Genomic DNA, 114883 nt, shown 5'->3' with positions numbered 1-114883 from the left:
GGCGGCGCGTCGTAGCTGTCGCCACCACCGCCATAGCTGTCGCCACCGCTATAACCGCCGGCGTCGCCACCCATACCCTGGCGGCCGCCCAGCATCTGCATGTTCTCGGCGATGATGTCGGTGGCGTAACGCTCGATGCCGTCCTTATCGGTGTACTTGCGGGTCTGCAGGCGGCCTTCGACGTAGACCGACGAGCCCTTCTTCAGGTACTGGCCGACGATTTCGGCCAGGCGGCCGAAGAAGGAAATGCGGTGCCACTCGGTCAGCTCTTTCTGCTCGCCGCTGTTGCGGTCCTTGGATTTGTACGAGGTTGCCACCGCGATGTTGGCGATTGCGTCGCCGCTGGGCATGTAGCGAATTTCCGGATCGCGGCCGAGGTTGCCGACGATGATGACCTTGTTAACTGATGCCATGGTAAAACTCCTTGGTATATCCCTGACTCTGCGTAATGTCTAAGCGCCAGGGAACTGGTTGAAATCGTCCGCTATTATGCTGTCGGACTGCATCTTTTTCCACAACTTTCGAAGGGCAGCGGACACCGTGCTACAGCACCCTCTCAGACAGCGAAGATGGGGGCGAAGTGCCTGATTTGGAAGAGATTTTCATCAATATTTGTCGAGCTAACATGGCGTAGCAAATCCGCATCGCGCCAAAAAATTTTCGCTTTCTGGTGAGTCTGCCATTGAATTCCCCCGGCCCTCGACCACATACGGAACTTGGCGTCGTAACGGCCTGCATGTCAGCCAGATAACGCAGCCACAGTTAATTCACGGCTTGTATACCACTGTGAATAAAAACAGGTAAACTAGTGAGTTCTCCTCGTTCGGCCCACAAACTTCGAAAGCCAGCAAAAACCTGATGGAAGAAATCCGAATCCGCGGCGCCCGCACGCACAATCTCAAGAACATCAATCTCGACCTGCCGCGCAACAAGCTGATCGTGATCACCGGCCTGTCGGGCTCCGGTAAGTCCTCGCTCGCCTTCGATACCCTGTATGCCGAAGGCCAGCGCCGCTATGTCGAATCGCTGTCGGCCTACGCGCGCCAGTTCCTGCAGCTGATGGAAAAGCCGGACGTCGACCTGATCGAAGGCCTGTCTCCGGCCATCTCGATCGAGCAGAAAGCGACTTCGCACAATCCGCGTTCGACCGTCGGCACCGTCACCGAGATCCACGACTACCTGCGCCTGCTGTACGCGCGCGTCGGCACGCCCTACTGCCCGGACCACTCGCACGAGCCGCTGACTGCGCAGACCGTCTCGCAGATGGTCGACGCCGTGCTGGCCATGAAGGAAGGCACCAAGCTGATGATCCTGGCGCCCGTGGTGGCGAACCGCAAGGGCGAGCACAGCGACCTGTTCGCCTCGATGCAGGCGCAGGGCTTCGTGCGCTTCCGCGTCCAAAGCGGCACCGGCGATGCGAAGATCCATGACGTCGACGACCTGCCGAAGCTGAAGAAGACGGAAAAGCACACGATCGACGTGGTGATCGACCGTATCAAGGTCACGCCCGAGATCAAGCAGCGCCTGGCCGAGAGCTTCGAAACCGCGCTGCGCCTGGCCGACGGCCGCGCCGTGGCCTACGAGATGGACACCGCCAAGGAACACATCTACTCGAACAAGTTCGCCTGCAATGTCTGCGGCTATTCGCTGCAGGAGCTGGAGCCGCGCCTGTTCTCCTTCAATAACCCGATGGGCGCCTGCCAGGAATGCGATGGCCTGGGCCACATCGAGTTCTTCGATCCGAAGCGCATCGTCGCCTTCCCCAACCTGTCGCTGGCCTCCGGCGCCGTGAAGGGCTGGGACCGCCGCAACCAGTTCTACTTCCAGATGCTGAGCAGCCTGGCGCAGCACTTCGAATTCGACCTCGACAAGCCCTTCGAGCAGCTGCCGAAAGCCGCCCAGGACGTCGTCCTGTTCGGCTCCGGCAAGAACACCGTGCCCTTCGCCTACGTAAACGAGCGTGGCCGCACCGTGATCCGCGAGCACACCTTCGAAGGCGTGGTGAACAACCTGCAGCGCCGCTACCGCGAGACCGATTCGATGGCGGTGAAGGAGGAGCTGGCCAAGTTCATCAACGAGAAGGAATGCCCGACCTGCGGCGGCGCGCGCCTGCGCACCGAAGCTCGCTACGTCAAGATCGGTAACGGCGAACAGCAGCGCGCCATCTACGAGGTCGCCAGGACCCCGCTGCGCGACTGCCTGACTTACTTCGACAGCCTGCAGCTGACCGGCGCCAAGAAGGACATCGCCGAGCGCGTGATCAAGGAGATCGTGGCGCGCCTGAAATTCCTGAATGACGTCGGCCTCGATTACCTGTCGCTGGACCGCAGCGCCGATACCCTGTCGGGCGGCGAAGCGCAGCGCATCCGCCTGGCCTCGCAGATCGGCTCCGGCCTGACCGGCGTGATGTACGTGCTGGACGAGCCCTCGATCGGCCTGCACCAGCGCGACAACGACCGCCTGATCGCGACCCTGAAGCACCTGCGCGACATCGGCAACAGCGTGCTGGTGGTCGAGCACGACGAAGACGCGATCCGTACCGCCGACTACATCGTCGACATGGGTCCGGGCGCCGGCGTGCATGGCGGCGCCGTGATCGCCGAAGGCTCGATCAAGGACATCATGAAGAACAAGGAGTCCCTGACCGCGGCTTACCTGAGCGGCCGCAAGAAGATCGAGGTGCCGAAGAAGCGCACCAAGGCCGATCCAGAGCGCATGCTGCACATCAGCGGCGCCACCGGCAACAACCTGAAGGACGTGACCCTGGAACTGCCGGTGGGCCTGATGACCTGCGTGACCGGCGTGTCCGGCTCCGGTAAATCGACGCTGATCAACGACACCCTGTTCCCGGCCCTGTCGCGCCACCTGTACGGCTCGCAGACCGAGCCGGCGCCGCACACCGCGATCCACGGCCTCGAGCACTTCGACAAGGTGATCTCGGTCGACCAGGCGCCGATCGGCCGCACCCCGCGTTCGAACCCGGCGACCTACACCGGCGTGTTCACTCCGATCCGCGACCTGTTCGCGACGGTGCCGACCGCGAAGGAACGCGGTTACTCGGCCGGCCGCTTCTCGTTCAACGTCAAGGGCGGCCGCTGCGAAGCCTGCCAGGGCGACGGCGTGATCAAGGTCGAGATGCACTTCCTGCCGGACGTCTACGTGCCTTGCGACGTCTGCCACGGCAAGCGCTACAACCGCGAGACGCTGGAAGTCGAGTACAAGGGCAAGAACATCACCGAAGTGCTGGACATGACGGTCGAAGATGCGCACGACTTCTTCAAGGCGGTGCCGGTCATCGCCCGCAAGCTGCACACCCTGCTGGACGTGGGCCTCGGCTACATCAAGCTGGGCCAGAGCGCGACCACGCTGTCGGGCGGCGAGGCGCAGCGCGTGAAACTGTCGCTGGAACTGTCCAAGCGCGACACCGGACGCACGCTGTACATCCTTGACGAGCCGACCACCGGCCTGCATTTCGCCGACATCGACCTGCTGCTGAAGGTGATCCACCGCCTGCGCGACCAGGGCAACACGCTCGCCATCATCGAGCACAACCTGGACGTCATCAAGACCGCGGACTGGATCGTCGACCTCGGTCCGGAAGGCGGCGCGGGCGGCGGCATGATTGTCGCCTCGGGCACGCCGGAAGACGTGGCCAAGGACAAGGCCAGCGTGACCGGCAAGTACCTGAAGCCGCTGCTGAAGCAGTAAACTTCCCCGTCGTCCCCGCGCAGGCGGGGACCCAAGTTGCAAGCGATATCGCAATGCATGCAGAACTTGGGTCCCCGCCTGCGCGGGGACGACGAGTTATCTCGCGAGCTGGTAGCCCTCATCCAGCCAGCCCGTCACCCCGCCGATCATCAGTTTCACCGGCCGCCTCAGCCTGGCCAGGCGCAATGCGCCACGGTGCGCGCCATTGCAGTGCGGCCCGGCGCAGTAGACCACGAACAGCGTCTCCGGCGGATATTCCTTCAGCTTCGCCTCGACGATCTTCCCCTGCGGCAGATTCAGGGCGCCGGGCACATGGCCTTGCGCGTACAAGCCTGGGCCGCGCACGTCGAGCAGCACGAAGTCCTGCTGGCCGCTGCGCATCGCCGCGTGCACGTCGGCGCAATCGGTCTCGTATTCGAAGGCGCTGCCGAAGTGGAGCGCTGCCTTGTCGCTGCACGCCGCGGGTACGTTTGCTACTACCGAAGCCATTGCCATCTCCTTGATGAAAAGAGCTTGCAGTGTGCCCGCCGGCCGTCAAACCCGGCAGTGGCCGCGGCGACAGAAGCTGGTAACATTTGGACATGCCCCACCATGTCGCCATCCTCGCCTACGACCGCCTGTGCACCTTCGAATTCGGCTGCGCGGTCGAGCTGTTCGCGCTGGAGCGCCCGGAGCTGCAGGTAGCCTGGTACAGCCATGCGGTGTGCGCCGTCGAAGCCGGTCCGCTGCGCGCCGCCGGCGGCCTGGCGCTGCAGGCGCCGCACGGGCTCGATGCGATGGATACCGCCGACACCATCGTCATCCCCGGCTGGCGCGATGCAGACGAAGCGCCGCCGTCCGCCCTGCTGGATGCACTCAGGCGCGCCCACGCCCGCGGCGCGCGCCTGTGCTCGATCTGCTCCGGCGCCTTCGTGCTGGCGCATGCCGGCCTGCTCGACGGCCGCAGGGCCACCACGCACTGGCGCTACTTCGACAAGCTGGCCTCGCACTTCCCCGCCATCGCGATCGAGCAGGACGTGCTGTATGTCGAGGATGGGAACATCATTACTTCGGCCGGCTCGGCGGCAGGCCTGGACATGCTGCTGCACCTGGTGCGCAGCGACTTCGGCGCCGACATCGCGAACAAGGTCGCGCAGCGCCTGGTCCTGCCTGCTCATCGCGACGGCGACCAGGCGCAATTGGTGGCGCGTCCGCTGCCGCAGTCGCAGCTCGATCCGATCGCCCGCACCATGGACTGGGCGCGTGAAAACCTGCGCGCCGGGCATACGCTGGCCTCGATGGCGGATCAGGCGAAGATGGGCGTGCGCACCTTCCAGCGCCGCTTCAAGGACCGCACCGGCGCCAGCCCGCTGGACTGGCTGGTGCGCGAGCGCGTGATGCTGGCCGCGCAGCTGCTGGAGACGCGGCCCGGGCTGGCCATCGAGGCGGTCGCCGACCTGGCGGGCCTCGGCTCACCCGAATCCCTGCGCCGCCACTTCCGCAGCCACGGCCTGCCCTCGCCGGCGCGCTACCGCAAGCATCGTCAACTCACGCAAGCATCCATGCCATGATCGACTTCCTGTTAGCTTCGGTCCACCACCTGATCGTGTTCGGCATCGCCTCGGTGCTGGCGGCGGAAATCGCGCTGATGCGTCCCGCGGCCATGTCGCCGCACACGGTACGGCTGTTGGGACGCTTCGATGCGGTGTATGGCGGCCTGGCGATGGCGATCCTGGTGGTCGGTTTCGCGCGCGTCTGGTTCGGCGCCAAAGGACCGGATTTCTACCTGCACAATCCGGTATTCTGGGCGAAGATAGGCGCCTTCCTGGTGGTCGGGCTGGTGTCGATCCGCCCTACCCTGCGCATGCTGGCGTGGCAAAAGCGCCTGAAGCTCGATGCCGCCTTCATGCCGCCGGCGCAGGAGATCGCCGCGCTGCGCCGCCAGCTGCTGCTCGAGATCCACGTGTTTGCGCTGATCCCGGTGCTGGCAGCCGCGATGGCGCGCGGTATAGGGTACTAAGCGGCTTTTAGAACGCTTAGTCCGCCGAATACAGCGGCAGGTGCATCTTCACCGGCCGCACATCCATCCTGATCCGGTAGATCGAATAGGCATCCTCGCGGTTGGTGGCGTATTCCCTGGTATCGGGCACGCGGGTAAAAGTGAATTCGAAGCCGCGTTCCGGCGTACGGCTAGCAGGGCCTTCGAAGGCGATACCGACTGCGCGCTGCTGGTCGCTGTCGGTCAGCTTCTCGAGCAGGTTGACCACCGAGGTATTCCCCAGGATGTCGGTGGTGAAGATCGATTCGCGGTGTTCGCGGTCGATGTTTTTCAGAGCTTCCTTGTCCGGCCCCGGCGAATACGCGCGGTTGACCAGGTTGAAGCGGTCGCCGCTGTCCAGGTAGCTGATGCGCGCATTCGACACATTGAAATTCGGCTGCGCCTTGTCGACCGTGGCGCCGGCCAGGTCGAGCACCAGCGCGCCGCGGTAGCCGATGATGCTCACGTCGCGCGAGGGTCCCACCACGGCGGCGGTGTTCTCGTCGATGCCCAGTCCCAGCGTATAACCCTTGGCCAGCATCACCGGCAGCATGCGGGCGAAACGGCCGCGGATCAGGAAGTGCTGGTCGATGAAGACGTCCTCGCCGACGAAGCCCAGTCCAGGCGCGACGTCCTTGCCATCCGTGATACCGTGCTTCAGCAAGGGCAGCACTTCCAGCGGCGGATCGTAGAACATGGTGCTGCTCATGATGGCGGCGCCGGCGCTGGTGCCGGCGATCACGCCGCCGCGCCGGTACATCGCCCACAGCGCATCCAGCACCGCCGTGTTGCTGCCGTCCGCGCGGCGCAAGGAGCCGGTGATACGGGCCTGGTCGCCGCCGGTGAAGAAGGCGCCGCCGGCTTCGCGCACTGCCTTGGCCGTCGCCGGATCGTCGGCGGCTTTCAGGGCATCGGTGCCGGCCAGGCGCGGCGCGATCGGCACCACGAAGGCTTGCGCACCGTAGCGCTTCAAGACGTCCGCGGTAAGCTGGGCTTCCCGTGCCGGCGTGCCGGCGGCGGTCGGGAACACGGCAATGCGCGCTCCCTTGCCGCCGGCCAGCTCGACGATCTTCTGCCACACCTCGACGTTGTTGGCGCGCAGGCCACCGCCGATGATGACCAGCGAACCTTTCGGCCGGTCCGGCGCTCCGGTCTCAGCCGGCGCCGCGAAAGCGCTTGCGCCGCCAAGCACCAGCGCCAGCGCCAAGCCCCATCTCTTCAGCATACGCACCCCATCACTTGAACGAGTAGTTCGCGCTCACGAAAGCGCTGCGGCCGCGCGGGTCGGTGTAGCTCGGATCGTAGCCGGCCAGGAAGAACCAGGCCTGGTTCGAGAACGGCGGGTCCTTGTCGAGCAGGTTCAGGACGCCGGCGCGCAGCTTGAGGTTCTTGCCGATCGCCCAGCTGCCGGTCAGGTCCCACAGCGAGTAATGCTTCACGTGGTTCGGCGCCAGCAGGGCGTCGGTGAACGGGTCATAGGTCGTGTTCTGGTCGGTGTAGCTTGTCGAGTACTGGTTCGCCAGCGTCAGCGTGACCGGGCCGTTGTCCCATTCGAAGTTGATGCGGTGGCGCCACTTCTGGATCACCTGGTCGTTCAGGAACACACCCAGGTTGCTGCGATAGGGCTCGTTCGGGCCGAACTGGCGGTCGTACTTCAGGATCCAGGTGCCGGACAGGTTGATGCCGAAGCGTCCCCAGGCGCCGCGCTCGGTGCGCCAGTCGGCGCCGATGTCGATGCCCGAGGTCTTCAGGCGGCCCTGGTTTTCCTTCATCAGGAGGATGTTCTCGATGAAGCCGTCCTCGTCGCGCGTGATGTACTTGCCGTTGTAGGCGGCCGGGTTCTCGATGATGACCTGTTCGCCCAGGGTGCTGATCACGTCCTTCTTCTCGATGTTCCAGTAATCGAGCGAGAGGCTGGTGCGCTTGACCGGCTCGAGCACCACGCCCAGCGTGAACTGGCGCGACTTCTCCGGCTTCAGGTTCGGGTTCGAGCGGCGCTCCACGCCCCACTGGTCGGTGCAAGTGTCGATACTGCCTTCCTGCTGCACGCACTGCGGATCGGTCAGGATGCCGGCGGTGGTGCCGAAGATGGTCGGGCGCTTCAGGTCCGACAGCGAAGGCGCGCGGAAGCCGGTGCCGATCGAGCTGCGCAGCAGCAGCGCCGGGGACGGCTGCCAGCGCAGGCCGATCTTCGGATTGGTGGTGTTGCCCACTTCGCTGTAGTGGTCGAAGCGCACCGCGAACTGCATCTCCAGCTCTTTGGTGAAGGGCGCCACCACTTCGGCGAACACCGACGCCACCTTGCGGGTGTCGTCGGCGGTTTCGACCTCGAGCAGCTCGCCAGCTGGAATGGTGCTGTCACGGTCGCCGGCGATGTTGTTCGAATTGAGCAGGTCCGAGGGATTGAACACCTGGTGCTCGTGGCGCAGTTCGCCGCCGATGGCAAGGGCCAGATCGCCGCCGGCCAGTGCGCTCAGGGCGCGCGACATCTTGCCGTCCAGGGAGGTCGATACACCCTTGGCCTTGCGCGCCTCGTCGTTGATCTTGATGCTGTTGATCAGGTCGATGCCGGCCTTGGACGAGGGCGCGAAGGGATTGATGGTCCCGTTGCGCACGGCGGCGTCGAACTGGTCGTACAGCACATAGCCGTTTACGTACTTGTCGACGGCGCGGTTCTCGGCGCGCGACAGGGCCGCGTCGTAGTCCCAGCCGTTCAGCGTGCCGGTGGCGCCCAGCACCAGGCGCTGGCCGGTGCTCTTCACCTCGTTGCTGCGGTTGCCGGCTTCGCTCATGCGGTAGCGGATGCCGCTGAAGGTGTCCGGCAGGCCGGCGCCCGTCAGCGCATTGCGGTAGGCGGTCGGCAGGATGCTGACCGGCAGGTTGCGGATGCGGACCGGGTTCGGCGACAGCACATATTTGGTGTTGGTCTCGGTCTGCACCAGTTCCGCGAACAGCTGGTTTTCCGGATTCAGCTGGAAGGTCGCGCGGCCGATGAAGCCGACCTTGCGCGAGTCCGGATAGATCTCGGTGTCTTCCATGTAGTCGTAGCTGCAGCCTGCCACGCCGCCCGGACCCTTGGCCGCGTACACGGTGGCGGGCGGATTGCAGCCCGGCGCGCTCGGGTTGACCCGGCTGACGGTGCTGCCGGCCGGCAGCAGGCCGGCGGCGATCAGGGCGGCGCGCTGAGCGCCCGAGATGTCGACGTTGGCCGGGAAGGTGTTGCTGGACATCTGGGCCGGCAGCGTGGTTGCCAGCTCGCGCTCCTTGATGAAGCTGCGCTGGCCCGAGCGCAGGCGGTCGAGCTGCTGCACGTCGAGCACGCCGAACACGTTGAAGCGGTCGGTATCCAGGTTGCCGTAGCCGGCGCTGATGCTGGCGGTCTTCTTGCCGGCGCCGCCGTGCTGGGTACCGGCCAGCGAGCCGGAGAGGTCGATGCCGGTGTAGTCCTTGCGGGTGATGAAGTTGATCACGCCGCCGATCGCGTCGGTGCCGTAGATGGCCGAGGCGCCGTCCTTCAGCACCTCGACGCGCTGGATCGCGCCGGCCGGGATGTTGTTCAGGTCGACGCTGGCGTTGTCGCCGGGAGACGCGAAGTTGGCCAGGCGGCGGCCGTTCAGCAGCACCAGCGTGGACGAAGCCCCGATGCCGCGCATGTTGGCCGCGTTGAGGCCGCGCTGGCCCGAGGTGCCGTCCGTGATGCTGGGGCCGTCCGTGATGGGCGCGGTGTTGGCGCTGATGTTCTTGACCAGTTCCGCGGCGGTGGTGGCGCCCATCTTCTCGATGTCCTCGCGGGTGATCATCTGCACCGGCAGGGCCGTCTCGCTGTCGATGCGCTTGATCGAGGAGCCGGTGATCTCCACGCGGTGCAGCTTCTGCCCGTCTTCCTGCGCCTGCGCCCAGGCCTGCTGCGCGATCAGGGCCAGTGCGGCGGCGACGCTCGACGCCAAAATACGTTGTTTCATGCTTTTCTCCCTTTGGGTTTTTTCTGCATGCTGCCGGTACGAATCTGGTGTTCGCCAACCAGGTAGGCGGCAATCGCCTCGGTATGGCGGGCCGCCTTGGCCACATTGGCTTTGTTGGACGTCATCAGCGACACGGCCAGCGCTTCGATCACGGCCAGGGTGCTGCTGCCGCTGCTGGGCAGCACCGGGTGCGCGCTGTGCGCATACAGGACGTGATGCCCCAGCTCGGCGAGTGGCGAGGCGGGCGAATCGGTGATGGAGACGACGGTGGCACCGTGGTCGCGCGCGAAGCGGGTCAGCGGCACGACCGCCAGCGTGTAGCGCGGCAGCGAAATCGCGACCAGCACGTCCTTGCTGGTGATGTTGGCCAGGTGGCTGGCCGCCACTTCGGTGCCGCCGCTGGCGGCCACTTCGACCACGTGCTGGCAGAAGGGCTGCAAATGCATGGCGAGTGTGCCGGCCAAAAACGAGGACAGGCCGAATCCCATCACGTACACGGTGCGGGCCTTGGTGAAGACCGCGCCGATGCGGTCGAGCTGGGCGCCGTCCAGCGCGCGGCTGGCGGCGGTGATGCCCGCCTCTGCATAACTCAGGCTTTCGAGTGCCGGCGACGCTGCCGCGGCCTTGCGGGCGATGGTGCTGCGCAGCTTTTCGACCGGCTGCAGCACTGACTGCAGGGTCTCCGCCACCGCGCCGCGCATCGCCGCATAGTTCTTGAAACCGAGATCGCGGGCAAAGCGGCTGATGGTGGCCGTCGAGACTTCGCAGGCTTCGGCCAGCTCCTCGATCCCCAGCGCCGTCACCCGCACCTGTTTGCGCAACAGGTAGTCGGCGATCGCGCGGTTCGAGGCCGACCCTTCCGCCAGTACCCGCAGCAGGCTCCGGCCGAGCGAAGACTCGGCAAAACCAATGTCAGGCGAAGCGCTGGACGGAACGTTTGGCGTCATCGAAGTTGGATGTCAATGAATAAACATTTCAAAATGTAAACCACATGTATTCACGAACTCAACATGTTTTTGAAAAAAATCCATCATCGATTTACCTTGTGTAAAAATTCATACATAATCGGCCGGGCACGCCGAACCGGCCAGGAGACCCGCATATGCATGCATACGAACACGCGCTCGCGACCGAGCCAGGCGTCGCTTCCTACCAGCTCACTTCCTGGCACTACGGCAGCGCCGGCAGCGGCAAGAAGGCTTATATCCAGGCCGCCTTGCATGCGGACGAGGTGCCGGCGATGCTGGTGGCGCACTTCCTGCGGCGTGAACTGGAGCGGCTGGATGCGGAGGGCCGCGTGCACGGCGAGATCGTGCTGGTGCCGGCCGCGAACCCCATCGGCCTGTCCCAGGTCATGCAGGGCATGCCCTTCGGCCGCTTCGACTTCGGCAGCGGCCTGAATTTCAACCGTGCCTTCCGCCACGTGGCCGAGGAATTGAAGGCCAGCCTGGCCGGGCGGCTGGGGGCGGATGCGGCGGCCAACGTCGCCATGATCCGCAGCGAGGCGCGCGCCGCCGTCAAACGCTGGGAACCGCTCGACCCGACCGCCGTCCTCAAGAAAACCCTGCTGGGCATGGCGATCGACGCCGACATCGTGCTCGACCTGCACTGCGATAACGAAGCCCTGCTTCACGTGTACACCGGCACCGCGCTGGCCGGCCAGGTAAAGCCGCTGGCGGCGCTGCTCGGCGCGCGCGCCCTGCTGCTGTCGAACGCGTCCGGCGGCGAACCCTTCGACGAAGCCTGCAGCCGCCTGTGGTGGGACCTCGCCGCCCACTTCGGCCCGCAGACGCCGATTCCGCCGGCCTGCGCCGCCATCACGGTGGAGCTGCGCGGCGAGATGGACGTGCGCTACGACGTCGCCGAACAGGATGCGCAGGCGCTGCTGCACTACCTGGCGCGCGAAGGCCTGCTCGATATTCCCTTGCTGTCCCTGCCCGCACCCTTGTGCGAAGCGACGCCTTTGGAGGGCGTCGAACCGCTGCATGCACCGCAGTCGGGCGTGCTGGTGTTCCTGAAGCAGCTCGGCGAGCAGGTCGCGGCGGGCGAGGCCGTCGCCGACATCGTCAACCCTGTCACCGGCGTTACCGCCAGCGTGCGCGCCAGCCGCGGCGGCCTGCTGTTCGCCTCTACCTCTCATCGCCATCTGCTGCGCGGCATGCACATCTGTAAAATCGCGGGCGATACGCCCTTCCGTTCCGGTTCCCTGTTGAGTCAATAAGAAAGCAAAGAGCATGCGCCTGCGAATGCCCAATACCTTCGTGCTGCTGTTTACTATCCTCGCGCTGATCGCGCTGGCGACCTGGTTCGTCCCCGGCGGGAAGTACGAGACCCACCTCGTCAACGGCAAGCAGCTGGTCGACCCGAACACCTTCCATTACGTGGCGAGTAGCCCGCAGGGACTGGTGGCGCTGATGAAGGCGCCCATCAAAGGCTTCGTCGAGGCGGCGCAGATCATCGGCTTCGTGCTGATCGTCGGCGGCGCCTTCGCGGTGGTGCAGAAGACCGAGGCAATCGACACCGCGATTCGCTCGATCGCCCGCGCGCATGAACACTCGGCGCTGGTGCGCGCGACCATCATCCCCGTGTTCGTGACCCTGTTCTCATTGGGCGGCGCCACCTTCGGCATGAACGAGGAGGTGATTCCCTTCATCCTGATCTTCGTGCCGCTGGCGCTGGCGCTGGGCTACGACACCATCACCGGCGTATCGATTCCCTTCCTCGGCTCGCAGGTCGGCTTCGGCGCCGCCTTCCTGAACCCTTTCAATGTCGGCATCGCCCAGGGCATCGCCGGCGTGCCGGTGTTCTCGGGGATGGGTTATCGCCTGATCGTGTGGGCCGCGGCGACCCTGGTCACAATCGCCTTCCTGATGTGGTACGCCGCGCGTGTCAAACGCAATCCGGCGCTGAGCCCGACCTTCGTGCTGGACCAGGCCAGGCGCCAGGAACATCCGGCCGTCATGACGTCCACGGAACACATGACGGGCCGCCACGTCGCGGTGCTGGCGATCTTCGCGCTTTCGCTCGGCACGATGGTGATCGGCGTGGTGAAGTACGACTGGTTCATCGACGAGATCGCGGCCCTGTTCCTGACGATGGCGATCGTGGTCGGCATGGTCGGCCGCCTCGGTCCCGACAGCTGGGTGGCGTCCTTCATGCAGGGCGCGAAAGACCTGGCGCCGACGGCGCTGGTGATCGCGATCGCACGCGCGACCATGATCCTCGCGCGCGACGCCCACATCATCGACACCATCCTGCACGGCCTGATGCCGCTGGTGCAGTCCAGCCACCCGGTGTTCGCGGCGCAGAAGATGTACCTGATCCAGTCGGTGATCAACTTCTTCATCCACTCGGGCACCGGCCAGGCCGCGCTGACCATGCCGATCATGGCGCCGCTGGCCGACCTGGTGGGCGTGACGCGCCAGACCGCGATCCTGGCGTTCCAGCTCGGCGAGCTGTCCACGCCGATGATTCCGACCTCGGGCATCACGGTGGGCGTGCTGGCGCTGGCGCGCGTGCCCTGGCTGACCTGGGCCAAGTGGATGGTGCCGCTGCAGCTGATTTATCTGGTACTGGCTTTGCTGCTCCTGGTGCCGCCCTGCTTGATGCAGTGGAGTTGAACTAGTTACGCCAGGCCCAGAACGCGCCCATCATCATGTTCGCCGGGTATTCCTTGCCGTTGTAGCGCATGCGGTAGCGGAAAGCGTCGCGTTTGGTTTTCTTGCCGTCTTCGTAGCGGGGGATGGCCGTTACCAGCAAGTCCGCGTAGCCATTCGTGGACGTCTTGCCGACGCTGAGGGTCAGGGCGTAATACACGACGGGTGCGGGATCCGGGCTGCAGCTGGTCGATTCCTGGTCGTCGAAGTTCCATGCCTTGGTCGTCATGCCCTTCATGACCGGGCTGATCCTGCTGCCTTCCATGACATACAGGCTGCGCTCCGGTCCCCCGCCGCCCTGCGCACAGTGCGGGCTGTAGTCGCTACCGATATCGACGCCGAAAGCGCGTACGTCCGGTGCCAGGTCGTAGGCGGCCGTGTCGATGCCCAGATTGCCCTCTTCCAGCCGGGTGGTGGCGTCCACTTCGATGAGGGAACGGTAGGCGCTGACGACCTTGCCCTTCCTTTCGTCAATCGCCACGATGACCAGGTTTTTCTGTTCATCGCTCTTGCCGTCATAGGCGAAGGCGCCGAGCATCAAGCCCTGCTTGCCGGGCCAGCGCTTGCAGGCGGCGGCGACGACTTCGCCGCCGTCGTTGGCGAAGCTGAAGTCCTCGATCTTCAAATAGGCGCCAACCTGCTCGAGCGCTTTCGCGCTGCAGGTTTGTGCTTGCGCGGCCCGGACTTCGCCGCCTGCCGACACCAGCAACCCGATCGCGGCTGCGCCTATCCACCGTTCAATTTGCATGCACGCTCCCTTGGATGCGCCGTCGCATAATTCTTCAATGAAACATTCTAATGAAAAAAGGGACAGGCGCAATGCCTGTCCCCTTTTCCGTTTTTGCGCGGCCGGTTTGCGTGAACCTGGCCGTCGTCTCCCCGCTAAAACTCTCGGACTTTATGCGCCCAAACGCTGCTCCAGCTGCTGCTTGGTCGCCACCAGTTCCTGCGGCAGGCGGTAGGCCAGCTTGTCGAACAGTTCGCTGTGCAGCTTCAGTTCTTCGCGCCAGGCGTCCTTGTCGATCGAGGTGATCTGCTGGAACTGCTGCTCGGTGAAGTCGATGCCGGTCCAGTTCAGGTCGCCGTATGCGGGCGAGGTGCCGAACATGTGCTCGACGCCGCCCTGGCTACCCTCGGTGCGCTCCAGGATCCACTTCAGCACGCGCATATTGTCGCCGTAGCCCGGCCACACGAATTTGCCCTGCTCGTCGGTACGGAACCAGTTGACGCAGAAGATCTTCGGCTGCGCGGATACTTTCCTGCCCAGGTCCAGCCAGTGCTGGAAGTAGTCGCTCATGTTGTAGCCGATGAAGGGCAGCATCGCGTAGGGGTCGCGACGCACGATGCCCATCTGGCCGGCGGCGGCGGCGGTGGTTTCCGAGCCCATGGTGGCGGCCATGTAGACGCCTTCGGTCCAGTTGCGGGCTTCGGTCACCAGCGGCACGGTGGTCGAGCGGCGGCCGCCGAAGATGAAGGCCGAGATCGGCACGCCGGCCGGATCGTCCCAGGCCGGGTCGATGACCGGGTTCTGGGTCGCGGCCACGGTGAAGCGCGCGTTCGGGTGCGCCGCCTTGGTGCCCGAGGCCGGGGTCCAGTCCTTGCCCTGCCAGTCGATCAGGTGCGCCGGCGCCTCTTTCGTCATGCCTTCCCACCAGACGTCGCCGTCATCGGTCAGCGCGACGTTGGTGAAGATGACGTTCTCGCGCAGCGAGGCCATGCAGTTGGGGTTGGTCTTGTCGTTGGTGCCCGGGGCCACGCCGAAGTAGCCGGCTTCCGGGTTGATCGCGACCAGCTTGCCGTCCGCGCCCGGCTTGATCCAGGCGATGTCGTCGCCGATGGTGGTGACCTTCCAGCCTTCGAAGCCGGCGGGCGGGATCAGCATCGCGAAGTTGGTCTTGCCGCAGGCCGAGGGGAAGGCGGCGGCCACGTATTTTTTCTCACCCTTGGGCGATTCGACGCCCAGGATCAGCATGTGCTCGGCCAGCCAGCCGGTGCCGCCCTGCTGGGCTTCCTGGTAGCCCATGTTGGAGGCGATGCGCAGCGCGAAGCACTTCTTGCCCAGCAGCGCGTTGCCGCCGTAGCCCGAGCCGAAGGACCAGATCTCGCGGGTTTCCGGATAGTGGACGATATACTTGGTGGCGTTGCACGGCCAGCGCACGTCCTGCTGGCCGGCCTGCAGCGGCATGCCGACGCTGTGCACGCAAGGCACGAACTCGCCCTGCTCGCCCAGCACGTCGTACACGGCCTTGCCCATGCGGGTCATGATGCGCATGTTGACGGCCACGTAGGGCGAGTCGGACAGTTCGACGCCGATGTGGGCGATCGGCGAACCCAGCGGGCCCATCGAGAACGGCACCACATACATGGTGCGGCCGGCCATGCAGCCGTCGAACAGGCCGTTCAGGGTCTGGCGCATCTCTTGCGGGTCGGTCCAGTTGTTGGTCGGGCCGGCCTGCTCTTTCGTTGCCGAGCAGATGAAGGTGCGGTCTTCCACGCGGGCCACGTCGCTCGGGTCCGAGCAGGCCAGGTAGGAATTCGGGCGCTTCTCGGGGTTCAGGCGCTTCATCGTGCCGGCTTCGACCATCAGGGCGCACAGGCGGTCGTACTCTTCCTGCGAGCCGTCGCACCAGTAGATGGCGTCGGGCTTGGTCAGGGCTGCGATATCGGCCACCCAATGGATGAGTTTGTCGTGCTTGATGTAAGCTGGGACCTTCAGTGCGGCGACGCCGCCCATGACGGGCTGGTTCATGAGTACCTCCAATGCCAATTAAGAATTCTTTGGCCTCGAAAAGCCGGCTTCGCGTCGCAGAGCCGCGGCTGGCAACGGTTGTTCGAGGTTCCGTCCTGGTGTCACATGTCCCGGTACCGGGCCCGCGCTCAAGAATCCATTTGGCAATGGTTCGGCGCCGGAGTAACGTATTGCTGCGGTGTCAAAAGATGTCAATCAGACATCGTCTGCCTTTATTTCTGGTCGATTCTACACCTGAAAAAATGCGTTTCAAATGCTTTCACAACAAAAATGTAGGAAATTTGGTTGACTAATGTAGTAGGTTATTCCTCATCTTTTGATTCCGCGTTATTTCATTACTTACCCGTACGAAATTTACGAAAACTCTTATGAAAATAGCCATCCTTGACGATTTCCAGGACGCCGTGCGTCAGCTGGATTGCTTTCAATTGTTGGACGGCCATGAGGTCAAAGTGTTCACGAATTCGACCCGTGGACTGGGCCAGCTGGCGATCCGCCTGGCGCAGTTCGACGCGCTGGTCCTGATCCGCGAACGCACTGCCTTTCCGCGCGCCCTGCTGGCCAAGCTGCCGAACCTGAAGCTGATTTCGCAGACCGGCAAGCTGGCCGGCCACGTCGACGTCGCTGCCGCGACCGAGCACGGCGTGGCGATCGCGGAAGGCATCGGTTCGCCGGTGGCGCCCGCCGAGCTGACCTGGGCGCTGATCATGGCGGCCAGCCGCAAGATCGTTCCCTATGCCAACAACCTGAAGCAGGGCTTGTGGCAGACGGCCTCGATCAATCCGGAACTGAACGGCCTGGGCCGCACGCTGAAGGGCCGTACCCTGGCGATCTGGGGCTACGGCAAGATCGGCCGCATGGTGGCCGGCTATGGCAAGGCTTTCGGGATGCAGATCATGGTGTGGGGCAGCGAAGCCAGCCGCGCGGCGGCGGTGGCCGACGGCTATCAGGCGGCGCCCTCGCGCGAAGCCTTCTTCGAACAGGCCGACGTGCTGAGCCTGCACTTGCGCCTGAACGATGCGACGCGCGGCATCGTCACCGCGGATGACCTGGCGCGGATGCAGCGCGATGCGCTGTTCGTGAATACCAGCCGGGCCGAGCTGCTGGCAGAGAATGCCCTGGAAGAAGCTCTGCAGCGCGGGCGCCCGGGATATGCAGCGCTGGATGTGTTCACCAGCGAGCCGCTGCCGGCGGAATCTCCCTTACTGAAGATCCCGACCGTGCTGGCGACGCCCCACCTGGGCTATGTGGAGAAGGACAGCTACGAGCTGTACTTCCGGGTGGCCTTCGAGAACGTCGTCAATTTTGCGAAGGGTCAGCCGACCAACATTCTGAATCCGGACGCGTTGGCGATTTGAACGGTGCTTCCGCGTGGGCTCGAGGTGCCCACGCGTTCAACGAAGTTCCGGCTCGCCCGTGAAATTGGGCTTCGCAGCCGGCATGACATGCCGGCGCGTCCACAGTCCAGCCCAGCCCGGCGGCCATTCAATGACGGGGCCGGCATACGCGGGCAGGCCGGCGCGCACCGGCACCACAGGCACCGGCGGCATCTCGACCAGGGCGCTGCCCTTGGGCTGCGGGGCCATGTCGAAACTGTACATGTAGCCCGGCAGCAAAGCATCGCAGACGCCGGCGAACCAGGCGGTGTGGTCTTCGTCACGGCCGAGCGCGCGCGCCAGGCCTTCGGGATCGAACCTGGCCAGCGCGTGGATCAGCTCGTCCGTGCTGGCGCCGGGGGCGTCTCCCCATCCCATCACCGGGTTGCCGTTGTAGTCGGCGCCCGAGCCGTACCAGCCCTCACGCCAGGGCCGCTGCATCCAGTCGCGCTGGCCGGTGAACAGATGCCAGCGCCAGTGCAGGCCGGAAGGTTTCGGCCAGGAATGCAGGTAGAGCTTTTCGTAGCCGGCCTTGTGCAACTCGCGCACCATCGCCATCAGGCGGGCGTGGGGCATGCGGTCCGGCGGCGAGCGGCGGAATAAAATGGCTTCGCCATCGGCGTGCTGCACTTCGTCGGTGGAAAGGTTGAGGTCGAGGGTACGCGGTTCGTTGCCGAAGCGCGCGGAGATCCATCCAGTCAGGAGATTGACGTGGACGATGACGCCATAACCGCGATGGCGATGAAAGATGACAGTGCCTGGAGCGACGGGTTTCATGTGATCAGTGTACTCATCCGATCCGGACGATTCTAGCGCAGTCACATACGGATACACTACGGTTTGCGGCTATCATTAGCCACCTTATTTTTCTGCGTTTCCAAACCATCATCATGACTTTACGGATCATCGCCACCGGCGGCACCTTCGACAAACACTACAATGAACTCAATGGCGTGCTGGGCTTTTCTGACAGCCATTTGCCTGAGGTTATCAAGCGTTCCCGCATCACGGTGCCGGCCGCGCTCGAGGTCGTTTCCCTGCTCGATTCGCTCGACATGCAGGACGCCGACCGCCAGAAGGTCCTGGCCGCCTGCCAGGCCGCCAGCGAGAAGGCGATCGTGATCGTGCACGGCACCGACACCATGCGCGAAACCGCCGAGGTGCTGGGCGCGGCCGCCGGCACGAGCGATAAAACCATCGTCTTTACCGGCGCCATGATCCCCTACGAAATCGCGAACTCGGATGCGCTGTTCAACTTCGGCTTCGCCTGCGGCGTCGCCCAGACCCTGCCGCCGGGCGTCTACGTGGCCATGAACGGCACGATTTTCAGCTGGGATAACGTGACCAAGAACCGTGCGGCCGGCGTGTTCCAGGCGCGCTGACACGGCAGCATTGCTGGACGGCTAACGCGCGCTGCGCCTTGGCCGCCATTTGTACAATGCTCCTTCCATCACGCAGGAGGAGCAAGCAATGAGCGAGCAGCGCCCGACCCTGACCACGCGCCAGGGTCATCCCGTCCGCGACAACCAGTCCCTGCGCTCGGTTGGCGAGCGCGGCCCGGCCACACTGGAAAACTACCAGTTCATCGAGAAGATCACCCACTTCGACCGCGAGCGCATTCCCGAACGCGTGGTGCACGCGCGCGGCACCGGCGCCCACGGCTATTTCGAAGCCTACGGCAAGATCGGCGATGAGCCCGCCAGCAAGTTCACCCGCGCCCGCGTCCTCAACGAGGTCGGCGTGCAGACACCCGTCTTCGTTCGCTTCTCAACCGTGATCGGCGGCAAGGAATCGCCGGAGACGGCACGCGACCCGCGCGGCTTCGCGGTCAAGCTGAAAACCCTGGACGGCAACTGGGACCTGGTCGGGAACAACCTCAAAGTGTTTTTCATCCGCGACGCGATCAAGTTCCCGGACATGATCCACGCCTTCAAACCCGACCCGGTCACCAACCAGCAGGAGCCGTGGCGCTTCTACGATTTCATTTCGAATCACCCGGAAGCCCTGCACATGGTCACCTGGGTCAAGAGCCCGTGGGGCATCCCGGCCAACTACCGCGAGATGGAAGGCTCGGGCGTCAACACCTATAAACTGGTGAACGACCAGGGCATCGCCCACCTCGTGAAATTCCATTGGCAGCCGAAACAGGGCGTGCGCAATCTGACCTCGCAACAGGCCGCCGAGATCCAGGGCCGCGACACCAGCCACGCCACGCGCGACCTGTATGAGGCCATCGAGCGCGGCGAGTTCCCGGAGTGGGAATTCTGCGTGCAGATCATGTCCGACGGCGAGCATCCGGAACTCGACTTCGATCCGCTGGACGACACCAAGCGCTGGCCGGAAGACCAGTTTCCGCTGCTGCCGCTGGGGCGCATGGTATTGAATAAGAATCCAGACAATGTGTTTGCCGAAACCGAGCAATCGGCCTTCGGCACCGGCGTGCTGGTCGACGGCATCGACTTCTCCGACGACAAGATGCTGCAGGGCCGCACCCTGTCCTACTCGGACACCCAGCGCTACCGCGTCGGCCCCAACTACCTGCAGTTGCCGGTCAACGCGCCGCAAGACGGCGCCCGCGCCCGCACCAACCAGCGCGACGGCCAGATGGCCTTCTACGTCGACGGCGGCGGCGAAGAGAAGCACATCAACTACGAGCCCAGCCTGCTGGGCGGCCTGCAGGAAGCGCCGCAGCCGCAGAAGGACTACCACCAGTATGTGCAGGGCCACATCGGCCGCTACCAGACCACCTCGACCTCGGCGGACTACAGGCAGGCCGGCGACCGCTACCGTACTTTCGAGGACTGGGAGCGCGAGGACCTGGTGAACAACGTCGGCGGCGACCTGAAGAAATGCCCGGAAATCATCCAGCTGCGCATGGTCTGGCACCTGTGGCACTGCGACGAGGACTACGGCCGCCGCGTGGCGCAGGTGGCCGGCATCGACCTGGAAAAAGCCAGGGCCCTGCCGCCGCTGCCGGGCAAGCCGGCGCCGCACGAGGACCGGGAAGGCGCGACCTATACTAGCGGGCAGGAGGAGATGGGTTCGGGTGGGAGGAAGGAGCCGTCGACTTCGGAGGAGGTGGCGGCGAAGTAGTTCGGAAAATAGAGAAACAAAAATTTTGCTGCTGTTAGATCTTTAGAAGCACGAACTTAGCTTCTCTCTGCTTCATTTAGTTATGAAAAACCCCAAAAGTTAATACTCAACTTTTGGGGTTTTTAGTGAAGTCAGCTTTTTGTTAGGCCGTTTCCATTTCCTCAGCAATTACAGCAAGTGCGGCTCTAGATATAAAGCCGCTGCGAGTTTCATGACGACTCTCTGTAAAGTTATCAATCTTTTTTAATACAAAACGTGGAAGAGAAATATTGATTCTCTCTGGCTTGGCATCGATCTTCGATAAGTCGATATCTACCAATGCCCAGATTGCCCCTACAAAATCTTCCTCTTTTGTAAGATCTTCGATCTTGGAGGCCTTCACCTCCAGAGCATCTCCCTGCTCTACCATTGCTTCGAAATGGCTATATACGGCTTCTCTTGCGTTTTTGATTGCTTCGTCAATTGAATCACCAAATGAATAGCATCCCGGAACGTCTGGAATTGTTACGCCATAAACGCTATTCGGATCTTTATGAATCGCGAGCGGCAGTTCCATTTTAGTACCTCATTTTAAAAAATGGCTTAATTTAATGTTGTTAGCCTTAACATCAAAAAAGCACTCGAAGAATCACTGTGAATTCTTCCGCCTCTGGCGCCAACCAGAGGCGGAAGTCGGATTACTTGAGGCCCGCGTCCTTAAGGATGCGGTTTGCTGTCCCAACTGGCAGGTCCTTTTTAGGGTGTGGGACCGTTATAAGGTGCCTGACGCCGGACTTTTGAAAGTGTGGTGGCTGCCGGCTACACGCACCTCCGTCCACCCACTTTCCTCAAGCATCCGAATCAAGGCTGATGAATTCATCAGGACTCTCCCCTTTCGAATAGTTGATGTGTGTAATTATACACACAAATTCCATTCTGTGTGTATTTTTGTGTATTCTCATGTGAAGACAGTTAGCGTAAGCTCAAGAGCTGGCAGGTCAGCTCTAAGCTTTTGCCGTTTGACCATTAAAAAACCCCAAAAGCCGCTACTCAGCTTTTGGGGTTCGATCAAGCGCAGTGTCCAGGTATTTGATACCTTGCACATTGTAATAAATGCCTACGCCTTGGCCTCACCACCCAGCGCCTCAACCAGATCCGCCAGCATCTTGGCCAGCTCACCCGTCATCAGCATGATGTCGTTATCGAAACGCTCGTCATCGCTGTAGGTGATGGTTTCGTTTTCCTTGATCACGTCCAGCGGCTTGATGCCCTTGACGGCCAGCGACTCGGTGAGCACGAAGGACACGCGGCTGTTCCAAGTCATGGCCAGGCGGGTGCACTGCTTGCCGGCGGCGATGTGGCGGCGGATGTCTTCCGGGTCCAGCGAGTGCTTCACGTAGCGCACCGCGGCCTTGCTCTCGCCGGTGGCGCGCAGCTCGGTGTCCTGGTCGATCGTGAAGTTGTACGGCGCTTCGTCCGATTCCAGCCAGCCGGTCATGACGGCCACCGGCGAGCTCTGCACGCGCAGCGATTCCAGCGGCATCTTGTCGACGGCCTTCAGCAGCAGCTTGATGACCTCGTCGGCTTTCGACGGGCTGGCGGCGTCGATCACGAGCCAGCCGTTGACCGGGTCGATCCAGGTCCAGACATTGCTGCGGATCGAGAAGGCGCGCGGCAGCAGCTCGTCGGCCACGCGTTCCTTCAGTTCCTTCATGGCCTTCTTGCCCGGCGGGAAGCCCTGCTGCTCTTCCAGCTCGGCGGCTCTAGCCTTGGCAACCTGGTTGATGACCGAGCCCGGCAGCAGTTTCTTTTCGGTGCCCAGCATCATGAGCATCTGTTTGTTGACTTCGTGGACCAGCTTGCCATTGCCGCGCGGCGAATCCCAGCCCTGGCGCAGCAGTTCATTGCTGCTGGCCGGCGTGAACGCCTGCGACTGCAGCGCCGCTTCCATTTGTTCGGTGCTAAAAGCCCACGGTGCGGGCAGACGGTAGATCTGAAGATTCTTGAACCACATAGTTGCTTTCAGTTATCTCTTTTTTCCAGGGGAACGACATTCTACACGCTGCCGGGCAGCTATTTTCACCCGACAGCGCAGCCTTTTTTAATGTGTTGCGCGTTCGTCAAACAAGCTGAGCTGCTCGACCTGCTCGGTATCGCTCAAGCGCACGCCGACGCCCAGCAGACGCACCGGGCGGCTGGCGCGCAGCCAGCCGGCTTCCATCAGGTGGGCGTAGATCGCCAGGTTCGGCGCGTAGCCCACGCACTCGACCGTGGTCTGCTGGAAGTCGTTGAACTTGAGCTTCACGAACAGCTTGTTGATGAATTTTTCGGCATTGTTGCGCTTGATCCGGCCCTGCAGGTGTTCCATCAGCTCCGGCAGCAGGGCCAGGCAGGCGGGCAGGTCCGGCACGTCGGGCGTATAGGTTTCCTCGGTGCTGATCGATTTCCTTTCGCGCACCGGATTGACCTCGCGGTAGTCGATGCCGCGGCACAGGTCGTGCAGGCGGGCGCCGAAGGAGCCGAAGTGTTCCTGCAGCTTCGCCATGTTCCAGGTCCGCAGGTCGGCGCAGGTTTCCACACCCAGGCTTTTCATCTTGGCCGCCGTGACCTTGCCGACGCCATGCAGCTTTTTCACCGGCAGCGCGGCCACGAAGGCATCGACCTCCTCCGGTCGCACCAGGAACAGGCCGTCCGGCTTGTTCCAGTCGCTGGCAATCTTGGCCACGAACTTGCTCGGCGCCACGCCCGCCGAGGCCGTGATGCCGACGGTCTCGAAGATGCGCCGCCGGATCTCCTGCGCGATCAGGGTTGCGCTGCCCTTGCAGTGCTGGGAATCGGTGACGTCCAGGTAAGCCTCGTCCAGCGACAGCGGCTCGACCAGCTCTGTATAGTCGCGGTAGATGTCCATGATCTGGCGCGAGGCAATCCGGTACTTCTCCATGTTCGGCGGGATCAGGAGCAGCTGCGGGCACAGCTTCATCGCCTGGGCGGTGGCCATCGCCGAATGGATGCCGAAGCGGCGCGCCTCGTAGTTGCAGGTGGCGATCACGCCGCGCTGGTCCGGCCGCCCTCCCACCGCCAGCGGCCGGCCGCGCAGGGACGGGTCATCCCGCATCTCGACGGAAGCGTAGAAACAGTCGCAGTCGCAGTGGATGATCTTGCGGGTGGGATTATTCATACTGTAATTGCATACAGTATAAGTGCTAACAAAAAAGGCGCGCAACTTTCGTTACGCGCCTCTCCTCAGGCCATGCGCCTGCTTACCAGGTGAACTTGAGCGTGTACTTGCCCAACGGACCCGCGTGATAGCGCACGCGCACTACGCGCGCCTGGGTGGTGGTCGCCGTGTTGGTCACCGATACCGCATCGTTCACGCCGGCGCCGTTGGTGCTGACGGCAAGCTGGGTGCCGGCGCTGTTGTAGGCGTACAGGTCATAGTCGCTGGTGCTGCCGCCCTGGGTCAGCGTGGCAGTCAAGGTCTTGCCGGCCGGGACTTGCACGATGTAGTAGTCGATGTCGTTACTGGCCGACATCGTGCCGTTCACCACGGTGCCCGAGGCCGCCACCGGATTGGCGTTCGAGAACCAGTTGTTCGGCTCGACTTCGTTCTGGGTCGTCGGCTGCACCGCGACGGTGGCCGTCACCGCGTTCACGGCCGCAGCCGCGTCGACGATGCCGGCGCCGCAGCCCGAGCAGGCGGCCGGGAAGGCGCGCGCGGTGGCTTTCAGCTTGGCTTCGACTTCGTCCGGCGTCAGGTTCGGGTTCTTCGCCAGCATCAGGGCGGCCACGCCGGCCACGTGCGGGGTCGCCATCGAGGTGCCCATCATGTAGCCGTAGTTGTCGCTGGCCGGGGTGCTGGTGCCGGCATTCCAGGTCGACAGGATGGCCGCGCCGCTGTCGCCGCCCGGCGCCGCGACGTCGACATTCGCGCCGTAGTTCGAGTAGGACGCCTTGCCGCCGCTGCGGCCGACCGCCGCCACCGTGATCACGCCGGCGCAGTTGGCCGGGTTCGCGTTCGAGGCATTGACGTTCGAATTGCCGGCCGCGACCACGACCACGGCGCCGCGCGAGCGGGCGCTGTTGATCGCGTTCTGGGTGGTGGTGTCGCAGGCGCCGCTGCCGCCCAGCGACAGGTTCAGCACGCGCGCCTTGTTCGGGTTGGCCGGGGCGCCGGTGACCGCGCCGCCGGACGCCCAGATCATGGCGTCGGCGATGTCCGAGGTATAGCCGCCGCACTTGCCCAACACGCGCACCGGCACGACCTTGGCGCCCCAGGCGACGCCGGCCACGCCGACGCCGTTGTTGGTTTTCGCGGCGATGGTGCCGGCCACGTGGGTGCCGTGCCAGCTCGAGGCATCGTCCTGGGCCGGCAGGCCGCCGCCGCACTGCCCGGCGGTGGTGCTGTCGCCCGGGTCGCTGGCGTCGCTGTCGCGGCCGTTGCCGTCGGCGGCGATGGCGGCGCTGGTAATGAAGTCATAGCCCGGCAGGATCTGGCCGGACAGGTCCGCGTGCGGACGGTAGCCGGTATCGATCACGGCCACGTTGATGCCGGCGCCGGTCGACTTGTCCCAGGCGGCAGGCAGGTTCAGGCCGCCCTTGGCGTCGTAGTAGTGCCACTGCTGGGTGTACATCGGGTCGTTCGGGGTGAACAGCGGAACCATGATGCGGTCCGGCTCGGCGTATTCGACGTCCGGGTCGCGCGCCATCAGCTCGGCGGCCAGGGTGCGGGCTTCGTCCAGCGACATGGTGCGGCTCAGCTGCAGCACGTTGGCGCCGGTGGCGGTGGCGCGCAGTGCGCGCATGGTGGCGCCAAGCTGCTGGCCGGCGCGGGCTTGCAGGGCCTGGCGCGCGGCCGACATGGCGCGTTCGGGCACGGCGCCCTTGGAATTGTCGACCGCGTCCTTGTACTTGACGATCAGGCGATCGGTCTGGGTAATCACTTTGGTTCGTGCCGCATCCGACGGCGCTGCGTGAGCAGCCAGCGAGCCGAAGGCGACGAGGGCTGCGGCGCAGATTTTCAACACGGGATACATCTTGTGGTGCGTCATGCTTTGCTTCCTCTTCTGGAGTAACCGAACAGAGAAGCCTAACGAAAAGCGGCCCGCTTGGGGCCGCTTTAGGGGTTTTCACCACAGGAAAATTTTTGATAAGTAATTGATTGTTAAAGGAATTTAGTTCCTTAAAGCATTTCCTTTATAGATCAATCAGCTTTCTCGATTTTTCTGTTTGCAGACAATTACCAGGTCAGCTTCAGCGTGTACTTGCCGTTGGTCGAACCGGTGCCGCCGCTGTAGTACACCACGCGCACGTAGGCGTTCACGGCGGTGGTGCCGGTATTGGATGCACTTGCCGAATCGACCGAACCCGCACCGTTGGTGCTGGAGGTCACCTGGCTGCCGGCGCTGTTGTAGATGTACAGGTCGTAGTCCGAGGTCGAGTTCGGGGTCAGGGTCGCGCTCAGGGTCTTGCCAGCCGGGACAGAGACCTTGAAATAGTCCGTGTCGCTGCTGCTCGACATGGTGCCGTTGACCGTGGTGCCGGAAGTCGAGACCGTGTTGCCGGTGGAGATCGTGTTGTTCGACTCGGTTTCCGACATGGTCGTACCGGTGCCGCCACCGCCGCCGGTGCCGGTCGCGGCATCGACCGCTGCCGACGCATCGACGATGCCGGCGCCGCAACCCGAGCACGATGCCGGGAAGGCGCGTGCGCTCGACTTCAGGCGGGCTTCGACGTCGTCCGGGGTCAGGGCCGGGTTCTTCGCCAGCATCAGCGCAACCACGCCGGCCACGTGCGGGGTGGCCATCGAGGTGCCCATGTAGCCGGCGTAGCTGTCGGCGCCCGGGGACTTGGTGCCGGCGTTCAGGGTCGACAGGATTGCCGCACCGGTATCGCCGCCCGGCGCCGCCACGTCGACGACCGTGCCGTAGTTCGAGTACGACGCGCGGCCGCCCGACTTGTTGGTGGCCGCCACCGCGATCACGCCCGAGCAGTTGGCCGGGTTGCTGTTGCTGGCGTTCTGGCTTTCGTTACCGGCTGCGACCACGACCACGGTGCCGCGCGAGCGGGCGCTGTTGATCGCGCTCTGGGAGGTGGTGTCGCAGGCGCCGCCGCCGCCCAGCGACATGTTGATCACCTGTGCGCGGGCTGCGATGTTGGGCACGCCCGACACGGTGCCGCCGGAAGCCCAGATGATGCCGTTGGCGATGTCGGAGGTGTAGCCGCCGCACTGGCCCAGCACGCGTACCGGCACGACCTTGGCGCCATAAGCGACGCCGGCCACGCCGATGCCGTTGTTGGTGAGCGCGGCAATGGTGCCGGCCACGTGGGTGCCGTGCCAGCTCGAGTTGGTGGCCGGTTCGCCGGTGCCGCACTGGCCCGCCGCGGTCCAGTCGCCCGGATCGCTGGCGTCGCTGTCGCGGCCGTTGCCGTCGTTCGAAATCGCGGTGTCGGCGATGAAGTCATAGCCGGCCAGGATCTGGCCCTGCAGGTCGACGTGCGGACGGTAACCGGTGTCGATCACGGCCACGCGGATGCCGGTGCCGGTCGACTTGTCCCAGGCTGCCGGCAGGCGCATGCCGCCGACGGTATCGAAGTAGTCCCACTGCTGGTTGTAGTAGGTGTCGTTCGGGGTGAACATCGGCTTCATGATGCGGTCCGGCTCGGCGTACTCCACCGACGCGTCGCTGGCGACCAGGTCGGCAGCGACCTTGGCGGCCTCGGCCACCGAGACCTTGCGGTTCAGCTGGATCACACGGGCGCCGGTACCGATGGTGTGCAGTTCCTTCATCGTCAGGCCGAGATTGCGGCCGGCCAGCTCGAGCTTGGCCATGCGCGCCGCCGGGATCACGCCGGAAGCGGCCAGACGGGACTGGCCCTTGGCGCCGGGGGCGGCTTCATCCCTGTACTTGACGATCAGGCGGTCAGTCTGGTCGGTGATGCTCACACCCTGCGCGGCGGGTGCGACAGCTCCTGCGTGCACAACACTGGCGCCGAGGCCGATGACGGCCGCTGCGCACAGTTTCAAGACTGCCGGGTACATCGATTTCTGAGACTTCATGTTTCTTCCTTTTATTAGAAAAACACAAAAGTTTGATTTTCCGCAAGCACATCAAGACAACTCAGTGCCTGAGATCTAGTTGTGTCGGTGCAAATTCTGCGCACCGATTTCCCGTCTGAAAGCGGGACACGGAAGAGTAGCGCGAAGGAAGAAGACGTGTAGAAATTTCACAATTGATTTCGGCATCTTTACAACGAAAAACCACATTTCGTAGTAAAAACCTACTTTATTTGGCTGAAATCGCGCTCTGCAAAATAAGATCTTGCTAAAAAACACAGGAAAATCACAGAATCGTCATTCTTGGTCAGCCACATTATTTAACACATCGTTTTGACTTATATCAGATATAACCAAGAAATTTGATGTACGTGCATACGCTGACGCAATAAAAAAAGGCCGCGATCGCTCGCGGCCTTTCATGTCAGGGAGAACTAAATCAGAAGTTGCCCTTGAACTGCACACCCCAGGTACGCGGCTCGTTGGTGAAGCCGGTCAGGTTGTTGAAGTCGATGGCGCCGGTGATGCGGCGCTGGTCGAGGATGTTGCGGCCGAAGGCGGCCACTTCATACTTGCCGCCCGCCCAGTTGTAGCCGACGCGCAGGCCGCCCTCTAGCAGCGGCTTGCCGCTGAACTCGGCCGCTTCGTACAGGAAGAAATTGATCTTCGTACGGTAGGACCAGTCGGTGTAGACGAAGAATTCGCCGTCGCCCACCGGCACGCTGTAGCGCGCGGTCGCGTTCAGGGTCCACTTCGGCGCCTGCGGCAGCGGGTTGCCGTTGATGTCGACGCGGCCGGCGGCGTTGATCGGGTCGGTGATGGTGCACTGGGCGCACTTGTTGACCGACAGGCTAGGGTCGCGGATTTCCGTGAAGTTGTAGCTGGCGCCGGCGGTCACGCGCAGCGACGGGCTGACGATGCCTTCGACGTCGAACTCGGCGCCCTGGGCCTTGGTCTTGGCCGCGTTGATCAGCTTGGTGACGTTCGAGTTGCCGCCGACCACGGTCAGCTGCTGGTTCTTCACCTCGAAATCGTACAGCGAGAAGTTCAGGCGGGCGCGGCGCTCGAACAGGTCGGCCTTGATGCCGCCTTCGATCGAGGTGACAGTCTCGGCGTCGGCCACGGTCACCGGCACCGATGCCGAAGCGGCAGCGATACTCGGGGCGCGGAAGCCGGTCGCCATGCGGGCGTACAGGTTGACGTCACGGTTCAGCTTGTAGGTACCCGACAGGTCCCAGTTGACCTTGCTCTTGCTTTCGCTGATACCGGCCGGGCCGATCAGGGTCACGTTGGTGTGTTCCAGCGTGGCAAAGTCCTTCTTGTCATCGGTGTAGCGCAGGCCGCCGCGCAGGGTGAAGGCGTCGTTGACGGCATAGGTCACGGAACCGAAGGCGGCCCAGGCCTTGTTCTTCTGGTTCGAGATCACGCGCGAGGTTTGCGCCTGGGTCACGCTGTCGAAGTTGTCGCTGCCGCCAGTCGCGTCTTCGTCGAAGTAGTACAGGCCGGCCTGCCAGTTCATCGGGCCGGTGTTCTTCGACTCGACGCGGAATTCCTGCGAGTATTGGGTCAGGTCGGTCAGGCGGCTGGCGGTCTGCACCTGGAAGGGCACCACGCCCGGGCCGCCGATGATGCCGCCGTCGATGTCGCCGCGGCTGTGGTAGTGGTCCACGCCTTCATAGCCGGTGATCGAGTACAGCTTGACGGCGCCGAGGTCCCAGCTCAGACGCAGGTTGGCGCCCTGGGTCTTGAGGTCCTGGAAGTTCTGGGCGTTGGTGACGATGCTGTTCAGGTCGTAACCGTCGGCGATGTCGTTCGTGCCCTTCTTGATCAGGTTGGCGCGGAACAGGCGGGCACTGCCGGAGGTGGTGCGCTGGTGCACATTGAACAGCGCGCTGAAGGTGCTGTCCGGGGTGTACAGGAACTGCACGCGCTCGGCGTGTTCGTTGTAGCCGTCCAGTTCGCCGGTCTTGTTGGTCCTGGCGAGGTCGCTGTAATTGTTGACGAAGTCGTCGCGATGCTGGCGCAGGGTCGAGACGCGCATCGCCCATTTATCCGACAGCGGCACGTTGACGGCGCCTTCCAGGTTGACGGTGTTGTGGCTGCCCCAGGTGGCGTTGTAGTAGCCCTCGACCTTTTTGAGGTTCGGCTTTTCGGATTCGAGCTTGACCACGCCGGCCGGGGTGTTGCGGCCGAACAGGGTGCCCTGCGGGCCGCGCAGCACTTCGACGCCGGCGACGTCGAAGATCGGGAAGCCTTTCAGGATCGGGTTTTCCTGGACGATGTCGTCATAGATCAGCGACACCGGCTGCGAGGCGAACAGCGAGAAGTCGGTGTTGCCGTAGCCGCGGATGTAGAAGCGCGGGAAGGTGCGGCCGTTCGACGATTCGATGTTCAGGCTCGGCACTTTGCCGGCCAACACGCGAATGTCTTCACCGCCGGAGACGATGACGTCGAGTTTTTCACCCTTGACGGCGCTGACCGAGACCGGCACCTCCTTGATATTTTCGGTGCGGCGCTGCGCCGTCACGGTGACGGTCTGCAGCTCGTTGGTCGATGTAGCTTGGGCCATGGCCGGCGCGGCGGACAGGGCTGACAGCGCCAGCATCGCGCCATGGGCGGCGATAACGCGCTTGTGCATCTTGGACATCTTGGTCATTGCGATTTCCTAGGAAGGGTAAAAATGGCGTCTGTCTCCATTCGCATCGTTATCGATGTCTTCATATTGCCAGGTTGGTAAAGGCGCAATTGTCGAACATGTGTATAAGCTTATGCAAGGAATACGCGCGCAGCATGGGCAGGCATACAACATTTTTTTTCCGTAAAGCCCTTGCGTGCTTCAGAAGGGATACGCTATGATTCGGGCCTCTTCGGACGTGGTGACAAACGTCGAAGACATCACCGAAGCGGTTTGCGGGCGCTTAGCTCAGTTGGTAGAGCGGATCCCTTACAAGGATTAGGTCGGGAGTTCGAGCCTCTCAGCGCCCACCAGATCTTCCGATGATGTCGACAGCGAAGAAAAGATCAGTAAAAACGGAGCGGTAGTTCAGTTGGTTAGAATACCGGCCTGTCACGCCGGGGGTCGCGGGTTCGAGCCCCGTCCGCTCCGCCAGCTTCAAGAAGAAGGGTCCGATTAGTCGGACCCTTTTTTCGTTTCTGCCTCTACTTGCGCGGGAAGCATGGCCCATCCTTACATCAGGTTCCGGATTCTCCTTGCGCGCCACGCGGTGGCCCAGCTCGCCTTACGTCTGCGCAGCTCGGCCGAGATCGCCGCCCTGCTGCTGGGCCCCGCTACCGTCGGCCTGGTCGCCTTTGCCGCCATGCCGGCGATGCTGGCGGCGTCCCGTCCCTGGACGCTGGCCCTGCCCCTGCTGCTCCTGCACGGGCTCGCCATGGGCCTGCCCTTCTTGCTGCTGCGTTCTCAGGTGCTGCCCGCGCACACCTTGCCCTGGCTGGCCGGGCTGCCGGTCGCGCCGCGCCTGCAACTGCAGGCAGCCATGCTGGTAGCGGCCCTGCTGGCGGCGCCGCTGGGGCTGGCCTACGCCGCCTCGCTGGCGATCTGGCTGGGGCAGCATCCCGACTGGATCTCGCCGGCGCGCGCGGCAGGCGGCACCGTCTTCTCCTTCCTGCTGAGCTGGTCCAGCGGCGCCTGGCTGCTGGCGCGCGCCGCACGGATACCGGCGCCATCGCGCCGTGCGCCCGCATTGCAAGCCGCCACCGGCCAGACAGGGTGGGAGACCGGGACCGCCGCCGGCCACGGCATGCTGTGGCGTCGCCTGTTCTGGCTGCCGCTATGGCGCACGGGCAGCCATGCCGGTCCGCGCCAGGCGGCGCTGCTGGCGGCCGGCCTCGGCGCTATGCTCGTTTGGATGCTCGGACCGCCCTGGCTGCCGCGCGTGGCTGGCGCCATCGCGGTGAGCATCCTGTTCGTGCTGCTGGTGCACGATGCCGACACCACCGTGCGCACGCAGGTGGCGCGGCTGGCGCCAGTCACCGCCGGCTGGCCGCTGCGGTTCACTCGCCTGGCCTGGGGCGCCCGGGCTGCGGCGCAGGCGCCGGCCCTGCTGGTACTGGCCGTGCTGAGCGCCACCGGTTTTATGGTGCACGCCTGGCATGGCGGCGCCGGCAAGCTTTACCTGGCGCTGGCCTGCTTGACGCCGCCGCTGCTGGCCGCAACCCCGCCCTTCACCCCGCGCGGCAGGATGGCCCTGGTCGGGCTTGCGATCATGCTGCTGTGCGCGGTGGGCAGTAAAGTAGCGAACTGAGAGAGCACATGGTCGAGATCGACGCCTTGAATTTTCACTTCAGGACACGCAGCGTGTTCCTGGGCCTGAGCATGCGTTTCGAGCCGGGCCTGACCTGGCTGCGCGGCAGCAATGGCCGCGGCAAGACCACCCTGCTGCGCCTGCTCGGCGGCCAGCTGGCGCCCGCCGCCGGCAGCATGCGCCTTGACGGCATCGACGCGCAACGCGAGCCGCTGGCCTGGCGCCGCGCCAGTTTCTATTGCGGCGGCGAGGCCCCTGCCCTGGACTGGCTGACGGTGAACGAGTGGCTGGAACTGCACCTGGCGCTGTACGAAGGCGCCGACCGCGCCGCGCTGCGCGCCCATTTGGCGGCCTTCCGCCTGGACGGCGTGCCGGCCCAGCCGGTGAGCGCGCTGTCGCTGGGGCAGTACAAGAAACTGCAGCTGGCGCTGGCCCTGGCCTTGCCGGCCAGGCTGCTGCTGATCGACGAGCCCTTCAACGGTCTCGATGCGCAGGCAGTCGAACTGCTGGAACAGGAACTAAGCAGGCGCGAAGCGGCGCGCCAAGGCTGCATCGTGCTGACCAGCCACCTGGCGCCGCGCATCGCCTGCACGCATACGCTGGATCTCGACCGGCAAGCGGGCGTGCTCTGAATTTCACGCTCTTTTGAGCATCGGCTGGCCGACCTCGACGCGATTGCGCCCGCCGGTCTTGGCCGCATACAGCGCGTGGTCGGCGCGCGCCAGCGCCGCCGTCAGTTCCTCGCCGGCCTCGATCGTCACCGCGCCGATGCTGACTGTCATGCGGTAGCCAGGCGCGCCGCCGAATACCGGCACGCCGAGCACGGCAAGGCGCAGGCGCTCGGCTGCTTCGAGCGCGCCCTCGAGCCGGGTGGCGGGCAGGACCAGCGCGAATTCCTCGCCGCCGAGCCGGCCGATGAGGTCATGCTCGCGCAGCACGCCGCGCGCGGTGTCCGCGAATACCTTCAGCGCGTCGTCGCCGCTGGCGTGGCCGTAGCTGTCGTTGAGCTGCTTGAAGTGGTCGATGTCGAGCATCAGCAAGGCGATCGGCTTGCGCAGGCGCAGCGCGAGCTGGCGCGCGCCGTCGGCACGCTCGAAGAAGGCGCGGCGGTTCAGCATGCCCGTCAGACCGTCGATGGTCGCCAGGCGGCGCATCAGCTCGTCGTCCTTCTGCTTGCACAGCAACAGGAAACCGAAGCCGTTCACGATCATCAGCAGGTAACTGGCCAGGTAGGCCAGGCCGATCACCGGCGCCGTGGCGGTGCCGGGGCTGCCGCCTTCGAAGCCCAGCCAGGCCCAGATCGCCAGCGCGAACAGGATGTTGTTGACGCCGATCAGCCGCTGCAGCAGCGGCGCCTTGCGCGGACGCAGCAGCACCACGGCCGCGCCGAACACGTACAGGGCGATGATGAAGGAGATCAGTTCCGTCAGCTGCAGCCGTGAGGCGCCGGTGGCCACCGCATAGCAGACCGCCACCCAGCCGGGCAAGGTGAACAGGTAGAGCGACTTGCGCCAGCGCGTAAAGCCGAAGAACAGGCAATTGGCGCCCACTTCCAGCGCAACGCCGCCCAGCCAGGCGCAAGCCGACACAGCTTCGACCAGGCGCAGCTCGAACTGCGGCGCGGCCCACCAGCAGAGCTGGGCAAGGCCGATCGACAGGCGGCCCCACATCCAGTAGCAGAGGGCCGGACTATTGTCCGCGCCGCGCATATAGCCCGCCATCAGCAGGGCAAAGGCGATATTGCCGACGCCTAGCGCCAGCATGAAAGTTTGAATGTCGATCACTCGGTTCCCTCTAGGACAGCCTCGGCCCGATCATGTATTTATAGCAACGCATGTTGCACATAGGAATTATCTTACACGTTTTTAACATTTGTGCACGTACGATTCGTGCGGGGTGCTTTTGAGTGTCTGATAACGGCACAGACATCGTGCTATTGCTGCGTGGCACAAGTTAATCGTGCATAATTGACAAGCATATATTTACTGGAGTCGCCGTGATCTTTGGTTTCCTCAAGTCCCAGACCTTGTCCCCGCGCCAGCGCCGGCTGCAGAACACGTCCCTGTTCCGCACGCTCAAGCCGATCGAGGTCAAGTTCGTGGATGGCCTGATGCACGAACGGCGCTACCAGCCGGAGGAAATCGTCTTCGACGAGAACGAGGAAGGCCAGGCGCTCTACCTGGTAATGGCGGGCCGCGTCGAGATCAGCCGCATGCACGAGGGCCGCCGCCAGCTGGTGAGCGAGCTGGGACCGGGCAGCTTCTTCGGCGACCTCGCCCTGCTCGACAACTCGCCGCGCAGCGCCCGCGTGCGCGCCATCGACCATTGCGAACTGGCGGTGTTCTTCCGCGACGACTTCCTGGCGCTGATGGATACCGACGCCGTCATCGGCTACAAGATTTCGCTGGCGCTGGCGCGCCACATCGGCCAGCGCCTGCGCGAGCGGCTCGACGGCCGCCCCCAGCTGGAAGCGCTATGATCGCCGCACCCGCGGTCCGCGAAGAGCGCGCCGGGCCGGTGGTCTGGACCGGAATCATTGCCGTCACCTGCCTGCTGCTGGTGCTGCTCGAGCACATGCTGTGGCTGGTCCTGCCGCTCATCTTCGGCATCGTGATGTACTACACCCTGCTGGGCCCGATGCGGCGCCTGCTGCGCCTGGGCTTTTCGCGCAGCGTCTCGTCGATGCTGGTGTGCGCCATCTTCTTCGGCCTGTCCGCGCTGGTGCTGGTGGCCGCGCTGTCCTGGAATGCGGGCCCGGAAGACAGCGGCTCCTGGAGCGATACGCTGGCGCTGTACGCGAACGGCGGCGTGGCCTTTGTCCGCAACACGATGGCGCTGCTGGAGGCGAAATTCCCGATCCTGGCGGAGATGCACGTCACCTCGCTGGCCAACAAGCGTTTCAAGGTCTTCACCGACACCTTCGCCCAGCGCTACCTGACCACCATCCTGGTCACCGCGGCCGGCTGGCTGCCCTCGCTGCTGCTGGCGCCCTTCCTCGCCTTCTTCTTCCTGCGCGACGGCCTGCGCTTCAAGAAATTCCTGGCGCGCGCGGTGCCGAACGCCTACTTCGAACGCACCCTGTTCCTGCTGCACCAGGTCGACCAGACCGCGCGCCGCTACTTCGAGGGCCTGCTCAAGCTGACCGTGCTCGACACCATCGTGCTCGGCTTCGGCCTGTGGGTGATCGGCGTCTCCTCGCCGCTGCTGCTGGGTTTCATCTCGGCGCTGCTGGCCTGGGTGCCCTTCATCGGCTCGGTGGTCGGCTGCGCGATGGTGGTGATCGTCGCCGCCACCGACGCGCCATCCAATCCGCTGGTTGCCTACGGCGCCATTGTCGTCTTCATCCTGGCGCGCCTGCTGGACGACTTCGTGTTCATGCCGATCACGCTCGGGCGCAGCCTCAAGATCCACCCCCTGATTACCGTGCTGATGATCTTCATCGGCGGCGCATTGTCCGGCGTGGCCGGCCTGATGCTGGTGCTGCCGCTGCTGGGCGTGGTGATGGTGATCGGCGAGACGCTGGGACGGCTGATGACCAATCCGCGGCTGCGGGCAAGGCACCGCTACGCAAAGCAGCTGCGCGAAAAGCAGGCGAGCGGGGACCTGAAAGTCTAAAACAATTCGGGGTCAGAGCACTTTTTCGGACAAGCGTCATAGGGGCGATCGTTCAAAAAAGTGCTCTGACCCCGAATTTTTGAAATAAAAAAACGGATTCATGTTTGCGCATGAATCCGTTTTTGTTTCAGGGCTGAACCTGGAGAGAGCTTACTTGCGTCCTGCCGCCTTCGGCTTGGCCTTGATGGTCGACAAAATGCCCGGCTTGGCCTTTCCCGGCGGCGCCATGAAGGGCGCCGGCTCGCTGCGGCCCTTGCCGCCACCGCCGTTGGCGCCGTTAGCGCCGCGGGCATTGCGGCGCGTCGCCACCTCGATCACGCGGCCCTTCGGCGCCGCGCTGCGCGCCTCGGCCACCAGCGGCATGCTCTTGCGCTCGCTGCGCGGCGTCATTTCCAGTTCGCTGCCGGGCGGCGGCACCAGGTGGCGCTCGCCATTGCCGATCAGGTCGCCGCGGCCCATGCGCTTGAGGCCTTCGCGCAGCACCGGCCAGTTTTCCGGATCGTAGTAGCGCAGGAAGGCCTTGTGCAGCTTGCGCGTCTTGCCGCTCTTGGCGGTGAGGACCGCTTCCGACTCCGCCGTCACCTTGGCCAGCGGGTTCTTCCCGGTGTGGTACATGGTGGTCGCCATCGCCATCGGGGTCGGCGTGAAGGTCTGCACCTGGTCGAGGTGGAAGTTGTTCTTCTTCAGCCACAACGCGAGATTCAGCATGTCCTCGTCGGTCGAACCCGGGTGGGCCGCGATGAAGTAGGGGATCAGGTACTGCTTCTTGCCCGTCTCCTTCGAGTACTTGTCGAACAGCGCCTTGAACTCGTCGTAGGCGCCGATACCCGGCTTCATCATCTTCGACAGCGTGCCCTCTTCCGTGTGCTCCGGCGCGATCTTCAGCAGGCCGCCGACGTGGTGCGTGACCAGCTCCTTCACGTACTCGGGCGAACGCACGGCCAGGTCGTAGCGCAGGCCGGAACCGATCAGGATCTTCTTGATGCCCGGGATTGCGCGCGCCTTGCGGTACAGCGAGATCAGCTTGCTGTGGTCGGTGCCCAGGTTGGAGCAGATGGTCGGGTAGACGCAGGACAGGCGGCGGCAGGTTTCCTCGATTTTCTTCTCTTTGCAGGCCAGGCGGTACATGTTGGCAGTCGGGCCGCCGAGGTCGGTGATCGTGCCCGCAAAATTCTTGGTCGTGTCGCGAATCAGCTCGATCTCGCGCAGGATCGACGGCTCCGAACGGCTCTGGATGATGCGGCCTTCGTGCTCGGTGATCGAACAGAAAGTGCAGCCGCCGAAGCAGCCGCGCATGATGTTCACCGAGTAGCGGATCATCTCCCAAGCCGGGATGTGCGCTTTGCCATAGCTCGGGTGCGGCGCGCGCGCGTAGGACAGGTCGTAGACCCCGTCCATCTCGTCCATCGCCAGCGGCAGCGGCGGCGCGTTCAGCCAGACGTCGCGGTCGCCGTGCTGCTGCACCAGCGCGCGCGCGTTGCCCGGGTTCGACTCCAGGTGGAACACGCGCGAAGCGTGTGCGTACATCACCGGGTCTTCGCTGACGGTTTCAAACGACGGCAGGCGCACCACGGTCTTGCGCGCCTTTTCGCGCGCCGCGGCTTGCCGCTCTTCGCGCGTCATGATGACGATCGGTTTGACTTCCGGTTCCGGCTGCGCGTTCTCGGTGGCGCAAGCCTTGGTGTCTTCCTGCGCCATCGCATACGGGTTCGGATGCGGATCGACGCGGCCCGGCACGTCGACGCGGGTCGAGTTATGCACCGACCACTCTTCATCCGGCAGCCAGCCGTGCGGCACCAGGAAGGCGGTGCCGCGCAGGTCGCGGATGCTCTTGATGTTCTCGCCGGCGGCGATGCGGCGCGTGACGTCGACCAGCGCGCGCTCGGCGTTGCCGAAGATGACCAGGTCGGCCTTCGATTCGAACAGCACCGAGCGGCGCACCTTGTCCGACCAGTAATCGTAGTGCGCGATGCGGCGCAGCGAGGCTTCGATCGAGCCGGCGATGACCGGCACGCCCGGGAAGGCTTCGCGGGCGCGCTGGCAGTAGACGGTGACGGCGCGGTCCGGGCGCTTGTTCGGCTCGGCGTTCGGGGTGTAGGCGTCGTCCGAGCGGATCTTGCGGTCGGCCGTGTAGCGGTTGACCATCGAGTCCATGTTGCCGGCGGTGATGCCCCAGTACAGGTTCGGCTTGCCGAGCGCACGGAAGGGTTCCACGGAGGTCCAGTCCGGCTGGCTGATGATGCCGACCCGGTAACCCTGCGCTTCCAGCAAGCGCCCAACCAGCGCCATTCCGAAGCTCGGGTGGTCGATATAGGCGTCGCCCGTGATCAGGATGATGTCGCACGAATCCCAGCCCAGCTTGTCCATCTCGGCGCGGGTCATGGGCAGGAAGGGCGCGGCGGGAGCGCGGCTGGAACGTTTGGCAACGTTCGCGAAGAGATTGGCTGGGGAGTTCATTGGCCGATATTTTACAGGAAAAGCCTGCGGCCAGCTCCCTCCCCTTTTAAAAATGGCTTAGTTTTCAACAACTTGGCTCATCCATTGCGGATGAAACGTTGTTTTAGAGCGCCTAACAAAGCCCGCAGGGCAAGGCGCATCGCCGCAGTGGCGGACCACGAAGACAGTACGCTAGTACGGCGAGACGATGCAACGCCGCCATGGGGGCTTTGTTCGGTGCTCTTAGATGCCCATGTTGTTGAGGATGTTACCAAGCTGGCGCAGCGCCGGCTCCAGGGTCGGGTGGCGGGCCGCGAAGCGGGCCGTGATTTCCTGGCTGCGCGAGGCCAGGCCATAGGTGTTGGCGTCCGGATCGTCGGCGCGGCGCTCGAGCACGTGCCGGATGTCGCCGTCGAGCTGGCGCAGCAGCATCTCCAGTTCGTCGTCGACCTCGCCCGTTTCCTCGAGGTGGCGGTGCAGGGTCTTCAGGTGCGCTTTCAGGGTGTCTTCGTTCTCGTTCAACATGTCGTCCCTCATGTGGTGAACCTGGTCTCCAGGTACAGCTTCTCGACCTGTTCGCGGGCCCAGGGCGTCTTGCGCAGGAACTTCAGGCTCGACTTGATGCTGGGGTCCTTGATGAAGCAGTTGATCGCGATGCGGCGGCCGAGCCCTTCCCAGCCGTAGTGCTCGACCAGGCGGGTTAGGACCGATTCTAAAGTAATACCGTGTAATGCCTGAACACTCATTGCAGAGACGATGTCGTTATAAGAGTGTTGCGGATTTTAACAGTACACCCAGACGATTATTCATTCTAGGCGCACGCCGCCGTCTTCTCGCTTGCGTCGTCCTGCACAATGACGCCGCTCTGCAGCACGATGATGCGCTCCGCCATCTGGATGGTTTCCGGACGGTGGGCCACGATAATGCGTGTCATCGCAATTTTCTTGATGGCGTTATTGACCGATTTTTCGTTCCACACGTCGAGGTGGCTGGTCGCTTCATCCAGAACCAGCAGCTTCGGATTTTTGTAGAGCGCCCTGGCCAGCAGGATACGCTGTTTCTGTCCGCCGGACAGGCCTGTCCCGATATCCCCGACCAGAGTATTGAATCCCATCGGCATGGTGCGGATTTCCGCACCGATGGCTGCCAGCGAAGCACAGGCTTGTATCTGCTCCTGATCCGGCGACGGATCGAAAAAGCTGATGTTGTCGGCAATCGATCCCGCGAACAGCGTATCTTCCTGCATGACGGTCCCAAGCAATTTTCTGTAATTGCGCAAACCCAGCTGTTTCAGGTTGACCCCGCCGATCAGGATTTCTCCTTCAGTCGGTTCGAGGAGGCCGAGCAACAGTTTGATGAAGGTGGTCTTGCCGGAACCTGAAGGCCCGGTGACCGCAATACACTGCCCGGCAGGTATGACCAGATTAAGCTTCGACAGGATTGCCGGCTCGCCGTCGGCATAACGGAAGCTCAGGTTGCGCACTTCGACCGATGGCGAAATACTCTCCAGCTCGACCTCGGCCACGTCGGTTTCCCGTTCGGTGTCTGCAAGGACGATATCGGCCACGCGCTCGCCGTGAATACGCAACATCTGCACATCGAAGATCTTGTCGACGAGGCTTGCCATGCGCTGGCTGAACTGGTCCTTGTAGCTGATGAAAGCGAACAGCATACCCACCGAGAAGCGGCTATCGAGCACCGCTAGCGCGGCCATCCAGATGATGATGACCCGCTCCGCGCCGAACAGGAAAGTATTCGCGGTCCTGGCGGAGACGGACAGCTTTTCGATCCGCAGCGTGGCATTGAACTGGTCGACCAGTGCGTTCATCCACCCCGTGCGCCGTTCGTCGGTACGGCCGAACAGGCGGATGCTTTGCACGCCACGTACCGATTCCATGAAATGCGTATGCTGTTTCGAAGCATGGATGATCTGTTCGGCCGTCGCCTCTTTCAATGCCTGGAACATGGCCCTGCGCAACAACACATAGACCCCGACGGTCGCCGCCGCAACCGCCGCCAACGCAGGGCTATACAAAAGCATCATTGCCAGCGTGCCGATTACCATGACGCCATCGATCACCGCTTCGACGAGTTGGGTCGTCAAGCCGTTCTGCATCGATTGGATCGAACTGAAGCGCGACACGATATCGCCGGTATTGCGCTTTTCAAAAAATGGCAGGGGCAGGCGCATGAGATGCGCGAATGCATTGCCGAACCATTGCAGGTTCAGGTTCGTCGCCAGGACGGTCGTGATCCAGCTGCGTACCGCTGCCAGAGAAGTCTGGATCACGACCAGCAAAAGAAAACCGCAACCGAGCACCGTGATCAGGTCGCGGTCGGCCGTGAGGAGCGCATCGTCGATCAGCCACTGCAGGTAAAAAGGTGCGATCAATGTGCATAACTGCAGGACGAGGCCAAGCAGCAGCAGTTGCAGCAGACCGGCGCGCAGGCCAACTACATGCCCCATCAGCGACAGGAGTGAAAACTGCCTGGTCTCGGCTTTGCGTTCGAACGTTGCGGACGGCCTGAGTTCGAGTGCGATGCCGGTAAAGTGCTTCGCCACCTCGGCCAGCGCCAGGCGGCGCTCCCCGACTGCCGGATCGTGAATCACGACATGGCCCGACCGTACTGCCTTGAGCACGACGAAGTGGTTGAGGTTCCAGTGCAGGATACAGGGCAGCTTCAGATTCGGCAGATGTTCCAGTTCCAGGCGCAAAGGGCGTGCGTCGAGCGACATCCCGTTGGCCATCGTGACGATACCCTTGAGCGTCACGCCTTTCAGCGAGACGCTGTAGCGCTGGCGCATGTTCGCGATACTGACCCGATGCCCCCAGTAGCTTGCCACCATCGACAAGCATGCCAGGCCACACTCCGCAGCTTCGCTCTGGAGCAGGGCAGGAAGACGCCGGGCCTGCCAGAAGGACAAGCGCAGTTTTTCGATGATTCTCATGGGTGGGCCGGTCCGTTAGATTTTTCCCGAAATACTGAGCAGGGGTTCGATCACCCATTCGTACAGACGGCGGTGCTCCAGCACGATACTGGCGTCCACCAGCATGCCGGACTTCAGCGGCAGGACGTTGCCGTACGCCTGGACCGTTTGTTTGTCGAGCGTCAGCCTGATACGGTACAGCGGCTCGGCCGCGGCGCCAGGTGCTGCGCCGGGTAAGGTCAGCTCGTCGGGACGGAGCGAGGTATTTGCAACCTCGCGCACGACGGCTGGATACTGGCCGAATTTCTGGTAGGGGTAGGCCTGGTACCTCAGCATGACCGGCATGCCCGACTTGACGAATCCGGCCGAACGCGACGGCGCATAAATTTCGGCTTCCAGTGCCGCTCCCGCCGGAAGGATCGAGGCAAGGACCGTCGTCGCACTCACCGCCTGGCCGCGTTCCATCGTGATGGCGGTCACCATGCCATCCTGCGGTGCACGCACCAGGATTTCGCGGCGCGCCTCGTTCTCGGTCAGGTCCTGCTCGAGGCTGGAGACACTGCGCCGCAGTGCGCCGGCGTCGCGCTGTGCCTGCAGCTCCTTGTCGCGGATATCATCCTGCGCCGTACTCAGGTCTCGCCTGGTCGCCGCCTGTGCCCGCTGGAGGTCAGCCAGCTTCTGTTGCTGGTCGAGGAATTCCACCTGCCTGTCCTGAAACTGGGCCGCCGAAATATACCTGGCTGTCAGCAAGTCGCCATACCGCTTTTGCGCCTGCTCCGCCAACACGACACGGCGCTGCTGCAAAGCGATCTGGTCTGCGATATAGGCGCCCTCCTGTGTCAGCTCCTGAACGCGCCGGCGGGCAGCATCGACCCGCTGCTGCGACTGCAGATTCGATTGCTGTAATTCGGCCTCGAAACTGTTTCGCCGCTCCTTCAGAAACGCGGACACCGCCTGTTCTGTGGAGGCAGAGTCCACACTGCTGCGCTCACTCGACAGTACGAACAGCACGTCGCCGGCCTTGACCAGCGTGCCTTCCGCGACGCGCTTTTCTTTGATGACGCCGTTCTGGTTAGACGTGATCTTGATGACACCGGTCGATGGAATCAGGATTCCCTGGCATTGCGCCTTCCGGGTCGTGTCGAAGGCAATAAAGAAGGCCACGATTGCCAAGCCGATGACGACGAACAGGGCCGTCAGAAAATGATGGCTGACCGTGCGCGCCAGGATGACTGTGCCATATTGCTTCGCGCTGACATGCTCGATCGACTCGGTACGAAAAAGGGGTTGATTAGGCGGGTTCATGTCTTGTCGGATACCACGCCCGGCATTGCCTCCGGGCCGGTTTTATGCAGCTCGAATAAGTCGATTTAACATTTGAGGCCGGCTTTTATTTACGGCCCGAAGAAAAAGCGATCGCGCTCATCCCGCGCTGCTTGAGAATGGTTTTTATATCTTCGCGGGTATAACGCCGGCAAAATCCGCTGGTGGACACGCCATAGGTTTCGAGCGTATCCGGCAGGGGAATCCATAATGTCGCCGAGCGGGTAACCGAAAACTCCCCGGATTCTTCATCGAGAGTAAAACTGACCTTCGGCTTGATATTTTCCCCGGACGGGACCGCGACCGAGTCCTGTAACAACGCAGGATCGACTTTCACGGACCGATAAAACCTGTTTTCCCTCGCACGGAATTCGCCAACCCATTTCTGATATGCCCGCGTCAATTCAAACGGATAATCGAGCATTTCATTTTTCCTGGCGATCTCTTCATCCGACTCCAGCGTGGGAGAACCATGCCAGCCCAGCAATGCGTCGCAAGGAAGAACCAGTGTCTTGCCGGCCAATGCCAGATAATTTGCGCAAGCCGAGAAACAGTAGCCGTCAATCTCGACTTTTACATTATTTTTCGAAATATCCTCGGCAATTTTCAGCGCGGTCAACGGCGTGCCGCCGAAACTCTGCAACACCACATTCTTATAGCCGCCCTTCGACACCTCAAGGAATTCCTTGTACGAGCCGGGATTGATATCCCCGGAAAACCTGATCGTATCTGCCGAGACCCGCTCCCAGCCGGCCTGAGCCCCCGGGACCAGCCCCAGGAACAGCAACATCGTCAACAAAAACTTCATGATCCGAGACTTTCGCGAATAGCTTTCCGAGTACATCTGCAACAAGGCCCGGCACGCGGCCGAGCCTTTCCGAGAGATAATCTCCCGCTACATCAACGACTTATGCCTTGGCGTGGCATTCGTAGGTCGTGACGGTCGTGGTCGAGCCATCCTTGTTGGTGGTCGTGGTGGTGGTCTTCGAGCAGCCGACTTCCACGCCGCCGCTGATCATTTCCATTTCTTCGATATTCAGTTCACGCATTTTCGTCTCCGGTTTATTTTTGAATTATGCAATCACGACTTGGCGTGGCATTCGTATGTCGTGACGGTCGTGGTCGAGCCATCCTTGTTGGTGGTCGTGGTGGTGGTCTTCGAGCAGCCGACTTCCACGCCGCCGCTAATCATTTCCATTTCTTCGATATTCAGTTCACGCATTTTCGTCTCCAGTTTGTTTGTATAAGTTATGCAATTACGACTTGACGTGGCATTCCCAGGTGGTCTTGCTCGTGCTCGAGCCGTCGGCATTGGTGGTCGTGGTGGTGGTCACCGAGCAGCCAGCTTCCGCGCCACCGCTGATCATTTCCATTTCTTCGATATTCAATTCGCGCATTTTCAAATCCTTTCAGGTTTAGGAAAATCAGCTTTGGCAATTAATAATAAAACCTTCTTCTTATCTAGAATCGGGCAATTCACCGCCGCCTTGTTGAAAATATTATTTTCTAAAAAAACCTGCGTCAACCTTTTTTAATTATTTATTTTTGTTTCTTATTATGGGTATTTACAAAAATAATAAAAGGCAAATATATTCCATATCCCCTTTTAATAAATATTAATAGGCGATATAAGTCGATGGCTCGACAGCCATTCTCCATGCACACAGAATAGCGTACTGATCAGCAACCAATCTCTCCAAATTTCACATTTGCAAAAAAAATTTACTATGTTACGTGGGCGCAACACAGCAGCCGCAGGCTGTCAATACCGCTGTGCGAGGAGTTGGAATGGCAGGGGAAAGCGATGACGCTGCCAGGATGCAGCGTGAGGAAGAATCTGCGGGCAGCGGCAGCAGCAGCGACGCGAAGGCGCCGATGTTGCCGCTGCCATGGATGATCAGTTACCGGTCAAGCCGCGGCGCTCCAGCAGCGGCTCGATCTTCGCATCGCGGCCGCGGAAGTTGCGGTACATGTCCATCGCATCCATGGTGCCGCCGCGCGACAGCAGCATCTGGCGGAAGCGGTCGCCGTTCTTGCGCGTCAGGCCGCCGTTTTCCTTGAACCACTCGACGGTGTCGGCGTCCAGCTTCTCGGCCCACAGGTAGCCGTAGTAGCCGGCCGAGTAGCCGCCCGAGAACACGTGCGAGAAGTAGGTCGTGCGGTAGCGCGGCGGGACCAGCGGGAAGTCGACGCCGGCGTCATGCAGGGCCTTGGCTTCGAAGCCCAGCACGTCGGCCGGGATCTGGTCCGGGCGCAGCTGGTGCCAGCTCTGGTCCAGCATCGAAGCCGCCAGGTACTCGGTAGTGCGGTAGCCTTCGTTGAACTTGGCGGATGCCTGCACCTTGTCCAGCAGTTCCTTCGGCATCGGCGCGCCGGTTTGGTAGTGCTTCGCATAGTTGGCCAGCACTTCCGGCCAGGCCATCCACATCTCGTTGACCTGCGACGGGAACTCGACGTAGTCGCGCGGCACGCGGGTGCCCGAGAAGCGCGGGTACTTCACGTTCGAGAACATGCCGTGCAGCGCATGGCCGAACTCGTGGAACATGGTGCGCGCTTCGTCGTAGGTCAGCAGGGTCGGCTCGCCGGCGGCCGGCTTCGGGATGTTCAGGTGGTTCGCGATCACCGGGTGCGTGCCCAGCAGGGTGTTCTGGCCGACATAGGCATTCATCCAGGCGCCGCCGCGTTTGTTGGCGCGCGCGTAGGGGTCGTGCAGGAAGATCGCCAGCTGCTTGCCGTCGGCGTCGAAGACGTCGAACACGCGCACGTCCGGATCGTATACCGGCAGGTCCTTGCGTTCCTTGAAGGTGATGCCGTATTCCTTGGTGGCAGCGAAGAACACGCCGTCGATCAGCACGCGGTTGTACTCGAAGTAGGGACGCAGCTGGCTCTGGTCGAAGGCGTAGCGCTGGGCGCGTACCTTGTCGCTGTAGTAGTTCCAGTCGTAGGCGGCAGCCTGGAATTTGCCGCCTTCGGCGTCGATCGCCTTCTGCAGGTCGGCCGCTTCCTTCTTCGCGTTGTTCACGGCCGGTCTGGCGAATTCGGCCAGCAGCTTGTTGACGGCGCCGGTGGTCTTCGCGGTCTGGTCTTCCAGCATGTAGGCCGCGTGGTTCGGATAGCCCAGCAGCTTCGCACGCTCGGCGCGCGTCTTCACCAGTTCCAGCACCACCTGGCGGTTGTCGAATTCGCCGCCATGACTGCCGCGCGCCATCGAGGTCGCCAGCAGCTTTTCGCGGGTGGCGCGGTTTGTCAGCACGGACAAGGGCGCCTGCTGCGTGGTGTTCACGACCGGGATCACGAACTTGCCGTCCAGGCCGCGCTTCTTCGCTTCCGCGCTGGCGACGTCGATCGCCTTGTCCGACATGCCGGCCAGTTCCTCGCGGCTGTCGACCACCAGGGCCGAGGCGTTCGCTTCCTTCAGCACGTTCTGGCTGAACTGGGTCTGCAGGCCCGCGATCTTGCCGTTGTAGGCCTTCAGCTTGACCTTGTCGCTGGCGGACAGCTGGGCGCCGGCGCGCACGAAGTCGGTGTGGTAGCGCTGCAGCAGATAGGCCGACTCGGCGTCCAGGTGCAGGGTGTCGCGCTTGTCGTACAGGGTCTTGATGCGCTTGTAGAGCTTTTCGTTCAGGCGGATCTTGTCGCTGTGCGCGGCCAGCTTCGGCGCCAGTTCCTTGTCCAGCGCATTCAAGGTGTCGTTGGTGTTGGCGCCGACCAGGTTGTAGAAGGCGGTCGAGACGCGATTCAGCAGCTGGCCCGAACGCTCCATCGCGACGATGGTGTTCTGGAAAGTGGGCGCGGCGCGGCTAGCGGCGATGGCGTCGATTTCAAGCGAATGCTGGCGCATGCCTTCCTCGAAGGCCGGCGCGAAGTCTTCGTTCTTGATCTTGTCGAAGGCCGGGTACTGGAACGGCAGGGTGCTCGGCTTGGCGAAGGGATTCGAGTCCGGCAGCCGGGATGGTGCTGCGTGGGCGAAGGTGGCCACGGCCGCGGTGACGGCGAAGGCCAGGATGTAGGAACGGTTCATTCTCTCTCCGGTATAAATCGTTTTATTGTTGGGTGCCGGTCAGGCCGCGGCGCTCCAGCAGCGGCTGGATCTGCGCATCGCGTCCGCGGAAATTGCGGAACAGGTCCATCGCATCGGCCGAACCGCCGCGCGACAGCAGGGTCTGGCGGAAGTGGTCGCCGTTCTTGCGCAGCAGGCCGCCGTTCTCCTTGAACCACTCGACCGTGTCCGCATCCAGCTTTTCGCTCCACAGGTAGGCGTAGTAGCCGGCCGAATAGCCGAGCGAGAAGCTGTGCGAGAAGTAGGTCGTGCGATAGCGCGGCGGCACCGGCGCGAAGTCCACGCCCGCATCCTTCAGGGCGGCCGCTTCGAAGCCCAGCACGTCGCTCGGGATCTGCTTGGGCGTCAGCTGGTGCCAGCGCTGGTCCAGCAGCGAGGCCGCCAGGTACTCGGTCGTGATGTAGCCCATGTTGAATTTCTTCGAGGCCTGCACCTTGTCCAGCAGCTCCTGCGGCATGGCCGCGCCGGTCTGGTAGTGCTTGGCGTAGTTGGCAAGGACTTCCGGCCAGGTCGCCCACATCTCGTTGACCTGGGACGGATACTCGACGAAGTCGCGCGGCGTATTGGCGCCGCCGAAGGTCGGGTACTTCACGTTCGAGAACATGCCGTGCAGCGCGTGGCCGAATTCGTGGAAGGCGGTGCGCACCTCGTCGTAGGTCAGCAGGGTCGGCTGGCCGGCGGGCGGCTTCGGAATGTTCAGGTGGTTCGCCACCACCGGGTGGTTACCCAGCAGCGTCGATTGCGTCACGTACTCGTTCATCCAGGCGCCGCCCTGCTTGTTCGGGCGCGCGTAGTAATCCATGATGAAGATCGCCAGCTGCTTGCCGTCGGCGTCGAAGACGTCGAACACGCGCACGTCCGGGTCGTACACCGGCAGGTCCTTGCGCTCCTTGAAGCTGATGCCGAACTCCTTGTTCGCGGCGAAGAACACGCCGTTCAGCACCACGTTGTTCAACTCGAAGTAGGGCTTCAGCTGGCTCTCGTCGAAGGCATATTTTTGCTGGCGCACCTTGTCGGTGTAGAAGGCCCAGTCCTGCGCCGCGACCTGGAAGCCGCCTTTCTCCGCATCGATCACCTTCTGGATCTCGGCAGCTTCGAGCTTCGCGTTGTTCACGGCCGGCAGCGCCAGCTCGCCCAGCAGTTTATTCACGGCTTCCGGGTTCTTCGCGGTTTCGACTTCCAGCGAATAGGCCGCGAAGTTCGGGTAGCCCAGCAGGGTCGCCTTCTCGGCGCGCAGTTTGGCCAGGCGCTGTACCAGCTCGCGGCTGTCGAAGTCGCCGCCGTGGCTGCCGCGTGCCAGCGAGGCCGCCATCAGGCGTTCGCGCGTGCCGCGGTTGGTCAGCGAGGACAGCAGCGGCTGGCCGGTGGTATTCGCCAGCGCGATCACGAACTTGCCGTCCAGGCCGCGCTTCTTCGCTTCCGCTGCTGCGGCGTCGATCTCGGCGTCGGACAGGCCGGCCAGTTCGGCACGGGTATCGACCACCAGGGCCGAAGCATTCGCTTCCTTCAGCACGTTCTGGGCAAAGGTCGACTGCAGGCTGGCGATCTCGCCGTTATACGCCTTCAGCTTCTCCTTGTTCGCTGCCGACAGTTTGGCGCCGGCGCGCACGAAGTCGCGGTGGTAGCGCTCCAGCAGGTGCTTCGACTCGGCGTCGAGTTTGAGGTTGTCGCGCTTGTCGTACAGGGTCTTCACGCGCTTCCACAGCTTGTCGTTCATGAAGATCGCGTCCTGGTGCGCGGCCAGCTTCGGCGACATCTCGCGGTCGATCGCATCCAGGTTGTCGTTGGTGTTCGCACCCTGCAGGTTCGAGAAGGTGGTCGCCACACGCGACAGCAGCTGGCCCGCGCGCTCCATCGCGACGATGGTGTTGTCGAAGGTCGGCGCGTTACGGTTGTTGGCGATCGCCTCGACTTCCAGCAGATGCACGCGCATGCCGACTTCGAAGGCCGGCTTGAAATGCTCGTCCTTGATCTTGTCGAAGGCCGGGTAGTGGAAGGGCAGCGTGCTGGCCCTGGCGAAGGGATTCGAGGCGTCGAGGACGTTGATGGAGGCAGGGGCGGAGGCGGCAGGCGCGGCAACGGCCGGGATGGCGGTGGCTGCATAGGCAAGCGCGATGCTTGCCGCGACGATGAGGCGGAGTGGCTGTTTCATGCGATCTTTCACGGACACTGTATGGACACTGCCGGAGCGGGCCCGGCAGCAAGGGCGCGGAAGATCATAGCAGGGTTATTGCCGCGTCGTCACATCGGAAATGTCGCGGGTATATCGTATGTAGTTGAACGCAGACGCTTATTGCTGCTCGCGCTCGGCGGCCGCCTCTTCCTCTTCGATTTCCTCGACCACCTTCTCTTCGATGCGCCGGTCCGGAATCAGCCACATCACGGCCACCGCCGCGTAGACCAGGAAGCCCAGCCAGGCGGCAAACCAGGCCAGTGCCACGCCAGCCAGGTAGAGCACGATCGAGATCTTGCCCTTGCGGTCGTCGCCTATGGCCTCCGCCAGGGTCGTGTTCTTCTCGTGATTGCGCACCAGGCCGCGCACCAGTAGCGCATACGCCACCGCGCACATGAACAGCACGAAGCCGTAGGCGGCGGTGGGGCCGGTCTCGAAATGGTTCTCGCCCATCCAGGCCGTCACGAAGGGAATCAGGGACAGCCAGAACAGCAGGTGCAGGTTGGCCCACAGGATGCCGCCGCTGACTTCCTTTACGGCGTGGAGCATGTGATGGTGGTTGTTCCAGTAGATGCCGACGTAGATGAAGCTGAGCACGTAGCTCATGAACACGGGCCATAGCGGCAGCAGCGCACGGAAGTCGGCGCTGTGCGGAACTTTGAGTTCCAGCACCATGATGGTGATGATGATGGCGATGACGCCGTCGCTGAAGGCTTCAAGGCGATTTTTACCCAATTCTGCTTCCTTCTCAGCCGGTTGATCAGAAGTTGTTTGACGCGTATTCGCTATCCGGGAGGTGGCCGCTTTTCCGGCACAGTATCTGGCTCCCAGGGCGCTCGCACGGTATAGATATAGGCCCAAGGATACTCGAAGTCATAATTCGTTCCGGCCACATGACCAAGCGCGTACCAGAATGCGCCAGACACGGGCATCCATCGTTTCGATACCCCATCAATCGTAATGACCGTGCCCCTGGGGAGCGCTATCAATTGCTTAGGACAATATTCGGTCAGACTTGCCAGTTTGACTCGACGAACCGCGTAAACCTTATGATCGTCCGGCATTTCGCACAATCGTTGACTGCGCTGTAAAGCAAGCGATTTTCCTATATATGGCGCGAAAACCGGTTGTTTGCTGTCGTCGGACACGACAGTACTGCAACCAGACAGTAAAAGTAGGCAAACCGACGACATTAATGCTGTGCGCAAGTTGCTGAAGAATGGGTGATATCTATACTGGTGCTTGTTCCAGTAGATGCCGACGTAGATGAAACTCAGCACGTAGCTCATGAAGACAGGCCATAGCGGCAATAGCGCGCGGAAATCCGGGCTGTGCGGGACTTTGAGTTCCAGCACCATGATGATGACGATGACGCCAGTCGGTTTTTGCCCATGTAATCTCCACAGATATCGGTAGCACTACTTTACATGCCGCCCTACCCCTGGATGTCGAGAAGCGATTTCGAGCTGAAGGCTGTCATGACCAAAAGCGTCAACCACGAGCCGAGAAAGCAGTATGACGCTATGTTTTCATCGGCAGCCCTTAAGCTTACTTCACGCGGTTCGATCAAGCATGGCCTCCACTTCACGGAGCTGTTCCAAGTCTGACTGATGATAAGACAGTGCCTCTTTGCCAGGCTTTCTCTTGTCGAAGCGCCGAAGATTTTCGCGAACCACAAACGCCCACTGTGCCCGCGCAATCTCGAGCCATCTGCGCGATTCGCTCAGATGGCCCGCAAGCTGTAACAACAAGCCGTAATTGGTGATTGCCACAGTCGACAAATGTTCGTCTTCTTCGATATGCGTGAGGTCGTTTCGCCTCAAGTACTCGGCGGCGATATCCTCTATCGAGAGAAACTTCCTGTACCAGGCCTCGGCTATGGGAAGATAAGACTGGACCTCTCTCATGCTTGCTTCCAGTTCGACCTTGTCCGAAGCGGGGAACCAGGTTCCGTCATCGACGCCGTCCGGTCCGAGTCGCCCCCATATGAGCAGGCCGAATTGCCGCTCGGCGGGGGCTCGCATCCGCAAGTCATCAAGCGCGGGCACGTCTATGCCGACATTGACGCAGAAGTCGCCCCCTCCATGTGCACTCTGCTGGAGCAGAATGCCGTCAACCCATTGGCTCCGATCGCGCGCAAACGCGACGCCACTCAGTTGCTTGAACTTTAGTTCCTGCACAGCTGGCTTCAATAGCCGAGGTCCAGCTTTCGAAAAGCTCCCGTAGTCGTAACCCATGTCAAGTCCACCGGCGACGGCCGTAAAATGTTCAGTTAGAAAGATTGCTTATCTGAACTATACAGCGTTCGGCCTGCTGAGTTCGGGCGCAAGTCGTCAAAGGGGTGACGACCTCCTGCCTATCATTCCTCCTCGTGCAATTATGTTCGAAGGCCACCAACACAATCGGCACCAGTGTCGCAGCCAAACCAACAGGTGATGCTCCCAAGTCCTTCATCTATCGCCAAACAAGCGAGATATGCCCCAGGCACGCTTCCTGCAATCGAATTTTAATGTGCCCGGTGCGGCGCCCAGGATTGTTAACCACTTGAGGAGACTGAAATGAACAAGCTGACGATCAAAGACCTGGCCATTGCCAGGGAACTCGACAAGCACCAAATGGCCGGCCTTGTTGGTGGCATGGGGCGTACACCCCAGCAGATTCTAGCGTGGGAAATAACGGGCAAGCCAGCAACCTGGCAAGGCCTGGTCCTGGGCGACGACAATCAGCTGCATATCCCGGTGATCTGAACCCGGCCGAAGATGCCGCGGGATGCGCCCCCGGTCTGCGGCCTAGGCGCCTACCCGCCTGCGCTCTTTCAGCCACCTGCGGAAGCCCTTGACGCGGCCAATCAGGGCTTCGTTCATCCGGTCCTGGGCGCCATGCAGGCTGAACAGCAGATCGGCCATGCCGTGCCGCCGGCACAGCAGCAGCTTGCCGCGCCGCTGCAGCACGTGGGTGGAGCGGAATTCCTGGTTCGGGGTGCCGTAGCCGAAATCGGCATGGATGAAATTGCCGTTGGCGATCGTATCCTGCAGGGCAAGGTGAACGACGCTGGTGCCGACCGACAGGTTCATGTATTCATGCTTGCAGGAGATATTGTGCACGTGCCATACATCGTCCGAGCGGGTGCCCAGTACCAGCGCCACTGCCTGCTCGCCGCAGCGGAGCACGTAGGAATGCAGCAGCCCGTGGCGGGCCAGGCTTTCGAGCCTTGCCTGCGTCGCCTGGACGGCGAGTTCAGCGTCGCTCAGCAGGCTGCGCATGGCGTCCATCAGGGCCGGGACCTGGTCCGGATGTTCGACCCGCATCAGCTGGACTTCGCCTGCTTCCTTGGCCAGCAGACGCACCTGGCGCGACAGGTTGTAGCGCTTCTTGGCGCTGAGCTTTTGCAGGTAGGTGTCGACATCCGCAGGCAGCGGCACGGTATGGCAGTCGCGCCAGCCATGCATGATGTGGCTGGACAGCCCTTTGTGACCGGTGCTGCCGGCCAGCTCTTCGGGCATGGCCTGCATCAGCAGGGCGCGGCAATCGGGATGGCGCTGCAGCAGGTTCTTCAGGACGAATCCTGGCAGCCCTTCCTCGCCTGCGTCGAGCAGCAACACGCTGCCCAGCACCTGGTAGACCGGAACGGCGCGCTCGAACAGGGTCAGCGGGCCGAGGCGGACACCGATCTTGTGCTTTGCTTTGCGTCCCGGGACCACGCCCACGATCCTGGCATCGCTGCGGCGGCGCACGAGATGCAGTTCGCAGGCTGCCTCACCGGGCCTGGCGGTGTCCATCATGTACTTGAAGAATGCCGGCAGCTGGTACAGCTTTTCCGGACTGTGGCCCGTTTCCAGCAGCTGGCGCCATGCCGCCTGGACATCGGATCGGTCATGGTCGTGGGTGACGTCGAAAAATTCGAAGCGTTGCGCCACCTCGGTGCGCCGCTGTGCAGGCAAGGTCGCCGGCATCGTCCACGTGGGCGTGTTCGATATTTTTTTGGTGGTTTGAACAGATGCTTTCACGTCGACCTCGCCGGACCAGTTGACCGTCGAAATTGACGGATCTGATTGTATTTACATCGTCCGGCGATAATAGCGGCAGCTAGCTCTACAGTACAGCAGTTTCCGGTTGAAATTGGTAACTAAAAACATTTATGGCGCATCTACTTGCCGTAGATAAAACGAAATATATGATTAATTTGCCAAACGATGCATACCGCATAATTTGGCGCATATACGCTGTTGCGCGATAGCTACAAAGATTGCCTCAGTAGTGAGGCGGCTTTTCGTTGACCGGTCCCTGACCGGCGTCGCGCAGGACGCGGATGTGCTCGGCCAGCTTGGCCACCATGGCTTCGAGCTGGTCGATGCGGCGGCCCTGCTCATAAATGGTCTGGTTCAGCGACTCGACCAGGTTTTCCTGGTGCGCCACCTTGATTTCGATATCGATGAAACGGTCTTCGTCGCTCACGGCAGTTCCTGAAATGAGAAGAGCCGCATTATGACAGCGGCTCGTGAACGGCGACACCTGCGATCAGGCATGAACCCAGGGAACGTAGTCGATGCCCAGTTTGAAGTTGTCGACGACGTTCGTCTGGTTCTCGATGCTGTCCGCAAACTCGATCAGCACCTGCGCACGCACCTCGGCCTTGTTCGGATTGCCGGCCAGGGCGTTGATCCAGTACTGGAAGCCTTCCGAATCGGGGTCGCGGTGCAGCACGTTGTTGTACAGATTGGTGACGAAGGTGGCGTCGGTCGGGTTGACGCCATACTTCGCGTCGAATTCCGGCTGGCCGGTCATGAATTCGCGCGCCACCGTGTTCAGGCTGCTGCCGGTTTCCATGCGCCAGATCCAGAAGCCCATGCCAACCTTGTCCGATTCACGCCCGAACGCGGCCGAGTACAGGCGGAACAGCTGGCCCGCGGTGCCATCGATATCCAGCGCCACCCAGGAATCGTCGCCCTCGAAATGCACGCGCTCGACATTGATCAGGGAGTCGTGGTCGGTGCCGGCAGTGTTGGTCACGCCATAGCCCCAGGCTTCCTGGGCAAGCGTGAAGCCGCTGCGCGATCCGGCGTAGACGGCGGTATCGAGTCCGTCTCCGCCATCGACCGCATTGTTGCCGGCGCCAGGCTTGAGCGTATCGTTGGCAGCGGTGCCGGTGATGTTCGCCGCGCTGTTGACCGTTAAGGTGGTCCGGTTTGCAGCGCTGGTGCTGTTGTTGCCGAGATCGCTGGAAACAACGCTGATCGTATAATTGCCGTTCGGCAGTGGAGACGTTTCAAGCTGCCATTTGCCGTCGTTACCAACCGTCGTGCGCGCAATTGTCTGTAGGTCGCCACCACGCAATAGCTCAATTGTAGTGTTGGCTTCGCCCGTGCCAATGAAAGTGGCTTGGTTGCCGGCCGAGTTCAAGGTCGGATCGTTATAGCTCGGCTTGACCGGTGCAGTGCCGTCAATATTGAAGCTCACCACATTACTGCTAAGCGAGATGTTTCCTGCAGCATCAGTTGCCGTGGCGTAGACCTGATAATTGGTTCCGTCAGAAAATTTATTGAGCGTCAGCGTGTACAGGCCGTTGGAGTCTGCGGTGGTTGTGCCGACCAGTTGGCTGCCGCTGGTGAAGACCTTAACCGTAGAGCCGGCTTCGGCCTTGCCGGTCACGAGCGGCGTGCTGCCGGTCGCATAGCCGTTGACGTTTTTGGTCACTACCATGGTCGGCACGGCCGGCGCAGTCGTGTCGACCAAGTCTGCGCGGCTCGCGCTCATGTCCGTAAACTGCAGCACTTCGACCGAGCGCAGCGTGTCGATGCCGTCGATGCCGTCGAGGCTCGTCACCGTCAGGTCGCCGTTCGCGAGCGCGCTGAATGCGTAGTTGCTGCGGACGCCGCGGAACACGGCGGTATCGAATCCACTTCCTCCATCAATCATGTCATTGCCTCCATCGCCTTCAAGCTTGTCATTGGCGGCCGTACCCGTGAGGGTGTCTGCGCCGCTGGTGCCCGTGATATACCGGGCTCCGGTGGTTGAATTGATGCCCAATGCGCCGCCCAGGCCGTCGCCGCCGTAGAGCCAGTTGAGAGCGGCGATGTCGTACTGGCTGTAAACCGAGTGGGCGCTGCCCGCGTCGGTGTAGGACATCAGGGTGTTGTTGGTGTTGTCCTGCGACGCAGGCAGGTGAATGCTGTCGTCGAAGGGGTGCTTCAGGCCGAGCGCATGGCCCAGCTCGTGCAGCAGGGTTTCGTAGCCGTAGGTGCTCGGGGTCAGGTTGCGGTTCTGCGCGAACCACTCCACATTGTCGAGATAGACGTAGGCATCGGCGTCGTAGCTGACCAGCTGGGTTCCCGCATAGCTGTAGCTGCTGTGCCAGCTGCACAGGCCGGTAACATTGGAACCCTGCAGGTCGACGTTACACAGGTGGATCTGGGCGTCGGCGCCATTGACGGTTTCCGTGAACTGGATCCCGGTCAGTTTCGAAATGTAGGCGAGCGCGCTGCGCGTTGCCACCTGCTGCGCAGACGTGAACGCTTCCTGGCCCCCTTGCCCCGCCTCGTTACCGGACGTGATCGAGAACGTGTAATACAGCGTGTTGCCCGGCGGCGTCAGGAAATTCCAGTCCGGACCGCTATCGAGCAGCGCGTCGATATGGTTCAGCCCGGAAGTCGGGGTGATGGTGATGTCGGATACGGTTGCCATGCCATTAACTTCTATGTTGATTGTGACAAAATCACTTCAGGAAAGTATTTCCTGCTCAACAGTTGAAGTCAAATAAGATTTCAATCGTGCGCACCTCCTTGCCACTTGCCCAAGGCTTCTACGCAACGAAAGATATTGAACGTTTACTGACGCCAAAACCATATTAACGTCGAGTAAATGTTCCTATCTTGAAATCATGGCTTCGGCGTTGCCAATAAGGCTTTCAGATTGGCCAGACGGGCTTTCGGGCTCAGCACCTCATCTTCCTTGGGCGGCGCATCGCCGACGTCGAGCGCCATCTCCTTGATGAAGCGGGATGGATCGCAATGCTGGAGTTCGCCGGCACGTTTGCGTTTCTTGCACCAGGTAATGTGCAAGGTACGCTGGGCGCGGGTAATGCCGACGTACATTAGGCGCCGTTCTTCCTGGATACGGGCGGCGATCTTTTCCACCGGATCGTCGACGTCGCCCTTGTGCGGCAGGATGCCTTCCTCGACGCCGACCAGGTAGACGTGCGGATACTCCAGGCCCTTGGAGGCGTGCAGGGTCGACATGCGCACCGCATCCTGCTCCTCGTCCTGGCCTTCCAGCATGGACATCAGCGCCACCATCTGGGTCAGCTCGAGCAGGTTCTTTTCCTCGCCGTCGCGGTCGCGCCCGCCGCGGCCACGCTCCTTCAGCCAATTGGTGAACTCGAGCACGTTCTGCCACTTGCCCTGGGCCGCCTTGTCGTCGAAGTTCTCGTACAGGTAGTGCTCGTAATTGATCTCTTTCATCATGTCGTCGAGCAACTCGGCGGCGGCATCGCCGCTCCCGGACGGCCCCGGCCGCGTGGCGCGGTCTTCCAGCTCGTTGATCCAGTGGCAGAACTCGCGCAGCGGATACAGCTGGCGGTCCTGCAATTTGGCTTCGATGCCACCCTTGAGCGCGGCCGCGAACAGCGAGCAGTTCCACTGCTTCGAGAATTCGCCGAGCGCCTCGATGGTCGCCATGCCGACCCCGCGCTTGGGTGTCGTGACGGCGCGGATGAAGGCCGGATCGTCGTCCTCGTTGGCGATCAGGCGCAGGTAGGCGATGACGTCCTTGATCTCGGCCTTGTCGAAGAAGCTCTGGCCGCCCGAAATCGTGTACGGGATGCGTTCCTTGCGCAGCGCCTGTTCGATGATGCGGGCCTGGTGGTTGCCGCGGTACAGGACCGCGTAGTCGGCCCATTTGTTCTTGCGCTGGAAACGCTCGGACGAGATCATGATCGCTACCTGGTCGGCCTCGGTCTCCTCGTTCGGCATGCCCAGCACCTTGATCGGCTCGCCCAGGCCGTGTTCCGACCACAGCGCCTTCTCGAACAGCTTCGGGTTGTTGCCGATGACCGCGTTGGCGGCCTGCAGGATGCGCGTGGTCGAGCGGTAGTTCTGCTCGAGCTTGATGACCCGCAGGTCCGGGAAATCGGTCTGCAGGGTCTTGAGGTTCTCGACCGAAGCGCCGCGCCAGGCGTAAATGGCCTGGTCGTCGTCGCCCACCGCCGTGAACATCGGCTTTTTACCGATGCCCGTCACCAGCAGCTTCACCAGCTCGTACTGGCAGGTGTTGGTGTCCTGGTACTCGTCCATCAGCAGATAGCGCAGGCGGCGCTGCCAGCGGTCGCGGATCGGCTCGTTGTTGCGGAACAGCTCCACCGGCAGGCGGATCAGGTCGTCGAAGTCGACCGCCTGGTAGGCCTGCAGCGTCGCCACATAGCTGCGGTAGATGCGGCCAGCATGGGCCTCGTCCTCGTCCTGCGCATTGCGGATCGCGTCCTCGGGGTCGACCAGGCCGTTCTTCCACAGCGAAATCGAATTCTGGATGCGGCGGATCTCCTGCTTGTCCGTGGTGACGCCCAGGTCCGACACGATCGTGTAGCAGTCGTCGCTGTCCATGATCGAGAACTTGTCCTTCAGGCCGACGCCGGCCGCCTCCTGGCGCAAAATCTTGACGCCCAGCGAGTGGAAGGTCGACACGGTCAGCTGCTTGGCCTGCTTGGGCTGCTTGAGCAGCTTGCCGATCCGCTCCTGCATTTCCAGCGCAGCCTTGTTGGTGAAGGTGAGCGCGGCGATCGTGCGCGGATCGTAGCCGCGATGCTCGATCATGTAGGCGATCTTCTGGGTGATCACGCGGGTCTTGCCCGAGCCGGCGCCAGCCAGCACCAGGCAAGGGCCGTCGAGGTAGAGCACGGCTTCGCTCTGCGGACCGTTGAGGCCGAAATTCGGGGTCGACATGGGGATGTTTCCTGCAGGACTGCCTGTGAGGTGAGCTCAACATTTGAGCTCAGCATTTTAACGAAGCTGAGGCCCGCGCGCTAAAATCATTTCAGAAAAACAGATTGTGTTGCGGCTTGTCAGCACGGCATCCGCCACCATATAACCGCTTTAGTACGCCCTGCGCGAGAGATAGAACATGAAATTTGAACACCTGATCGAGATTAACGACCCGCTCAACCCACTGGCCGACACCATGACCCGTGAGCAACTGTGGCGCGGCCTGGTGCTGCGCGCGGAAGATCCGAAGCTGTTCGTGCCCCACCTGGACGAATGCACGATCGTCGAGCTTGAGAGCGGCAGTTTCGCGCGCCGCCTGCGCTACGGCGAACTGGTAATCGACGACGTCGTCTACCTGACCCCGCTGCAGGAAGTGCGCTTCGAAGTCCCGGCCCAGGGCGAGATCGCGGCGTCGAGGCTCACCATGACCATCGAAGCGCCGAGCGAAGGCGTGATGTGGCTGCGCTTCCTGTACGACGACGGCAATCCCGGCGCCAGCGACGAGATGGGCAAGATGTACGAGGATTTCAAGAAATCGGCTTATCAGGAGGCCGATATCGATACGGTCAAGATCGTGCGGCAGATGGCGTCCGAGGGCAAGCTGGACGCCAGTTTTTTGAATTAACCTAGGGTGGGCACCGTGCCCACCCTACCTTACGTCCCGGGTTCGACTTCGTCCGGATCGATATCGCTGCAACCCTTGACGATATTCGCGGCCAAGTCGCGCAGCGCGGTGCGTACGCCCTCCTCCACCACCGGGTGGTAGAAGGGCATCTCCAGCATCTGCTCGACCGTCAGCCGCGATTGCACGGCCCAGGACAGCAGGTGGCCGATGTGCTCCGTGCGCGGGCCGATCATCTCGGCGCCCAGGAAGCGCCCGGTGCCGTACTCGCCGTACACCCGCAGCATCCCCTTGTTCTGCAACATGACGCGGCTGCGGCCCTGGTTCTCGAACGAGACCTGGCCGATCGCGAACTTCGGCTTGCCCGGCGCGCACAGCTGCTTGTAGCTGGCGCCCAGGCTGACGATGTTCGGTTCCGTAAACGCGATCGTCAGGGGCGCGCGCCGCAGGCCCGGGCGGATGTCCGGATAGCGCCCGGCATTGTCGCCGGCGATCTTGCCGTGGTCGGCCGCTTCCGGCAGCACCGGGCGCTCGTTGTTGGCGTCGCCGGCAATGAAGACGTGGCTGGTTCCGCACTGCATGGTGCGGCTGTCGAACAGCGGCACGCCGTTGGCGCCCAGCGCCAGTCCCAGCTGCTCGATGCCGATCCCGGCCACGTTGGGCGTGCGCCCGGCCGCCTGCAGCACATATTGAAAACGCATCGCGCGTTCCTCGCCGTTCTGGCGGATGGTCAGGGCCACCTCGTCGCCGTCCTGCACCGCGCCGACGATCTCGGACTGGAAGTGCAGGTCCAGTTCGTCCGCCATCACGCGCGCCGCGTTGCGCAGCACCGCCGGGTCGGTCAGCTGGGCCACGCTGCCGCCGCGCGCGAACACGCTCACGCGCACGCCCAGGCGAGTCAGGGCCTGGCCCAGCTCCAGCCCGATCACGCCGGTGCCGATCACGGCCACCGAGCGCGGCAGATCCTGCCAGTAAAACACCTCGTCGCTGGTGATCACGCCGGGGCCGACGTTCTGCAGCTTCGGCAGCTGGGTCGGCGCCGAACCGGTGGCGATCACGATGCGTGCGGCCTCGACTTCGGTATGCTCGTCCACGACCAGCGTATGCGGTCCCGTAAAGCGCGCATAGCCGCGCAGCTTGTCGTCGTCCGGGATGCTGTCCACGCCTTCCAGCACGAAGCCGACGAAGCGGTCGCGCTCGCGCCGCACGCGCTCCATCACGGCCACGCCGTCGACGCGTTTTTCTCCCGCATGCACGCCGAAGGCGGGGGCGAGATCGATCATGTGCGCAGCCTCGGCGGCGGCGATCAGGAGTTTACTCGGCATGCAGCCCACGCGCGCGCAGGTGGTGCCGTAGGGCCCGCCCTCGATCATGACGGCGCGCGCGCCCTGGGCTTTCGCGGAACGGTAGGCCACCAGGCCCGCGGTGCCGGCGCCGACGACGGCGACATCGACCTTCAGTTTTTGCATCTTCGTCTCCGGTAGTTCGCGGACATGACGATACGCTATTTTCGCGAAACGCTCAGGGTCCTAGTCCAGTTTGAATATCCAGCGGACATAGAACACCGCCTCTGCCGGAATGCCGCTGGGCTGCGGATAGCGGCGCAGCGCGCGCTCGGCCACCGTGCCGATCGCTTTCTCGAAGGCGCCGGTGACCATCGAAGCCCCGCGGTCGCGCAGCACGTCGCCGTTGACGATCCCGAGCAGCTGGTATTCCTGGGTATCGCCTCGCTTCATGTCGATCTTCGGCACCGCCGGCAGGAAGCGCAGCGTCACTTCGCCGCCCACGCCATAGGCTTGCGCCAGCGCCGGGTATTTGATCTCGGCCGACAGCGTCGACATCACGCCGACCACGTAGTTGCACATGGCGAGCCGCCACTGCGGCCAGGTCTGCAGCTCGGCGACGAAGCGGTCCATGTCGTCCGCGGCGGCCGCATCGACGGCGCATGGCGCCAGGGTCTGCAGGCCCGGCGACGCCTTGATGCGGCCCTTGCCGGCCCACCAGATCGCGGCGGCCACGTCCGCCCCGTTCTCCGGCGCCGCGTAGCCGGCGGCCATGCGGTCGGCCGCCTCCCTGACCCCGTTCACGTAGGCCTGCGAGTAAAACAGGACGGCGCGGTTCCAGTCGCGCTGCACGCACACGGCGTGCTCGTACATCGTGCCCGCCAGCAGGGACACCTCGCCGAAGCCGCGCTTCAGGCCGGACTTCAGTTCGTCGACGGCGCCGGCGCATTCGCGCGCTTCGATGCGGCGGGTGACCGCGGCGGCCGCTTCCTGGCCGGGGGTGAGAGCGGCGCAGCAGGAAAGCGGCAACAGCGCGGCCAGGCCGAGCGCGGCGCCTGCCGCCAGGATTGCGCGCCTCACCACCAGCGGCTCCTGTCGATGTCGAACACGAGGTTGAACGCAATTTGCCACTTTGGCGAGACGCCCAAAGGCATTTGATAGCGTGCCCCGGCCAGGCTGATGGACTGCTTCACCGCCGCGACCATGTTTTCCTGCGCCGGACCGGTGGTCCCGCTGAGGCCTTGTGTCGTGAAATGGTGGCGGGCCGGCGTCCAGGCCACCTCGACGATTCCCATGGCTTCGCGCGAGATGCCGGCCATGGGGTAGCGGGCGTCCGCGGTCATGAAGGACATGACGCCGGCCACATAATTACAGAACTTCACTTCCCGCGCCGGCCATGCGCGCAGGGCTTCCACGAAGCGGTCCGGATCGTCGGCGTCCGGCAGCCTGGATGTGCAGGTCCCTGCATCGAGCCGGGCGCGCTTGGCCCACCACAGCGCGGCGGCGGCATCGGGACCGTTGGCCGTATCCGCGAAGCCGGCGGCAAGACGCAAGGCGCCTTCGCGGATGCCGCCGTCGTGCGCCTGCGTATAAAAGCCGACCGCCTTGTCCCAGTTTTTCTTGACGCAGAAGCCTGCCTCGAACATCGTGCCGGCCAGCAGGGCCGCCTCCGGATAGCCCGCCTGCAGGCCGGCGTTCAAGGCCTTGACGGCGCCGGCGCAGTCGTCGGCCTTGAGCAGCTCACCGATGCCCACGACCGCCTTCTCGCCATCCGTGCGCGCCTGCGCGCCGCCCGCCAGCATCGCCAGCGCCACCACCCATCCCCATCGGTACACAGTTTTTTTCATGGTTCAGATATCCAAGGGGTCGACTTCCAGCGACCACCGCACGCGCGACTTCATCGCCCGCAGCGCGTCGACCCAGACTGTCAGGAAGGCCTGCAGCGCCGGGCGTGAATTCGACTCCACCAGCAGCTGGGCACGATCGACATTATGCACCCGTGTCATGGTCATCGGGATCGGATCGTTGAGCACGACGGCATCGCTAGTCACCGCATCGCGCGCCTGCTCCAGGAAGGCAATGGCGGTGGCGAGTTCCGGCGCTTCCGCGCGCAGCAGGGCCTGGTACATGTAGGGCGGCAGTGCGGCCTGGTGGCGTTCCTCGAGCAGGCTGCCGGCAAAGCGGTCGTAGTCGTGCCGCATCACCGCGTTGTACAGCGGATGCTGGCAATAGCGCGACTGGATCAGCACTTCCGACTCCAGCCCGGCGCGGCCGGCGCGGCCCGCCACCTGCATCAGCTGGGCGAACAGTCGCTCGCTGGCACGGTAATCCTGCGAGAACAGGGCGGTATCGGGATTCAGCACGCCGACCAGGGTCAGGTTCTTGAAGTCGTGGCCCTTGGCGACCATCTGCGTGCCGATCAGGATGTCGACGTCGCCGCGGTGCACGGTATCGAATGCGGCCTGGGCGCTGCCCTTGCGGCGCGTGGAGTCGGCGTCGATGCGCAGCACGCGCGCCTCCGGGAACAGCAGCTGCAGGCCCTCTTCGACGCGCTGGGTGCCGCGGCCCAGCGGCTGCAGGTCGATGTTGCCGCAGGTCGGGCAGGAATGCGGAATGCGCAGCTCGAGCGAGCAGTGGTGGCAGCGCAGCCGGTGCTCGGGCCGGTGCAGGACCATGAAGGCGGTGCAGCGGGTGCAGTTGCTGATCCAGCCGCAGGCATCGCAGGACAGCACCGGGGCATAGCCGCGCCGGTTCAGGAACAGCAGCGACTGTTCACCGCGCTCCATGCGGTGGCGCAGCGCCGCGATCAGGTGCGAAGTCAAACCCTCCTTCGGCTTGTCCTTCTCCATATCCACCAGTTTTACGCGCGGCAGCACGGCGTCGCGCACGGCACGCTCGCGCAGCTCCAGCTTGCGGTAGCGGCCCGTCTGCGCGTGGTGCCAGCTTTCCAGCGAAGGGGTGGCCGAGCCCAGCACGATGGGAATCCGGAGCTGGTGCGCGCGCCACACGGCGAGGTCGCGCGCCGAATAGCGCAGGCCTTCCTGCTGCTTGTACGAGGGGTCGTGCTCCTCGTCGATCACGATCAGTTTCAGGTGCGGCAGCGAAGACAGGATCGCCAGCCGGGTGCCGAGCACGATGCGCGCGCGGCCCTGGTGCGCGGCCAGCCAGTGCAGCATGCGCTCGCCCTCAGACAGGCTGCTGTGCAGGGTCGCCAGCATCACGCCGGGGAAGCGCGCGCGGATGTTTGCTTCCAGCTGCGGCGTCAGGTTGATTTCCGGGACCAGGATCAGGATCTGGGCGGCTTCGTCGCGCGCCAGCACCTGTGCGCAGGCCTGCAGATAGACCTCGGTCTTGCCGCTGCCGGTCACGCCGTACAGCAGCAGCGGCGTGAAGCCTTGTGCCTGGCCGATCGCGTCGGCGGCCTGCTGCTGGGCGGGATTCAGCACCGGCATCGCGGCCGGGGACGGGTCGTGCGCATCCTCGAGCTTGGCCAGCTTCTTGAGCGCGCGGTCCAGCGCCACCGTGGTCGACAGGCGCAGATTCTTGGGCAGGCCGGGCATTGCGACCTCGCCGAGCGGGCGGTGGTAGTAGTCGGCGGCGAAGCGCGCCAGCGCCAGCCATTTGCTCGACAAGGGCGGCAGCTGGCTGCGCACGGCCAGCGCATCCTTGAGCTTGTCCAGCGGGACATCGGTTTCCTGCTTGACGGCGACGATCACGCCGACGGCCTCGCGCCGCCCGAAATTCACCAGCGCCAGCTGCCCGACCGCGGGTTCGCTGCCGGGCTCACAGGCCCAGCGGTAATCGAAGACGCTGTCGAGCGGGGTGTCGAGCGCGATTTGTAAGATGCAATACGCCAAACCGGACCTTTACAGGGAGTGCTGTGGAAAACTTTGTGGAAAATGGAAAACTTGACCGGGACAAAGGTTTACGTTAGCTCAAAGCACTTAGCAATTCCCTAAGTTCACAAAAAAATTTCTCTTTTAAATTCAGTCACTTGCCTGCACAACCTTGCTGCGACAGAAATTCGGCATCGCTCGGCCACTTCTGTGCATAACTGGGCATTTCCGGTGAAGAAGTCAAGCGCAGTGCAGCAAAAACTTGATGCAACACTTGAAGAAATCTTGTAAACCCCGGTAAACCAAGCACTTTTCTGGATTATGCACAGAAGCTGTGCATAACTTTGTGAACAATGCGCTGTCAACTTGGACAGGCGCCTGCCTGGTAAGCTTCCCATGCCCGAAGCTCCCCTTGGGCGCTCAGGCATAAAACCATATAAATCAATTACTTATCGATTCCCATCCAGTACTGTACATTTCCACAGGCTGGACCGGGATCGTTCACGCTTTTGTGAATAAGTGTGATTTTGGTGCGGCGCGGACGGCAGTGCGGATCAGGCGCGCTGGCGGCGGGAGAACGCGTGAACCGTTTCAACCATGGCCGTTACCGACTCCGGCGGCGTGAACTGCGAGATGCCGTGACCCAGGTTGAATACGTGGCCGTGGCCGCCCGACGGGGTACCGTAGGCGGTCAGCGCCTTCTCGACTTCGGCGGCGACCTGCTCCGGGCCGGCCATCAGCACGGCCGGGTCCAGGTTGCCCTGCAGGGCCACGCGGTCGCCGACCAGGGCGCGCGCGCGGCCCAGGTTGACGGTCCAGTCCAGACCGAGCGCGTCGGCGCCGATATCGGCCATCTCGTCCAGCCACAGGCCGCCGCCCTTGGTGAAGACGATCGCCGGGATGCGCACGCCGTCTTTCTCGCGCTTCAGGCCGGCCAGGATCTTGCGCATATAGGCCAGCGAGAAGGCCTGGTAGGCGCCATCGGCCAGCGCGCCGCCCCAGGAGTCGAAAATCATCACGGCCTGGGCACCGGCGTCGATCTGGGCGTTCAGGTAGTGGGTCACGGCTTGCGCGGTCACGTCCAGGATGCGGTGCATCAGGTCCGGACGCGCGTACAGCATCTTCTTGATCGTGTGGAACTCGCGCGAGCCGCCGCCTTCGACCATGTAGCAGGCCAGGGTCCAGGGGCTGCCGGAAAAGCCGATCAGCGGCACGCGGCCATTCAAGGCGGTGCGGATCTGGGTCACGGCGTCGAACACGTACTGCAGGGAGGCCATGTCCGGCACCTGCAGTTTGGCGACGTCTTCCTCGGTGCGCACGGTGCGCTCGAATTTCGGGCCTTCGCCGTCTTCGAAATACAGGCCCAGGCCCATCGCGTCCGGCACCGTCAGGATGTCCGAGAACAGGATCGAGGCATCCAGCGGATAGCGGTCGATCGGCTGCAGGGTCACTTCGGTGGCGAAATCCGGATTCTTGGCCAGGCCCAGGAAGGAGCCGGCGCGCGCGCGGGTGGCGCGGTATTCCGGCAGGTAGCGCCCCGCCTGGCGCATCAGCCACACCGGGGTGTAGTCGGTCGGCTGGCGCAGCAGCGCACGCAGGAAGGTGTCGTTCTGAAGCGGGGCGAATTGTGGCATGGCTGGCAACCTGACAATGAACGTTTGAAAACGAAGGCAAACGCGTATTATCGCATCCTTCGTGCGGCCTGGACGCGACTTATAATGCATCTCTCGCCCATGCCAGGACCGACCATGACCGACTCCTCCCGCAAGCAGGCCGCCCCATGCGGCGCCTGGACTTCCCCGATCACCGCCGCCGTCGTCGCCGCGGGCTCGACGCCGCTGTCCGGCGTGCTGCTGGACGGCGCCGACCTGTTCTGGCTGGCCGGCCGCGCCAGCGAAGGCGGCCGCACCACCCTGCTGCGCCAGTGCGATGGCCGCGTCGACGAACTCACGCCGGCGCCCTTCAATGCCCGCACCCGCGTGCATGAATACGGCGGCGGCGCGGTGCTGGCCGCTGACAAGCGCGTGTGGTTCTCGAATTTTGCCGACAACCGTATTTACCGCGTGGATCCCGATGGCAGCGAGCCGGTGCCGGTCAGCGAGGGCGGCGCCCTGCGCTGGGCCGACTTCGTGCTGGACCGCGTCCACGTGCGCCTGGTCGGCGTGCGCGAAGACCATACGGCCGGCGCGACCTACCCGGTCAACACCCTGTGCGCCCTCGGCGCCAACGGCAGCCAGCTGGTGCTCGACGAAGCTTACGATTTCTACGCGTCGCCGCGCATTTCGCCGGACGGCAAACAACTCGCCTGGCTGTGCTGGAACCACCCGCGCATGCCCTGGGAAGGCACGGAACTCTGGCTGGCCGACATCGCCGCGGACGGCACGCTGGCCAACGGCCGCCTGATCGCCGGCGGCGACAGCGAGGCCATCGTGCAGCCGGAATGGTCGCCCGGCGGCCTGCTCTACTTCGTTTCGGACCGCAGCGGCTGGTGGAATCTGCACCGCTACGAACACGGCGTGGTGCATCCGGTCTGCCCGCACGAGGCGGAGTTCGGGCTGCCGCAGTGGGTGTTCGGGCAATCGATGTACGGCTTCGCATCAAGCGACGAGATCGTGTGCGCCTACATCGAGGGCGGCGTCAGCCAGCTCGCGCGCCTGGACACGCGCAGCGGCGCCCTGACGGCAATCGCCACGCCCTACCAGGACATCCGTGACCTGCGCGTCAGCGGCGATACCATCGCTTTCCTGGGCGGCGCCCCGACCATCGCCGCGGAAGTGGTGCGCATGGACCTCGCCAGCGGACAGCGCGAAGTGCTGGCGCGCTCGATCGAAAAGCTGCCCGAGGTGGGCTATTTGTCGGTGCCGCAGACCGTCAGCTACCCGAGCATGCATGGCCGCACCGCGCACGCCTTCTACTACCCGCCGACCAACGCCGACCATGCGCCGCTGCCCGGCGAACTGCCGCCGCTGATGGTGATCGGCCACGGCGGCCCGACCGGCATGGCCAGCAGCACCCTGAAACTGGCGACCCAGTTCTGGACCAGCCGCGGCATCGCCGTGCTGGACGTGAACTACGGCGGCAGTACCGGCTTCGGTCGCGCCTACCGCGACCTGCTGAAGGAACAATGGGGCGTGGTCGACGTCGAGGACTGCGTGGCCGGCGCGCAGTACCTGGCGGGGGAGAAACTGGTCGACCGCGAGCGCCTGCTGATCCGCGGCGGCAGCGCCGGCGGCCTGACCACCCTGTGCGCCCTCGCCTTCCACGACGTGTTCAAGGCCGGCGCCAGCTATTACGGCGTGTCCGATTTAAAAGGGCTGGACGCCGATTCGCACAAGTTCGAATCGCACTACAACGAATACCTGATCGCGCCGAAAGCCAGAGCCGACGCCGTCTACGCGGAACGCTCGCCGATCAACCACAGCGACAAGCTGCGCCGCCCGATGATCTTCTTCCAGGGCCTGGACGACAAGGTGGTGCCGCCGCCGCAGTCCGAGGTGATGGTGGAGGCCCTGCGCAAACGCCAGGTGCCGGTCGCCTACCTTACGCTGGAAGGCGAGGGACATGGCTTCCGCAAGGCGGACAGCATCGTGCGCACGCTGGAGGCGGAACTGGTTTTCTATTTGCGCGTGTTCGGCATCACGGTACCCTCCGACCTGCCTGAAGTCGAGATCGAGAACCTCGCCGCATGAGTGTGGAAGTGCTGGGCGCGATCTTCGAGTCGTGCAGTGAAAGGCGCAAGCTGATCCTGGCCCTGCTGGCCCTGTCCGGCGAGCCGATGGGCCGGCGGCGCATCCACGAGCACCTGGCGCCGCTGGGCGACAGCGCGGTCGAAGACGATATTGCCGAGGACATGGAGGCTTTGCGCGCGGATGGCCTGATCGCCGAGCTGCCTTCGCGCGGCTACGTGATCGCGCCGGACCTGGCCTGGCCGGCGATGGCCTGGGCCATCCGTGGCCGCCGTCTGCACGAGATCCGCGAGGTCTACCAGACCGTGACCCCGCTGCGCCTCGACTGGCAAGGCACGCCCATGCTGCGCAGCTACCGCCAGGGCGTGGCCCTGCTGCGCATGGCGCTGCTGGCCGGCGAAGGCCCGAAGACCATCGCGCCGCTGCTGGCGGCCTGCCTGCGCTGCCATGAGGCGGCCTACCTGCATCCGCTGGTCGACATCTGCGCCCGCCCCTTCGAGCCCGAGCTCATCGAACGCATCAACTCTGCCTCCCGCGACGAAGTGCTGGCGGTGCTGGTCAACCACGTGCAGCGCGAGCCGGCCAGCGCCCCGGCTATCCGCGCTTACGCGGAAGAGCTGGTGGCCCAGGGCGGCGCCTCGATGGCGCTGCGCATTGTGCTGGCCGAGCACCTGATCCTGTGCGGCCGCCTGGACGCCGCCGCCGAGCTGTTGCATGACCTGGACGAATCCGCGGCCCTGTACTACCGCAGCGTGCTGCAATTGCTGCGCGGCGACCTGGAGGAGGCCCTGGCCGGCTTCGACAAGGCCCTCAAAGCCCTGCGCAAGGAAACCGGCAAACGAAAGGCCATCTTCGAGGGCATCGGCGGCCATTTGTACGTGACGGCCCTGTTGAAAAGCGGCGATCCCAAGCACGCCAAGGCCCTCGACAGCTACCTCGATTCGGCCACCCGTGCCGTGCAGAGCCACGACACCGCCGTCTACCAGCAACTGTCGATGCTGCGCCAGATCCGCGGCGGCACCGTCGACGCCGAAGTGCTCCCCTCGCGCAACTGGGAGGCCTCGCTGCAGCCGGTGATGTTCCGCGCCCTGCTGCACTGGTGGCTGGGCATGCCGCAGCTGGCAGACCGTAAAACCTTCCTGGAACAGCAGATGGACATCGCCGAAGCCGCCGGCTTCGACTTCATCGCCGCGCAGATCGGTTCCGTGCTGGGCCAGCTGGGCATGGTCGGTATCGACAGGCGCGCGATCGCCCTGCGCCAGCAGCACCGCTTCACGGACATGGCGCTGTGGTTCGAGCGCGAACAGCCCTGGGAGCGCCAGCTCAACGCCCTGATCAACCTGCAGCCGGCGGTGAACGTGGAGGTGGTGAAGGAATCGCGCCTGGCCTGGCTGCTCGGCTGGGATGAGCACCTGGGCGTGCGCGCGCTGGAACCGCGCGAGCAGAAGCGCGACGTGCAGGGCGGCTGGACCCGCGGGCGTCCGCTGGCGCTGAAACGCCTGGCCGAGGATGCGGCGGAACTCGATTTCCTCACGGCCCAGGACGTGCAGGTGGCGGCTACCGTCGGCGCCTACCGCTACTACAGCGGCACCGGCATGCGCTACGAGTTCGACCTCGACAAGGCGGTGGCCCTGCTGGCCGGCCACCCGCTGCTGTTCTGGATGGACTCGCCCGGCACGCGCATCGAACTGCTGCCCGGCGAGCCCCAGCTGATGGTGCGCGCCGGCGGCGGCAAGGTGACCATCTCATTGAATCCGCCCATGCGCGAGCAGCAGGGCGAGGTGGTGGTGACGAAGGAAACGCCGACCCGCCTGCGCATCGTGCGTATCAAGGAAGAGCACAAGCGCATCGGCGCCATCGTCGGCGAGGGCCTGGTGGTGCCGCTGGAAGCGGAAAAGCGCGTGCTGCAGGCGATCAGCGCGATCTCTTCGATCGTGACGGTGCAGTCGGACATCGGCGGCAGCCCGGCCGACATCGAACAGGTGACGGCCGACCTGCGCCTGCACGTGCATCTGCTGCCCTACCAGCAGGGCCTGCGCGTGCGCGTGCTGGTGCGCCCGCTGCCGGATGCGGGGCCTTACCTGCAGCCCGGCGACGGGGCCGAGAGTATCATCGCGGACGTCGGCGGCGTGCGCACGGAAGCGCGGCGCGACCTGAATGCCGAGCGCGAAGCCGAGCGCCAGCTGCTGGCCGACTGTAAAGCGCTGGAAAACGCCGAGCACGAACATGGCGAATGGCTGCTCGGTCAACCCTTCCACTGCCTGGAGCTGCTCACCGAGCTGCAGGAGATCGATGCCTCGCGGGTGGTGGTCGGCTGGCCGGAAGGCGAATCCTTCCGCATCACGAAGAAGGTCTCGTCGAAGTCGGTGCGCCTGAACATCCGCCGCGACAAGGACTGGTTCGCGGCCAATGGCGAGGTGCAGATCGACGAAAACAAGGTCATGAATTTGCGCGAGCTGCTCGGCCGCCTGCGCGAAGACCGCTTCGTGGCCCTGGGCGACAACCAGTTCCTGGCCCTCACCGACGAGCTGCACCGCAGGTTGACGGACCTGTCGGCCTACACCGATGCGGACGAAGAGGCGCTGCGCTTCCACCCGCTGGCCAGCTTCGCGCTGGAAGAGATGGCGCTGGAGGCCGGCGAAGTCGACGCCGACATCGCCTGGCGCAAGCACCTGCAGCACATGCAGGCGAACACTGATTACCAGCCGCAGCTGCCGACCACGCTGCAGGCCGAGCTGCGCGACTACCAGGTCGAGGGCTTCGAATGGCTGTCGCGCCTGGCGCATTGGGGCGTGGGCGCCTGCCTGGCCGACGACATGGGCCTCGGTAAAACCCTGCAGGCGCTGGCCCTGATCCTGTCGCGTGCGCCCGGCGGCCCGACCCTGGTGGTGGCGCCGACCTCGGTGGCGACCAACTGGATGGCGGAAGCGGAGCGCTTTGCGCCGACCCTGAACATGAAGCTGTTCGGCGCCGGCGACCGGCGCAAAATGCTGCAGGAGGCCGGCGCCTTCGACGTCATCGTCGTCAGCTACGGCCTGCTGCAGCTGGAAGCGGAACTGTTCAAGGACGTACGCTGGCACACCATCGTGCTGGACGAGGCCCAGGCGATCAAGAATGCGCACACGCGCCGCTCGCAGGCGGTAATGTCCCTGCGCGGCGATTTCCGGATGGCGGCCACCGGCACGCCGCTGGAAAACCACCTGGGCGAGCTGTGGAACCTGTTCAGGTTCATCAACCCCGGCCTGCTCGGCACCAGCGACCAGTTCAACCTGCGCTTTGCCGGCCCGATCGAAAAGGCCAGCGACAAGCGCGCCGAGCTGGCCGCACGCACGCGCCTGCGCCGCCTGACGCAGCCTTTCATCTTGCGCCGCACGAAGGCGCAAGTGCTGTCCGAACTGCCGCCGCGTACCGAGATCGTGCTGCCGGTGGAGCTCAGCCAGGAAGAGACGGCGCTGTATGAATCGCTGCGCCGCGACGCCCTGGAACGCATCGCCACGCTGGAAGCACCGCAGGCGCAAAAACAGATCCAGATCCTGGCCGAGATGATGAAGCTGCGCCGCGCCGTCTGCAATCCGGTGCTGGTGGCGCCCGAGAGCGGCATCCGCAGCAGCAAGCAGGAAGCCTTTGCGCGCCTGGTCGACGAACTGCTGGAGAACCGGCATAAAGCCCTGGTGTTCAGCCAGTTCGTGGATCACCTGAGCCTGTTGCGCAAGCACCTGGACGAGCGCGGCATCCGCTACCAGTACCTGGACGGTTCTACGCCCATGCAGGAGAGGAAGCGCCGCGTGGACGCTTTCCAGGCCGGCGACGGCGACCTGTTCCTGATCAGCCTGAAGGCCGGCGGGGTCGGCATCAACCTCACCGCCGCCGACTACGTGATCCACATGGACCCGTGGTGGAATCCGGCGGTGGAGGACCAGGCCTCGGACCGCGCCCACCGCATGGGCCAGCAACGCCCGGTGACCATCTACCGCCTGGTGGCGCGACACACGATCGAAGAAGGCATCGTCGACCTGCACCGCCACAAGCGCGACCTGGCCGACAGCCTGCTGGAGGGCAGCGACGTGTCGGCGCGGATGTCACCTGGCGACATGCTGGCCATGCTGCAGGCCGGTCTGACGGGCGTGCGCGCGCCGGCGCTGGATACGTGACGTATTGTTTCAGTATCCCGCAAAGGCCGGGAATGGTGCTAATCTGGCGCCCGCCATTTTTTAATCAGGCAGACAGAACACGATGATGAAAACGAAAATCGCGCCGAAGCTTGCTCTTGCGATCCTGCTCACCAGCTTCGCCCTGGCGCCGGCAGGCGCGCGCACCAGCAAGGCGGCCAAGCCGAAGCAGACCAGCAGCGCCAAGGCGAAGGCGTCGTCGAAGGCCAAGGCACCCTCCAAAGCTTCGGCCAGGGCCGACAGCAAATCGAACAAGCGCAAAGGCAAGGGCAAAGCCGCCGCCGCGGCAGCGTCCGCGGCGCCGATCGCCGCCCCGGTTTCGCAAAACCGCAACGACCGCTACATGGACTCGCAGGCCATGCAGTTCCTGACCGCCCTGTGGCGCGTCGATCCGGAAGGCGGCATCTATGTCGGCAAGTTCGACGCCGCCGCCAAGCTGACCATTCCGGACGCGCCCACCCGCGCCAGGGAACTGGCCTTCACCGACGAGTGGCTGGCGAAATTCCGCAAGCTGAACGCGGACAAGCTCTCGCCCAACCAGCGCACCGACCTCGCGGTTCTGATCAACAAGCTGGAATACGACCGCTGGAAGCTGGCGGTGCTGCGCGACTTCGAGTGGAACCCGGCCCAGTACAACGTGGCCCAGCCGCTCGACCTGATCCTCAACACCGAGTACGCCGCGAAGCCGCAGCGCCTGCGCACCATCCTCAAGCGTCTGGCCGACGTCCCGGCCTACTACCAGGCGGCCCAGGCCTCGATCCTGAACCCGACCCGCGAGCACACCCAGCTGGCGATCTCGCAGGCGCCGGGCACCCTGGTGGTGCTGGCCGACGTCGGCAAGGCAGCCCAGGACTCGGTCCAGCTGACGCCGCAGGAAAAGGCGATCTTCGCGCAGCGCGTGGCGAACGCCGGCAGCGCGGTGCTGGCCTGGGTCGACTTCCTGACCGACCTCGATAAATCCCAGGAGCAGATGCAGCGCGCGCGCTCGTTCCGCCTCGGGAAGGAGCTGTACGAGCAGAAGTTCGCGCTCGAGATCCAGTCCGCCAGCACGGCCGAGCAGACCTATCGCAAAGCCCTGGCCGCGCGCGAAGAGCTCCTGACACGCATGGACGGCCTGGCCGACCAGCTGTGGAGCCAGACCATGGGCAACGCAGCCAAGCCCAATGATCGCTTCCAGAAGATCGGCATGGTGATCGACAAGCTCTCGCTGCAGCACGTCGCGCCCGCCGAGTTCCTGCCCGAGATCCGCCGCCAGATCCCCCAGCTGCAGGATTACGTCATCAAGAACAACCTGGTGACGATCGATCCGAGCAAGCCGCTGGTGGTGCGCGAGACGCCGCTGTACCAGCGCGGCGTAGCCGGCGCCAGCATCGACGCGCCGGGACCGTATCGCCCGAAAGATAAAACCTATTACAACGTCACGCCGCTGGATGGCCTCACGCCGCAGCAGGCCGAAAGCAGCCTGCGCGAGTACAACAACTGGATGCTGCAAATCCTGAACATCCACGAAGCGATCCCCGGCCACTACACCCAGCTGATGAACGCCAACCGTTCGCCTTCGCTGGTGAAAGCCCTGTTCGGGAATGGCGCGATGGTCGAAGGCTGGGCCGTGTACGGCGAGCGCATGATGCTCGAATCCGGCTACGGCAACAATGCGCCGGAACTGTGGCTGATGTGGTGCAAGTGGAACCTGCGCAGCGTGTCGAACACGATTCTCGACTACAGCGTGCACGTGCTCGGCATGACGCGCGAGCAGGCCCTCGACCTGCTGGTGCGCCAGGCCTTCCAGACGCCGCAGGAAGCCGTGGAAAAATGGCGCCGCGTGCAGCTGTCGTCGGTGCAGCTGACCAGCTACTTCAGCGGCTACAGCGACATCATGGAACTGCGCGAGCGCCGCAAGCAGCAACTGGGCGAACGCTTCAACCTGAAGGCCTTCCACGACCATTTCCTTGGCTACGGCAATGCGCCGGTGAAGATCATCGGGCAGTTGATGCAGTAAAGCTAATGCATTAAGTGCAGGGCATGGCGGCGGCATGAGGCAGATCGAGCATGCCGCCGCTGCTTGATTGCCCACAAGCAAGAACATCCGGCAAGCCCTTACGATGGCGCGATTTCCCCGCCACTCGCAAAGGACGCCCATGAAGCTGCCACGCCGCTCCGCCTGCCTCTTCCTTCCCCTCCTGCTGTCCCTGCCCGCCTGCGGCACCTCGCCGACGCTCGGCGCATCCGGCGCCAAGACCGTCGCCACCGGCGCGGCCGGCGGCGCCACCTCGGTCGGCGCCAACGGCCAGCTCGAGCGCTGCGACCGTTCGCTGGGCACCCTGGCCATCGTCGAGGAATCGAATCAACCCTGGGTCAGCCAGCTGACCGCGCAATACCGCACGCAGAGCACGGTGCCGCTGCTGCGCATGATCATCCAGCAGTCGAACTGCTTCGTGATCGTCGAGCGCGGCCAGGGCATGCGCCAGATGCAGGGCGAGCGCCAGTTGATGCAATCGGGCGAGCTGCGCAAGACGAGTAATTTCGGCAAGGGCCAGATGGTGGCGGCCGACTACACGATGACGCCCTCGATCACCTTCAGCCAGAAAGGCACCAGCGGCGTCAACGGCCTGCTGGGCGGCCGCATCGGCGCGGTGGCCTCGCTGATCGGCGGTTCCGCCAGGTCGAACGAGGCCTCGACCATGCTGCTGCTGCTTGACAACCGCTCGGGCATCCAACTGGCCGCGGCCGAAGGCAGCGCGCAAAACTGGGACATGGGCTTCATGGCCGGCTTCTTCCAGCATGGCCTGGCCGGCGCCAGTGGTTTCAGCAACACGCCGGAAGGCAAGGTGCTGGCGGCCTCCTTCATGGACTCGTACAACCAGATGGTCAAGGCCGTGCGTGCCTACAAGGCGCAGTCCGTCGAAGGCGGCCTGGGGAATGGCGGCGTCCTGAAAGCCAACTGAGTCCGCTCGCGCCGGTGTGGGTGTTGGGCCGCTCCCGACACCGCCGGCGCAAACTGTTGTTCCCCGACCGACTTTCCGCGTTTGAAGAGCGCCTGCAAAGGTGTTTACCCCCGTATCGGTGGCTGGCACGCCTCGTGCTGTATGGAGATCCGTGGACGAAAAAAACGTCCCGCACTTTCCGAAACCAGCTACTGAAGGGGAACATCATGAACGTCCACAAACACATGGAAGTGATCTTCGTCGTCGCACTCGCTGTCGTCGGCTTCGGCTCGATGGCAATTGACGGTCTGCCGGAAGCCAGCGCACGGGCGCCGGTGATGCGCGATGTCGCAGCGCAGGGCGTGAAACAGGACGCCGCACCGATGGCCATGCTGTGCGCGCCCAAGGCTGCGCGGCGGGCATGATGTCCCTGAAATGACAAGCGGCGCTCACGGGCGCCGCTTGTCGTCAAACCAGGTGCAGGATGAGGATCAGGCGTGTTCTTCCGGCGCCCGCGAAACGCGCACGAACACCGGCGCCAGCAGCAGGCCGAGTTCGAACAGCAGCCACATCGGCACCGCCAGGGCCAGCTGGCTGACCACGTCCGGCGGCGTGACGATGGCGGCGATCACGAAGGCGCCGACGATGATGTAGGGACGGAAGGATTTCAGCTTTTCGACGCTGACGATGCCCATCCGGACCAGGATCACGACCACCACCGGCACCTCGAAGGTGGCGCCGAAGGCCAGGCACATCGAGATCACGAAATCGAGGTAGTTCTCGATGTCGGGCATGACCGCGATCGAGGTCGGCGCGAAGTGGGTGATGAAGTGGAATACCCGTCCGAAGACGAAGAAGTAGCAGAACGCGACGCCGGCGATGAACAGCAGCGAGGACGAGATCACCAGCGGCAGCACCAGCCGCTTTTCGTGGGTGTACAGGCCGGGCGCGACGAAGGCCCAGGCCTGATAGAAGACCCAGGGCAGCGACAGGATCAGCGCCAGCACCAGGGTCACCTTCATCGGCACCAGGAAGGGCGCGCTGACGCCGGTGGCGATCATCTTGGCGCCCACCGGCAGCGAAGCCAGCATCGGTGCGGCCAGGTAGTCGTAGATCTGCGCCGGGCCGGGCCAGGCCAGCAGGGCGATACAGACGATGGCGACGCCGATCACGGCCTTGACCAGGCGGTCGCGCAACTCGACCAGGTGCGAAATGAAGGTTTCGCCTGCAGCTTCGTCAGTCATCAGAAGAAGGAAGTGTTGGACTTGGCGCCGGGGCGGAACTTGCGCACGCGCGCCGCGCCCGACAGCACATGCTGGCGGCCGCCGTGGCGGTTCTTGTACCAGGATGGAATGCTGGAGGTCTTGACCAGCTTCTTGCGGCGGAATTCGCGCGCCTTGCGCTCGATGTCGTCCGGCGAGACGGAAGGCGCATACGACGAAGCGCTATCGCCGCGCCAGGCCGATTCGACCTCGCCCATGTGCGACGAGACCGTGTTCTCGACCTCGGCGCCGAAGCTCTCGACCTCGGTCTTGAAGCTGTGCGCGGTTTCCTGCACCTCTTTGTGCAGGTTGCGCAGCTCTTCCATTTCGATTTCGCGCGAGACTTCCGACTTCACCTCGTGCAGGTAGCGCTGGGCGCGGCCGTACAGGGTGCCGGCCATGCGCGCCACCTTGGGCAGCCGCTCGGGACCGATCACGATCAGCGCGACCACCCCGATGACGGCAAGTTTGGAAAGCCCGAGATCGATCATGAAATCAGATTACGAGCGGTTCTTTTCGCGCGTTTCGACGTCGATCGTGGTCTGGGACTTGTCGACGACCTGCTGCGGCGGCGCCGGCGGCACGTTGGCATTCGCCTGGCGCTCTTCTTCGCTGCCCTTCACGCCGTCCTTGAAGCCCTTCACGGCCTTGCCCAGGTCGGAACCTGCGTTCTTCAGCTTGCCGGTACCGAACACCAGGACCACCACCACCAGCACGATCAGCCAGTGCCAAATACTAAACGAACCCATTGTTTTCTCCTTGCGGGCCTACGCCCGAATTCGCATGCAGCGTAAGCGCAGTATAAGCGATGATTACCCGGCATGGTTTCTTTCCAGCCGGAAGTTTTAGTCAAGTTTCGCTGCTCAAGTGCCGAGCCCACGCCACGGACGCTTGCCGCCGTACACATGCAGGTGCAGGTGGTAGACCTCCTGGCCGCCGTCCGGACCGCTGTTGATCAGGGTCTTGAAGCCGCCGCTGCGCTGGCCGTCAGGACCTTGCTTGACGGAGATACCATGCTCGGCAGCCAGTTTCGGCGCCAGGGCCAGCATCTTGCCGAGGACCGCAGCATGCGCATCCGTGCAGTCGGACAGCGTGGCCACGTGCTGCTTGGGGATGATCAGCAGGTGGACCGGCGCCGCCGGGTTGATGTCCTTGAACGCGAGCAGTTCGTCGTCCTCGTACACCACGCCCGCCGGAATCTGCTTTGCGGCGATCTTGCAGAAGATGCAGTTATCCATGTTCTCTCCTTCAGCACAATATTCTATTCGGGTCGGATGACAGCGCCGTGACCTCACTTACTGCGGCTCACTCTTTGCGTGCGGCCTTTTCCTCGATCCCGGATATGCCTTCGCGGCGCGCCAGTTCGTCCAGCACCTGCTCCGGCGTCAGGCCGAAGCGCGCCAGCAGTACGGCGGAATGGAACCACAGGTCGGCCACTTCGTACAGCAGCTTGGAGGCGTCGGCGCCGGCGCGCACGTCCTTGGCCGCCATCACGGTTTCGGTGGCTTCTTCGCCGATCTTCTTGAGGATCGCGTCGTCGCCTTTGGCGAACAGGCGGGCGACATAGGATTTGTCCGGATCGCCGCCGTTTTCCGGCTTGCGCGATTCGATCACCGCCGCCAGGCGGTTCAGGGTGGTGCTCATTTGCTTTTTTTCGGTTTGGGATTGGTGTAGATCGCGGCCGGGTCCTTCAGCACGGGCTCGGCATCATGCCAGTCGGCGCCGTCGAACTTCTGGAAGAAGCAGGAGTGGCGGCCGGTATGGCAGGCGATGCCGCCGGCCTGCTCGACCTTCAGCAGCACCACGTCTTCGTCGCAGTCGAGGCGGATTTCCAGCACTTTCTGGACGTTGCCGGACTCTTCGCCCTTGTGCCACAACTTCTTGCGCGAGCGGCTCCAGTACACCGCTTCGCCCAGCTCCACGGTCTTGGCCAGGGCCTCGCGGTTCATCCAGGCGAACATCAGAATATCGCCGCTGCCCGCTTCCTGGGCGATCACCGGCACCAGGCCGTGCTCGTCCCACTGGATTTTCTTCAGCCAGGGCTGGGCCGGGATCGATGGCGTCGTCGTCGGGGTAACCATGTCGTGTCCAGTTCAGTCCAGTCGCATCGGGATGCCACGGTCAATCATGAAGCGCTTGGCCTCAAAGACCGTGTGCTGCCCGTAGTGGAAGATGCTGGCGGCCAGCACCGCATCGGCGTGGCCTTCCAGGATGCCGTCGGCCAGGTCCTGCAGGCCGCCCACGCCGCCGGAGGCGATCACGGAAATGCCGACCGCATCCGAGACGGCGCGCGTCAGGCCCAGGTCGAACCCGGACTTGGTGCCGTCGCGGTCCATGCTGGTCAGCAGCAGCTCGCCGGCGCCCAGGCTTTCCATTTTTTTCGCCCACTCGACGGCATCGAGGCCGGTCGCGTTGCGGCCGCCGTGGGTAAACACTTCCCACTTGCCGGGCGCAACCTGCTTGGCGTCGATCGCCACCACGATGCATTGCGAGCCGTGCTTCTGCGAGGCCTCGAACACCAGCTGCGGGTTGGTCACCGCCGAGGTGTTCATCGAGACTTTATCGGCGCCGGCATTGAGCAGGCGGCGCACGTCCTCGACCTTGCGCACGCCGCCGCCCACCGTCAGCGGGATGAAGACGGTCGATGCGACCGCCTCGATGATCGGCAGGATCAGGTCGCGGCCGTCGCTCGAAGCGGTGATGTCGAGGAAGGTGATCTCGTCGGCGCCCTGGCCGTCGTAGCGGCGTGCGATCTCGACCGGGTCGCCTGCATCGCGCAGCTCGGTGAAATTGACGCCCTTGACCACGCGGCCGCCGGTGACGTCGAGACAGGGGATGATGCGTTTTGCGAGCATAATTTATGTGTTAACTTCAAAACCGTCATCCCCGCGCAGGCGGGGATCCAAGTTGGACGAGCAGTCGAAACGCATACAAACTTGGGTTCCCGCCTTCGCGGGAACGACGGTGTAATTCAGGCCTGCGCACCCTCGGTCAGCTCGTCCGCCCGCTCCTGCGCGCTGGCCAGATCGAGCGTCCCTTCATAAATCGAACGGCCGCAGATCACGCCTTCGATGCCCTCGTCCTGCACCGCGCACAGCGCTTCGACGTCGGCCAGGTTGTGCAGGCCGCCGGAGGCGATGATCGGGATCTTGACCGCTTGCGCCAGGCGCACGGTCGCTTCGATGTTCACGCCGCCCATCATGCCGTCGCGGCCGATGTCGGTGTAGATGATCGATTCGACGCCGTAGCCCTCGAATTTCTTGGCCAGGTCGATGACTTCGTGGCCGGACATCTTGCTCCAGCCGTCGGTGGCAACCTTGCCGTCCTTGGCATCCAGGCCGACGATGATCGAGCCCGGGAAGGCGCCGCAGGCATCGTGCAGGAAGCCCGGGTTCTTCACCGCGGCGGTGCCGACGATGATGTAGGTGATGCCGTCGTCCAGGTAGCGCTCGATGGTGTCGAGGTCGCGGATGCCGCCGCCGAGCTGGACCGGGATCTCGTCCAGGTCGTTGTCGACGGCGTACTCCTGCACCACCTGAATGATCGACTTGATCGCTTCCTCGTTCTTCGGCTTGCCCGCGAACGCACCGTTCAGGTCGACCAGGTGGAGGCGGCGCGCGCCCTTCTTGAGCCAGTGCAGCGCCATCTCGGCGGGATCTTCGGAGAACACGGTGGCGAGTTCCATATCGCCCTGTTTCAGGCGAACGCAGTGACCGTCTTTCAGGTCGATGGCGGGGATCAGCAGCATGGTCGTAAAAAGGTTAAGGATTCCAGTGGATGAAGTTGCGGTACAGGCGCAGGCCGGCGGCCGCGCTCTTCTCAGGGTGAAACTGGGTGGCGACGATATTGTCGCGTGCGACCGCGCAGCAGTAGGCGCCGCCGTAATCGGCCTCGCCGATCGTGTCCGTCGGATTGGCCGGCTGGGCGTAATAGCTGTGCACGAAATAAAAGTAGGCGCCGTCCTCGACGCCATCCCACAGCGGGTGCGCGCGCACCTGGCGCACGCGGTTCCAGCCCATCTGCGGGACCTTGAAGCGCGAGCCGTCGGCCTGCAGCTTGCCGTCGAGCTGGAAGCGCACGACCTTCCCGGGCAGCAGGCCCAGGCCGGGCGTGCCTTCGTTTTCTTCGCTGGCGTCGAACAGCATCTGCTCGCCCACGCACACGCCCATTACCGGGCGCGTCTTCATGGCGCGCAGCACGGCGTCTTCAGCGCCGGATTCGCGCAGGCCGCGCATGCAGTCGCGCATGGCGCCCTGCCCCGGCAGCACCAAGCGGTCGGCCGCATCGATGTCGGCGGCCAGGCTGGAGACGATGACGTCGGCTTCAGGTTCGGCGGCGCGCAGCGCCTGCGCCACCGAGCGCAGGTTGCCCAAGCCGTCGACCACAACAATCTTGTTTGCCATAGTGAGGTCGCTTACAGGCTGCCCTTGGTCGAGGGGATCGTGCCGAGCGCGCGCTCGTCGAGCTCGGAGGCCATGCGCAGGGCGCGGCCGAAGGCCTTGAACACGGTCTCGCACTGGTGGTGGGCGTTCACGCCGCGCAGGTTGTCCACGTGCAGGGTCACGCCGGCGTGATTGACGAAGCCGCGGAAGAACTCGATGGTGAGGTCGACGTCGAACTTGCCGATGGTGGCGCGGGTGAAGGGCACATGCCAGTCCAGGCCCGGGCGGCCGGAAAAGTCGATCACGACGCGCGACAGCGCTTCGTCCAGCGGCACGTAGGCGTGGCCGTAGCGGCGGATGCCTTTCTTGTCGCCGATCGCCTTGGCGACCGCCATGCCCAGCGTGATGCCGGTGTCCTCGACGGTATGGTGGTCGTCGATATGCAGGTCGCCGACGGCCTCGACTTCGAGGTCGATCAGGCCATGGCGGGCGATCTGGTCCAGCATATGGTCGAGGAAGGGGACGCCGGTGTTCAGTTTCTGGACGCCGGTGCCGTCGAGATTGAGCGCGACGCGGATCTGCGTCTCGCTGGTATTGCGCGTGATTTCTGCGGTGCGGGTCATTACAGGGAAGCCTTCAGGGCATTCAGGAATACGGAATTCTCTTCCGGGGTGCTGACCGTCACGCGGATGCAGTTGGCCAGCAATTCATGCATTTTACTCAAATTTTTAATCAGTACCCGTTCGGCGAACAGTTTAGCGCAGGTCCGCTCGGCGTCCGGTACGCGCAGGGTAATGAAATTCGCGCTCGACGGGAACACGGTCACGCCCGGCAAGGCCGCCAGCGCCGAGGCCAGTTCGCCGCGCGCCTGGTTCAGCTGCGCGGCCTGCTCGTTCAGCACGTCGATGTGGTCGAGCGCGAACTCGGCCGCCACCTGGGTCAGCACGTTGACATTGTAGGGCGGGCGCACCTTGTCGAACTGCTGCAGCAGGGCGGGCGCGGCCGCCAGGTAGCCGAGACGGATGCCGGCCAGGCCCAGCTTCGACAGCGTGCGCATCACCATCAGGTTCGGGTACTGCGGCAGGCGCTCCATGAAGCTGGTGCGGGCGAAGGGCTGATAAGCCTCGTCGACCACGGCGATGCCGGTGTCGCCCAGCGCCTCGATGATGGCGACCATGTCGGCTTCATCGTAGAGGTTGCCGGTCGGGTTGTTCGGGTAGGCCAGGAACACCACCGCCGGCTTGTGCTTTTCGATCGCCGCCAGCATGGCTGCACGGTCGAGCGAGAAGTCGGCTTTCAGGGGCACGCCCACGTAGTCCATGCCGGCAAACTGGGCCGAACGCTGGAACATCACGAAGGCCGGGCTCGGCGCCATCAGTACGGCCCTCTTGTCCTGGCGCGCCGTGGCGGTGGCGATGATCGAGATGATCTCGTCCGAGCCGTTGCCGAGGATGACGTCGTAGCTTTGCGGTACGCCCAGGTTGGCGCAGATCTTCTGCTTGAGCGTGGTGTATGAGGCCACCGGGTAGCGGTTCAGAACGGCCTCGGCCAGGCGTGTGGCCAGTTCCTGGCGCAGGTGTTCCGGCAGTTCGTAGGGGTTCTCCATCGCGTCCAGCTTGATGTAGCCGCTGGCGTCCGGGACGTTGTAGATATGGCCGGCACGGACGTCTTCGCGGATCGTGTTGGCGATGAGGGTGTCGATGTCGGTCATGGTGTGCTTTCTTCGGTGGTAAAAGTGTTTGCTTCAACCTCGTCGTTCCCGCGAAGGCGGGAACCCAAGTTTGCTTGCGTTTTGGCTGCTCGTCCAACTTGGGTCCCCGCCTTCGCGGGGACGACGGCGCTCGCGCTAACGTCCGTAACGGCTTTGTCCTTCTTGCGAGCGCTGCCAGCCTTCTTCTTCACCGGCCCCGCCGGCTCGGCCAACCTCTGCTGAATAACCTCGCAATAATCCGGATTCAACTCGAACCCGACAAACCGCCGCCCCAGCCGCCTGGCCGCCAGCGCCGTGGTCCCGCTGCCCATGAAGGGATCCAGCACCACCCCATCCGGCGGGCAGGAAGCCTTGAGCATGCGCTCGATGATCTCCAGCGGCTTCTGGGTCGGATGATCGACCCGCTCCGCATGTTCGCGGTGCAGGCGCGAGACGCTCCACAGGTCCTTCGGGTTGTAGCCGACCTCGAGCCACTTGGCGCCGATGAAGATCGAGCGCGAGCGGGCTTTCTTGGTCGCGGCGTCGTACGGAATGCGCACGGCGTCCAGGTCGAAATAATAGTCCTTGCGCTTCACAAAAAAGCCGATGGTGTCGTGCACCGAGCTGAAGCTGCGGGTGCTGCCGCCCATCGAGGGCACGCGGCGGTCCCAGATGATCTCGTTCATCATCGTCATGCGCTTCTTCAGCATGACGAAGATCTCCGGCGCGAAGCGCCAGGTCAGGAAGATGTACAGGCTGCCGTTGGCTTTCAGCTTAGGGACAGCGATGTCGATCCAGCGCTCGGTCCAGGCCAGGTAATCGTCCACGCTCTGCTGGTCGGAGGCGTTGCCGTAGTCCTTGCCGAGGTTGTAGGGCGGGTCGGTCAGGATCAGGTCGATGGAGCCATCGGGGATGCGCGCCATCCCTTTCAGCGCATCCTCGCAGAAGACCCTGTCGACCCAGTCCGTCATGACGCCGAGCCGTCCTGCTTGATCCTCAGTTCTGCACTGCGGGCGTGCGCCTGCAGGCCTTCGCCATACGCCAGCTCGGCCGCGACCTTGCCCAGGGTCTGGGCGCCGGCTTCGGACACGAACAGCACCGACGAGCGCTTCTGGAAATCGTAGACGCCCAGCGGCGACGAGAAGCGCGCCGTGCGCGAGGTCGGCAGCACGTGGTTCGGGCCGCAGCAGTAATCGCCCAGCGACTCCGACGAGAAGCGGCCCAGGAACATCGCGCCTGCATGGCGGATCCGGTCCGCCCACTGCTGCGGTTCGGCGGCCGAAATCTCCAGGTGCTCGGCAGCGATGTCGTTGGCGATCGCACAGGCCTCTTCCATGTCGCGCACGAGGATCAAGGCACCGCGGTCGCTCAGCGAAGTCGTGATCGTGTCCTTGCGGGGCATGGTCGGCAGCAGTTGATGAATGCTGGCTTCGACCTGCGCGATGTAGCCGGCGTCGGGGCACAGCAGGATGGCCTGGGCCAGCTCGTCGTGCTCGGCCTGCGAGAACAGGTCCATTGCCACCCAGTCCGGATCGGTGGTGCCGTCGCACAGCACCAGGATCTCGGACGGGCCGGCGATCATGTCGATACCGACGGTCCCGAACACGCTGCGCTTGGCGGCGGCCACGTAGGCGTTGCCGGGGCCGACGATTTTATCCACCGCGGGGATCGTCTCGGTGCCGTAGGCCAGCGCGGCAACGGCCTGGGCGCCGCCGATGGTGATCACGCGCGTCACGCCGGCGATCGCGGCGGCGGCAAGCACCATGCGGTTCTTGATGCCGTCCGGCGTCGGCACCACCATTACGATGTCCTTCACGCCGGCCACCTGGGCCGGAATCGCGTTCATCAGCACGGACGAGGGATAGGCAGCCTTGCCACCCGGGACGTAGATGCCGACGCGGTCCAGCGGCGTCACGCGCTGACCGAGTACCGTGCCGTCAGGCTCGGTGTACGTAAAACCGTTCAGCTCCTGCTTCTGGCGCTCGTGGAACACGCGGATGCGGCTTGCTGCCGTCAGCAGCGCGGCGCGCTGGGCTTCCGGCAGCGAGGCCAGCGCAGCCTGCAGTTCGTCCTGCGACAGGTCGAAGGCGGCCATGCTGGTAGCGCCGCCTCCCGGGATGCGGTCGAATTTATTCGTGTACTCGAGCACGGCCGCATCACCGCGCGCCTTGACATCGGCGAGGATCTTCGCGACGGCGGACTCGATGGCGTCGTCGGTCTCCGCTTCGAAGGCCAGCAGTCTGGTGAGCTGCTGCTTGAAATCGGGCGATGTGGAATCGAGCTTGCGTACTTCCATGATTTAACCTTGCTGCCGGGAGGCGCGATCGAACGCCTCGATGATGGGTTGCAGACGCTCGCGCTTGAGCTTGAGCGCAGCCTGGTTGACCACCAGGCGCGACGAGATCTCCATGATCTTCTCGACTTCGACCAGGTTGTTGGCGCGCAGGGTGCCGCCGGTCGAGACCACGTCGACGATGGCATCCGACAGGCCGACCAGCGGCGCCAGCTCCATCGATCCATACAGCTTGATCAGGTCGACGTGCACGCCCTTCTTGGCGAAGTGCTCGCGCGCGGTCTCGACGAACTTGGTCGCCACGCGCAGGCGCGCGCCCTGGCGCACCGCGGTCTCGTAGTCGAAGCCGGCGTTCACCGCCACCGACATGCGGCAGCAGGCGATGCGCAAATCGACCGGCTGGTACAGGCCCTCGCCGCCATGCTCGAGCAGCACGTCCTTGCCGGCCACGCCAAAGTCGGCGGCGCCGTACTGGACATAGGTCGGCACGTCGGTGGCGCGCACGATCAGCACGCGAACAAAGGGGTCGTTGGTCGCGAGGATCAGCTTGCGCGAGGTTTCCGGATTTTCCAGCACCTCGATGCCTGCCGCGGCCAGCAGCGGCAGGGTGTCTTCGAAGATGCGGCCCTTCGAGAGGGCGAGGATCAGCTGATTGCTGTCCTGGGTAGGTTTGATCATGTTATTTGATGCGGACGATATCGGCGCCTACCGCCGACAGCTTGGCTTCCATGCGGTCGTAGCCGCGATCCAGGTGATAAATGCGATCGACAATGGTCGTGCCCTCGGCAGCCAGACCGGCGATCACCAGCGAAGCCGAAGCACGCAGGTCGGTCGCCATCACCGGCGCGCCCACCAGGCGGTCGACGCCGCGCATGAAGGCGGTGTTGCCCTCGGTCGAGATCTGCGCGCCCAGGCGGTTCATCTCCTGCACGTGCATGAAGCGGTTCTCGAAGATGGTCTCGGTCACGCGGCTCGGGCCGTCGGCGATGATGTTCACGGCCATGAACTGGGCCTGCATGTCGGTCGGGAAGCCCGGATATTCGGTGGTGCGGAAGGACACCGGGTGCGGACGGCCGTCCATGCGGGCGCGGATGGCATTGGCTTCCACATCCAGCTGCAGGCCGACCTCGCGCAGTTTATCGAGCGCGACATCGAAGATATCGGTGCGGGTGTTGGTGATGCGGATGTCGCCGCCGGTCGCCGCCACCGCGCACAGGAAGGTCGCGGCTTCGATGCGGTCCGAGATCACGGCGTGCTTCGTGCCATGCAGCGACTCGACGCCCTGGATCACCAGGCGGTCGGTGCCGATGCCTTCGATCTTCGCGCCCATCGCCACCAGCATGTTGGCGAGGTCGGTCACTTCCGGCTCGCGCGCGGCGTTTTCCAGCACGGTCTCGCCTTCGGCCAGCACGGCGGCCATCAGCAGGTTCTCGGTGCCGGTCACGGTGATCATGTCGGTGTGGATGCGCGCGCCCTTCAGCTTCGGGCACTTGGCGTGGATGTAGCCGCCTTCGATCGTGATCTCGGCGCCCATCGCGCGCAGGCCCTTGATGTGCTGGTCGACCGGACGCGAACCGATCGCGCAGCCGCCCGGCAGCGAGACCTTGGCTTCGCCGAAGCGCGCCAGCATCGGACCCAGCACCAGGATCGAGGCGCGCATGGTTTTCACCAGCTCGTACGGCGCTTCCAGCTTGTCGATGCTGGCGCCGTTGAGGGTGACGTTTTCGTCGTCCTGGGTCACCTTCAAGCCGGTCTGCTCGAGCAGCTTGAGCATGGTGCGCACGTCGTGCAGGCGCGGCACGTTCGACAGTTCGAGGTCGCCGCCCGTCAGCAGGCCGGCGCACAGGATGGGCAGCGCGGCGTTCTTGGCGCCCGAGATGCGGATGTCGCCGTTCAGGCGCTTGCCGCCGGTGATCTGGAGCTTGTCCATATGCTTATCCTTGCTTAGTTACCAGCGAATTCTTCAGGAGTGAGGGTCTTCATCGACAGCGCGTGGATCTCTTCGCGCATGCGGTCGCCGAGGGCGGCGTAGACGATCTGGTGGCGCTGGATGCGGCTTTTTCCCGCGAACGCAGGCGACACGATGACGGCGCTGAAGTGCTGGCCGTCGCCTTCCACTTCGAGGTGGGTGGTTTCCATGCCGGCCTTGAGGTAGCCGTGGATGAGTTCAGGAGTGGTAGCCATGATGAATGTTGAATAAATCTTAGTGGCGCAGCTTGTAGCCGCGGCGGAGCATATTGATGGCGACGCCTGCCAGCACCACGAAGAACACGGCGACGATGGCCAGGCTGGTCCAGGGCGAGACGTCCGACTTGCCGAAGAAACCGTAACGGAACCCGTCAATCATATAAAAGAACGGGTTGAAATGCGAGACTGCCAGCCAGAACGGGGGCAGTTTCTTAATCGAATAGAACACACCGGCCAAAAATGTTGCAGGCATGATCAAAAAGTTCTGGAACGCGGCCAGCTGGTCGAACTTCTCGGCCCAGATACCGGCGATCACGCCCATCGCCCCCAGGATCGCCGCGCCCAGCAGCGCGAACACGATGATCCACAGCGGGAAGGTGAAGGAGAGATGCGCGAACCAGGCGGTGATGACGAACACGCCCAGGCCGACCGACAGTCCGCGCACGATCGACGCCGTCACGTAGGCCGACAGGATTTCCCAGTGCGACAGCGGCGGCAGCAGGATGAAGACCAGGTTGCCCGTGATCTTGGACTGGATCAGCGAGGACGAGGAATTGGCGAAGGCGTTCTGCAGCACGCTCATCATCACCAGGCCCGGGATCAGGAAGGCGGTGTAGTCGACGCCTTCGAGCATCTGCACGCGGCCTTCGAGCACGTGACCGAAGATCAGCAGGTAGAGCATCGAGGTGACGATGGGCGCCGCCACGGTCTGGGTGGCGACCTTCCAGAAGCGCAGGATCTCTTTGTAGAACAGGGTCTTGAAACCCACGGAGACGAAATTCATCGGATCGGTGCCCCTTCCATAATCTGGATAAAGATATCTTCCAGGTCGGCCTGCTGCAGCTGCATTTCGTCGATGACGGCGCCGGATTCGCGCAGGCGCGCCAGGATGTGTTCGACCTCGCCGTACTCGTTTACGCGCAGGGTGTACTTGTTGCCCTGCCCGTTCGGCTTCGAGGCGTCGTCGTGCTCGTCGTGCGCGACCAGGTGGCGCAGGCCTTCCGGCAGCGCACCCTGCTTCAGGTGCACGATCAGCGAGGAGCCGGACACGCGGCGCAGCAGCTGCGACATGGTGTCCAGCGCCACCACGTTGCCGGTCTTGAGCATGGCCACGCGCTGGCACATGGCCTGGGCTTCTTCGAGGTAGTGGGTGGTCAGTACCACGGTGTGGCCTTCGCGATTGAGGCGCGAGATGAACTTCCACAGGGTCTGGCGCAGTTCGACGTCGACGCCGGCGGTCGGCTCGTCCAGCACGATCACGGGCGGCTTGTGCACCAGGGCCTGGGCCACCAGCACGCGCCGCTTCATGCCGCCGGACAGGGCGCGCATGTTGACGTCGGCCTTGGCGGTGAGGTCGAGGTTTTCCATGACCTCGTCGATCCACTTGTCGTTGTTCTTCAGGCCGAAGTAGCCGGACTGCAGGCGCAGGGTCTCGCGCACGGTGAAGAAGGGATCGAACACCAGCTCCTGCGGCACCACGCCCAGCGCCATCCGCGCCGAACGGAAATCCTTGACCACGTCGTGGCCGTGAATGCGCACGCTGCCGACGTCGGGCCGGATCAGGCCCGCGATGCAGGAAATGAGAGTGGTCTTGCCGGCGCCGTTCGGGCCGAGCAGGCCAAAGAACTCGCCTTGTTCGATGGTGAGCGAGACGCCCTTGAGGGCTTTAAAACCCTTGTAGCTTTTCTCGACGCTGTCTATCTGGATGGCTGTCATGCGATGGGGGCGCGCCGGGGCGGCGGACCGTGCAGGGGAAACGAGCCATTATAGAAGAAAACGTCATGACGGGTCGGCAAGCGCCCAGCATGACGTTCGAGAGTAGAGCGTCTAACAAAACCTTCAGGGCAAGGCGCACCGTCGAAGACAGTACGCTAGTACGGCGAGACGGTGCAACGCCGCCATGGAGGTTTTTGTTAGGCGCTCTGGCCGATCAGGCCATCGACACCGTACAAGCGCGCCAGCGCATCGACGTTGGCCGGCACATTGATGAAGGTGAGCTTGCGCCCGTGGGTCTGGGCGCGGCGCTGCCATGCCAGCATCAGCGCCAGGGCCGAGGAATCGGCGGCGCGCACGCCGCCGAGGTCGAACACGGTCTCGCCGGCGGTGAGCGCCGCACAGCCCTGCTCCAGCGCCGCCTGGGCGTTCTGGAAGGTCAGGGCATCCAGCGACAACATGGGATTGGACTCCGCCATGCTTACTTCTGCGGCGACTTCAGCGGCTTGTTGGCCAGCTGCTGGTTACGGTCGTGCAGCTTCTTGATCAGGCCATCGATGCCGCCCTTGCCGATCTCGGAGGCGAAGGTCGACTGATAGGTCTGGACCAGCCAGGCGCCCATCACGTTCAGGTCGAAGATCTTCCAGCCCTGCGCGCCCTTGCTCAGGCGGTAGTTCAGGGTGATCGGCTCGCCGCGGCTCAGGTTGACCTGCGATTTCACCTCGACTTCGGTGTCGGCCGGATCCGCGCGGAAGGGCTTGAACTCGACGGTCTCGTTCTTGATCTGCGCGAGGGCGCCGGCGTAGGTGTAGATCAGCAGGTCGCGGAATTCCGCGGACAGCTGCTTCTGCTGCTCCGGGCTTGCCTGGCGCCAGAAACGGCCGGCCGCCTGCGCGGTCATCTTGTCGGAATCGACATATGGCAGGATCTTGCTGTTGACCAGGTCGATGATCTTGCGGCTGTTGCCGGCCTGGATGTCCTTGTCGGACTTGACGGCGTCGATCACCTCGGTGCTGACGCGCTTGACCAGCACGTCCGGCGCTTCGTTGGTGGCCGCAGCCGGGGCAGCGATCACGCTGGTGGAAAAGGCCGCCACGGCGGCAGTCACGATCAGTTGTGCGATAGGCTTCATACGCTTCCTTTGTCTGGTTGAGGCTGTACCTCGTTAACTACTTTTGTACCGGTTCGGATGACACGGCGGGCGACGAAACCGGTGCCGGCGTCGGTGCGGCATCCGCAGGCGCGGCCTCCTCGCCCGGCGTTTCCGCTTTCTTCACGCCGAGCTTTTCCCGGACTTTGTCTTGCACCTTGTCCAGCTTTTCCTGGACTTTTTCGGCACGAACCTCTGCCTTGTCGGTGTCCAGCACCTTGCTGCTGCGGCGCTGCAGGTAACCGTCGCGAATGAATTCGTAGCGGTCGAGAGCCGCGTCTTCGAGCAGGTTCGAGGCATCCAGCACGCTGGCGCGCTGGTCGACGGCGCGCAGCACGATGCCGCTGTTACGCCACGGGATGTCGTTCACGTGGGTCCAGGCGTCGCCCCAGAAGTCGCCCGGCAGCGCCGCGGTGTCGCGGATCGTAGATGGGCCCAACAGCGGCAACATCAAGTAGGGTCCGCTTGGAATACCCCAGTAACCCAGGGTCTGGCCCAGGTCTTCGTTGTGCTTGCGCATGCCCGCCGGGGTCGCGATGTCGAGCACGCCGGCCAGGCCGAGGGTCGAGTTCACGGCAAAACGGGTGAAATCGTTCAGGCCGTCCTGGCCCTTGAGCTGGGCGAAGTTGTTGGCCGAACTCCACAGGTCCGACAGGTTGCCAAAGAAATTGTTCACGCCGGTCTGGACGAAGGTCGGGGTGACGTTCTTGTAGGCGGTGGCGGCGGGCTTCAGGGCGGTGCGGTCGACCGCATCGTTGAAGCTGAACATTGCGCGGTTGAATTTCTCGAACGGATCCCGCGGATTGGCGGACGTCGCGCAACCGCTCAGCAGTGCGGCGCCGGCCGCCAGCGTCAGTGCCTTACGAATGCTCATTTCTCACTGTCCTTTCCATCTGCTGCTTTGCTATAGATAAACTGGTTGATCAGGTCTTCCAGCACCGCCGCCGATTGTGTGCGGGTGATGCGGTCCCCTTCAGCCAGGTTGTTGGTGTCGCCGCCGGCTTCGATGCCGACGTACTGTTCGCCCAGCAGGCCGGAGGTCAGGATCTTCAGCGAGCTGTCTTTCGGAAACTTGTAGGCCGGGTTCATGTCGAGACGAACCATGGCCGCGAAGGTCTTGTCGTCGAAACTGATGTCGCCGACGCGGCCGACGACCACGCCTGCGCTCTTGACCGGCGACTGTGGCTTCAAACCGCCGATGTTGTCGAACTTGCCGACAATCGCATACGTCTTGGTAAACGAAATAGTGCTCATGTTACCCGCCTTAAGTGCGAGGAAAAGGAGCGATACCGCACCCAACAGCACGAAAAGTCCGACCCAGACATCAATAGTTTTGCGATGCATAAGATTTCCTAATATATAGCGGCGATTAATCAGCCAAAGTTCTAATTACTTATTGAACATGAGTGCGGTCATGACGAAGTCGAGCGCCAGGACCATCAGCGAGGCGATCACCACGGTGCGAGTGGTCGCGCGCGACACGCCTTCCGGCGTCGGCTGCGCTTCATAACCCTGGAACAGTGCGGTAAAGGTGACGGCCACGCCGAACACGAAGCTCTTCAGCACGCCGTTCAGGATGTCGCGGCGGACGTCGATATTGCCCTGCATCTGGGACCAGAACGCGCCCTCATCCACGCCGATCAGCTGCACGCCGACCAGGTAACCGCCGATGATGCCGATGGCGGAGAAGATCGTCGCCAGCACCGGCATGGCGATCATGCCGCCCCAGAAACGCGGCGCCAGCACGCGCTGGATCGGGTTCACGGCCATCATTTCCATCGCCGACAGCTGCTCGCCGGCCTTCATCAGGCCGATCTCCGCAGTCAGCGAGGTGCCGGCGCGGCCCGCGAACAGCAGCGCGGTAACCACCGGTCCGAGTTCGCGCAGCAGCGACAGCGCCACCAGCTGGCCGAGCTTTTCGTCGGCGCCGAACTGGCTCAGCGTGTAATAGCCCTGCAGGGCCAGCACCATGCCGACGAACAGGCCGGACACGACGATGATCAGCAGAGAGTAATTGCCGATGAAATGGACCTGCTCCGAGATCAGCGCCGGGCGCTTCAGCGCGCCGGGCAGCCGGCCCAGCAGCTTGAAGAAGGAACGGGTAACGAAGCCGATGCGGGCGATCGTGTCCAGCACGAAGGCGCCGATGAAGGCCAGAAAGCGCGCGATCATTGCTTGCCTCCCGGACCCAGGTCTTCGGCCAGCGACTTGCCCGGATAGTGGAAGGGCACCGGACCGTCCGGCTCCGCATTCACGAACTGTTTTACATACGGATCGCTGGACGCCCGCATTTCCGCCGGCGTGCCCTGGGCAACGATCTTGCCGCCGGACAGGAAGTACACGTAGTCGGCGATGCTGAAGGTTTCGTTCACGTCGTGCGAGACCAGGATCGAGGTCGAGCCCAGCGTGTCGTTCAGGTTGCGGATCAGGTTGGCGGTCACGCCCATCGAGATCGGGTCCAGGCCGGCGAAGGGCTCGTCGTACATGATCAGTTCCGGGTCCAGCGCGATCGCGCGCGCCAGCGCCACGCGGCGTGCCATGCCGCCCGAGATCTCGTTCGGCTTCAGCTTGGCCGCATTGCGCAGGCCGACCGCGTTGAGGCGCATCAGCACCAGGTCGCGCAGCACTTCTTCCGGCAGATCGGTATGTTCGCGCAGCGGGAAGGCCACGTTCTCGAACACAGTCAGGTCGGTGAACAGCGCGCCGAACTGGAACAGCATGCCCATCTTGCGGCGCAGGCGGTACAGGTTTTCCGTATCGAGCTGGTGGACGACTTCGCCATTTACCGAGACCGTGCCGCGCTGGGGACGGATCTGGCCGCCAATCAGGCGCAGCACCGTCGTCTTGCCGGAGCCGGAGCCGCCCATCACGGCAATCAGCTTGCCGCGCGGGAAATCCATGCTCAGATTCGACAGGATGGGGCGATCTCCATACGAAAAATGCAGATCGCGGATTTCGACAAGGTTGGGCACAGTGAATATTGGTATTTGGTGAATCTCGTATTGTAGTGCAGAAACGTTAATCCCTGCTGGAGGCAGCCCAATTCTGCTGCGCTTATCGACGTGATATTACAACATTGCTGAACAATGAGTCAGATAATTTCTTTACGTAAGTATTTGTTTTAAATGAGATATGCATACCTCACATTGTTGCATCATCATAAATTCTATTAACAAATTCCTTATGGAAACAACGACTTGGCACGTTCATGTTGCGCTGCACTTTCCCCTTTACGAGGGGGCATTTGCGGACTGAATTTTTGGGCGGATCGCGGGTCGAACCATCTGGGAGACCACCGTGAACGCGAGGGCGCTGATCCACATCCAGCATGAAGAGGCCAGCATGGAAGGCATGCTGGAGCTCCCGCACGAGCCGCTTGGTATCGTCCTGTTCGCCCACGGTAGCGGCAGCAGCCGGCTCAGCCCGCGTAATAACTATGTCGCCCGCATCCTGCGCGAGGCCGGCATCGGCACCCTGCTGCTGGACCTGCTCAGCGCCGATGAGGAAGCCCATCCCGACATCCGCTTCGACATCGCCCTGCTGACCCTGCGCCTGCGCACGGCGGCGCGATGGCTGGCGCGCGAGCCGGCCACCGCGCAGCTGCCGCTGGGACTGTTCGGCGCCAGCACCGGCGCCGCTGCGGCCTTGCGGCTGGCGGGCGAGCCGCATCTCGGCGAGCCCTACCTCGGCCAGCTGGTGCCCGACCACCCTTTTCCGAATGCCCCTTATCCCTCGATCGCCGCCGTGGTCTCGCGCGGCGGCCGGCCCGACCTGGCCGGCGTCTCGGCCCTGAACGGCGTGACCGCGCCGACCCTGTTGATCGTCGGCGGCAGCGACCATGCCGTGATCGCCCTGAACCGGCAGGCCTTCGCCCAGCTGAACTGTCCGCGGGAACTGGCGATCGTCCCCGGCGCGACCCACCTGTTCGAGGAGCCGGGTACGCTGGAAGAAGTGGCGCGCCTGGCGAGCGTGTGGTTCGTTGGGCATTTCGCACGTGGCGTGGGGGCGGCCTAGCTGTTCGGCTGTATTTTCACAGAGCCAAACCACGTTTCACATTATGAATTCTGATGCGCCGCAAATCGGATTCGATGTTGCGATGCGCAAAACACCTTTCCACACTACGGAACATTATTACTAAGTTATTGAATTTAATGAGTTAAATTTTCAATCAATTCTTATATAAGACAGAAGATGCGCTGCAGCATCCGCTCTATGATGAATCATCGATTTCCGATTCATCAAATGGAGTGCACCATGTCTCAGTACCAGAACGATATCCAGGCCATCGCCAACCTCAAACAACAGCAGGGCAGCGGGTGGAATGCGATCAATCCCGAGTCCGCAGCACGCATGCGCGCGCAGAACCGTTTCCAGACCGGCCTCGACATCGCCCGCTACACGGCGGGCATCATGCGCCGCGACATGGCGAACTACGATGCCGATCCTTCCCAATACACCCAGTCGCTGGGCTGCTGGCATGGCTTCATCGGCCAGCAAAAGATGATCTCCATCAAAAAGCACTTCAACAATACCGACCGCCGCTACCTTTACCTGTCGGGCTGGATGATTGCCGCGCTGCGTTCGGAATTCGGCCCGTTGCCGGACCAGTCCATGCATGAGAAAACCGCCGTGCCGGCACTGATCGAGGAGCTGTACACTTTCCTGCGCCAGGCCGATGCACGCGAGCTCGGCGGCCTGTTCCGCCAGCTCGACGCCGCGGAAGGCCAGTCACGCGCCGCCATCCAGGACAAGATCGACAACTTCGTCACCCACGTCGTGCCGATCATCGCCGACATCGACGCCGGTTTCGGCAATGCCGAGGCGACTTACCTGCTGGCCAAGCAGATGATCGAGGCCGGCGCCTGCTGCATCCAGATCGAAAACCAGGTCTCGGACGAGAAGCAGTGCGGCCACCAGGACGGCAAGGTCACCGTGCCGCACGAAGACTTCCTGGCCAAGATCCGCGCCGTGCGCTACGCCTTCCTCGAACTGGGCGTGGACGAGGGCCTGATCGTGGCGCGCACCGATTCGCTGGGCGCGGGCCTGACCAAGCAGATTGCCTACACTAGCGAGCCGGGCGACCTGGGCGACCAGTACAACAGCTTCCTCGACGTCGAAGAAGTGTCGCTGGACGCGATGGGCAACGGCGACGTGGTCATCAAGCGCGACGGCAAGCTGCTGCGTCCGAAGCGCCTGCCCAGCAACCTGTTCCAGTTCCGCGAAGGCACTGGCGAGGCACGCTGCGTGCTCGACTGCATTACCTCGCTGCAGAACGGCGCCGACCTGCTGTGGATCGAAACCGAAAAACCGCACATCGCGCAGATCGGCGGCATGGTGAAGGAAATTCGCAAGGTGATCCCGAATGCGAAGCTGGTCTACAACAACAGCCCGTCCTTCAACTGGACCCTGAACTTCCGCCAGCAGGTCTTCGACAGCATGAAGCTCGATGGCGCCGACGTGTCGCGCTACGAACGTTCGCAGCTGATGAGCGCCGAGTACGACGACTCCGAACTGGCGCGCGAAGCCGACGAGCGTATCCGCACCTTCCAGGCCGACGCGGCGCGCGAAGCCGGCATCTTCCATCACCTGATCACGCTGCCGACTTACCACACCGCCGCGCTGTCGACCGACAACCTGGCCAGGGAATACTTCGGCGAGCAGGGCATGCTGGGTTATGTGGCCGGCGTGCAGCGCAAGGAGATCCGCCAGGGCATCGCCTGCGTCAAGCACCAGAACATGTCGGGTTCGGACCTGGGAGACGATCACAAGGAATACTTCAGCGGCGAAGCGGCGCTGAAAGCCTCCGGCGCACTCAATACGATGAACCAGTTCTGAGCCATCGCGGGGAGGCCACATGAGTCATATGCAATACGAAACGCGCTACACGCTGGCGCCCGGCGGGATCGATGCGAGGGCGATGAACGCCCGCATCGCCGCACTGGACGAGGACCCCGGTCCCCATCGGCGCAGCGCCGACGTCGATCCGCTGGAAGGCCTGGCGGCGCACGGCCGGGCCGTCGGGCGGGTCGGCATCGTCTGCGCCAGTGGCTTCGGCATCGGCCTGGCCCTGCGCGTGCTGGATGCCGGTATCCCAGTCACCCTTTTCGAGCTGGAGCGCGCGTCGCTCGACGAGGGCATCGCACTGGCCCGCTCCAGCGCGAACGGGCGCGACGGGAGGATGGCATTGCTGGCAGCGACCCTCAATTTCCATCACCTGAAGGACTGCGACCTGATTGTCGACGCGGCGCCCTCCGACACAGCGGGCAAGCAGGCGCTGTTCCGCCGCCTCGACCAGGTTGCCAAGCCGGGCGCGGTGCTGGCGACGCAAGCGTCGCATGCCGGCGTCGGCCGCATCGCCTGCTACACCAGGCGTGCCGGCGAGGTGCTCGGCCTGCACATGGGGAGCGTATCGATGACCGGGGAAACCTGGCAGATCGTGCCCGGCAAGGACACGTCGAGGACAAGCCTCGGCACGCTGGTCGCGCTCATCTGGCGGCTTGGGCAGGAGGCCGAAGTCTGCGACCCATGCCACGCCTTCATCGACGTGAAAGCGCCGGCGCAACGGGCCGATGTTCCCGCCTCATGGAACATCGACCTGGCCCTCGACTAAAAGTCAGGCGCGCTTCTTCCGGCGCGCCGCGGCGACACCGGCCAGGCCCAGGCCCAGGATGGCCAGCGAACCGGGTTCCGGCACATCGGCCGCGTCGAGTTCGAAGTTGTAGGTCGTCGACGCGCGGCCCAGGTCGATCGTGACGTTGTCGGCAAAGGCCAGATAGTCCGAGCCGGCGGAGCTGCCGACGCCGACGCTGAAGCCGGCAATATAGGCGTTGTTGCTGTAGTAGTTGCTGGCTTCCCAGCTCGCCAGCGACATGTTCACCTGGCTGCCGTTGTTGAGGGTGACGCCGCTGCCGGTCACGTAGCGATAGAACATGTCGTTGGTACCGGAGCTGTACCATTGACCGTGCGTCGTATTGCCATAGATATTGTTGTAGGCGCCTTCCCAGATCAACTCGCTGCGCTGATTCCCGTCGAAGATGTGCACGCGCAGTGCCGGCGTGTAGTCGGGGTCCAGCTTGGCGACGCTGGACGAAGCGACTGCCCAGTCGAAGGTCAGGCGGCTCAGCTGGTCGAGCAGGCCGAGATTGCTGCCCGGATCGTATGGATTGCCGAGGCCGAACATGCGGGTGCGATCGCCCGTCATTTCCAGCGAACCGTTGCCCGAGCGCGGCATGGTGCCCGTGATCTGACTGCTGCCGCCGCCGCCGTTTTCACCTGTCGGGTTGACCCACAGCGGCGAGCCGGGCGTAACTTTCACTTCAGTGGCGTTGGCCGTTGCGACCGCCGTGACAGCCAGCGCGGCAAGAATCGCTTGCTTCAGAATCACATTCAGGTTGCTTTTCATTATCATCCCCTTGGTTTGGACTTCCATCTCGGACTTGCAGCGCTTAGCCAAGCAATAATTGCGCCCGGTTTTAAAAGACACTGATAATCAAGTATTTAACAGACGCAACTCTGCCGTTGTGTCGGCTACCTGTAAGCTTTTCCGACAGGCGAAAAAAAAGCGGCCCTGAAAGGCCGCTGAAAAGGGAAGCCCTTAACGCAATCAGCGCGGCAGCTCCGAAGTCCCCATCAGGAACTCGTCCACTGCCCGCGCGCACTGCCGTCCTTCGCGAATCGCCCACACCACCAGCGACTGGCCGCGGCGCATGTCGCCCGCCGCGAACACCTTGGCCACCGAGGTCTGGTACGAGGTCTCGCCGTCGACGGTCGCCCGTGCGTTGCCGCGCGCATCTTTCTGCACATCGAAGGCATCCAGCACCTGCTGCACCGGCGAGACGAAGCCCATCGCCAGCAGCACGAGATCCGCCTTCAGTTCGAATTCCGTGTCCGGGACTTCGATCATCTTCCCGTCCTTCCACTCGACGCGGCAGGCGATGACCTTCTCGACCTTGCCGCCTTTACCCTCGAAACGCTTGGTGGCCACCGCGAAGTCGCGCTCGCAGCCTTCCTCGTGCGAGGACGAGGTGCGCAGCTTGGTCGGCCAGTAAGGCCAGACCAGCGGTTTGTTTTCGTGCTCGGGCGGCATCGGCATCAGTTCGAACTGCGTCACCGAGGCGGCGCCGTGGCGGTTCGAGGTGCCGACGCAGTCGGAACCGGTGTCGCCGCCGCCGATCACGACCACGTGCTTGCCGGTGGCCTTGATCTGGTCTTTCACTTTGTCGCCGGCGTTCACGCGGTTCTGCTGCGGCAGGAAGTCCATCGCGAAGTGCACGCCCTTCAGGTCGCGGCCGGGCACCGGCAGGTCGCGCGGCTGCTCGGCGCCGCCGGCCATCACGACCGCGTCGTAGTCCTTGACCAGGTCTTCCGGGAAGATGGTCTCGCGCGCCATGTTGCTGACCACGGTCGGGAAATCCTTGCCGATCAGGGTGCTGGTGCGGAAAGAAACGCCCTCGGCCTGCATCTGCTCTACCCTGCGGTCGATCAGGCCCTTCTCCATCTTGAAGTCGGGGATCCCGTAGCGCAGCAGGCCGCCGATGCGGTCGCTCTTCTCGAACACCGTCACGTCGTGACCGACGCGCGCCAGCTGCTGGGCCGCGGCCAGGCCGGCAGGCCCCGAGCCGACGACCGCGACCTTCTTGCCCGTCTTCACGAGCGACGGCTGCGGCACGATCCAGCCGTTTTCCCAGCCGGCGTCGGCGATCTTGCGCTCGATCGACTTGATGCCCACCGGTTCGTCGTTGATGCCCAGCGTGCAGGCCGATTCGCAAGGCGCCGGGCAGATGCGGCCGGTGAATTCGGGGAAGTTGTTCGTCGAATGCAGGTTCTCGACGGCGTTGCGGTAATTGCCGTGATAGACCAGGTCATTCCAGTCGGGGATCATGTTGTTGACCGGGCAGCCGGTGTTGCAGAAGGGGATGCCGCAGTCCATGCAGCGCGCACCCTGGACCTTGGCCTGGTCGTTGCTGAGCGTCAGCGTGAATTCCTTGTAGTTCTTCAGGCGCGCGGCAGGTTCCAGGTGGCCTTCCTCCTGGCGCTGAAATTCCATGAAGCCGGTGATTTTACCCACAATGTTTTCCTTATCTAGTTACCGTCATCCCCGCGCAGGCGGGGATCCAAGTTTGTTTGCGTTTCGTTAGCGCCGGCAGAACTTGGGTCCCCGCCTTCGCGGGGACGACGATTCAAAGTGCGGTGCTGCTCTTCGCGTTACGTGCGTTTAAGCAGCCAGCTCGATCTTGTCGTTCGCCTCTTCCATGCTGGAGTTGTGCATCTCCTCCAGCGCGCGCTTGTACTCGGTCGGGAAGACCTTCACGAACTTGCCGCGGCTGGTGGCCCAGTCGTCCAGCAGGTTGCGGGCGCGGGTCGAGCCGGTGTGCTTGAAGTGGCGTTCGATCAGGCGCTTCAGGATCGCTTCGTCCGATTCGCGCTCGCTGCCGCGGCCCTGGGCGTGCCAGGTCGACTTGTCGCTCTGCTCCTTGGTCGAGAGCACGCGCTCCAGGTTCACCATGGTCATGTTGCACTTCTGTTCGAACTCGCCCTTCGGGTCGTACACATAGGCCACGCCGCCCGACATGCCGGCTGCGAAGTTGCGGCCGGTCTCGCCCAGCACGACCACGGTACCGCCGGTCATGTATTCGCAACCGTGGTCGCCGAGGCCTTCGACGATGGCCGTCGCGCCCGAGTTGCGCACCGCGAAGCGTTCACCGGCCACACCGTTGATGAAGGCTTCGCCGGAAATCGCGCCATACAGCACCGTGTTGCCGACGATGATGTTGTCGACCGCCCAGCCGCGGAACTCCGTGTTCGGACGCACGATGATGCGGCCGCCCGACAGGCCCTTGCCGACGTAGTCGTTGCCTTCGCCGACCAGGTCGATCGTGATGCCGGCCGCCAGGAAGGCGCCGGCCGACTGGCCCGCCGTGCCCTGCAGCTGGATGTGGATGGTGTCGTCCGGCAGGCCGGCATGGCCGTAGCGCTTGGCGACTTCACCCGACAGCATGGTGCCGACCGTGCGGTTGAGGTTGCGGACCGGCGAAATGAAGGACACGCGCTCGCCGCGCTCCAGCGCCGGTTTCGCCTGGGTGATCAGCTTGTGGTCCAGTGCGCGGTCCAGGCCGTGGTCCTGGCCTTCGCTGTGCAGCAGGGCGCGCGGGCTGTCGACCTTCGGCTGGTAGAAGATGTTGTTGAAGTCCAGGCCCTGCGCCTTCCAGTGGCCGATCGCCTTCGATTTATCGAGCAGGTCGGCGCGGCCGATCAGTTCGTCGTAGGTGCGGATGCCCAGCTGCGCCATCAGCTGGCGCGCTTCTTCGGCGACGAAGAAGAAGTAGTTCACCACGTGTTCCGGCTTGCCCTGGAACTTGGCGCGCAGGACCGGGTCCTGGGTCGCCACGCCCACCGGGCAGGTATTCAGGTGGCACTTGCGCATCATGATGCAGCCCTCGACCACCAGCGGTGCGGTGGCGAAGCCGATTTCGTCGGCGCCCAGCATGGCGGCGATGACGACGTCGCGGCCGGTGCGCATCTGGCCGTCGGCCTGCACGCGGATGCGGCTGCGCAGGCCGTTCAGCACCAGGGTCTGCTGCGTCTCCGCCAGGCCCAGCTCCCACGGCGTGCCGGCATGCTTGACCGACGACAGCGGCGAGGCGCCGGTGCCGCCATCGTGACCGGCGACGACCACGTGGTCGGCCTTGGCCTTCGAGACGCCGGCGGCGACGGTGCCGATGCCGACTTCCGACACCAGTTTTACGGAGATCGAGGCGCTCGGATTCGCGTTCTTCAGATCGTGGATCAGCTGGGCCAGGTCTTCGATCGAGTAGATGTCGTGGTGCGGCGGCGGCGAGATCAGGCCGACACCCGGCACCGAGAAGCGCAGCGAGGCGATGTACTCGGACACCTTGTGGCCCGGCAGCTGGCCGCCTTCGCCCGGCTTGGCGCCCTGGGCCATCTTGATCTGGATCTGGTCGGCCGAAGCCAGGTACTCGGCGGTCACGCCGAAACGGCCCGAGGCCACCTGCTTGATCTTCGAGCGCAGCGAATCCCCCTCTTGCAGCGGGATGTCGGCGACCACGCGGTCCGAGCCCAGGATCGAGGCCAGGGTCTCGCCCTTGGCGATCTTGATGCCCTTGAACTCGCCCATGTAGCGGGCCGGATCTTCGCCGCCTTCGCCGGTATTCGATTTACCGCCGATGCGGTTCATGGCGATCGCCAGCGTCGCGTGGGCTTCGGTCGAGATCGAACCCAGCGACATCGCGCCGGTGGCGAAGCGCTTGACGATTTCCTTGGCCGGCTCGACTTCGCCCAGCGGGATCGCCTTGCTCGGATCGATCTTGAATTCGAACAGGCCGCGCATGGTGAGATGGCGCTTGCTCTGGTCGTTGATCAGCTGCGCGTACTCTTTATAGGTGTTGAAGTTGTTGGCGCGGGTCGAGTGCTGCAGCTTGGCGATGGCATCCGGCGTCCACAGGTGGTCTTCGCCGCGCACGCGGTAGGCGTATTCGCCGCCCACGTCCAGGCTGTTCGCCAGCACCGGGTCCTTGCCGAAGGCCAGGTGGTGCAGGCGCAGCGCTTCCTCGGCCACTTCGAACAGGCCGATGCCTTCCACGGTGGACGAGGTACCTTTGAAATATTTGTCGACCAGCGACTTGTTCAGGCCGATGGCTTCGAAGATCTGCGCGCCGCAGTAGGACATGTAGGTGGAGATGCCCATCTTCGACATCACCTTCATGAGGCCCTTGCCGACCGCCTTGGTGTAGTTCTTGGCCGCCTCTTCCGCCGACATCGGGTGCGGCAGGTGGGCAGCCAGCTCGACCAGGGTCTCCAGCGCCAGGTAGGGGTGCACGGCTTCCGCGCCGTAGCCTGCCAGCAGCGCGAAGTGATGGGTCTCGCGCGCCGAACCGGTTTCGACGACCAGGCCGGTCGAAGCACGCAGGCCGCGCATCACCAGGTGCTGGTGGACGGCGGACGTCGCCAGCAGGGCCGGAATCGCAACCTGCTCGCCCGACATCGCACGGTCCGAGACGATCAGGATGTTGTGACCGGATTTGACGGCATCGACGGCTTCCGCGCACAGCGAGGCCAGCGACGCTTCGATGCCTTCCTTGCCCCAGCTGACCGGATAGCAGATGTTCAGCTCATACGACTTGAACTTGCCGCCGGTGTGCAGGCTGATCGAACGCAGGCGCGCCATGTCGTTGAAGCCGAGGATGGGCTGCGACACCTCCAGGCGCATCGGCGGGTTGACGTTGTTGGTGTCCAGCAGGTTCGGCTTCGGGCCGATGAAGGACACCAGCGACATCACCATCGCTTCGCGGATCGGGTCGATCGGCGGGTTGGTCACCTGCGCGAACAGCTGCTTGAAGTAGGCGTACAGCGGTTTCAGCTTGTTCGACATGACCGCCAGCGGCGAGTCGTTGCCCATCGAGCCGGTGGCTTCCTCTCCCAGCACGGCCATCGGCGACATCAGGAACTTCAGGTCTTCCTGGGTGTAGCCGAAGGACTGCTGGCGGTCGAGCAGCGAGATCGCCGCCTTTTCGCCCTGCGCCGGCGTATCCTTCACGCGGCTCTGCGCCAGCTGGCTCTCGGTGACCTTGATTTCGTTGAGCTTGATGCGCACCGACTTGATCCAGGCCTTATACGGCTTGGCGTTCGCGTAGGTGTCCTTCAGTTCCTTGTCGTCGATGATGCGGCCGGCTTCCAGGTCGATCAGGAACATCTTCCCTGGCTGCAGGCGCCACTTCTTGACGATGCGCGATTCCGGGATCGGCAGCACGCCGGATTCGGATGCCATCACGACCAGGTCGTCGTCGGTGACCACATAGCGCGCCGGGCGCAGGCCGTTGCGGTCCAGGGTGCCGCCGATGTGGCGGCCGTCGGTGAAGGCCATCGCGGCCGGGCCGTCCCACGGCTCCATCATCGCGGCGTGGTATTCGTAGAAGGCGCGGCGGTTCTCGTCCATGGTCGCATGGTTTTCCCAGGCTTCCGGGATCATCATCATCATCGCCTGGCCGATCGGGTAGCCGGCCATCACCAGCAGCTCCAGGGCGTTGTCGAAGCAGGCGGTGTCGGACTGGCCTTCGTAAATCAGCGGGAACAGCTTGGGCAGGTCCTCGCCCAGCACGGCTGACTTCAGCATGCCTTCGCGGGCGCGGGTCCAGTTGAAGTTGCCCTTGACCGTGTTGATCTCGCCGTTATGCGCAATGAGGCGGTACGGGTGGGCCAGCGGCCATTCCGGGAAGGTGTTGGTCGAGAAGCGCTGGTGCACCAGGGCCAGCGCGGAGACGCAGCGCGGGTCCTGCAGGTCCTTGTAGTAGACGCCGACCTGGTCGGCCAGCAGCAGGCCTTTATAGACCACGGTGCGCGCCGACATGGACGGGACGAAGAACTCCTTGCCGTGCATGAGTTTCAAAGCCTGGATCGCGTGGCCCGAGGATTTGCGGATCACGTACAGCTTGCGCTCGAGCGCGTCGGTGACCATCACGTCCGGGCCGCGGCCGATGAAGATCTGGCGGATCACCGGCTCCTTGGTGCGCACGGTCGGGGACATCGGCATGGCGTCGTCGACCGGCACATTGCGCCAGCCCAGCACGACCTGACCCTCGGCGCGCACGGCGCGCTCGATCTCCTGTTCGCAGGCGATGCGCGAGGCGTGCTCCTTCGGCAGGAAGACCATGCCGACGCCGTATTCGCCGGGCGGCGGCAGTTCCACGCCCTGCTTCGCCATCTCGTCGCGGTAGTACTGGTCCGGGATCTGGATCAGGATGCCGGCGCCGTCGCCCATCAGCGCATCGGCGCCGACCGCACCGCGGTGGTCCAGGTTCTTCAGGATCATCAGGCCCTGTTCAATAATCGAATGACTCTTGTTGCCCTTGATATGGGCGATGAAACCGACGCCGCAGGCATCGTGTTCATTGGCGGGATCGTACAAACCTTGGGCAATCATGAGGGGACTCCACAGCATTTTTGAAAGATTGAAGACCGAGAATAGTGCAGAGCACAATAAACATCAATCACAACAATTAGGGTCGGAGTCAAATTAAATTCGGAAACTCTTCCTTTCAAATTAAATAGGGACACAGTAGATTCAGGCGTGCTTCAGGTTTGAGACGGTTGTAAAAATCAAATTAAATCAATATCCTAGGGAATCTCGGAACGTTATTCCACAGTCTCGGCGACTGCTTTGGCTTTGAAGGGCCGGCCACGCTTGGCTGGCAGAATCTGCCGTTTGGTCTTTTTTTCGAGCTCGGTCTTGAAAGCGAGCGAGCCGATCGGCCAGCCCTTGGCGAGGGCGGTGGCAATCAAGGCCTCCTCTTCCCTGCCGCCGCCCTGCTGCACCAGTTCGGTGTAGGCAGCTTCGCGCTGGAAGGGGGTATTGCCGAGACCCCAGTACAGCATGTGGTCAGTGATCAGGCTATCGGAACGCATGCCGGCATGATGGGCATAGCTCGACCAGCGGTAGCCGACCGGGTCGGACACGAGGCGCGCCTGCACGGGCGCCAGTTCGAGGTAGCGGCTGCAGGCCAGCAACCAGGCCGCGGCGTCGACCAGCGAGGTGCGGAAGCGCCCCTCGAACAGGGTGCCCGAGCGGCCATACTTCTTGTTGAACCAGGGGACGTAATGACGGCCGACCTTCTGCATCATCAGCGCCAGCCCGTCTTCGTCCTGCGGAGTGGCCAGCAGGATCAGGTGATTCGGCATCAAGACATAGGCATGCACGGCCACCCGGTACAGCCGGGCGCATTCCTGCAGCCAGGCGTGGAAGCGTTCCTGGTCTTCGTCGTCGCGGAAAATCGGCTGGTTGTCGTTGCCGCGCTGGAGGATGAGGTGGGGCTGGTTCGGCAGGATCAGGCGGGGTTGGCGGGCCATGGCGTCTTGGGAATTGAACTCTGTCCCCAATTATATTCGAATGCACGAAAAATATGCATCGCTCTGTCCCTAATTATCGAAAATCGGCTGGAAGATGCCGTCGAAGGGCGGTTCCGGCCACACCAGGCGCCAGGTTTGCCGGCTCTGCAGGTGGATATACCAGACTTCGACCAAGATCAGGCCGCCATTGCCATGCAGGTAGGGACTGCCGACCGGCACCTGCCTGGCCATGCCGCCGCTGACCTGGCCGGTGAGCCAGCGTTCGAAGCTGCGGAACTCCGCCAGGCTCGTGAAACCGTCGACTTCTTCCCAGGGACAGCGGAACCTCATGGCCAGCCTCGTTCGGTAACGCGCGAGGCCCCTACTGTAAATGAAGAATCAGGCCAGCGTAAACCCGGCCGACAGGCTGTAGCCCTCGCCGTAGGCGCTGCGCAGCGGCAGATCCTGGCCCAGGCCCGTTCGCGCCTTCTTGCGCAGGCGGTAGACCAGCATGTCGACGCGGCGGCTGGCGTCCGGGTCGTCGCCGCCCATGCCGGCCACGATCACCTGGCGCGGCACCGGCCGGGTGTTGATGGTCAGCAGGTGCAGGAAATTGCATTCCTTTTCGGTCAGGTCGATGATCTTGCCCATCAGCTCGAGCTGGCGGGCCGAGACGCGCAGCGTCCACTTGCTCGGCGCCGGCGCCGGCTCTTGCGGACGCACGCGGCGGTCCAGCGCCTCGATGTGGGCGGCCAGCTCCGGGAATTTAATCGGCTTGGTCAGATAGTGGTCCGCGCCCAGGCGCAGGCCGAGGATGCGGTTGTCGAACGCGACCCGCCCCGTCAGCACCAGCAGGCCGATCTCGGGATACAGCTGGCGCATCCGCGGAATGACATTGAATCCGTCTTCGTCGGGCAGGCCCAGGTCGAGCACCACCACTGCGGCGGGCGTGCGGGTCAGTGCCGCCCACATGTCGCCGGCGGTGGTCGCGATCGTGACCTCGTGGCCGAGCTCCGTGAGGAAGTCGGCCATGTCGCCGGCGTATTCGCCATTGTCTTCAACAATCAGTATTTGCGTCATGGGTTGGCCATGTTTCTCGTATTTATAGTTCCCGGATCTCTTTCCGTCGGGCGGCTACCCTGTAGGCCGTCCCGATTATCACTGCTGGTCTCGCTTGAGGCAAGACCTTTCCCCGGCGCATCCTGCACCGGCAGCCACAAGCGGAACTCGGCCCCACCTTCCGGCGCCGCCGCATGCTCCAGGGTCCCGCCATGGACTTCGACGAGCGAGCGCGCCATGTACAGCCCCAGGCCGCTGCCCGGCAGGCCGGCCGCATTGCTGCCGCGATAGCCCTTGTCGAAGATGCGCGGCAGATCGGCGGCGGGGACGCCCGGTCCGCTGTCGCGCAGCGCCAGCTCGACGCCATTGCCCACGGGACGACCCAGCACGGCCAGGCTGCTGGCGGTAGGCGTGTAGCGCAGCGCGTTTTCCAGCAGGATCTTCAGCGCCAGGCGCAGGCCGGCAGGCTCGCCGCGCAGCCTGGCCGGCAAGGCCTCCGCGCTCAAGCTCACCTTGCGGCCGGCCACGCGCGCCTGCGCCACGAGTTCCTCCAGCAGCAGGCGCGGCGCCACGGTATTCGCCTGGCGCTGGCGCCCGAGCGCCGCCATCCGCTCCGGCGACAGGTAATCGTCCAGCATCGCGATCAGGCGGTCGGTGGCCGTGGCGATCTTGCGGTGGCGCTGGCGCGTCGGCTCGTCGGCATTCGCATTGGTTGCTTCCAGCCGCTGGATGGCGCCGTCGATGGTCGACAGCGGCGTGCGGAACTCGTGGTTCAGCATGCTGGCAAAGCGCTTCTGCTCGCGTTCCTGCTCGCGCCGCGCCGACAGGTCGCGCACGATGCCGGCCAGCGCCTGCGCCCTGCCCGCCTCGTCCAGCAGCAGGGTCGAAATCACTTCCACCAGCACCTCGCGTCCATCCGGGCGGCGCAGCTCGAACTCGCGCGCCACGCGCAGGCGCGAGCCATCGCCCGCGGCGAAGCGGCGCAGGCGTTCCTGCAGACCGGCGCAGAGCGGCGCCAGCGGGCCCTTTGCATTAGTTGACAAATGTTCATGAACATCATGAACGCCATAACCCAGCATATCGTTGACATGAGGGCTGAGATAGACGGGCAGGCCGCTGGCGCAATCGATGATGAAGACGATATCGCCGCCGAGTTCGGCGATGCTGCGGAAGGCGTCGGCCGTGGCCAAGGTGGACGTGGGCTGCGCATCGCCAGGCGGAAGAACAGGAGCGCTGCGGGCCATGGATACCTTCGCGGGAGTTAATTAATTTCAGTCAGGAAGTATAGTGCGCTGTTTAGCGATTTGTATAGAACAGCTGCTCTAGGCGTTGCTTTGGGGACGCATGGTGCATATGTCGGCTTGATTTGTACGTACGGAGGCATAGCGCAAAAACGTCGTTCCCGCGAAAGCGGGAACCCATGCTGAGTAGCCGAAGTCATTAAGTTCGCTTGCATGCGTACTTTTCGAATCCGGTGCTTCAGTATGGGTTCCCGCTTTCGCGGGAACGGCGGTACTTACTAGCTTAGTCTTCCAGCGGCGCAAAAATCGCCTGCAGATCTTCCTGCGTCAGCGCCATCTTCTGCGACTCACCCTCGGACAGGATCGACTGCGCCAGTTCCGACTTCTTCTGCTGCAGCAGCTGGATCTTCTCTTCCAGCGTGCCCTTCGCGATCAGTTTATAGACGAACACCGGCTTGTCCTGGCCGATGCGCCAGGCGCGGTCGGTGGCCTGGTTTTCGGCGGCCGGGTTCCACCATGGATCGTAGTGGATCACGGTGTCGGCCGCGGTCAGGTTCAGGCCGACGCCGCCGGCTTTCAGGCTGATCAGGAAGATCGGCACCGCGCCCTGCTGGAAGGCGGCCACCTGGGCCGAGCGGTCGCGGGTTTCGCCGGTCAGCAGCGCATAGCGGATGCCGCGCGCTTCCAGCTCTTCCTCGATCAGGGCCAGCATGCTGGTGAACTGCGAGAACACCAGGATCTTGCGGCCCTCTCCCAGCAGGTCGTCGACCATCTGCATCAGGTCGGTCAGCTTGGCCGAAATCGCCGCCGTGTTCTTGCGCGACGGCATGGATTTGACCAGGCGCGGGTCGCAGCAGACCTGGCGAAGCTTGAGCAGCGCTTCCAGGATCACGATCTGGCTGCGCGCCACGCCCTTGCGGTCGATTTCCTCGCGCACCTTCTTGTCCATTGCCAGGCGCACGGTCTCGTAGAGGTCGCGCTGCGGGCCGCTGATCTCGATGCGGCGGATCATCTCCGTCTTTTGCGGCAGTTCCTTGGCAACATTGTCCTTGGTCCGGCGCAGCAGGAAAGGCTTGATGCGGCGGTTCAGCAGCATGCGGCGCACCGGGTCGTCCTGGCGTTCGATCGGGTGGCGGAACTGGCTGTTGAAGGTCTTCTCGTCGCCGAGCAGTCCCGGCAGCAGGAAGTGGAACTGCGACCACAGCTCGCCCAGGTGATTCTCGAGCGGCGTGCCGGACAGGCACAGGCGGTGGCGCGCGTTCAGCGAGCCGGCCGTCTGCGCCGCCTTCGAGCGGGTGTTCTTGATGTAGTGCGATTCGTCCAGGATCACCAGGTGGTACTCGTGCTCGCGCAGCTTTTCCTCGTCGCGCGGCAGCAGGGCGTAGGTGGTCAGCACGATGTCGGCGCCGTCGATCTGGTCGAACAGCTCCATGCGCTCCTTGCCCTGCAGCAGCAGCACCTTCAGGCTGGGGGCGAAGCGCGCGGCTTCTTCCATCCAGTTCATCATCAGGCTGGTCGGGGCGATCACCAGCGCCGGATTGGTCAGGCGGCCCGCTTCCTTTTCCGTCAGGATGTGGGCGATGGTCTGCACGGTTTTACCGAGACCCATGTCGTCGGCCAGGATGCCGCCCAGGTCATATTCGCGCAGGAATTGCATCCAAGCAAGGCCGTCCAGCTGGTAGTCGCGCAGGGTCGCCTGCAGGCCGGCCGGCGCCTCGACCTTTTTCACCTTGCCGAACTGGCTCAGCTTGCGGCCGGTTTCGCGCAGGCGTTCGCCGCCGGTCCAGGTGAACTCGGCGCCGCGCGCCAGCTCTTCCAGGCGCGCCGCGTCCAGGGTCGACAGGCGGACCCTGGCCTTGATCTTGTCGTTGAAATACAGTTCGCCCAGGGTCGACAGGATGGGCTTGACGCGGCCCCAGGGCAGCGCCACGCGCACGCCGTCGGACAGGGTCGCCAGCATCTGGTCGGCTTCCTGGTGCGCGGCCAGCACTTCCGGATTGAAATCCAGCGGCGCATTGCGGATCAGCTGGACCAGCACCGGCAGCAGCGGCACGCGCTTGCTGTTGACGACGATGCCCAGCTCCAGTTCGAACCAGGCATTGCCCGCTTCCGGCGGCTCGTCGATGTCGGCATACCAGTCCTCGACCGGCACCACGTCGTAGCGGTACTTGGCCGATTTCTGCACTTGCCAGCCGAGGTCGGTCAGCGATTCGAGGTCGTTGCCGGCAAAGCGCAGCCACTGCGCCTGGCCATCCAGCAGCAGGGCGCCGGACAGGGTGCTCAGCGGCGCCGAAGCCGGCTTGCGGAAGCCCATCTTGTTGAGGATGTCGAGCGCTTTCGCCTCGGCGGCTTCGTCGCGGGCAATGACCTCGGTGACGTCGCCGATCTGGCGCACCACGCGCTGGGCGGGGTCGAAGGAGATGCGCTGGCCGTCATAGTCGAAGGCCAGGACCGCAAAGTCCTGCCAGCGCTGGCCCGTGCCTTCGGCGACCGGAATCGCGTCCAGCATCAGGTGCGGCACCGGCTTGACGTCGTCGCGCAGGCGCTGGGTGAGCGGCTGCGGCAGCGGCATCAGCTGCTGCAGGCCGTGCGCCAGCAGCAGTTGCGAGACGCGCTTTTTGTCGTTGCCGGCAAGCATAGGGGCCTGGGCCACCAGTGCCTGCAGGTCGGCCAGCGAGATGTCGATGCCGCCACGGTTCAGCTCGAGAGGCCCGCAGGACAGATTGTCGATATACCACGGCGGATCGGTCGGCAGCATGTAGTCGACCAGGTCGGCGCCGGCATGGGTCGCGCCCTTGGCCGGCTCCACCGACCAGCCGAGCTTGGCTGTGCGGCCTTCGTCGCGCCAGGCCAGGCTGGCCTTGCGGACCGGACCGGCCTGCAGCGGATACAGCAAACCATTGCCCATGTCCGACCACGAGTTCGCCCACAGCAGCTTGCCCTGCTCCAGCAGCTGCTGCAGCAGGATGGCGCCGACCTTGCCCTTCGGCTCGGTGGCGCTGGTACTCTGGTTCGAACCGCTGCGCATGGCGATGAAGAAACGGACCAGATCCTCGTCGTCGCCTTCCAGGTAAGCGGGCGGCGCCGACAGCAGCGAAAACACTTCGCCGACCGGGCTGGCCGCGGCCACGTCGCCGTTCGGGCGCAGGCGGGCCTTGCACAGGCACACCGCGACATGACGGCCGCCGCTGGTCGGGGCCATGACATAAACGAATTTGTACTGGACGGCTTTGGGGTCGGCGACTTCCGCGGTCAGCTTCGGCTGGGGATGTGCTGCCGCTTCGACCCTTTGCAGCCAGCTCAACACCGGGGCGGGCAGGGCCGGCGCGCGTGCAGGCGCTCGGGCTGGTGGTGCCTCGCTGGTGTCGTCGCGATGAAAATCAACTGTGTGCATGGGTCTCACGAGTCTGTATGAAGAAAAACAACAACCGATATTATCGTTCATGCGCTCCGTTCTGTTTTGTTCGGAATCGCACCTTGCCAAGAAATCTTTACTGGCCGAAAGAGAGAAAAGTTACACGCTTCTGCGCGTTTGCACCACCCCCACACGAACGAGCGCGGCCAATATGTTGATGGACCGCTTCACTTCGCCACGGTTCCGGAATTAGAAAAGGCTGCTACTATATCGATCAACGATATGTCGGATGCCGATATACTTACCGGGGAGCCCGATTGGACACCGATGTCAGCAAATATCTTCCCTTATCGGAAGCCACCTACTACGTCATGGCGGCGCTCGACGAGCCCCTGCACGGCTATGCGCTGATGCAGAAGGTCGAGGCCATGAGCGAGGGACAGGTGGTGATCGGCCCGGGCACCCTGTATGGCGCCTTTGCCGCATTGGAAAAACAGGCGCTGATCGAAAAGGTCAGCGAGCAGGACCGGCGCAAGACCTACCAGTTGACGGACAAGGGCAGGCTGGTGCTGGCCGAACAAGTGCGGCGCCTGATGACCATGGCGCGCAATGGCCAATTTGTACTGAACCAACAAAACGAGGAGAAGGCGGCATGAGCGAGACGACGATCACCAGGTTCAAGCTCTTCTGGGCCGACCAGGACGAGGAGCAAGAGTTCTGGCTGCGTGAAATGGCGCAGCAGGGACTGCACCTGGTAAAGGTGAATCCACTGTGTTTCTGGACCTTCCGACGCGCTGCGCCGGCCGATATCGTCTACCGCGTCAATTATGCGGGCACCGCCAGCGAGACCGATTTCCACCAGCTGATGCGGGATGCCGGCTGGACCCTGGCCGCGACCACGGTCGGCTGGCAGTACTGGCGCATCCCCGCCGTCAACGGCAAGGCGCCGCGAATCTTCACCGACGCGGCCTCGCGCATGAAGAAGTTCAAGCAGCTGCTGGGGGTGCTCGTGGCCAGCGCGACGCCCTTGACGGTGTGGTGCATCCTGATGAACCAGCAGGGGATCCTGCAGCGCCTGTCGACGCCTTCACTGGTGGTGCTGGGCCTCATCCTCGGCGTGTGGGCGCTGCTGGTACCCTATGGCATCCTGCGCCTGCTGCTGAAAATTCGCCAGCCACGCGGCCCTCTGCCCGGCTGAGACGCATGTTCGAATCGGGCTGTCAAGACTGGCGCATCCGGCGGGTTTGCGTATCATTGACCGCCTGACCTACTGATTCTGCGTCCCATGCTGCCCTCGATCGAACAACGCCTCGCCCAAGAACTGTCCGCCAAACCGGCCCAGGTGGCCGCCGCCGTCGCCCTCCTCGACGAGGGCGCGACCGTGCCCTTCATCGCCCGCTACCGAAAGGAAGCGACGGGCGGCCTGGACGACATCCAGCTGCGCCTGCTGGAAGAACGCCTGCGCTACCTGCGCGAACTCGAAGAGCGCCGCGCCTCGGTGATCGCCTCGATCACGGAACAGAACAAGATGACGCCGGAGCTGCTGCAGGCGATCTCGCTGGCCGAAGACAAGACCCGCCTCGAAGACCTCTACCTGCCCTATAAGCAGAAGCGCCGCACCAAGGCCCAGATCGCGATCGAGGCCGGCCTGGCGCCGCTGGCGGACTCGCTGCTGGCCGACCCGGCGCAGAATCCCGAAGACGTGGCCGCCCAATACCTGCGCGAAGCGTTTGCCAATGCCGATGGCGTGAACAACCCCGGCGTGCCGGACACCAAGGCGGCGCTGGACGGCGCGCGCCAGATTCTGATGGAGCGCTTCGCCGAAGACGCGGAATTGCTGCAAGCGCTGCGCGAATACGTGCAGGACCACGGCGTGGTCGAGTCCAGGGTGGTGGAGGGAAAACAGGAAGAAGGCGAGAAGTTTGCCGACTATTTCGAATACGCCGAGCCGCTGTCCAGCGTGCCTTCGCACCGCGCGCTGGCGCTGATGCGCGGCCGCCGCGAAGGTGTACTCGACGTGACCCTGCGCCTGGATACCGAAGAGGAAAAGCCGAAGTGGGATTCCCCGCTCAATCCCTGCGAAGCCCGGATCGCGGCGCGCTTCGGCATCAAGGGCGCGGGACGCCCGGCCGACAAGTGGCTGCTCGACACCGCGCGCTGGACCTGGCGCGTGAAGAGCTTCATGTACATCGAGACGGAACTGATGGGGCTTCTCCGCGACAAGGCGGAGACGGACGCGATCCAGGTCTTCGCGCGCAACCTGAAGGCCCTGCTGCTGGCCGCCCCGGCCGGCCCGCGCGCCACCATGGGCCTGGACCCGGGCCTGCGCACCGGCGTCAAAGTGGCCGTGGTCGACCCGACCGGCAAGGTGGTCGACACCGCCACCATCTACCCGCATGCGCCGCGCAACGACTGGGACGGTTCGCTGCATGTGCTGGGCCAGCTGGCCGCGAAGCACAATGTATCGCTGGTCTCGATCGGCAACGGCACCGCCTCGCGCGAGACCGATAAGCTGGCCCAGGACCTGATCAAGCAGAGGCCTGAGCTCAAGCTCACGAAGATCGTGGTGTCGGAGGCTGGGGCCTCGGTGTATTCGGCGTCGGAATTCGCTTCGCGCGAACTGCCGGACCTGGACGTCTCCATCCGCGGCGCCGTGTCGATCGCGCGCCGCCTGCAGGACCCGCTGGCGGAACTCGTAAAAATCGACCCGAAATCGATCGGCGTCGGCCAGTACCAGCACGACGTCTCGCAGACCCAGCTCGCGCGCCAGCTCGACGCCGTGGTCGAGGATTGCGTGAATGCCGTCGGCGTGGACGTCAACACGGCCTCGGCGCCACTGCTGGCGCGCGTGTCGGGCCTGTCCGCCAGCGTGGCGCAGAGCATCGTCACCTACCGCGACATGCAGGGCGCCTTCTCCTCGCGCGCCGCACTGAAGAAGGTGCCGCGCCTGGGCGATAAAACCTTCGAGCAGGCGGCCGGCTTCCTGCGCGTCATGAACGGCGATAATCCGCTGGATGCATCGGCGGTCCACCCGGAGTCGTATCCGGTGGTCGAGAAGATCCTGGCCGACATCAAGCGCGACATCAAGACCGTGATCGGCGACGGCTCGCTGGTGAAGACCCTGAACCCGGCCAAGTATGCCGATGAAAAATTCGGCGTGCCGACCGTCAGCGACATCCTGAAGGAACTGGAAAAACCGGGCCGCGATCCGCGTCCTGAATTCACCACCGCCACGTTTAAAGAAGGCGTGGAAGAGATCTCGGACCTGCGTCCGGACATGATCCTGGAAGGCGTGGTGACCAATGTCGCCGCCTTCGGCGCCTTCGTCGACATCGGCGTGCACCAGGATGGCCTGGTGCATATCTCGGCGCTGTCGAACACGTTCGTGAAAGATCCGCACACGGTGGTGAAAGCCGGCCAGGTAGTAAAAGTCAAAGTGCTGGAAGTCGACGCCAGGCGCAAGCGCATCGCGCTGACCATGCGTCTGTCGGACGCGGCGCCGCAAGCCGGTTCGCAACCGCAGCAGCGCGGCGACCGCGACGACCGCAAGCGCATGGGGCAGCAACAGCAGCGCCAGGAACGTGCGGCGGCCCCGAGCGGCGGCGCGATGGCGGCGGCGTTTGCCAAGCTGAAGAAGTAAACCCGTCTGCAGCGGCAGATTCCACGTCATCCCCGCCTCCGCGGGGACGACGGCGTATATTCACGTTTTCTTATAAAATGCCGCCATCCTCCCAAATTTCACCCCGAAGGCAAAACCAAATGAGCGACGTACAAAACTGGATCAAAGACACCGTCACCAAGACGCCGGTCGTGCTGTTCATGAAGGGCACCGCCCAGTTCCCGCAATGCGGCTTTTCCGGCCGTGCGATCCAAATCCTGAAGGCTTGCGGCGTCGATAACATTGCCACCGTGAACGTGCTGGAAGATGCGGAAGTCCGCCAGGGCATCAAGGAATTCTCGAACTGGCCGACCATCCCGCAGCTGTACGTGAACGGCGAATTCGTCGGCGGCTCGGACATCATGACCGAAATGTACGAATCCGGCGAACTGCAAGCCCTGATCAACAAGCAGCAGAATGGCTGATCCGAGGCCACGCCGGATCGTCGTCGCCATCACCGGCGCGACCGGCGCGGTCTACGGCGTGCGGCTGCTCGAGCGGCTGCGCGCCATCCCCGGCGTCGAGACCCACCTGGTCATTTCCGACGCCGCGTCCCTCACCCTGCATCAGGAAGTCGGCCTGCAAAGGCGCGATGTGGAAGCGCTCGCTCACGTAGTGCACAAGAACCGCGAAATCGGCGCCTCGATCGCCAGCGGCTCGTTCCAGACCGACGGCATGGTGGTCGCACCCTGTTCGATGAAGACCCTGGCGGCGGTCGCCCATGGCATCTCGGATAATCTGATCGCACGCGCGGCCGACGTGATCCTGAAGGAACGCCGGCGCCTGGTGCTGATGGTGCGGGAGACGCCGTTCAACCTGGCGCACCTGCGCAATATGACGGCCGTCACCGAGATGGGCGGCATCGTATTCCCGCCGCTGCCGAGCTTTTATAACAAGCCGGGCAGCATAGCCGAGATGGTCGACCACACGGTCGCACGTGTCATCGACCTGCTGGGGATCGAGAATGATCTCGCGCCGCGCTGGGGCGGCATGAAAGACGCCTGATCAGCGTCGTTCCCCGTACCTTTCCTGCTCTTCCTTCCTTGCTTCTCTTGCGTCTTCGATTTTCCTGCGTTGCTCGTTACGCTTGCGCATGATTTCTGCGTGTTGCGCCGCTGTCATCGGCGGCGCGGTCATGAGGTCTTTCAACTGCGCGGTACTGCTGTAGTTATTAATCATGAGGGCACTGCATCCTTATATGACCGATAACGCTGGCGGGCGCCAGTAGCGTGTAGATTATGCGCGAGACTCGGCCATTTGTGCCGTCCGTTTGAAGAAAAATTGCAGTAAGGAATAAAAATGACAAGAGCCCGGCGCGGGGATTCCCGGGCCGGGCCGTTCTTGTATGGACAGGAATTATTTCGGCTGGTGGTTCATGCGCACCAGCATGCGGATGAACTCGCGTGCCAGCTGCTTGTGATGCTCATCCAGGCGCTGCAGGTCGGCGATCAGCTTGACGTCGGCCGATTCGAAACGCGCCGATGCGTCGGCGGTTTCACCGTTGGCCGGGGCGTTCTCGGAACCGCCGAAGCGCAGCCAGTCTGCCGGCACGCCCAGCCACTGGGCGATCATGCGCAGCTTTTCCTGGGTCGGAATGGCTTCGCCAACCAGCCATTTGCGGGCGGCGTGGACCGTGATCGGACGGCCTTCGAAACGAATGTTAAATTCGCGCGCCAGCCGTGTCGGGCTGTCCGGCGAGTAGTGGGCATTCTTCAGCGCTTGCTGCAAACGCTCGCTGAAGCTCTCACGCTCGTTGGTCGAATTCATCGGAGGTACTAGTGGTTCATGCAGGGCTGTCATGGTTTCTCCATGGTTCAGACCTTATGTGAAGCGGGAAAGTCTGAAAGTAACAAACATGTGAGTATTGACCGATTCTCACAGTGCTGTCCAGCAATTATCGTGCTTTCCGGTAAGAGAATAGGTAAGTGTGAAAAATATCCTACAGGAAAAAGAAAACGTTTGCTTGTGGAATTTCAGTCGTGCAAAGAAAACGGGCAAGCTCAAAGCTTGCCCGCAGGAATTCCCGACAACTGGAAGTGTCTGAAATCAGCGCAATTTAAAGCGGATGATGCCGTCGTCGCCGGTTACACGCTCGAGGATACCGCTGTACCAGAGCGTATGCAGGTGGGCTAAGGCCTCGCCGACGGCAAAGCTGAGCTGGTGGGCGTCGA

Annotated in this window: 100 protein-coding genes, 2 tRNA genes and 1 pseudogene (2 of these 103 running past the window's edge); 29 read left to right on the top strand and 74 right to left on the bottom strand. The window is 63.5% G+C overall.

The window, feature by feature from the left end:
- Positions 1-413 carry the 5' portion of a single-stranded DNA-binding protein gene (gene ssb / locus LQV39_RS15445; protein ID WP_230027018.1) on the bottom strand. 103 nt of this gene lie to the left of the window's left edge, so the window shows 413 of its 516 coding nt (coding positions 1-413); its start codon is at positions 411-413; its stop codon lies beyond the left edge, outside the window.
- A 445-nt stretch (positions 414-858) separates the two neighbouring features.
- On the opposite strand from ssb, the gene uvrA reads away from it, so the two are divergent.
- Positions 859-3708: an excinuclease ABC subunit UvrA gene (gene uvrA / locus LQV39_RS15440; protein WP_230027017.1), complete on the top strand. Its 2850-nt coding sequence runs from the start codon at positions 859-861 to the stop codon at positions 3706-3708.
- Between the two features lie 96 nt (positions 3709-3804).
- Here the strand turns inward: uvrA and LQV39_RS15435 are convergent, their stop codons facing one another.
- A complete protein-coding gene (locus LQV39_RS15435) occupies positions 3805-4203 on the bottom strand; it encodes a rhodanese-like domain-containing protein (protein WP_374199436.1) in 399 nt (132 codons plus the stop codon).
- Between the two features lie 86 nt (positions 4204-4289).
- On the opposite strand from LQV39_RS15435, the gene ftrA reads away from it, so the two are divergent.
- Both ftrA and LQV39_RS15425 read left to right on the top strand, forming a co-directional pair.
- Positions 4290-5258, top strand: a complete 969-nt coding sequence (gene ftrA / locus LQV39_RS15430; RefSeq protein WP_230027015.1) for a transcriptional regulator FtrA — start codon at positions 4290-4292, stop codon at positions 5256-5258.
- Positions 5255-5707 (top strand): DUF2214 family protein, encoded by a 453-nt coding sequence (locus tag LQV39_RS15425; protein WP_230027014.1) that lies wholly within the window; start codon positions 5255-5257, stop codon positions 5705-5707. Before ftrA ends, LQV39_RS15425 begins: the two co-directional genes overlap by 4 nt.
- Before the next feature lie 16 nt (positions 5708-5723).
- On the opposite strand, the gene LQV39_RS15420 is transcribed toward LQV39_RS15425, so the two are convergent.
- From LQV39_RS15420 to LQV39_RS15410, 3 genes are read right to left on the bottom strand one after another with little or no spacing between them, the layout of a single operon-like run.
- Positions 5724-6950, bottom strand: a complete 1227-nt coding sequence (locus tag LQV39_RS15420; protein ID WP_230027013.1) for a cyanophycinase — start codon at positions 6948-6950, stop codon at positions 5724-5726.
- A 10-nt stretch (positions 6951-6960) separates the two neighbouring features.
- Positions 6961-9687 carry a TonB-dependent receptor gene (locus LQV39_RS15415; RefSeq protein WP_230027012.1) on the bottom strand — a complete coding sequence of 909 codons (2727 nt, stop codon included), beginning with the start codon at positions 9685-9687 and terminating at the stop codon, positions 6961-6963.
- Entirely contained in the window at positions 9684-10634 is a 951-nt protein-coding gene (locus LQV39_RS15410; protein ID WP_230027011.1) for a MurR/RpiR family transcriptional regulator, read from the bottom strand. Before LQV39_RS15410 ends, LQV39_RS15415 begins: the two co-directional genes overlap by 4 nt.
- Positions 10635-10789: 155 nt before the next feature.
- On the opposite strand from LQV39_RS15410, the gene LQV39_RS15405 reads away from it, so the two are divergent.
- Both LQV39_RS15405 and LQV39_RS15400 read left to right on the top strand, forming a co-directional pair.
- Positions 10790-11908, top strand: coding sequence for a succinylglutamate desuccinylase/aspartoacylase family protein (locus LQV39_RS15405; protein WP_230027010.1), 1119 nt, complete (start codon positions 10790-10792; stop codon positions 11906-11908).
- 13 nt (positions 11909-11921) lie between these two features.
- On the top strand, positions 11922-13307 hold the full coding sequence (locus LQV39_RS15400) for a YfcC family protein (RefSeq protein ID WP_230027009.1): 1386 nt from the start codon (positions 11922-11924) through the stop codon (positions 13305-13307).
- A gap of 1 nt (position 13308) precedes the next feature.
- Here the strand turns inward: LQV39_RS15400 and LQV39_RS15395 are convergent, their stop codons facing one another.
- Together LQV39_RS15395 and LQV39_RS15390 are read right to left on the bottom strand one after the other, a co-directional pair.
- The gene (locus LQV39_RS15395; RefSeq protein WP_230027008.1) at positions 13309-14091 is read right to left on the bottom strand and encodes a hypothetical protein; all 783 of its coding nucleotides are present in this window, start codon (positions 14089-14091) and stop codon (positions 13309-13311) included.
- Positions 14092-14241: 150 nt separating this feature from the next.
- Complete coding sequence (locus tag LQV39_RS15390) at positions 14242-16092, bottom strand: phosphoenolpyruvate carboxykinase (GTP) (protein ID WP_230027007.1); 1851 nt, start codon at positions 16090-16092, stop codon at positions 14242-14244.
- Between the two features lie 368 nt (positions 16093-16460).
- Between LQV39_RS15390 and LQV39_RS15385 the strand changes: the two genes are divergently transcribed.
- Complete coding sequence (locus LQV39_RS15385; protein ID WP_230027006.1) at positions 16461-17450, top strand: D-2-hydroxyacid dehydrogenase family protein; 990 nt, start codon at positions 16461-16463, stop codon at positions 17448-17450.
- Positions 17451-17486: 36 nt separating this feature from the next.
- Here the strand turns inward: LQV39_RS15385 and LQV39_RS15380 are convergent, their stop codons facing one another.
- Entirely contained in the window at positions 17487-18245 is a 759-nt protein-coding gene (locus LQV39_RS15380) for an L-asparaginase (RefSeq protein WP_230027005.1), read from the bottom strand.
- Between the two features lie 113 nt (positions 18246-18358).
- On the opposite strand from LQV39_RS15380, the gene LQV39_RS15375 reads away from it, so the two are divergent.
- A complete protein-coding gene (locus LQV39_RS15375; RefSeq protein ID WP_230027004.1) occupies positions 18359-18850 on the top strand; it encodes an asparaginase domain-containing protein in 492 nt (163 codons plus the stop codon).
- An 88-nt stretch (positions 18851-18938) separates the two neighbouring features.
- Positions 18939-20561: a catalase gene (locus tag LQV39_RS15370; RefSeq protein WP_230027003.1), complete on the top strand. Its 1623-nt coding sequence runs from the start codon at positions 18939-18941 to the stop codon at positions 20559-20561.
- Between the two features lie 142 nt (positions 20562-20703).
- On the opposite strand, the gene LQV39_RS15365 is transcribed toward LQV39_RS15370, so the two are convergent.
- The 7 genes and pseudogenes from LQV39_RS15365 to LQV39_RS15335 form a co-directional block, all read right to left on the bottom strand.
- Positions 20704-21117 (bottom strand): type II toxin-antitoxin system HicB family antitoxin, encoded by a 414-nt coding sequence (locus tag LQV39_RS15365; protein WP_230027002.1) that lies wholly within the window; start codon positions 21115-21117, stop codon positions 20704-20706.
- 121 nt (positions 21118-21238) lie between these two features.
- A pseudogene (locus LQV39_RS15360) lies at positions 21239-21396 on the bottom strand (type II toxin-antitoxin system HicA family toxin).
- Between the two features lie 261 nt (positions 21397-21657).
- Positions 21658-22554, bottom strand: a complete 897-nt coding sequence (locus tag LQV39_RS15355; protein ID WP_230027001.1) for a recombination-associated protein RdgC — start codon at positions 22552-22554, stop codon at positions 21658-21660.
- 87 nt (positions 22555-22641) lie between these two features.
- On the bottom strand, positions 22642-23718 hold the full coding sequence (dinB, locus tag LQV39_RS15350; protein WP_290368591.1) for a DNA polymerase IV: 1077 nt from the start codon (positions 23716-23718) through the stop codon (positions 22642-22644).
- Positions 23719-23800: 82 nt separating this feature from the next.
- Positions 23801-25588, bottom strand: a complete 1788-nt coding sequence (locus LQV39_RS15345; RefSeq protein WP_230027000.1) for a S8 family serine peptidase — start codon at positions 25586-25588, stop codon at positions 23801-23803.
- A gap of 188 nt (positions 25589-25776) precedes the next feature.
- On the bottom strand, positions 25777-27597 hold the full coding sequence (locus LQV39_RS15340; protein WP_230026999.1) for a S8 family peptidase: 1821 nt from the start codon (positions 27595-27597) through the stop codon (positions 25777-25779).
- A gap of 436 nt (positions 27598-28033) precedes the next feature.
- Positions 28034-30250 carry a TonB-dependent receptor gene (locus tag LQV39_RS15335; protein ID WP_230026998.1) on the bottom strand — a complete coding sequence of 739 codons (2217 nt, stop codon included), beginning with the start codon at positions 30248-30250 and terminating at the stop codon, positions 28034-28036.
- A gap of 256 nt (positions 30251-30506) precedes the next feature.
- Between LQV39_RS15335 and LQV39_RS15330 the strand changes: the two genes are divergently transcribed.
- The 4 genes from LQV39_RS15330 (at position 30507) to LQV39_RS15315 (ending at position 32488) form a co-directional block, all read left to right on the top strand.
- Positions 30507-30582 (top strand) — tRNA-Val (locus LQV39_RS15330).
- A 44-nt stretch (positions 30583-30626) separates the two neighbouring features.
- Positions 30627-30703 (top strand) — tRNA-Asp (locus tag LQV39_RS15325).
- A 67-nt stretch (positions 30704-30770) separates the two neighbouring features.
- Positions 30771-31856, top strand: a complete 1086-nt coding sequence (locus tag LQV39_RS15320; RefSeq protein WP_230026997.1) for a hypothetical protein — start codon at positions 30771-30773, stop codon at positions 31854-31856.
- Between the two features lie 8 nt (positions 31857-31864).
- Positions 31865-32488 carry an ATP-binding cassette domain-containing protein gene (locus LQV39_RS15315; protein ID WP_230026996.1) on the top strand — a complete coding sequence of 208 codons (624 nt, stop codon included), beginning with the start codon at positions 31865-31867 and terminating at the stop codon, positions 32486-32488.
- 3 nt (positions 32489-32491) lie between these two features.
- Here the strand turns inward: LQV39_RS15315 and LQV39_RS15310 are convergent, their stop codons facing one another.
- Positions 32492-33640 (bottom strand): GGDEF domain-containing protein, encoded by a 1149-nt coding sequence (locus LQV39_RS15310; RefSeq protein WP_230026995.1) that lies wholly within the window; start codon positions 33638-33640, stop codon positions 32492-32494.
- Between the two features lie 212 nt (positions 33641-33852).
- Between LQV39_RS15310 and LQV39_RS15305 the strand changes: the two genes are divergently transcribed.
- Together LQV39_RS15305 and LQV39_RS15300 are read left to right on the top strand one after the other, a co-directional pair.
- A complete protein-coding gene (locus LQV39_RS15305) occupies positions 33853-34335 on the top strand; it encodes a cyclic nucleotide-binding domain-containing protein (protein ID WP_230026994.1) in 483 nt (160 codons plus the stop codon).
- Entirely contained in the window at positions 34332-35471 is a 1140-nt protein-coding gene (locus LQV39_RS15300) for an AI-2E family transporter (protein WP_230026993.1), read from the top strand. Before LQV39_RS15305 ends, LQV39_RS15300 begins: the two co-directional genes overlap by 4 nt.
- A gap of 150 nt (positions 35472-35621) precedes the next feature.
- Here the strand turns inward: LQV39_RS15300 and LQV39_RS15295 are convergent, their stop codons facing one another.
- From LQV39_RS15295 to LQV39_RS15230, 14 genes are all read right to left on the bottom strand, one after another.
- Positions 35622-37928 (bottom strand): YgiQ family radical SAM protein, encoded by a 2307-nt coding sequence (locus LQV39_RS15295; protein ID WP_230026992.1) that lies wholly within the window; start codon positions 37926-37928, stop codon positions 35622-35624.
- Between the two features lie 222 nt (positions 37929-38150).
- The gene (locus LQV39_RS15290) at positions 38151-38444 is read right to left on the bottom strand and encodes a DUF4404 family protein (protein ID WP_230026991.1); all 294 of its coding nucleotides are present in this window, start codon (positions 38442-38444) and stop codon (positions 38151-38153) included.
- Positions 38441-38653: a VF530 family DNA-binding protein gene (locus LQV39_RS15285; RefSeq protein ID WP_230026990.1), complete on the bottom strand. Its 213-nt coding sequence runs from the start codon at positions 38651-38653 to the stop codon at positions 38441-38443. Before LQV39_RS15285 ends, LQV39_RS15290 begins: the two co-directional genes overlap by 4 nt.
- Before the next feature lie 65 nt (positions 38654-38718).
- Positions 38719-40857 carry a peptidase domain-containing ABC transporter gene (locus LQV39_RS15280; protein WP_230026989.1) on the bottom strand — a complete coding sequence of 713 codons (2139 nt, stop codon included), beginning with the start codon at positions 40855-40857 and terminating at the stop codon, positions 38719-38721.
- Between the two features lie 15 nt (positions 40858-40872).
- A complete protein-coding gene (locus LQV39_RS15275) occupies positions 40873-42141 on the bottom strand; it encodes an HlyD family secretion protein (RefSeq protein WP_230026988.1) in 1269 nt (422 codons plus the stop codon).
- Between the two features lie 85 nt (positions 42142-42226).
- Positions 42227-42967, bottom strand: coding sequence for a hypothetical protein (locus LQV39_RS15270; RefSeq protein WP_230026987.1), 741 nt, complete (start codon positions 42965-42967; stop codon positions 42227-42229).
- Between the two features lie 100 nt (positions 42968-43067).
- Entirely contained in the window at positions 43068-43208 is a 141-nt protein-coding gene (locus LQV39_RS15265) for a hypothetical protein (protein WP_230026986.1), read from the bottom strand.
- Positions 43209-43240: 32 nt separating this feature from the next.
- Entirely contained in the window at positions 43241-43381 is a 141-nt protein-coding gene (locus LQV39_RS15260) for a hypothetical protein (protein WP_230026985.1), read from the bottom strand.
- Between the two features lie 34 nt (positions 43382-43415).
- Entirely contained in the window at positions 43416-43556 is a 141-nt protein-coding gene (locus LQV39_RS15255) for a hypothetical protein (RefSeq protein ID WP_230026984.1), read from the bottom strand.
- A 500-nt stretch (positions 43557-44056) separates the two neighbouring features.
- Positions 44057-46180 (bottom strand): M3 family metallopeptidase, encoded by a 2124-nt coding sequence (locus LQV39_RS15250; protein ID WP_230026983.1) that lies wholly within the window; start codon positions 46178-46180, stop codon positions 44057-44059.
- 22 nt (positions 46181-46202) lie between these two features.
- Positions 46203-48371, bottom strand: a complete 2169-nt coding sequence (locus LQV39_RS15245) for a M3 family metallopeptidase (protein ID WP_230026982.1) — start codon at positions 48369-48371, stop codon at positions 46203-46205.
- A gap of 138 nt (positions 48372-48509) precedes the next feature.
- A complete protein-coding gene (locus tag LQV39_RS15240; protein WP_230026981.1) occupies positions 48510-49127 on the bottom strand; it encodes a TMEM175 family protein in 618 nt (205 codons plus the stop codon).
- 50 nt (positions 49128-49177) lie between these two features.
- A complete protein-coding gene (locus tag LQV39_RS15235; protein ID WP_230026980.1) occupies positions 49178-49750 on the bottom strand; it encodes a TMEM175 family protein in 573 nt (190 codons plus the stop codon).
- 195 nt (positions 49751-49945) lie between these two features.
- Positions 49946-50629 carry a hypothetical protein gene (locus LQV39_RS15230; protein WP_230026979.1) on the bottom strand — a complete coding sequence of 228 codons (684 nt, stop codon included), beginning with the start codon at positions 50627-50629 and terminating at the stop codon, positions 49946-49948.
- 321 nt (positions 50630-50950) lie between these two features.
- On the opposite strand from LQV39_RS15230, the gene LQV39_RS15225 reads away from it, so the two are divergent.
- Complete coding sequence (locus LQV39_RS15225; protein WP_230026978.1) at positions 50951-51139, top strand: hypothetical protein; 189 nt, start codon at positions 50951-50953, stop codon at positions 51137-51139.
- A gap of 42 nt (positions 51140-51181) precedes the next feature.
- On the opposite strand, the gene LQV39_RS15220 is transcribed toward LQV39_RS15225, so the two are convergent.
- From LQV39_RS15220 to LQV39_RS15205, 4 genes are all read right to left on the bottom strand, one after another.
- Positions 51182-52345: a GNAT family N-acetyltransferase gene (locus LQV39_RS15220; RefSeq protein ID WP_230026977.1), complete on the bottom strand. Its 1164-nt coding sequence runs from the start codon at positions 52343-52345 to the stop codon at positions 51182-51184.
- Positions 52346-52643: 298 nt separating this feature from the next.
- Positions 52644-52847 carry a SlyX family protein gene (locus LQV39_RS15215; protein ID WP_230026976.1) on the bottom strand — a complete coding sequence of 68 codons (204 nt, stop codon included), beginning with the start codon at positions 52845-52847 and terminating at the stop codon, positions 52644-52646.
- A gap of 63 nt (positions 52848-52910) precedes the next feature.
- Positions 52911-55073 (bottom strand): DUF4214 domain-containing protein, encoded by a 2163-nt coding sequence (locus LQV39_RS15210; protein WP_230026975.1) that lies wholly within the window; start codon positions 55071-55073, stop codon positions 52911-52913.
- 194 nt (positions 55074-55267) lie between these two features.
- Entirely contained in the window at positions 55268-57325 is a 2058-nt protein-coding gene (locus LQV39_RS15205) for a UvrD-helicase domain-containing protein (protein WP_230026974.1), read from the bottom strand.
- A 178-nt stretch (positions 57326-57503) separates the two neighbouring features.
- On the opposite strand from LQV39_RS15205, the gene LQV39_RS15200 reads away from it, so the two are divergent.
- Positions 57504-57989 carry an SRPBCC family protein gene (locus LQV39_RS15200; protein ID WP_230026973.1) on the top strand — a complete coding sequence of 162 codons (486 nt, stop codon included), beginning with the start codon at positions 57504-57506 and terminating at the stop codon, positions 57987-57989.
- A 29-nt stretch (positions 57990-58018) separates the two neighbouring features.
- On the opposite strand, the gene LQV39_RS15195 is transcribed toward LQV39_RS15200, so the two are convergent.
- The 5 genes from LQV39_RS15195 to hemE form a co-directional block, all read right to left on the bottom strand.
- A complete protein-coding gene (locus LQV39_RS15195; protein ID WP_230026972.1) occupies positions 58019-59455 on the bottom strand; it encodes a dihydrolipoyl dehydrogenase in 1437 nt (478 codons plus the stop codon).
- Positions 59456-59515: 60 nt separating this feature from the next.
- Complete coding sequence (locus LQV39_RS15190; RefSeq protein ID WP_230026971.1) at positions 59516-60349, bottom strand: hypothetical protein; 834 nt, start codon at positions 60347-60349, stop codon at positions 59516-59518.
- Positions 60346-61116, bottom strand: coding sequence for a hypothetical protein (locus tag LQV39_RS15185; RefSeq protein ID WP_230026970.1), 771 nt, complete (start codon positions 61114-61116; stop codon positions 60346-60348). Before LQV39_RS15185 ends, LQV39_RS15190 begins: the two co-directional genes overlap by 4 nt.
- Before the next feature lie 3 nt (positions 61117-61119).
- The gene (locus tag LQV39_RS15180) at positions 61120-63126 is read right to left on the bottom strand and encodes a primosomal protein N' (RefSeq protein WP_230026969.1); all 2007 of its coding nucleotides are present in this window, start codon (positions 63124-63126) and stop codon (positions 61120-61122) included.
- Between the two features lie 533 nt (positions 63127-63659).
- Positions 63660-64739, bottom strand: a complete 1080-nt coding sequence (gene hemE / locus LQV39_RS15175) for a uroporphyrinogen decarboxylase (RefSeq protein WP_230026968.1) — start codon at positions 64737-64739, stop codon at positions 63660-63662.
- Between the two features lie 114 nt (positions 64740-64853).
- Between hemE and LQV39_RS15170 the strand changes: the two genes are divergently transcribed.
- From LQV39_RS15170 to LQV39_RS15150, 5 genes are all read left to right on the top strand, one after another.
- Positions 64854-66794, top strand: a complete 1941-nt coding sequence (locus LQV39_RS15170; RefSeq protein WP_230026967.1) for a prolyl oligopeptidase family serine peptidase — start codon at positions 64854-64856, stop codon at positions 66792-66794.
- Positions 66791-70942, top strand: a complete 4152-nt coding sequence (locus LQV39_RS15165; protein ID WP_230026966.1) for a DEAD/DEAH box helicase — start codon at positions 66791-66793, stop codon at positions 70940-70942. The genes LQV39_RS15170 and LQV39_RS15165 overlap by 4 nt, the downstream gene beginning before the upstream one ends.
- Before the next feature lie 82 nt (positions 70943-71024).
- Positions 71025-72959: a DUF885 domain-containing protein gene (locus LQV39_RS15160; protein WP_230026965.1), complete on the top strand. Its 1935-nt coding sequence runs from the start codon at positions 71025-71027 to the stop codon at positions 72957-72959.
- Positions 72960-73098: 139 nt separating this feature from the next.
- Positions 73099-73905, top strand: a complete 807-nt coding sequence (locus tag LQV39_RS15155; RefSeq protein WP_230026964.1) for a CsgG/HfaB family protein — start codon at positions 73099-73101, stop codon at positions 73903-73905.
- A 206-nt stretch (positions 73906-74111) separates the two neighbouring features.
- Entirely contained in the window at positions 74112-74309 is a 198-nt protein-coding gene (locus LQV39_RS15150; protein ID WP_230026963.1) for a hypothetical protein, read from the top strand.
- A gap of 66 nt (positions 74310-74375) precedes the next feature.
- Here LQV39_RS15150 and tatC read toward each other — a convergent pair whose 3' ends face one another.
- The 24 genes from tatC to LQV39_RS15030 all read right to left on the bottom strand — a co-directional run bounded on the left by tatC (position 74376) and on the right by LQV39_RS15030 (position 91533).
- Positions 74376-75128 carry a twin-arginine translocase subunit TatC gene (tatC, locus tag LQV39_RS15145; protein WP_230026962.1) on the bottom strand — a complete coding sequence of 251 codons (753 nt, stop codon included), beginning with the start codon at positions 75126-75128 and terminating at the stop codon, positions 74376-74378.
- Entirely contained in the window at positions 75128-75637 is a 510-nt protein-coding gene (gene tatB, locus LQV39_RS15140) for a Sec-independent protein translocase protein TatB (protein ID WP_230026961.1), read from the bottom strand. Before tatB ends, tatC begins: the two co-directional genes overlap by 1 nt.
- A 9-nt stretch (positions 75638-75646) precedes the next feature.
- A complete protein-coding gene (tatA, locus tag LQV39_RS15135; RefSeq protein WP_230026960.1) occupies positions 75647-75895 on the bottom strand; it encodes a Sec-independent protein translocase subunit TatA in 249 nt (82 codons plus the stop codon).
- 114 nt (positions 75896-76009) lie between these two features.
- Positions 76010-76384, bottom strand: a complete 375-nt coding sequence (locus LQV39_RS15130) for a histidine triad nucleotide-binding protein (RefSeq protein WP_230026959.1) — start codon at positions 76382-76384, stop codon at positions 76010-76012.
- A 67-nt stretch (positions 76385-76451) separates the two neighbouring features.
- Positions 76452-76790, bottom strand: coding sequence for a phosphoribosyl-ATP diphosphatase (locus LQV39_RS15125; protein WP_230026958.1), 339 nt, complete (start codon positions 76788-76790; stop codon positions 76452-76454).
- Complete coding sequence (hisI, locus tag LQV39_RS15120; RefSeq protein ID WP_230026957.1) at positions 76787-77227, bottom strand: phosphoribosyl-AMP cyclohydrolase; 441 nt, start codon at positions 77225-77227, stop codon at positions 76787-76789. The genes LQV39_RS15125 and hisI overlap by 4 nt, the downstream gene beginning before the upstream one ends.
- A 12-nt stretch (positions 77228-77239) precedes the next feature.
- The gene (hisF, locus tag LQV39_RS15115; protein ID WP_230026956.1) at positions 77240-78001 is read right to left on the bottom strand and encodes an imidazole glycerol phosphate synthase subunit HisF; all 762 of its coding nucleotides are present in this window, start codon (positions 77999-78001) and stop codon (positions 77240-77242) included.
- Between the two features lie 116 nt (positions 78002-78117).
- On the bottom strand, positions 78118-78894 hold the full coding sequence (gene hisA / locus LQV39_RS15110) for a 1-(5-phosphoribosyl)-5-[(5-phosphoribosylamino)methylideneamino]imidazole-4-carboxamide isomerase (protein ID WP_230026955.1): 777 nt from the start codon (positions 78892-78894) through the stop codon (positions 78118-78120).
- Positions 78895-78907: 13 nt separating this feature from the next.
- Entirely contained in the window at positions 78908-79549 is a 642-nt protein-coding gene (gene hisH, locus LQV39_RS15105) for an imidazole glycerol phosphate synthase subunit HisH (protein ID WP_230026954.1), read from the bottom strand.
- 11 nt (positions 79550-79560) lie between these two features.
- Positions 79561-80151 (bottom strand): imidazoleglycerol-phosphate dehydratase HisB, encoded by a 591-nt coding sequence (gene hisB / locus LQV39_RS15100; protein ID WP_230026953.1) that lies wholly within the window; start codon positions 80149-80151, stop codon positions 79561-79563.
- On the bottom strand, positions 80151-81239 hold the full coding sequence (gene hisC / locus LQV39_RS15095; RefSeq protein ID WP_230026952.1) for a histidinol-phosphate transaminase: 1089 nt from the start codon (positions 81237-81239) through the stop codon (positions 80151-80153). The genes hisB and hisC overlap by 1 nt, the downstream gene beginning before the upstream one ends.
- On the bottom strand, positions 81236-82189 hold the full coding sequence (locus tag LQV39_RS15090; RefSeq protein ID WP_230026951.1) for a site-specific DNA-methyltransferase: 954 nt from the start codon (positions 82187-82189) through the stop codon (positions 81236-81238). The genes hisC and LQV39_RS15090 overlap by 4 nt, the downstream gene beginning before the upstream one ends.
- Positions 82186-83514, bottom strand: a complete 1329-nt coding sequence (gene hisD, locus LQV39_RS15085; protein WP_230026950.1) for a histidinol dehydrogenase — start codon at positions 83512-83514, stop codon at positions 82186-82188. The genes LQV39_RS15090 and hisD overlap by 4 nt, the downstream gene beginning before the upstream one ends.
- A gap of 3 nt (positions 83515-83517) precedes the next feature.
- Entirely contained in the window at positions 83518-84189 is a 672-nt protein-coding gene (hisG, locus tag LQV39_RS15080) for an ATP phosphoribosyltransferase (protein ID WP_230026949.1), read from the bottom strand.
- Between the two features lies 1 nt (position 84190).
- Positions 84191-85441 carry a UDP-N-acetylglucosamine 1-carboxyvinyltransferase gene (murA, locus tag LQV39_RS15075; protein ID WP_230026948.1) on the bottom strand — a complete coding sequence of 417 codons (1251 nt, stop codon included), beginning with the start codon at positions 85439-85441 and terminating at the stop codon, positions 84191-84193.
- A gap of 14 nt (positions 85442-85455) precedes the next feature.
- Positions 85456-85695, bottom strand: coding sequence for a BolA family protein (locus LQV39_RS15070; RefSeq protein ID WP_230026947.1), 240 nt, complete (start codon positions 85693-85695; stop codon positions 85456-85458).
- Between the two features lie 19 nt (positions 85696-85714).
- Positions 85715-86482 (bottom strand): ABC transporter permease, encoded by a 768-nt coding sequence (locus tag LQV39_RS15065; RefSeq protein WP_230026946.1) that lies wholly within the window; start codon positions 86480-86482, stop codon positions 85715-85717.
- Positions 86479-87414, bottom strand: a complete 936-nt coding sequence (locus LQV39_RS15060) for an ABC transporter ATP-binding protein (protein WP_230026945.1) — start codon at positions 87412-87414, stop codon at positions 86479-86481. The genes LQV39_RS15065 and LQV39_RS15060 overlap by 4 nt, the downstream gene beginning before the upstream one ends.
- Before the next feature lie 197 nt (positions 87415-87611).
- Positions 87612-87890 carry a lipid asymmetry maintenance protein MlaB gene (locus LQV39_RS15055; protein ID WP_230026944.1) on the bottom strand — a complete coding sequence of 93 codons (279 nt, stop codon included), beginning with the start codon at positions 87888-87890 and terminating at the stop codon, positions 87612-87614.
- A 2-nt stretch (positions 87891-87892) separates the two neighbouring features.
- A complete protein-coding gene (locus LQV39_RS15050) occupies positions 87893-88543 on the bottom strand; it encodes a phospholipid-binding protein MlaC (protein ID WP_230026943.1) in 651 nt (216 codons plus the stop codon).
- A 37-nt stretch (positions 88544-88580) separates the two neighbouring features.
- Positions 88581-89435, bottom strand: a complete 855-nt coding sequence (locus LQV39_RS15045) for a VacJ family lipoprotein (RefSeq protein ID WP_230026942.1) — start codon at positions 89433-89435, stop codon at positions 88581-88583.
- The gene (gene mlaD, locus LQV39_RS15040) at positions 89432-89905 is read right to left on the bottom strand and encodes an outer membrane lipid asymmetry maintenance protein MlaD (protein ID WP_230026941.1); all 474 of its coding nucleotides are present in this window, start codon (positions 89903-89905) and stop codon (positions 89432-89434) included. Before mlaD ends, LQV39_RS15045 begins: the two co-directional genes overlap by 4 nt.
- Positions 89906-89950: 45 nt before the next feature.
- Positions 89951-90733, bottom strand: a complete 783-nt coding sequence (mlaE, locus tag LQV39_RS15035) for a lipid asymmetry maintenance ABC transporter permease subunit MlaE (RefSeq protein WP_230026940.1) — start codon at positions 90731-90733, stop codon at positions 89951-89953.
- Positions 90730-91533 carry an ABC transporter ATP-binding protein gene (locus tag LQV39_RS15030; protein ID WP_230026939.1) on the bottom strand — a complete coding sequence of 268 codons (804 nt, stop codon included), beginning with the start codon at positions 91531-91533 and terminating at the stop codon, positions 90730-90732. The genes mlaE and LQV39_RS15030 overlap by 4 nt, the downstream gene beginning before the upstream one ends.
- Before the next feature lie 370 nt (positions 91534-91903).
- Here LQV39_RS15030 and LQV39_RS15025 point away from each other — a divergent pair, with 370 nt between their 5' ends.
- The 3 genes from LQV39_RS15025 (at position 91904) to LQV39_RS15015 (ending at position 95171) form a co-directional block, all read left to right on the top strand.
- Positions 91904-92575, top strand: a complete 672-nt coding sequence (locus tag LQV39_RS15025; protein WP_230027071.1) for a dienelactone hydrolase family protein — start codon at positions 91904-91906, stop codon at positions 92573-92575.
- Positions 92576-92815: 240 nt separating this feature from the next.
- Positions 92816-94396, top strand: a complete 1581-nt coding sequence (locus LQV39_RS15020) for an isocitrate lyase (protein WP_230026938.1) — start codon at positions 92816-92818, stop codon at positions 94394-94396.
- A 19-nt stretch (positions 94397-94415) separates the two neighbouring features.
- Positions 94416-95171 (top strand): 3-hydroxyacyl-CoA dehydrogenase NAD-binding domain-containing protein, encoded by a 756-nt coding sequence (locus tag LQV39_RS15015; RefSeq protein ID WP_230026937.1) that lies wholly within the window; start codon positions 94416-94418, stop codon positions 95169-95171.
- Between the two features lie 3 nt (positions 95172-95174).
- On the opposite strand, the gene LQV39_RS15010 is transcribed toward LQV39_RS15015, so the two are convergent.
- From LQV39_RS15010 to LQV39_RS14975, 8 genes are all read right to left on the bottom strand, one after another.
- Positions 95175-95963, bottom strand: coding sequence for a PEP-CTERM sorting domain-containing protein (locus LQV39_RS15010; RefSeq protein WP_230026936.1), 789 nt, complete (start codon positions 95961-95963; stop codon positions 95175-95177).
- A gap of 201 nt (positions 95964-96164) precedes the next feature.
- A complete protein-coding gene (locus LQV39_RS15005) occupies positions 96165-97628 on the bottom strand; it encodes a glutamate synthase subunit beta (RefSeq protein WP_230026935.1) in 1464 nt (487 codons plus the stop codon).
- A 147-nt stretch (positions 97629-97775) separates the two neighbouring features.
- Positions 97776-102497 carry a glutamate synthase-related protein gene (locus tag LQV39_RS15000; RefSeq protein WP_230026934.1) on the bottom strand — a complete coding sequence of 1574 codons (4722 nt, stop codon included), beginning with the start codon at positions 102495-102497 and terminating at the stop codon, positions 97776-97778.
- Positions 102498-102709: 212 nt separating this feature from the next.
- Complete coding sequence (locus tag LQV39_RS14995) at positions 102710-103420, bottom strand: transposase (protein WP_230026933.1); 711 nt, start codon at positions 103418-103420, stop codon at positions 102710-102712.
- A 69-nt stretch (positions 103421-103489) separates the two neighbouring features.
- Complete coding sequence (locus tag LQV39_RS14990) at positions 103490-103750, bottom strand: hypothetical protein (RefSeq protein ID WP_230026932.1); 261 nt, start codon at positions 103748-103750, stop codon at positions 103490-103492.
- 48 nt (positions 103751-103798) lie between these two features.
- The gene (locus LQV39_RS14985; protein ID WP_230026931.1) at positions 103799-104479 is read right to left on the bottom strand and encodes a response regulator transcription factor; all 681 of its coding nucleotides are present in this window, start codon (positions 104477-104479) and stop codon (positions 103799-103801) included.
- Complete coding sequence (locus tag LQV39_RS14980; RefSeq protein WP_230026930.1) at positions 104476-105702, bottom strand: PAS domain-containing sensor histidine kinase; 1227 nt, start codon at positions 105700-105702, stop codon at positions 104476-104478. Before LQV39_RS14980 ends, LQV39_RS14985 begins: the two co-directional genes overlap by 4 nt.
- 280 nt (positions 105703-105982) lie before the next feature.
- Positions 105983-109093 carry a DEAD/DEAH box helicase gene (locus tag LQV39_RS14975; protein ID WP_230026929.1) on the bottom strand — a complete coding sequence of 1037 codons (3111 nt, stop codon included), beginning with the start codon at positions 109091-109093 and terminating at the stop codon, positions 105983-105985.
- 278 nt (positions 109094-109371) lie between these two features.
- Here LQV39_RS14975 and LQV39_RS14970 point away from each other — a divergent pair, with 278 nt between their 5' ends.
- From LQV39_RS14970 to LQV39_RS14950, 5 genes are all read left to right on the top strand, one after another.
- Positions 109372-109710 carry a PadR family transcriptional regulator gene (locus tag LQV39_RS14970; protein WP_230026928.1) on the top strand — a complete coding sequence of 113 codons (339 nt, stop codon included), beginning with the start codon at positions 109372-109374 and terminating at the stop codon, positions 109708-109710.
- A complete protein-coding gene (locus tag LQV39_RS14965; protein ID WP_230026927.1) occupies positions 109707-110252 on the top strand; it encodes a DUF2812 domain-containing protein in 546 nt (181 codons plus the stop codon). Before LQV39_RS14970 ends, LQV39_RS14965 begins: the two co-directional genes overlap by 4 nt.
- Before the next feature lie 87 nt (positions 110253-110339).
- Positions 110340-112694 carry a Tex family protein gene (locus tag LQV39_RS14960; protein ID WP_230026926.1) on the top strand — a complete coding sequence of 785 codons (2355 nt, stop codon included), beginning with the start codon at positions 110340-110342 and terminating at the stop codon, positions 112692-112694.
- A 119-nt stretch (positions 112695-112813) separates the two neighbouring features.
- The gene (gene grxD, locus LQV39_RS14955) at positions 112814-113137 is read left to right on the top strand and encodes a Grx4 family monothiol glutaredoxin (RefSeq protein WP_230026925.1); all 324 of its coding nucleotides are present in this window, start codon (positions 112814-112816) and stop codon (positions 113135-113137) included.
- On the top strand, positions 113130-113717 hold the full coding sequence (locus LQV39_RS14950; protein WP_230026924.1) for a UbiX family flavin prenyltransferase: 588 nt from the start codon (positions 113130-113132) through the stop codon (positions 113715-113717). The genes grxD and LQV39_RS14950 overlap by 8 nt, the downstream gene beginning before the upstream one ends.
- Here the strand turns inward: LQV39_RS14950 and LQV39_RS14945 are convergent, their stop codons facing one another.
- The 3 genes from LQV39_RS14945 to LQV39_RS14935 all read right to left on the bottom strand — a co-directional run.
- Positions 113718-113891 (bottom strand): hypothetical protein, encoded by a 174-nt coding sequence (locus LQV39_RS14945; protein WP_230026923.1) that lies wholly within the window; start codon positions 113889-113891, stop codon positions 113718-113720. It abuts the gene before it with no gap.
- Between the two features lie 177 nt (positions 113892-114068).
- Complete coding sequence (locus LQV39_RS14940) at positions 114069-114512, bottom strand: hypothetical protein (RefSeq protein ID WP_230026922.1); 444 nt, start codon at positions 114510-114512, stop codon at positions 114069-114071.
- Positions 114513-114758: 246 nt separating this feature from the next.
- Positions 114759-114883, bottom strand: the 3' end of a protein-coding gene (locus LQV39_RS14935) for an MBL fold metallo-hydrolase (RefSeq protein WP_230026921.1). The gene runs 928 nt beyond the window's last position; only the last 125 of its 1053 coding nucleotides appear in the window; its start codon lies off the right edge, out of view; its stop codon occupies positions 114759-114761.

This window comes from Massilia sp. Bi118 (genome assembly GCF_918697865.1).
GTDB lineage: Bacteria > Pseudomonadota > Gammaproteobacteria > Burkholderiales > Burkholderiaceae_D > Telluria.
This window is presented reverse-complemented; position numbering and strand designations above follow the sequence as displayed.

Excerpts from the sequence above, each read along its gene's own strand:
- uvrA (WP_230027017.1), top strand. The coding sequence starts at position 859 with ATGGAAGAAATCCGAATCCGCGGCGCCCGCACGCACAATCTCAAGAAC.
- LQV39_RS15435 (WP_374199436.1), bottom strand. The coding sequence starts at position 4,203 with ATGGCAATGGCTTCGGTAGTAGCAAACGTACCCGCGGCGTGCAGCGAC.
- ftrA (WP_230027015.1), top strand. The coding sequence starts at position 4,290 with ATGCCCCACCATGTCGCCATCCTCGCCTACGACCGCCTGTGCACCTTC.
- LQV39_RS15425 (WP_230027014.1), top strand. The coding sequence starts at position 5,255 with ATGATCGACTTCCTGTTAGCTTCGGTCCACCACCTGATCGTGTTCGGC.
- LQV39_RS15420 (WP_230027013.1), bottom strand. The coding sequence starts at position 6,950 with ATGCTGAAGAGATGGGGCTTGGCGCTGGCGCTGGTGCTTGGCGGCGCA.
- LQV39_RS15415 (WP_230027012.1), bottom strand. The coding sequence starts at position 9,687 with ATGAAACAACGTATTTTGGCGTCGAGCGTCGCCGCCGCACTGGCCCTG.
- LQV39_RS15410 (WP_230027011.1), bottom strand. The coding sequence starts at position 10,634 with ATGACGCCAAACGTTCCGTCCAGCGCTTCGCCTGACATTGGTTTTGCC.
- LQV39_RS15405 (WP_230027010.1), top strand. The coding sequence starts at position 10,790 with ATGCATGCATACGAACACGCGCTCGCGACCGAGCCAGGCGTCGCTTCC.
- LQV39_RS15400 (WP_230027009.1), top strand. The coding sequence starts at position 11,922 with ATGCGCCTGCGAATGCCCAATACCTTCGTGCTGCTGTTTACTATCCTC.
- LQV39_RS15395 (WP_230027008.1), bottom strand. The coding sequence starts at position 14,091 with ATGCAAATTGAACGGTGGATAGGCGCAGCCGCGATCGGGTTGCTGGTG.
- LQV39_RS15390 (WP_230027007.1), bottom strand. The coding sequence starts at position 16,092 with ATGAACCAGCCCGTCATGGGCGGCGTCGCCGCACTGAAGGTCCCAGCT.
- LQV39_RS15385 (WP_230027006.1), top strand. The coding sequence starts at position 16,461 with ATGAAAATAGCCATCCTTGACGATTTCCAGGACGCCGTGCGTCAGCTG.
- LQV39_RS15380 (WP_230027005.1), bottom strand. The coding sequence starts at position 18,245 with ATGAAACCCGTCGCTCCAGGCACTGTCATCTTTCATCGCCATCGCGGT.
- LQV39_RS15375 (WP_230027004.1), top strand. The coding sequence starts at position 18,359 with ATGACTTTACGGATCATCGCCACCGGCGGCACCTTCGACAAACACTAC.
- LQV39_RS15370 (WP_230027003.1), top strand. The coding sequence starts at position 18,939 with ATGAGCGAGCAGCGCCCGACCCTGACCACGCGCCAGGGTCATCCCGTC.
- LQV39_RS15365 (WP_230027002.1), bottom strand. The coding sequence starts at position 21,117 with ATGGAACTGCCGCTCGCGATTCATAAAGATCCGAATAGCGTTTATGGC.
- LQV39_RS15355 (WP_230027001.1), bottom strand. The coding sequence starts at position 22,554 with ATGTGGTTCAAGAATCTTCAGATCTACCGTCTGCCCGCACCGTGGGCT.
- dinB (WP_290368591.1), bottom strand. The coding sequence starts at position 23,718 with ATGAATAATCCCACCCGCAAGATCATCCACTGCGACTGCGACTGTTTC.
- LQV39_RS15345 (WP_230027000.1), bottom strand. The coding sequence starts at position 25,588 with ATGACGCACCACAAGATGTATCCCGTGTTGAAAATCTGCGCCGCAGCC.
- LQV39_RS15340 (WP_230026999.1), bottom strand. The coding sequence starts at position 27,597 with ATGAAGTCTCAGAAATCGATGTACCCGGCAGTCTTGAAACTGTGCGCA.
- LQV39_RS15335 (WP_230026998.1), bottom strand. The coding sequence starts at position 30,250 with ATGACCAAGATGTCCAAGATGCACAAGCGCGTTATCGCCGCCCATGGC.
- LQV39_RS15320 (WP_230026997.1), top strand. The coding sequence starts at position 30,771 with ATGGCCCATCCTTACATCAGGTTCCGGATTCTCCTTGCGCGCCACGCG.
- LQV39_RS15315 (WP_230026996.1), top strand. The coding sequence starts at position 31,865 with ATGGTCGAGATCGACGCCTTGAATTTTCACTTCAGGACACGCAGCGTG.
- LQV39_RS15300 (WP_230026993.1), top strand. The coding sequence starts at position 34,332 with ATGATCGCCGCACCCGCGGTCCGCGAAGAGCGCGCCGGGCCGGTGGTC.
- LQV39_RS15295 (WP_230026992.1), bottom strand. The coding sequence starts at position 37,928 with ATGAACTCCCCAGCCAATCTCTTCGCGAACGTTGCCAAACGTTCCAGC.
- LQV39_RS15290 (WP_230026991.1), bottom strand. The coding sequence starts at position 38,444 with ATGAGGGACGACATGTTGAACGAGAACGAAGACACCCTGAAAGCGCAC.
- LQV39_RS15285 (WP_230026990.1), bottom strand. The coding sequence starts at position 38,653 with ATGAGTGTTCAGGCATTACACGGTATTACTTTAGAATCGGTCCTAACC.
- LQV39_RS15280 (WP_230026989.1), bottom strand. The coding sequence starts at position 40,857 with ATGAGAATCATCGAAAAACTGCGCTTGTCCTTCTGGCAGGCCCGGCGT.
- LQV39_RS15275 (WP_230026988.1), bottom strand. The coding sequence starts at position 42,141 with ATGAACCCGCCTAATCAACCCCTTTTTCGTACCGAGTCGATCGAGCAT.
- LQV39_RS15270 (WP_230026987.1), bottom strand. The coding sequence starts at position 42,967 with ATGAAGTTTTTGTTGACGATGTTGCTGTTCCTGGGGCTGGTCCCGGGG.
- LQV39_RS15265 (WP_230026986.1), bottom strand. The coding sequence starts at position 43,208 with ATGCGTGAACTGAATATCGAAGAAATGGAAATGATCAGCGGCGGCGTG.
- LQV39_RS15260 (WP_230026985.1), bottom strand. The coding sequence starts at position 43,381 with ATGCGTGAACTGAATATCGAAGAAATGGAAATGATTAGCGGCGGCGTG.
- LQV39_RS15255 (WP_230026984.1), bottom strand. The coding sequence starts at position 43,556 with ATGCGCGAATTGAATATCGAAGAAATGGAAATGATCAGCGGTGGCGCG.
- LQV39_RS15250 (WP_230026983.1), bottom strand. The coding sequence starts at position 46,180 with ATGAACCGTTCCTACATCCTGGCCTTCGCCGTCACCGCGGCCGTGGCC.
- LQV39_RS15245 (WP_230026982.1), bottom strand. The coding sequence starts at position 48,371 with ATGAAACAGCCACTCCGCCTCATCGTCGCGGCAAGCATCGCGCTTGCC.
- LQV39_RS15235 (WP_230026980.1), bottom strand. The coding sequence starts at position 49,750 with ATGGTGCTGGAACTCAAAGTCCCGCACAGCCCGGATTTCCGCGCGCTA.
- LQV39_RS15230 (WP_230026979.1), bottom strand. The coding sequence starts at position 50,629 with ATGGGTTACGACTACGGGAGCTTTTCGAAAGCTGGACCTCGGCTATTG.
- LQV39_RS15225 (WP_230026978.1), top strand. The coding sequence starts at position 50,951 with ATGAACAAGCTGACGATCAAAGACCTGGCCATTGCCAGGGAACTCGAC.
- LQV39_RS15220 (WP_230026977.1), bottom strand. The coding sequence starts at position 52,345 with ATGCCGGCGACCTTGCCTGCACAGCGGCGCACCGAGGTGGCGCAACGC.
- LQV39_RS15210 (WP_230026975.1), bottom strand. The coding sequence starts at position 55,073 with ATGGCAACCGTATCCGACATCACCATCACCCCGACTTCCGGGCTGAAC.
- LQV39_RS15205 (WP_230026974.1), bottom strand. The coding sequence starts at position 57,325 with ATGTCGACCCCGAATTTCGGCCTCAACGGTCCGCAGAGCGAAGCCGTG.
- LQV39_RS15200 (WP_230026973.1), top strand. The coding sequence starts at position 57,504 with ATGAAATTTGAACACCTGATCGAGATTAACGACCCGCTCAACCCACTG.
- LQV39_RS15195 (WP_230026972.1), bottom strand. The coding sequence starts at position 59,455 with ATGCAAAAACTGAAGGTCGATGTCGCCGTCGTCGGCGCCGGCACCGCG.
- LQV39_RS15185 (WP_230026970.1), bottom strand. The coding sequence starts at position 61,116 with ATGAAAAAAACTGTGTACCGATGGGGATGGGTGGTGGCGCTGGCGATG.
- hemE (WP_230026968.1), bottom strand. The coding sequence starts at position 64,739 with ATGCCACAATTCGCCCCGCTTCAGAACGACACCTTCCTGCGTGCGCTG.
- LQV39_RS15170 (WP_230026967.1), top strand. The coding sequence starts at position 64,854 with ATGACCGACTCCTCCCGCAAGCAGGCCGCCCCATGCGGCGCCTGGACT.
- LQV39_RS15165 (WP_230026966.1), top strand. The coding sequence starts at position 66,791 with ATGAGTGTGGAAGTGCTGGGCGCGATCTTCGAGTCGTGCAGTGAAAGG.
- LQV39_RS15160 (WP_230026965.1), top strand. The coding sequence starts at position 71,025 with ATGATGAAAACGAAAATCGCGCCGAAGCTTGCTCTTGCGATCCTGCTC.
- LQV39_RS15155 (WP_230026964.1), top strand. The coding sequence starts at position 73,099 with ATGAAGCTGCCACGCCGCTCCGCCTGCCTCTTCCTTCCCCTCCTGCTG.
- LQV39_RS15150 (WP_230026963.1), top strand. The coding sequence starts at position 74,112 with ATGAACGTCCACAAACACATGGAAGTGATCTTCGTCGTCGCACTCGCT.
- tatC (WP_230026962.1), bottom strand. The coding sequence starts at position 75,128 with ATGACTGACGAAGCTGCAGGCGAAACCTTCATTTCGCACCTGGTCGAG.
- tatB (WP_230026961.1), bottom strand. The coding sequence starts at position 75,637 with ATGATCGATCTCGGGCTTTCCAAACTTGCCGTCATCGGGGTGGTCGCG.
- tatA (WP_230026960.1), bottom strand. The coding sequence starts at position 75,895 with ATGGGTTCGTTTAGTATTTGGCACTGGCTGATCGTGCTGGTGGTGGTG.
- LQV39_RS15130 (WP_230026959.1), bottom strand. The coding sequence starts at position 76,384 with ATGGATAACTGCATCTTCTGCAAGATCGCCGCAAAGCAGATTCCGGCG.
- LQV39_RS15125 (WP_230026958.1), bottom strand. The coding sequence starts at position 76,790 with ATGAGCACCACCCTGAACCGCCTGGCGGCGGTGATCGAATCGCGCAAG.
- hisI (WP_230026957.1), bottom strand. The coding sequence starts at position 77,227 with ATGGTTACCCCGACGACGACGCCATCGATCCCGGCCCAGCCCTGGCTG.
- hisF (WP_230026956.1), bottom strand. The coding sequence starts at position 78,001 with ATGCTCGCAAAACGCATCATCCCCTGTCTCGACGTCACCGGCGGCCGC.
- hisA (WP_230026955.1), bottom strand. The coding sequence starts at position 78,894 with ATGCTGCTGATCCCCGCCATCGACCTGAAAGACGGTCACTGCGTTCGC.
- hisH (WP_230026954.1), bottom strand. The coding sequence starts at position 79,549 with ATGGCAAACAAGATTGTTGTGGTCGACGGCTTGGGCAACCTGCGCTCG.
- hisB (WP_230026953.1), bottom strand. The coding sequence starts at position 80,151 with ATGACCCGCACCGCAGAAATCACGCGCAATACCAGCGAGACGCAGATC.
- hisC (WP_230026952.1), bottom strand. The coding sequence starts at position 81,239 with ATGACCGACATCGACACCCTCATCGCCAACACGATCCGCGAAGACGTC.
- LQV39_RS15090 (WP_230026951.1), bottom strand. The coding sequence starts at position 82,189 with ATGACGGACTGGGTCGACAGGGTCTTCTGCGAGGATGCGCTGAAAGGG.
- hisD (WP_230026950.1), bottom strand. The coding sequence starts at position 83,514 with ATGGAAGTACGCAAGCTCGATTCCACATCGCCCGATTTCAAGCAGCAG.
- hisG (WP_230026949.1), bottom strand. The coding sequence starts at position 84,189 with ATGATCAAACCTACCCAGGACAGCAATCAGCTGATCCTCGCCCTCTCG.
- murA (WP_230026948.1), bottom strand. The coding sequence starts at position 85,441 with ATGGACAAGCTCCAGATCACCGGCGGCAAGCGCCTGAACGGCGACATC.
- LQV39_RS15070 (WP_230026947.1), bottom strand. The coding sequence starts at position 85,695 with ATGGCTACCACTCCTGAACTCATCCACGGCTACCTCAAGGCCGGCATG.
- LQV39_RS15065 (WP_230026946.1), bottom strand. The coding sequence starts at position 86,482 with ATGAATTTCGTCTCCGTGGGTTTCAAGACCCTGTTCTACAAAGAGATC.
- LQV39_RS15060 (WP_230026945.1), bottom strand. The coding sequence starts at position 87,414 with ATGACAGCCATCCAGATAGACAGCGTCGAGAAAAGCTACAAGGGTTTT.
- LQV39_RS15055 (WP_230026944.1), bottom strand. The coding sequence starts at position 87,890 with ATGGCGGAGTCCAATCCCATGTTGTCGCTGGATGCCCTGACCTTCCAG.
- LQV39_RS15050 (WP_230026943.1), bottom strand. The coding sequence starts at position 88,543 with ATGAAGCCTATCGCACAACTGATCGTGACTGCCGCCGTGGCGGCCTTT.
- LQV39_RS15045 (WP_230026942.1), bottom strand. The coding sequence starts at position 89,435 with ATGAGCATTCGTAAGGCACTGACGCTGGCGGCCGGCGCCGCACTGCTG.
- mlaD (WP_230026941.1), bottom strand. The coding sequence starts at position 89,905 with ATGCATCGCAAAACTATTGATGTCTGGGTCGGACTTTTCGTGCTGTTG.
- mlaE (WP_230026940.1), bottom strand. The coding sequence starts at position 90,733 with ATGATCGCGCGCTTTCTGGCCTTCATCGGCGCCTTCGTGCTGGACACG.
- LQV39_RS15025 (WP_230027071.1), top strand. The coding sequence starts at position 91,904 with ATGGAAGGCATGCTGGAGCTCCCGCACGAGCCGCTTGGTATCGTCCTG.
- LQV39_RS15020 (WP_230026938.1), top strand. The coding sequence starts at position 92,816 with ATGTCTCAGTACCAGAACGATATCCAGGCCATCGCCAACCTCAAACAA.
- LQV39_RS15015 (WP_230026937.1), top strand. The coding sequence starts at position 94,416 with ATGAGTCATATGCAATACGAAACGCGCTACACGCTGGCGCCCGGCGGG.
- LQV39_RS15010 (WP_230026936.1), bottom strand. The coding sequence starts at position 95,963 with ATGAAAAGCAACCTGAATGTGATTCTGAAGCAAGCGATTCTTGCCGCG.
- LQV39_RS15000 (WP_230026934.1), bottom strand. The coding sequence starts at position 102,497 with ATGATTGCCCAAGGTTTGTACGATCCCGCCAATGAACACGATGCCTGC.
- LQV39_RS14995 (WP_230026933.1), bottom strand. The coding sequence starts at position 103,420 with ATGGCCCGCCAACCCCGCCTGATCCTGCCGAACCAGCCCCACCTCATC.
- LQV39_RS14990 (WP_230026932.1), bottom strand. The coding sequence starts at position 103,750 with ATGAGGTTCCGCTGTCCCTGGGAAGAAGTCGACGGTTTCACGAGCCTG.
- LQV39_RS14985 (WP_230026931.1), bottom strand. The coding sequence starts at position 104,479 with ATGACGCAAATACTGATTGTTGAAGACAATGGCGAATACGCCGGCGAC.
- LQV39_RS14980 (WP_230026930.1), bottom strand. The coding sequence starts at position 105,702 with ATGGCCCGCAGCGCTCCTGTTCTTCCGCCTGGCGATGCGCAGCCCACG.
- LQV39_RS14975 (WP_230026929.1), bottom strand. The coding sequence starts at position 109,093 with ATGCACACAGTTGATTTTCATCGCGACGACACCAGCGAGGCACCACCA.
- LQV39_RS14965 (WP_230026927.1), top strand. The coding sequence starts at position 109,707 with ATGAGCGAGACGACGATCACCAGGTTCAAGCTCTTCTGGGCCGACCAG.
- LQV39_RS14960 (WP_230026926.1), top strand. The coding sequence starts at position 110,340 with ATGCTGCCCTCGATCGAACAACGCCTCGCCCAAGAACTGTCCGCCAAA.
- grxD (WP_230026925.1), top strand. The coding sequence starts at position 112,814 with ATGAGCGACGTACAAAACTGGATCAAAGACACCGTCACCAAGACGCCG.
- LQV39_RS14950 (WP_230026924.1), top strand. The coding sequence starts at position 113,130 with ATGGCTGATCCGAGGCCACGCCGGATCGTCGTCGCCATCACCGGCGCG.
- LQV39_RS14945 (WP_230026923.1), bottom strand. The coding sequence starts at position 113,891 with ATGATTAATAACTACAGCAGTACCGCGCAGTTGAAAGACCTCATGACC.
- LQV39_RS14940 (WP_230026922.1), bottom strand. The coding sequence starts at position 114,512 with ATGACAGCCCTGCATGAACCACTAGTACCTCCGATGAATTCGACCAAC.